Annotated in this window: 101 protein-coding genes (2 of these 101 running past the window's edge); 56 read left to right on the top strand and 45 right to left on the bottom strand. The window is 72.4% G+C overall.

All coding sequences use genetic code 11. The annotated features are described in order from the left end of the window. Positions 1-44 carry the final stretch of a DUF429 domain-containing protein gene (locus ACFO6V_RS10610; RefSeq protein ID WP_377135016.1) on the top strand. 652 nt of this gene lie to the left of the window's left edge, so only the last 44 of its 696 coding nucleotides appear in the window; the start codon falls outside the window, past its left edge; its stop codon occupies positions 42-44. Between the two features lie 7 nt (positions 45-51). Here ACFO6V_RS10610 and def read toward each other — a convergent pair whose 3' ends face one another. Continuing rightward, positions 52-612 carry a peptide deformylase gene (def, locus tag ACFO6V_RS10605; RefSeq protein WP_377135014.1) on the bottom strand — a complete coding sequence of 187 codons (561 nt, stop codon included), beginning with the start codon at positions 610-612 and terminating at the stop codon, positions 52-54. After that, a complete protein-coding gene (locus tag ACFO6V_RS10600) occupies positions 609-1,481 on the bottom strand; it encodes a LysR family transcriptional regulator (RefSeq protein WP_377135012.1) in 873 nt (290 codons plus the stop codon). The genes def and ACFO6V_RS10600 overlap by 4 nt, the downstream gene beginning before the upstream one ends. A 92-nt stretch (positions 1,482-1,573) precedes the next feature. Between ACFO6V_RS10600 and ACFO6V_RS10595 the strand changes: the two genes are divergently transcribed. After that, on the top strand, positions 1,574-2,290 hold the full coding sequence (locus tag ACFO6V_RS10595; RefSeq protein WP_377135010.1) for an SDR family oxidoreductase: 717 nt from the start codon (positions 1,574-1,576) through the stop codon (positions 2,288-2,290). A 7-nt stretch (positions 2,291-2,297) separates the two neighbouring features. On the opposite strand, the gene ACFO6V_RS10590 is transcribed toward ACFO6V_RS10595, so the two are convergent. From ACFO6V_RS10590 to ACFO6V_RS10575, 4 genes are all read right to left on the bottom strand, one after another. After that, the gene (locus ACFO6V_RS10590; protein ID WP_377135007.1) at positions 2,298-3,026 is read right to left on the bottom strand and encodes an AAA family ATPase; all 729 of its coding nucleotides are present in this window, start codon (positions 3,024-3,026) and stop codon (positions 2,298-2,300) included. A 4-nt stretch (positions 3,027-3,030) separates the two neighbouring features. Continuing rightward, positions 3,031-4,206, bottom strand: coding sequence for a UDP-N-acetylglucosamine--N-acetylmuramyl-(pentapeptide) pyrophosphoryl-undecaprenol N-acetylglucosamine transferase (locus ACFO6V_RS10585; RefSeq protein ID WP_377135004.1), 1,176 nt, complete (start codon positions 4,204-4,206; stop codon positions 3,031-3,033). 86 nt (positions 4,207-4,292) lie between these two features. After that, positions 4,293-5,018: a hypothetical protein gene (locus ACFO6V_RS10580; protein WP_377135002.1), complete on the bottom strand. Its 726-nt coding sequence runs from the start codon at positions 5,016-5,018 to the stop codon at positions 4,293-4,295. Positions 5,019-5,105: 87 nt separating this feature from the next. Beyond that, a complete protein-coding gene (locus ACFO6V_RS10575) occupies positions 5,106-5,696 on the bottom strand; it encodes a TetR/AcrR family transcriptional regulator (protein WP_377135000.1) in 591 nt (196 codons plus the stop codon). A gap of 123 nt (positions 5,697-5,819) precedes the next feature. Between ACFO6V_RS10575 and ACFO6V_RS10570 the strand changes: the two genes are divergently transcribed. Further along, the gene (locus ACFO6V_RS10570) at positions 5,820-6,188 is read left to right on the top strand and encodes a helix-turn-helix domain-containing protein (RefSeq protein ID WP_377134998.1); all 369 of its coding nucleotides are present in this window, start codon (positions 5,820-5,822) and stop codon (positions 6,186-6,188) included. Between the two features lie 65 nt (positions 6,189-6,253). On the opposite strand, the gene ACFO6V_RS10565 is transcribed toward ACFO6V_RS10570, so the two are convergent. From ACFO6V_RS10565 to ACFO6V_RS10550, 4 genes are all read right to left on the bottom strand, one after another. Then, on the bottom strand, positions 6,254-6,841 hold the full coding sequence (locus ACFO6V_RS10565; RefSeq protein ID WP_357505104.1) for a ClpP family protease: 588 nt from the start codon (positions 6,839-6,841) through the stop codon (positions 6,254-6,256). After that, positions 6,838-7,467, bottom strand: a complete 630-nt coding sequence (locus ACFO6V_RS10560; RefSeq protein WP_377134995.1) for a ClpP family protease — start codon at positions 7,465-7,467, stop codon at positions 6,838-6,840. The genes ACFO6V_RS10565 and ACFO6V_RS10560 overlap by 4 nt, the downstream gene beginning before the upstream one ends. A 114-nt stretch (positions 7,468-7,581) precedes the next feature. Continuing rightward, positions 7,582-8,184: a response regulator gene (locus ACFO6V_RS10555; RefSeq protein ID WP_377134993.1), complete on the bottom strand. Its 603-nt coding sequence runs from the start codon at positions 8,182-8,184 to the stop codon at positions 7,582-7,584. Next, a complete protein-coding gene (locus ACFO6V_RS10550; protein ID WP_377134991.1) occupies positions 8,181-9,440 on the bottom strand; it encodes a sensor histidine kinase in 1,260 nt (419 codons plus the stop codon). The genes ACFO6V_RS10555 and ACFO6V_RS10550 overlap by 4 nt, the downstream gene beginning before the upstream one ends. Before the next feature lie 154 nt (positions 9,441-9,594). Here ACFO6V_RS10550 and ACFO6V_RS10545 point away from each other — a divergent pair, with 154 nt between their 5' ends. Continuing rightward, positions 9,595-10,146 (top strand): small multidrug efflux protein, encoded by a 552-nt coding sequence (locus ACFO6V_RS10545; protein ID WP_377134989.1) that lies wholly within the window; start codon positions 9,595-9,597, stop codon positions 10,144-10,146. A gap of 75 nt (positions 10,147-10,221) precedes the next feature. Here ACFO6V_RS10545 and ACFO6V_RS10540 read toward each other — a convergent pair whose 3' ends face one another. Beyond that, positions 10,222-10,647, bottom strand: coding sequence for a MarR family winged helix-turn-helix transcriptional regulator (locus ACFO6V_RS10540; RefSeq protein ID WP_377134987.1), 426 nt, complete (start codon positions 10,645-10,647; stop codon positions 10,222-10,224). A gap of 44 nt (positions 10,648-10,691) precedes the next feature. On the opposite strand from ACFO6V_RS10540, the gene ACFO6V_RS10535 reads away from it, so the two are divergent. Next, entirely contained in the window at positions 10,692-11,222 is a 531-nt protein-coding gene (locus ACFO6V_RS10535) for a MarR family winged helix-turn-helix transcriptional regulator (RefSeq protein ID WP_377134985.1), read from the top strand. 4 nt (positions 11,223-11,226) lie between these two features. On the opposite strand, the gene ACFO6V_RS10530 is transcribed toward ACFO6V_RS10535, so the two are convergent. Further along, positions 11,227-11,994, bottom strand: a complete 768-nt coding sequence (locus ACFO6V_RS10530) for an IclR family transcriptional regulator (RefSeq protein WP_377134983.1) — start codon at positions 11,992-11,994, stop codon at positions 11,227-11,229. Positions 11,995-12,083: 89 nt separating this feature from the next. Here ACFO6V_RS10530 and hutH point away from each other — a divergent pair, with 89 nt between their 5' ends. The 5 genes from hutH to hutI are packed head-to-tail and all read left to right on the top strand — an operon-like array spanning position 12,084 to position 19,644. Next, positions 12,084-13,745: a histidine ammonia-lyase gene (gene hutH / locus ACFO6V_RS10525; protein ID WP_377134981.1), complete on the top strand. Its 1,662-nt coding sequence runs from the start codon at positions 12,084-12,086 to the stop codon at positions 13,743-13,745. Positions 13,746-13,800: 55 nt separating this feature from the next. Beyond that, positions 13,801-15,477 carry a urocanate hydratase gene (gene hutU / locus ACFO6V_RS10520; RefSeq protein ID WP_377134979.1) on the top strand — a complete coding sequence of 559 codons (1,677 nt, stop codon included), beginning with the start codon at positions 13,801-13,803 and terminating at the stop codon, positions 15,475-15,477. Then, positions 15,474-16,973 (top strand): allantoate amidohydrolase, encoded by a 1,500-nt coding sequence (locus ACFO6V_RS10515; protein WP_377134977.1) that lies wholly within the window; start codon positions 15,474-15,476, stop codon positions 16,971-16,973. Before hutU ends, ACFO6V_RS10515 begins: the two co-directional genes overlap by 4 nt. Beyond that, entirely contained in the window at positions 16,970-18,376 is a 1,407-nt protein-coding gene (locus tag ACFO6V_RS10510; RefSeq protein ID WP_377134975.1) for a formimidoylglutamate deiminase, read from the top strand. Before ACFO6V_RS10515 ends, ACFO6V_RS10510 begins: the two co-directional genes overlap by 4 nt. Then, positions 18,373-19,644 (top strand): imidazolonepropionase, encoded by a 1,272-nt coding sequence (hutI, locus tag ACFO6V_RS10505; protein ID WP_377134973.1) that lies wholly within the window; start codon positions 18,373-18,375, stop codon positions 19,642-19,644. The genes ACFO6V_RS10510 and hutI overlap by 4 nt, the downstream gene beginning before the upstream one ends. On the opposite strand, the gene ACFO6V_RS10500 is transcribed toward hutI, so the two are convergent. Further along, positions 19,641-20,639, bottom strand: a complete 999-nt coding sequence (locus ACFO6V_RS10500) for a LacI family DNA-binding transcriptional regulator (RefSeq protein ID WP_377134971.1) — start codon at positions 20,637-20,639, stop codon at positions 19,641-19,643. The genes hutI and ACFO6V_RS10500 overlap by 4 nt on opposite strands. A 174-nt stretch (positions 20,640-20,813) precedes the next feature. Here ACFO6V_RS10500 and ACFO6V_RS10495 point away from each other — a divergent pair, with 174 nt between their 5' ends. The 3 genes from ACFO6V_RS10495 to ACFO6V_RS10485 are packed head-to-tail and all read left to right on the top strand — an operon-like array spanning position 20,814 to position 24,396. Continuing rightward, entirely contained in the window at positions 20,814-22,481 is a 1,668-nt protein-coding gene (locus tag ACFO6V_RS10495; RefSeq protein WP_377134969.1) for an ABC transporter substrate-binding protein, read from the top strand. Beyond that, positions 22,481-23,464, top strand: a complete 984-nt coding sequence (locus tag ACFO6V_RS10490; RefSeq protein ID WP_377134967.1) for an ABC transporter permease — start codon at positions 22,481-22,483, stop codon at positions 23,462-23,464. The genes ACFO6V_RS10495 and ACFO6V_RS10490 overlap by 1 nt, the downstream gene beginning before the upstream one ends. An 11-nt stretch (positions 23,465-23,475) precedes the next feature. Then, the gene (locus ACFO6V_RS10485) at positions 23,476-24,396 is read left to right on the top strand and encodes a carbohydrate ABC transporter permease (RefSeq protein ID WP_377135211.1); all 921 of its coding nucleotides are present in this window, start codon (positions 23,476-23,478) and stop codon (positions 24,394-24,396) included. A 98-nt stretch (positions 24,397-24,494) separates the two neighbouring features. On the opposite strand, the gene ACFO6V_RS10480 is transcribed toward ACFO6V_RS10485, so the two are convergent. The 4 genes from ACFO6V_RS10480 to ACFO6V_RS10465 form a co-directional block, all read right to left on the bottom strand. Beyond that, complete coding sequence (locus ACFO6V_RS10480) at positions 24,495-26,291, bottom strand: glycoside hydrolase family 35 protein (RefSeq protein WP_377134965.1); 1,797 nt, start codon at positions 26,289-26,291, stop codon at positions 24,495-24,497. Positions 26,292-26,421: 130 nt separating this feature from the next. Further along, positions 26,422-27,765, bottom strand: a complete 1,344-nt coding sequence (locus tag ACFO6V_RS10475; protein WP_377134963.1) for an ABC transporter substrate-binding protein — start codon at positions 27,763-27,765, stop codon at positions 26,422-26,424. Positions 27,766-27,852: 87 nt separating this feature from the next. Next, positions 27,853-28,782 carry a carbohydrate ABC transporter permease gene (locus tag ACFO6V_RS10470; RefSeq protein ID WP_357510078.1) on the bottom strand — a complete coding sequence of 310 codons (930 nt, stop codon included), beginning with the start codon at positions 28,780-28,782 and terminating at the stop codon, positions 27,853-27,855. A gap of 3 nt (positions 28,783-28,785) precedes the next feature. Beyond that, positions 28,786-29,715 carry a carbohydrate ABC transporter permease gene (locus tag ACFO6V_RS10465; protein WP_377134960.1) on the bottom strand — a complete coding sequence of 310 codons (930 nt, stop codon included), beginning with the start codon at positions 29,713-29,715 and terminating at the stop codon, positions 28,786-28,788. A 97-nt stretch (positions 29,716-29,812) separates the two neighbouring features. On the opposite strand from ACFO6V_RS10465, the gene ACFO6V_RS10460 reads away from it, so the two are divergent. The 3 genes from ACFO6V_RS10460 to ACFO6V_RS10450 all read left to right on the top strand — a co-directional run bounded on the left by ACFO6V_RS10460 (position 29,813) and on the right by ACFO6V_RS10450 (position 34,265). Continuing rightward, positions 29,813-30,877, top strand: a complete 1,065-nt coding sequence (locus ACFO6V_RS10460) for a LacI family DNA-binding transcriptional regulator (protein ID WP_377134958.1) — start codon at positions 29,813-29,815, stop codon at positions 30,875-30,877. A gap of 106 nt (positions 30,878-30,983) precedes the next feature. After that, positions 30,984-33,407, top strand: coding sequence for a glycosyl hydrolase family 95 catalytic domain-containing protein (locus ACFO6V_RS10455; protein WP_377134956.1), 2,424 nt, complete (start codon positions 30,984-30,986; stop codon positions 33,405-33,407). Between the two features lie 117 nt (positions 33,408-33,524). Beyond that, the gene (locus tag ACFO6V_RS10450) at positions 33,525-34,265 is read left to right on the top strand and encodes a phosphatase PAP2 family protein (protein WP_377134954.1); all 741 of its coding nucleotides are present in this window, start codon (positions 33,525-33,527) and stop codon (positions 34,263-34,265) included. Here the strand turns inward: ACFO6V_RS10450 and ACFO6V_RS10445 are convergent. Then, complete coding sequence (locus tag ACFO6V_RS10445) at positions 34,262-35,881, bottom strand: glycerol-3-phosphate dehydrogenase/oxidase (RefSeq protein ID WP_377134952.1); 1,620 nt, start codon at positions 35,879-35,881, stop codon at positions 34,262-34,264. The genes ACFO6V_RS10450 and ACFO6V_RS10445 overlap by 4 nt on opposite strands. Before the next feature lie 44 nt (positions 35,882-35,925). Continuing rightward, positions 35,926-36,516 (bottom strand): TetR/AcrR family transcriptional regulator, encoded by a 591-nt coding sequence (locus ACFO6V_RS10440; protein WP_377134950.1) that lies wholly within the window; start codon positions 36,514-36,516, stop codon positions 35,926-35,928. Between the two features lie 80 nt (positions 36,517-36,596). On the opposite strand from ACFO6V_RS10440, the gene ACFO6V_RS10435 reads away from it, so the two are divergent. Next, on the top strand, positions 36,597-38,231 hold the full coding sequence (locus ACFO6V_RS10435; protein ID WP_377134948.1) for an FAD-binding oxidoreductase: 1,635 nt from the start codon (positions 36,597-36,599) through the stop codon (positions 38,229-38,231). Positions 38,232-38,240: 9 nt separating this feature from the next. Next, positions 38,241-39,170, top strand: coding sequence for a diacylglycerol kinase family protein (locus ACFO6V_RS10430; protein ID WP_377134946.1), 930 nt, complete (start codon positions 38,241-38,243; stop codon positions 39,168-39,170). Between the two features lie 67 nt (positions 39,171-39,237). Here ACFO6V_RS10430 and ACFO6V_RS10425 read toward each other — a convergent pair whose 3' ends face one another. Then, on the bottom strand, positions 39,238-39,999 hold the full coding sequence (locus ACFO6V_RS10425; RefSeq protein ID WP_377134944.1) for an IclR family transcriptional regulator: 762 nt from the start codon (positions 39,997-39,999) through the stop codon (positions 39,238-39,240). A 335-nt stretch (positions 40,000-40,334) separates the two neighbouring features. On the opposite strand from ACFO6V_RS10425, the gene ACFO6V_RS10420 reads away from it, so the two are divergent. The 3 genes from ACFO6V_RS10420 to pntB are packed head-to-tail and all read left to right on the top strand — an operon-like array spanning position 40,335 to position 44,783. Further along, on the top strand, positions 40,335-41,600 hold the full coding sequence (locus tag ACFO6V_RS10420; RefSeq protein WP_377134942.1) for a cytochrome P450: 1,266 nt from the start codon (positions 40,335-40,337) through the stop codon (positions 41,598-41,600). Between the two features lie 52 nt (positions 41,601-41,652). Continuing rightward, positions 41,653-43,353, top strand: coding sequence for a Re/Si-specific NAD(P)(+) transhydrogenase subunit alpha (locus ACFO6V_RS10415; RefSeq protein ID WP_377134940.1), 1,701 nt, complete (start codon positions 41,653-41,655; stop codon positions 43,351-43,353). Then, positions 43,350-44,783 (top strand): Re/Si-specific NAD(P)(+) transhydrogenase subunit beta, encoded by a 1,434-nt coding sequence (pntB, locus tag ACFO6V_RS10410; protein ID WP_377134938.1) that lies wholly within the window; start codon positions 43,350-43,352, stop codon positions 44,781-44,783. Before ACFO6V_RS10415 ends, pntB begins: the two co-directional genes overlap by 4 nt. Positions 44,784-44,815: 32 nt before the next feature. On the opposite strand, the gene ACFO6V_RS10405 is transcribed toward pntB, so the two are convergent. Next, positions 44,816-46,627: a cholesterol oxidase substrate-binding domain-containing protein gene (locus tag ACFO6V_RS10405; RefSeq protein ID WP_377134936.1), complete on the bottom strand. Its 1,812-nt coding sequence runs from the start codon at positions 46,625-46,627 to the stop codon at positions 44,816-44,818. 177 nt (positions 46,628-46,804) lie between these two features. On the opposite strand from ACFO6V_RS10405, the gene ACFO6V_RS10400 reads away from it, so the two are divergent. Continuing rightward, positions 46,805-47,233 (top strand): hypothetical protein, encoded by a 429-nt coding sequence (locus ACFO6V_RS10400; protein ID WP_377134934.1) that lies wholly within the window; start codon positions 46,805-46,807, stop codon positions 47,231-47,233. 25 nt (positions 47,234-47,258) lie between these two features. Here ACFO6V_RS10400 and ACFO6V_RS10395 read toward each other — a convergent pair whose 3' ends face one another. After that, positions 47,259-48,722: a hypothetical protein gene (locus tag ACFO6V_RS10395; RefSeq protein ID WP_377134932.1), complete on the bottom strand. Its 1,464-nt coding sequence runs from the start codon at positions 48,720-48,722 to the stop codon at positions 47,259-47,261. A gap of 38 nt (positions 48,723-48,760) precedes the next feature. Between ACFO6V_RS10395 and ACFO6V_RS10390 the strand changes: the two genes are divergently transcribed. Continuing rightward, positions 48,761-50,077, top strand: coding sequence for a glycosyltransferase (locus ACFO6V_RS10390; protein WP_377134930.1), 1,317 nt, complete (start codon positions 48,761-48,763; stop codon positions 50,075-50,077). 20 nt (positions 50,078-50,097) lie between these two features. On the opposite strand, the gene ACFO6V_RS10385 is transcribed toward ACFO6V_RS10390, so the two are convergent. Further along, on the bottom strand, positions 50,098-51,612 hold the full coding sequence (locus tag ACFO6V_RS10385) for a hypothetical protein (RefSeq protein WP_377134928.1): 1,515 nt from the start codon (positions 51,610-51,612) through the stop codon (positions 50,098-50,100). 181 nt (positions 51,613-51,793) lie between these two features. Here ACFO6V_RS10385 and ACFO6V_RS10380 point away from each other — a divergent pair, with 181 nt between their 5' ends. The 5 genes from ACFO6V_RS10380 to ACFO6V_RS10360 all read left to right on the top strand — a co-directional run bounded on the left by ACFO6V_RS10380 (position 51,794) and on the right by ACFO6V_RS10360 (position 58,506). Beyond that, the gene (locus ACFO6V_RS10380; protein WP_377134926.1) at positions 51,794-53,272 is read left to right on the top strand and encodes a condensation domain-containing protein; all 1,479 of its coding nucleotides are present in this window, start codon (positions 51,794-51,796) and stop codon (positions 53,270-53,272) included. An 11-nt stretch (positions 53,273-53,283) separates the two neighbouring features. Next, entirely contained in the window at positions 53,284-54,813 is a 1,530-nt protein-coding gene (locus ACFO6V_RS10375) for a hypothetical protein (protein WP_377134924.1), read from the top strand. Then, positions 54,794-56,350: a hypothetical protein gene (locus tag ACFO6V_RS10370; RefSeq protein ID WP_377134922.1), complete on the top strand. Its 1,557-nt coding sequence runs from the start codon at positions 54,794-54,796 to the stop codon at positions 56,348-56,350. The genes ACFO6V_RS10375 and ACFO6V_RS10370 overlap by 20 nt, the downstream gene beginning before the upstream one ends. A 194-nt stretch (positions 56,351-56,544) precedes the next feature. Further along, a complete protein-coding gene (locus ACFO6V_RS10365; protein WP_377134920.1) occupies positions 56,545-57,129 on the top strand; it encodes an ArsR/SmtB family transcription factor in 585 nt (194 codons plus the stop codon). A 60-nt stretch (positions 57,130-57,189) separates the two neighbouring features. Beyond that, positions 57,190-58,506: an MFS transporter gene (locus tag ACFO6V_RS10360; RefSeq protein ID WP_377134918.1), complete on the top strand. Its 1,317-nt coding sequence runs from the start codon at positions 57,190-57,192 to the stop codon at positions 58,504-58,506. Here the strand turns inward: ACFO6V_RS10360 and mqo are convergent. The 8 genes from mqo to ACFO6V_RS10320 all read right to left on the bottom strand — a co-directional run bounded on the left by mqo (position 58,490) and on the right by ACFO6V_RS10320 (position 65,041). Next, positions 58,490-59,989 (bottom strand): malate dehydrogenase (quinone), encoded by a 1,500-nt coding sequence (gene mqo / locus ACFO6V_RS10355; RefSeq protein WP_377134916.1) that lies wholly within the window; start codon positions 59,987-59,989, stop codon positions 58,490-58,492. The two genes, ACFO6V_RS10360 and mqo, sit on opposite strands and share 17 nt — an antisense overlap. A gap of 125 nt (positions 59,990-60,114) precedes the next feature. Next, positions 60,115-60,795, bottom strand: a complete 681-nt coding sequence (locus tag ACFO6V_RS10350) for a maleylpyruvate isomerase family mycothiol-dependent enzyme (RefSeq protein ID WP_377134914.1) — start codon at positions 60,793-60,795, stop codon at positions 60,115-60,117. A gap of 52 nt (positions 60,796-60,847) precedes the next feature. Next, positions 60,848-61,501, bottom strand: a complete 654-nt coding sequence (locus ACFO6V_RS10345) for a pyridoxine/pyridoxamine 5'-phosphate oxidase (protein ID WP_377134912.1) — start codon at positions 61,499-61,501, stop codon at positions 60,848-60,850. Positions 61,502-61,529: 28 nt separating this feature from the next. Next, complete coding sequence (locus tag ACFO6V_RS10340) at positions 61,530-62,081, bottom strand: TetR/AcrR family transcriptional regulator (RefSeq protein ID WP_377134910.1); 552 nt, start codon at positions 62,079-62,081, stop codon at positions 61,530-61,532. Positions 62,082-62,173: 92 nt separating this feature from the next. Further along, a complete protein-coding gene (locus ACFO6V_RS10335) occupies positions 62,174-62,392 on the bottom strand; it encodes an SCO4848 family membrane protein (protein WP_377134908.1) in 219 nt (72 codons plus the stop codon). 88 nt (positions 62,393-62,480) lie between these two features. Next, positions 62,481-63,698, bottom strand: a complete 1,218-nt coding sequence (locus tag ACFO6V_RS10330) for a GNAT family N-acetyltransferase (RefSeq protein WP_377134906.1) — start codon at positions 63,696-63,698, stop codon at positions 62,481-62,483. 76 nt (positions 63,699-63,774) lie between these two features. Continuing rightward, on the bottom strand, positions 63,775-64,410 hold the full coding sequence (locus ACFO6V_RS10325; RefSeq protein ID WP_377134904.1) for a GNAT family N-acetyltransferase: 636 nt from the start codon (positions 64,408-64,410) through the stop codon (positions 63,775-63,777). Between the two features lie 76 nt (positions 64,411-64,486). After that, positions 64,487-65,041, bottom strand: a complete 555-nt coding sequence (locus ACFO6V_RS10320; RefSeq protein ID WP_377134902.1) for a GNAT family N-acetyltransferase — start codon at positions 65,039-65,041, stop codon at positions 64,487-64,489. Between the two features lie 88 nt (positions 65,042-65,129). Between ACFO6V_RS10320 and ACFO6V_RS10315 the strand changes: the two genes are divergently transcribed. The 5 genes from ACFO6V_RS10315 to ACFO6V_RS10295 all read left to right on the top strand — a co-directional run bounded on the left by ACFO6V_RS10315 (position 65,130) and on the right by ACFO6V_RS10295 (position 69,584). Beyond that, positions 65,130-66,518 (top strand): MFS transporter, encoded by a 1,389-nt coding sequence (locus ACFO6V_RS10315; RefSeq protein ID WP_377134900.1) that lies wholly within the window; start codon positions 65,130-65,132, stop codon positions 66,516-66,518. A 19-nt stretch (positions 66,519-66,537) separates the two neighbouring features. Further along, complete coding sequence (locus ACFO6V_RS10310; RefSeq protein WP_377134898.1) at positions 66,538-67,380, top strand: siderophore-interacting protein; 843 nt, start codon at positions 66,538-66,540, stop codon at positions 67,378-67,380. 172 nt (positions 67,381-67,552) lie between these two features. Continuing rightward, positions 67,553-68,518: a hypothetical protein gene (locus ACFO6V_RS10305; protein WP_377134896.1), complete on the top strand. Its 966-nt coding sequence runs from the start codon at positions 67,553-67,555 to the stop codon at positions 68,516-68,518. 110 nt (positions 68,519-68,628) lie between these two features. Continuing rightward, on the top strand, positions 68,629-69,060 hold the full coding sequence (locus ACFO6V_RS10300) for a VOC family protein (protein WP_377134894.1): 432 nt from the start codon (positions 68,629-68,631) through the stop codon (positions 69,058-69,060). Further along, positions 69,057-69,584, top strand: a complete 528-nt coding sequence (locus tag ACFO6V_RS10295) for a GNAT family N-acetyltransferase (RefSeq protein WP_377134892.1) — start codon at positions 69,057-69,059, stop codon at positions 69,582-69,584. Before ACFO6V_RS10300 ends, ACFO6V_RS10295 begins: the two co-directional genes overlap by 4 nt. 86 nt (positions 69,585-69,670) lie before the next feature. On the opposite strand, the gene ACFO6V_RS10290 is transcribed toward ACFO6V_RS10295, so the two are convergent. The 3 genes from ACFO6V_RS10290 to ACFO6V_RS10280 all read right to left on the bottom strand — a co-directional run bounded on the left by ACFO6V_RS10290 (position 69,671) and on the right by ACFO6V_RS10280 (position 74,296). Next, positions 69,671-70,594: an NADP-dependent oxidoreductase gene (locus tag ACFO6V_RS10290; RefSeq protein WP_377134890.1), complete on the bottom strand. Its 924-nt coding sequence runs from the start codon at positions 70,592-70,594 to the stop codon at positions 69,671-69,673. Positions 70,595-70,668: 74 nt separating this feature from the next. Continuing rightward, entirely contained in the window at positions 70,669-71,670 is a 1,002-nt protein-coding gene (locus tag ACFO6V_RS10285; RefSeq protein ID WP_377134888.1) for an SMP-30/gluconolactonase/LRE family protein, read from the bottom strand. Positions 71,671-71,761: 91 nt separating this feature from the next. Beyond that, the gene (locus tag ACFO6V_RS10280) at positions 71,762-74,296 is read right to left on the bottom strand and encodes an ATP-dependent DNA ligase (RefSeq protein WP_377134886.1); all 2,535 of its coding nucleotides are present in this window, start codon (positions 74,294-74,296) and stop codon (positions 71,762-71,764) included. A gap of 126 nt (positions 74,297-74,422) precedes the next feature. Between ACFO6V_RS10280 and ACFO6V_RS10275 the strand changes: the two genes are divergently transcribed. Further along, positions 74,423-74,746, top strand: coding sequence for a glutaredoxin family protein (locus ACFO6V_RS10275; protein ID WP_377134884.1), 324 nt, complete (start codon positions 74,423-74,425; stop codon positions 74,744-74,746). A 69-nt stretch (positions 74,747-74,815) separates the two neighbouring features. After that, positions 74,816-75,691, top strand: coding sequence for a non-homologous end joining protein Ku (ku, locus tag ACFO6V_RS10270; protein ID WP_377134882.1), 876 nt, complete (start codon positions 74,816-74,818; stop codon positions 75,689-75,691). 5 nt (positions 75,692-75,696) lie between these two features. Here ku and ACFO6V_RS10265 read toward each other — a convergent pair whose 3' ends face one another. Further along, a complete protein-coding gene (locus ACFO6V_RS10265; RefSeq protein WP_377134880.1) occupies positions 75,697-76,206 on the bottom strand; it encodes an SRPBCC family protein in 510 nt (169 codons plus the stop codon). Positions 76,207-76,320: 114 nt separating this feature from the next. On the opposite strand from ACFO6V_RS10265, the gene ACFO6V_RS10260 reads away from it, so the two are divergent. From ACFO6V_RS10260 to ACFO6V_RS10245, 4 genes are all read left to right on the top strand, one after another. Beyond that, complete coding sequence (locus tag ACFO6V_RS10260) at positions 76,321-77,997, top strand: metallophosphoesterase family protein (protein ID WP_377134878.1); 1,677 nt, start codon at positions 76,321-76,323, stop codon at positions 77,995-77,997. 9 nt (positions 77,998-78,006) lie between these two features. Next, on the top strand, positions 78,007-78,714 hold the full coding sequence (locus ACFO6V_RS10255; protein WP_377134876.1) for a metal-dependent transcriptional regulator: 708 nt from the start codon (positions 78,007-78,009) through the stop codon (positions 78,712-78,714). 79 nt (positions 78,715-78,793) lie between these two features. After that, complete coding sequence (locus tag ACFO6V_RS10250; RefSeq protein WP_377134874.1) at positions 78,794-80,023, top strand: MFS transporter; 1,230 nt, start codon at positions 78,794-78,796, stop codon at positions 80,021-80,023. 46 nt (positions 80,024-80,069) lie between these two features. Beyond that, positions 80,070-80,729 carry a vitamin K epoxide reductase family protein gene (locus ACFO6V_RS10245; RefSeq protein ID WP_377134872.1) on the top strand — a complete coding sequence of 220 codons (660 nt, stop codon included), beginning with the start codon at positions 80,070-80,072 and terminating at the stop codon, positions 80,727-80,729. Positions 80,730-80,917: 188 nt separating this feature from the next. Here ACFO6V_RS10245 and ACFO6V_RS10240 read toward each other — a convergent pair whose 3' ends face one another. Continuing rightward, on the bottom strand, positions 80,918-82,246 hold the full coding sequence (locus ACFO6V_RS10240) for an alkaline phosphatase family protein (protein WP_377134870.1): 1,329 nt from the start codon (positions 82,244-82,246) through the stop codon (positions 80,918-80,920). 126 nt (positions 82,247-82,372) lie between these two features. On the opposite strand from ACFO6V_RS10240, the gene leuS reads away from it, so the two are divergent. Further along, positions 82,373-85,330 carry a leucine--tRNA ligase gene (gene leuS, locus ACFO6V_RS10235; protein ID WP_377135209.1) on the top strand — a complete coding sequence of 986 codons (2,958 nt, stop codon included), beginning with the start codon at positions 82,373-82,375 and terminating at the stop codon, positions 85,328-85,330. Between the two features lie 62 nt (positions 85,331-85,392). Here leuS and ACFO6V_RS10230 read toward each other — a convergent pair whose 3' ends face one another. Next, positions 85,393-86,280: an endonuclease domain-containing protein gene (locus tag ACFO6V_RS10230; RefSeq protein ID WP_377134868.1), complete on the bottom strand. Its 888-nt coding sequence runs from the start codon at positions 86,278-86,280 to the stop codon at positions 85,393-85,395. A 131-nt stretch (positions 86,281-86,411) separates the two neighbouring features. Next, entirely contained in the window at positions 86,412-88,226 is a 1,815-nt protein-coding gene (locus ACFO6V_RS10225; RefSeq protein ID WP_377134866.1) for a helicase HerA-like domain-containing protein, read from the bottom strand. 92 nt (positions 88,227-88,318) lie between these two features. Between ACFO6V_RS10225 and ACFO6V_RS10220 the strand changes: the two genes are divergently transcribed. Next, a complete protein-coding gene (locus tag ACFO6V_RS10220; RefSeq protein ID WP_377134864.1) occupies positions 88,319-89,200 on the top strand; it encodes a DegV family protein in 882 nt (293 codons plus the stop codon). A gap of 26 nt (positions 89,201-89,226) precedes the next feature. On the opposite strand, the gene ACFO6V_RS10215 is transcribed toward ACFO6V_RS10220, so the two are convergent. Next, positions 89,227-90,105 (bottom strand): alpha/beta fold hydrolase, encoded by an 879-nt coding sequence (locus ACFO6V_RS10215; RefSeq protein ID WP_377134862.1) that lies wholly within the window; start codon positions 90,103-90,105, stop codon positions 89,227-89,229. Between the two features lie 233 nt (positions 90,106-90,338). Here ACFO6V_RS10215 and ACFO6V_RS10210 point away from each other — a divergent pair, with 233 nt between their 5' ends. The 6 genes from ACFO6V_RS10210 to holA all read left to right on the top strand — a co-directional run bounded on the left by ACFO6V_RS10210 (position 90,339) and on the right by holA (position 97,247). Further along, positions 90,339-91,322 carry a helix-hairpin-helix domain-containing protein gene (locus ACFO6V_RS10210; RefSeq protein WP_377134859.1) on the top strand — a complete coding sequence of 328 codons (984 nt, stop codon included), beginning with the start codon at positions 90,339-90,341 and terminating at the stop codon, positions 91,320-91,322. Continuing rightward, positions 91,319-93,721 carry a ComEC/Rec2 family competence protein gene (locus ACFO6V_RS10205; RefSeq protein WP_377134857.1) on the top strand — a complete coding sequence of 801 codons (2,403 nt, stop codon included), beginning with the start codon at positions 91,319-91,321 and terminating at the stop codon, positions 93,719-93,721. Before ACFO6V_RS10210 ends, ACFO6V_RS10205 begins: the two co-directional genes overlap by 4 nt. 170 nt (positions 93,722-93,891) lie before the next feature. Continuing rightward, complete coding sequence (locus ACFO6V_RS10200; RefSeq protein WP_377134855.1) at positions 93,892-94,683, top strand: hypothetical protein; 792 nt, start codon at positions 93,892-93,894, stop codon at positions 94,681-94,683. A 10-nt stretch (positions 94,684-94,693) separates the two neighbouring features. After that, complete coding sequence (locus tag ACFO6V_RS10195) at positions 94,694-95,383, top strand: hypothetical protein (protein ID WP_377134853.1); 690 nt, start codon at positions 94,694-94,696, stop codon at positions 95,381-95,383. After that, a complete protein-coding gene (locus ACFO6V_RS10190) occupies positions 95,383-96,207 on the top strand; it encodes a neocarzinostatin apoprotein domain-containing protein (RefSeq protein WP_377134851.1) in 825 nt (274 codons plus the stop codon). Before ACFO6V_RS10195 ends, ACFO6V_RS10190 begins: the two co-directional genes overlap by 1 nt. Before the next feature lie 29 nt (positions 96,208-96,236). After that, positions 96,237-97,247, top strand: coding sequence for a DNA polymerase III subunit delta (gene holA / locus ACFO6V_RS10185; protein WP_377134849.1), 1,011 nt, complete (start codon positions 96,237-96,239; stop codon positions 97,245-97,247). Positions 97,248-97,385: 138 nt separating this feature from the next. On the opposite strand, the gene rpsT is transcribed toward holA, so the two are convergent. Further along, positions 97,386-97,646 (bottom strand): 30S ribosomal protein S20, encoded by a 261-nt coding sequence (rpsT, locus tag ACFO6V_RS10180; protein ID WP_116676346.1) that lies wholly within the window; start codon positions 97,644-97,646, stop codon positions 97,386-97,388. Positions 97,647-97,890: 244 nt separating this feature from the next. On the opposite strand from rpsT, the gene ACFO6V_RS10175 reads away from it, so the two are divergent. Beyond that, the gene (locus ACFO6V_RS10175; protein WP_377134847.1) at positions 97,891-99,015 is read left to right on the top strand and encodes a calcium:cation antiporter; all 1,125 of its coding nucleotides are present in this window, start codon (positions 97,891-97,893) and stop codon (positions 99,013-99,015) included. A gap of 68 nt (positions 99,016-99,083) precedes the next feature. On the opposite strand, the gene ACFO6V_RS10170 is transcribed toward ACFO6V_RS10175, so the two are convergent. From ACFO6V_RS10170 to ACFO6V_RS10160, 3 genes are all read right to left on the bottom strand, one after another. Further along, positions 99,084-99,650, bottom strand: a complete 567-nt coding sequence (locus ACFO6V_RS10170; protein ID WP_377134845.1) for a type II toxin-antitoxin system PemK/MazF family toxin — start codon at positions 99,648-99,650, stop codon at positions 99,084-99,086. A gap of 81 nt (positions 99,651-99,731) precedes the next feature. Beyond that, entirely contained in the window at positions 99,732-100,163 is a 432-nt protein-coding gene (locus tag ACFO6V_RS10165) for a type II toxin-antitoxin system PemK/MazF family toxin (RefSeq protein ID WP_377134842.1), read from the bottom strand. A 55-nt stretch (positions 100,164-100,218) separates the two neighbouring features. After that, complete coding sequence (locus ACFO6V_RS10160; protein ID WP_377134840.1) at positions 100,219-101,043, bottom strand: alpha/beta fold hydrolase; 825 nt, start codon at positions 101,041-101,043, stop codon at positions 100,219-100,221. 91 nt (positions 101,044-101,134) lie between these two features. Here ACFO6V_RS10160 and ACFO6V_RS10155 point away from each other — a divergent pair, with 91 nt between their 5' ends. The 3 genes from ACFO6V_RS10155 to ACFO6V_RS10145 are packed head-to-tail and all read left to right on the top strand — an operon-like array spanning position 101,135 to position 104,513. Continuing rightward, positions 101,135-102,742, top strand: a complete 1,608-nt coding sequence (locus ACFO6V_RS10155; protein ID WP_377134838.1) for a circularly permuted type 2 ATP-grasp protein — start codon at positions 101,135-101,137, stop codon at positions 102,740-102,742. Next, complete coding sequence (locus tag ACFO6V_RS10150) at positions 102,736-103,665, top strand: alpha-E domain-containing protein (protein WP_377134836.1); 930 nt, start codon at positions 102,736-102,738, stop codon at positions 103,663-103,665. The genes ACFO6V_RS10155 and ACFO6V_RS10150 overlap by 7 nt, the downstream gene beginning before the upstream one ends. Continuing rightward, complete coding sequence (locus ACFO6V_RS10145) at positions 103,662-104,513, top strand: transglutaminase family protein (RefSeq protein WP_377134834.1); 852 nt, start codon at positions 103,662-103,664, stop codon at positions 104,511-104,513. The genes ACFO6V_RS10150 and ACFO6V_RS10145 overlap by 4 nt, the downstream gene beginning before the upstream one ends. Positions 104,514-104,517: 4 nt before the next feature. Here ACFO6V_RS10145 and ACFO6V_RS10140 read toward each other — a convergent pair whose 3' ends face one another. Further along, the gene (locus ACFO6V_RS10140) at positions 104,518-105,258 is read right to left on the bottom strand and encodes a maleylpyruvate isomerase N-terminal domain-containing protein (protein ID WP_377134832.1); all 741 of its coding nucleotides are present in this window, start codon (positions 105,256-105,258) and stop codon (positions 104,518-104,520) included. A gap of 249 nt (positions 105,259-105,507) precedes the next feature. Between ACFO6V_RS10140 and ACFO6V_RS10135 the strand changes: the two genes are divergently transcribed. Together ACFO6V_RS10135 and ACFO6V_RS10130 are read left to right on the top strand one after the other, a co-directional pair. Next, complete coding sequence (locus ACFO6V_RS10135) at positions 105,508-106,905, top strand: hemolysin family protein (protein WP_377134830.1); 1,398 nt, start codon at positions 105,508-105,510, stop codon at positions 106,903-106,905. Next, complete coding sequence (locus ACFO6V_RS10130; RefSeq protein ID WP_377134827.1) at positions 106,902-107,948, top strand: CNNM domain-containing protein; 1,047 nt, start codon at positions 106,902-106,904, stop codon at positions 107,946-107,948. The genes ACFO6V_RS10135 and ACFO6V_RS10130 overlap by 4 nt, the downstream gene beginning before the upstream one ends. Positions 107,949-108,015: 67 nt before the next feature. On the opposite strand, the gene ACFO6V_RS10125 is transcribed toward ACFO6V_RS10130, so the two are convergent. Further along, complete coding sequence (locus ACFO6V_RS10125; protein WP_377134825.1) at positions 108,016-108,387, bottom strand: DJ-1/PfpI family protein; 372 nt, start codon at positions 108,385-108,387, stop codon at positions 108,016-108,018. A gap of 121 nt (positions 108,388-108,508) precedes the next feature. Between ACFO6V_RS10125 and lepA the strand changes: the two genes are divergently transcribed. The 3 genes from lepA to ACFO6V_RS10110 all read left to right on the top strand — a co-directional run. Then, positions 108,509-110,389, top strand: coding sequence for a translation elongation factor 4 (gene lepA / locus ACFO6V_RS10120; RefSeq protein ID WP_377134822.1), 1,881 nt, complete (start codon positions 108,509-108,511; stop codon positions 110,387-110,389). Continuing rightward, positions 110,390-111,709: a radical SAM family heme chaperone HemW gene (gene hemW, locus ACFO6V_RS10115; protein WP_377134820.1), complete on the top strand. Its 1,320-nt coding sequence runs from the start codon at positions 110,390-110,392 to the stop codon at positions 111,707-111,709. A gap of 132 nt (positions 111,710-111,841) precedes the next feature. Next, positions 111,842-112,814, top strand: the 5' portion of a protein-coding gene (locus tag ACFO6V_RS10110; protein ID WP_377134818.1) for a hypothetical protein. 101 nt of this gene lie beyond the right edge of the window; only the first 973 of its 1,074 coding nucleotides appear in the window; it begins with the start codon at positions 111,842-111,844; the stop codon falls past the right edge of the window.

Genomic DNA, 112,814 nt, shown 5'->3' with positions numbered 1-112,814 from the left:
CACCGGAGCAGCTCGACGGGATCGCCGCCTCCATCCAGGCCTGACCAGACCTCAGCTCGGCGCCGGCCGGTGGTGGTCGAGGTAGTTCTGCGCGGTGGTGAGGCTGGTCAGGTCGGGCATGCGGTCGAGGTAGACGAGACCGTCGAGATGGTCTATCTCGTGCTGGACGACGCGGGCGGTGTAGCCCGTGAACTCACTGGTGACGGTCTCGCCCGCCGTGGTCGTGCAGCGCACGGTGATGCGCTCCGCCCGGGGAGTGAGGCCCAGGTAGCCGGGCACGCTGAAACAGCCTTCCCAGTCGAGCGTCGTCGCTGCGGAGCGTTCGACGACGACGGGGTTGAGCAGCTCGATCAGGCCGGTCTCCGGCCGGTCGGGAAAGACGTCGGTCCTGCGGACCTCGACGATCGCGGCCCTGACCGAGACGCCGATCTGGGGTGCCGCGAGGCCCGCGCCGTTGAGCTCGCGGAGGCGGGTGACGAGCGTCGCCAGCAGGTCTCCGGCGTCGGCCGCGTCGATGGTCGCGGTGGGCGCCTTGAGTCGCGGGTCGCCGAGCGTCACGACGTCGTCGGTGACTCCCTCTATCCAGCTGTTGTCGCTGCGGGGCAGGGTCACGGGGCATCGACTCCTTCGGTCGGGAGGCCGGCCGCCGAACGGACGAGGGCGGCGACCGCCGGGGATCGGCTGCCGGCCGGCCAGGCGAGCACGGTGGTGATCTCCGGTGCGTCCACGACGGGCACGGCCACGTGCTCCGGCCACTGCCACGCGCGGCTGGAGGCGGGGATGACGAGCAAGGTCTTGCCGAGGGCCACGAGCTGAGCGAGCTGTGACTGGGTGTGCACCTCGGGTCCGGGCCCGTCCGGGTAGGTCCCGTCGAGCCGGGGCCAGCGAGCGATGGGCAGGTTCGGTACTACGGATACGTCGGCCAGCGTGAGGTGGGCGCGGGCGGCGAGCGGATGCCGCGCGGGGACGATCGCCACCTGGCCCTCGGTGCTCAGATCCTCCGTGTCGAACCCGGCGAGGTCGTCGACCGGGCGATGCATGAGCGCCACGTCAGCGCTTCCGTCCCTGAGCAGCCCTGCCTGCTCGCCGACCTCGCACAGGAGCACCTCGACCGGCGGCGCACCGGGTTGGCTCGCGGCCGTGTCGAGGAGCCGCTGCAGCAGCTCGTGGGAGGCGCCCGCCTTGGTCGCGAGCACCAGCCGGTGCTCCGGTTGCCCGGCACGCTGCGTCCGGCGCGCGGCGGCTGCCACTGCGTCGAGCGCCGTTCGGCTCTCCCGGAGCAACACGCGGCCGGCGTCGGTCAGTGCCACGCCCCGGCGGTCCCGGTCGAGGAGCCGGATGCCGAGCCGCCCCTCCAGCTGACGGATCGCGCGGGACAGCGGCGGCTGCGCGATCCCGAGCCGCTCCGCGGCCCGGCCGAAGTGCAGCTCCTCGGCGACGGCGACGAAGTACCGAAGCTCACGGGTCTCGAGATCGCGCACGTACGCAGGTTACCGCCTGATACTTGGCGGGTATCACAGGGGATCGAGACGGTCTTGGACGCCCGACGTGCGGCTCGCGCAGCATGGCTGGCGTGAACAACACGAAGACCGCGCTGGTCACCGGCGCGAACAAGGGAATCGGCTTCGCTATCGCACAGGGCCTCGGGGCGATGGGTTTCACCGTAGCGGTGGGGGCGCGCGACGACGTCAGGCGCAAGGAGGCGGTGGAACGCCTCCGTGCAGCGGACATCGACGCGTTCGGCGTCGCCCTCGACGTCACCTCCGACGACAGCGTCGCCGCGGCAGCGGAGGCGATAGAGCGGACGGCGGGGCGGCTGGACGTGCTCGTCAACAACGCGGGCATCGGCGGCCGAACCGACGGCGGTGCGCAGGACCCGACGACGCTCGACCTCGACGTGGTCCGTACCGTCCTCGAGACGAACGTGCTCGGCGTGGTCCGGGTGACGAACGCGATGCTCCCGCTGCTGCGTCGCGCGAGCTCGCCGCGCATCGTCAACATGTCGAGCAACATGGGCTCGCTGACCCTGCAGACCGGTCCCGTGCTGACCGCCTACGCGCCGTCGAAGTCGATGCTCAACAGCGTGACCGTCCAGTACGCGCGCCGGCTCGCCGACACCGCCGTCATCGTGAACGCGGCCTGCCCTGGTTATGTGGCGACGGACTTCACGGGCTTCGGCGGGTCGCGGACGCCGGAGCAGGGGGCCGCGATCGCCGTCCGGCTCGCGACCCTGCCGGACGACGGGCCGCGCGGCGGGTTCTTCGACGACGCGGGGGTCGTGCCCTGGTGAGCCCTGGCTAGGGACCGACGTCGAAAAAGGTCTCCGGTCGCCCGAGGAATCTTTTCCACAGGGCGACCGACTCCAGCTCCTCCCACGTGCGCTCGGCGATGCCGTGTTCCGTCATCTCGAGGATCTGCGCCCCGGGCAGCGCGGCGACCATCGGCGAGTGCGTCGCGTAGATGATCTGGGTCGCGTGCTCGTCCGCGACGTCCTGCAGCCGGTACAACAGCTGGAGGGTGGAGGCGAACGACAGCGGCCCCTCGGCCTCGTCCAGGAGGTAGAGACCCGGTCCGTCGAACCGCCCGAAGATCGCCTGGAGGTAGGACTCACCGTGGCTGACCTCCCAGGACGGCTTGTCGCCATACCCGGGCATCCCGGCACCGGTCATGTACTCGAGCATCCCGAACGCGGTCTCCGCCCGCAGGTAGAAGCCCTTCGCGTTGCGGTGGGTCATCCCCGAACCGGCGCGGGTGCGATCCAGCATGATCGCCTCGCCCAGCGGGCTCTTCTCCATGGCGCTGGCGTACTTCCGGCCCCCGTGCCCACCGCGGACGTCGAGCCCGTAGCCCTCGGCGATCGCCTCCAGCAGGGTGGACTTGCCGCTGCCGTTGGCACCCACGAGGACCACGATGCTGCTGGTCAGGCGGACTCCCTGAGCAGCAAGGTCACCGATCGCGGGGACGTTCCACGGCCAGGCGCCGTCCTCGACGGCGGCGGGGTCGACGCGGACTCGCTCGATCAGCACGCAGTCAGCGTAGCGAGAACTGGCTCGCCTCCAGCAGCACGTCGACCAACCGTTCGGCAGCGTCCGGGAGCCCGTGGTCGCGGGCGGCCTGGGCCATCCGCTCGCGCCGTCCGGCGTCGGAGAGCAGCGACCTGAGTGCCGCCCGGAGGTCCCGCTCGTGGACCTCGCCCTCCAGGGTGATGGCTGCTCCCAGGTCCTGGAGCCGGTGGGCGTTGTACGACTGCTCGTTCCCGGCCGCCGAAGCGAGCGGGATCAGGACCGAAGGCTTGCCGAGCGCGGTCAGCTCCGCGATGGTGCCGGCTCCGCTCCGGGAGACGACGACGTCGGCGAGGGCGAGCACGTCCGGCAGCTCGGCGCCGACGAACCCCATGACGCGGTAGCGGGCGGCCTGCTCGGCAGGCAGGGTAGCGGTGCGTTCGAACATGTCCTGGAGGTTGTTCGGTCCGCACTGGTGGATCACGTTCGCGTGCTGGAGGAGCCAGGGCAGCGCCTCGGTGACGACAGTGTTGATCTGGACCGCTCCCTGCGCCCCGCCCGTCACGTACAGGACCGGCAGGTCCGGGTCGAACGAGTCCAGGCCCAGCGCGTCGACTGCCTTCAGCGGCTCCCCGGACAGCACCTCGGCGCGGACCGGGTTGCCGGTCACGACGGTCCGCTCGCGCACGTTCTCCGGCAGCAGCTCGAGGGTGGACGGCGAGGACACCGCCACGCGGGTCGCCCGCTTGGCCAGAAGACGGTTGGCCAGCCCGAGCCGCACGGTCTGCTCGTGCACCACGAGCGGACGGCGGAGCAGGCCCGCGGCGAGCCCGATCGGGACGGCGACATAACCGCCGGTGGACAGGATCACGTCCGGCTTGAACTCGGCCACGATCGACCGGGCCTGCGCGACGCCGAGCGGCACGCGCGCCATGTCCTTCATGTTCTCGGCCGTCAGCATGCCCAGCGGGTTGCTCGCCCGGCGGAGCTTGCCCGTGGCGACCGGCACGAACCGGATGCCCTCGGACTCGGTCACCTTGGCCTCCAGGCCGTCGGCTGAACCCGCCCAGAGGACGCTGACCGCCGTGTCCGACTCTGCCAGCCTCGCCTGGAGGGCGCGGAGCGTGGTGAGCGCCGGATAGGTGTGGCCGCCGGTCCCTCCACCGGTAACGAGTAGTCGGAACTCGCGCGGGTGTGAACTCACGTAACTCTCCCAGGACGGCGTGGGTGGGGGCGCGGGTCAACTGTAGGCGATTTGTGACGGTCCGAGGGTTCGCTGCTGTGGTCCGGTCAGGCCAGCTTGATCTGGTCGAGCTCGATCGAGACGACGACGGGATCGGCCAGCTTGTGACCGTTCTCGTCGGTGAGGTGGACCGAGCGCTTGGTCGGGAAGACGAAGCCGTCGAACTCCCGGTGGTCCCAGCTGTAGTGCGCCGAGTCCCGTTCGCTCGGGCCGAACACATCGGGCGAGTAGTCGTGCCGCCGGATCAGGCCGGCGTCGTCGATGTAGTACGTCTGCACGCGGGAGTGGGTCACCAGGTTCTCCGGGAACGTGACCTGCAGGCGGCGCCAGGTCTCGCCGTCCTCCCGCCATGGCTCCAGCTCGGTGAACTCGAAGCCCGGCTCGGCGAACGTGAACGGCTCGGTGAGGTAGTTCCACATCGCGTAACCGGTGAAGTAGGCGGCGTGCAGGCGGTCCCACGGGGTGTCGAGCACATGGCCTGCGAACGCCGCGACCGGGTTCCGGCGCTCCTCGACGACGTCGCCGCCGGTCGTCTCCACGGCAACCCGGTCCGGGGTGAACGAGCTGCGCAGCCCCGCACCGCCGAACGGCGTGTGGCTGGCGAACTGGCGGTGCAGCTCGATCGTGGCGGTGTAGTCGTCGAGCACGCCGTCCTGGCCCTTGATGTTCCACAGCGCGCCTCCGTTGAGGACGTGGGCGGTGAGCGTGGTGAACGAACGCCACCGTTCGACGTCGCCGTGTGCGGCGATCACGATGTTCTGCAGCTCGGTCATGAGAGTTCCTTTCGGGGATGGGTGCGAGAGGTATGACTGGTCGTCTCGTAATAGGCGAACGGAAGCCGTGCTCGCCCGGATGCGGCCTCAGCGCAGGAGCAGGGCGACCATGCGCTCGAAGGCGTGAACCGACTCGTTGGAGGACGTCGCCTTCGACTTCACGGCGCCGCCTTCCCAGGCGTTGACGATGAACTCGGCGAGATCGCCGGACGGGATGTCCGACGTGAGCTCGCCCGCCGCCTTGGCCTCGTCGAGCGCGGTGGCGAGCGTCGCGGTCCAGAGCTGCAGGAAGTCGCCGATCGCGGAAGCGACCGTCGCGCTGTGTGCCGGGACCTCGCCGGCGAGGTTGGCCATGAGGCAGCCCTTCTCGGCGGCGACCGTCAGTCCGGAAGCCATGAGGCCGGCCAGGTGCCGATCGATCCGCTCGCGCGGTGTCCCCGATCCGGCGTCCGCCAGCGCTGCCAGCCCGAAGCCGTCTCCGTAGCGGCGCAGGGCCTCGACCGCCAGCGCCTCCTTGCTGGCGAAGTGGTTGTAGAACGTGCCCTTCGGCGCGCCTACGGCGCTCATCAGGTCCTGGACGCTCGTTCCGTTGTACCCCTTGAGGTGGAACTGTTCGAGCGCGGCATCTGCGATGCGCCTCTTCGTGTCGAGCGAGCCTGCTGTCTTGGTGCGTGCCATGGTGACCTCCTGAAACCAATATGACCAGTCGTCTCGTTATTGTCAACCGGGTGGCTGACGGCGGGTGCGCTGCTGTGAGCAGAAGGGCCGCCGTCCGCCGAGGGCTCAGCCCTACGCTCAGGTATGACCCAAACCGCTCCGCCCCAGCGCCCCGGGCGCGATGGGGTGCCCGAAGGGCCAGGCACACCGTCGACGCCGACGAGACGAGAGCCGCTGCTGCGGCACATGCTCGGTGAACGCCTGCGACATCTGCGTCATCTGCGCGGCGAGACACTGGACCAGACCGCTCGCCGCGCCGGGATCTCGCCGCAGTACCTCTCGGAGATCGAGCGGGGCGTCAAGGAGCCGTCGAGCGAGATGATCGCGGCCATCACCGGTGCGCTGGACGTCACGCTGGTCGACCTGGTCGCCGCCGTCGCCGACCGCCTGGTCGTCGTCCGCGACACCACGCGGCAGCCGACCTGCCAGGCGGCGTTCGCGCTCGCGGCATGATGCCCGGGCCTACGGCCCTGACTCGGCGTACCAGGTACGCCGAGTCAGGGCCGTAGGCCCGGGCATCACCGCTGGTCGATCACCTGGTCCAGGAGGCCGTACTCGCGCGCGGCACCGGCCGTGAAGATGCGGTCGCGGTCGGTGTCGGCACGGAGCGTCTCGACGCTCTGACCCGTGTGCTTCGAGAGCGCGACCTCCATGTCCGCGCGGATTCGGACCACCTCGTCGGCCTGCAGGATCAGGTCCGGTATCGCGCCGCGACCCTGCGCCGCGGGCTGGTGCAGGATGACCCGCGCGTGGGGGAGCGCAGCCCGTCGTCCCTCGGCGCCGGCGGCGAGGAGGACGGCGCCGACCGCTACCGCCTGGCCCACGCACGTGGTCGCCACCTTGGGCCGGATGTAGCGCATGGTGTCGTAGATGGCCATCCCGGCGCTCGGGTCGCCGCCCTCGCAGTTGACGTAGAGCTGGATCTCGCCGTCCGGGTTGCTCGACTCCAGGTGGATCAGCTGCGCGATCAGGGCGTTGGCGACGCCGGCGTCGATGGCGGTGCCGAGGTAGATGATCCGCTCGGAGAGCAGCTGGGAGTAGACGTCCATGATCCGCTCGCCCCGTGGGTGCGACGCGATGACGTTCGGGATGGTGTAGCTGCTCATCGTGCGTCCCCCTCGGTTGCCGCGCTGAATCCGGTTCGCTGACGATCACGTGGTCTGATGCCCTCGAAGCTCTGCACGATCGTGTCGATGAAGCCGAAGTCGAGAGCCTCCTCGGCCGTGTACCAGTGGTCGTGCAGCGAGTCGTCGAAGATCCGCTCGACCGGCTGGCCCGTGTCCTCGGAGATCAGCCGCAGCACCGTGTCGCGGGTGTGCCGCAGGTCGTCCGCCTGCAGCTCGATGTCGACGGCGGTGCCCGCGATCCCCGCGGAACCCTGGTGCATCAGCACCCGTGAGTTCGGCAGCGCACGGCGCTTTCCCTTGGTGCCCGCCGAGAGCAGGAACTGCCCCGCGCTGTAGGCGATACCCAGCACGAGCGTGGAGACGTCGTTGGGGATGGTTCGCATGATGTCGCGGATCGCCAGCATCGCCGGCACCGATCCGCCCGGGGAGTGGATCCACAGCTCGATGTCGGTGGCCGGGTCCTCGGTGGCCAGCGCTATCAGCTGTGTCATGAGGAGGGTGCCGTTGTCGTCGTCCAACGGTCCGTCCAGGACGAGGACGCGTCGCTCGTACAGCTCGCGTCGGGAGCTCTCGCCGAACATCGGCGGCTTCGGTGTGTCGGTCATGACCTCACCGTGCACTCCGCGGCGGGGTCCACGGGGGCGGATCTGCCCAGAGCAGCCCTGCTCTCAGCAGCCCTGCTCAGAGCAGCGGGACCAACGCTGCTCAGAGCAGCGTGATCAGATCCAGCCGCGTTCCTCCGCGAGGAACACTGCCTGCTGCCGGGAGTCCACCGCGAGCTTGCCCAGCACTGCGGAGATGTGGTTCCGCACGGTGCCGGGCGCGAGGGAGAGGGCACGGGCGATCTGGCCGGTCGTCTCGCCGCGCCGGCCGGCGCGCAGGACGTCGAGCTCGCGGTCGGTCAGCGGTGAGCGTTCGTCGCTGAGCGCGTCGGCGGCGATCTCCGGGTCGACGTAGCGCCCGCCGGCCGCGACGCGGCGGATCACAGCCGCTACCTCGTCCGCGGAGCGGGACTTGGGCAGGAATCCGGCGGCTCCCGAGGCCAGCGCTCGCCGCAGGACGCCGGGCCGGGCGTGGCGGGTGACGATGACGCACCGGGTGGCCAGGGTGCGGTTGAGGCGCTCGGTGACCTGCACGCCGTCCAGGTGGGGCATCTCCAGGTCGAGCAGGCAGACGTCGGGCCGCACACGTTCCGCGGTGGCGACCGCCTCGGCGCCGTCGGCGCACTCCGCGACGACCTCGATGTCCGGTTCCAGGCGGAGCAGGGCGGCCAGCGCGGAGCGGATCATGCCCTCGTCGTCGGCGAGCAGCACGCGGATCATCCGGCAACCTTCTTCTCGGCAGTGTCTTCGGCAGTGGCGTGGGCGAGGGCATCGGCAGGGGCGTCGTCGGGGACCGTGACGACCACGGTGAACATGCGGTCCTCGCGGTGCACCTCGAGGTTCCCGTCGGCCTCGGCCGCACGGCGTGCGATCCCGTCCAGCCCCGCGCCGTCGGCGTTCTCGGGTGCGTCGGTGACGACGTCGTTGGCGATCTCGTAGCGCCACGACCGGTCAGTGCGGGTCAGGGACAGGCGGGCCCACTTGCCGCCGCCGTGGCGCAGCACGTTCGTCGTCGTCTCGCGGATGACCGGCCCGAGGGCGGACGCCGGAGCGAGCGACGCATCCGGGGCGACCGTGGCCTCGACCTTGGTGCCTGCGGCGCGCAGCAGGTCGACGGCGTTGGCGAGCTCGTCGCTCAGGGGCACGGACCGGAAGCGGGTGGCCAGGTCGCGGGTGCCCTGCCGGGCGTCGTCGACGCTGGCGCGGGCGGCGCGCAGCTGTTCCATGCCCGCGTCCGGGTCGCGGGGCATGAGCCGTTCGGCGAGCTCCAGCTGCAGCGCGATGACCTGGAGGTGGTGGCCCTGCAGATCGTGCACGTCGGTCGCGAGCCGCAGCCGCTCCTGGGTCGCGGCGAGCTTCGCCTCCGAGGCGCGGGCCCGGTCGAGCGCGACCAGGACGTCCCACCACCACAGCGACGAGACCGTGACGGCCGGGAGCATGACGGCGAAGACGCCCAGCTGGAACCCGCTCGCGCTCATGCTCTCCCCGGGGGCAAGCCGGACGTCGATCACCGCCAGCGCGACGAGCAGAGCGGTCGCGGCCAGCACCATGCGCAGGCGCACCCCAGGCGGCCAGTTCAGCAGCATGAGCACCTGGATCAGCGGCAGGACGCCTGCCACCCACTGCCCGGTGATGAGCCCGGCCAAGAGCCCGAAGACCGCGGCGGCCAGGAACGGCGCGAGGTGGTGCCGCCAGATCACGAGCGCCGGAGCGGCTGTGCGGTGGCGGTACTCGAACAGCGGCAGCAACGTCGCGAGCCACCACAGCAACGCGGTGACGCCGACGGCGGCGCGCGCGACGTTGCCCGCGTCCGCCTCGACGACGGCGGCCACCGAGAAGACCGCGACCATCAGCTCGAAGAACACGACGCTGGAGGCGACGTACCACCAGGTGACGTTGATGCTCCGAGTGAGAACGAGTGCCCTGCGGGCTTCCGCTGCCTCGGACGCGGAGGCGGGGTCGGGCTGGCTGCTCATCCGGCCAGGTTACGGCCATGACACATGTCATGGATGCGGTGTGCGAAGGACCCGGGAGTCGGTGACAGCCGGGCACTTCTGGGTCGCGCTCCCAGCCGGTGGACTGGGTTCAGGACGGGGAAGACCCCAGAGCCCGCATCGACAGGAGCGCACCATGAGCCTCATCGAAATCCTCCAGGACCTCGTCGCGAAGGTGCCCGAGCTGCTGCAGCCGGTCATCGTCGCGGCCGCCGGAGCGATCCCCTTCATCGAGGGTGAGGGCGGGGTCGCGATCGGCATCATCGGCGGCATCCACCCCGTCGTCGCCGCAGTCGCCGCAGCCGTCGGCAACTTCCTCTGCGTTGCCGCGCTGGTGCTGCTCAGCTCAGGTGCCCGCAACGCCGTCGTGACGCGGCACCGGGCGAAGGCCGCCGCGCGTGCCGGAGCGGCGGACGGCGGCGAGACCGTGCTGATGACCGCGCCCGCCGAGGACGGCTCGCGGAGCGCCACGCGCAAGGCCAAGTTCCAGCGCGCGTACGAGCGCTACGGCGTCCCGGGCGTGAGCCTGCTCGGCCCGCTCCTGCTGCCCACCCACTTCACGGCCACCATGCTCGCCGCCTCCGGCGTCGGCAAGACCCGCATCCTGATCTGGCAGGCGCTCGCGATCATCGCCTGGACCACGCTCACCGCGCTGATCATCAGCGGGGTCCTCGGGGCCGTCGGCTGAGCGCGGACCTGGTCACGCGCGGTTCGTCGGCGTGGATGGCTTGCGCTTACCCCGGCGGTCGACGCGATCCGCGAGCTACCGGGTCCGGGCCAGGTCCTCCTCGACGTTGGCGGCCATGACGGAGAGGATGCGCACGGTCTCGCCGTACTGCTCGCGGGTCAGGCCGTTGAGCAGCCTGCCGCGGGTCTCGTCGATGCGCTGGGCCAGGCCGGCGTGGGCGGCGCGGCCGGCATCGGTGAGGGCCAAGTGCTCGCCGGCGGTTGTCCAGCCCCGCTGGTGGAGCTCGGCGATCACCCTGGAAAGGTTGGGCTCGCCCGCGGCCCAGAAGGGGGCCAGGGCCGCCTCGAGGTCCTGGCGGACGGCCGGGCCGCGGCTGAGGGTGTTGAGCACCTGCCAGTCCCGGCGGTTGACGCCGAGCCCGGCGAGCGTGGCCGCGAACTGTTCGTCGAGCAAGTTGTCCAGGTGCTTGAGCCAGTAGCCGATCGGCTTCGGTGCGTCCATGACGACTCCATCTATGTAAGATGACATGTAATTGTCTTTCTACCATGGATCGGGGAACCGCAGTGGGAGAGCCGGACGAGCCGCAGGCGGACGTGGCCGCCATCGAGGCGGCCATGGTCGCCGTCCGTCGTGCGCAGAGCCGCCGACGCCTGGCCCACCTGGCACGACGCCGCGGTGAGCGCACCGGCCCGCACGCCGGGCTGCCGGACTCCGTCTTCGAGCTGCTCGACGTCGTCGAGGCCGGCGCAGCGGTGGACGAGCCGCCGACCGTCACCGAAGCGGCGGCGATCCTCGACGTGGACCAGCCGCGTGCGAGCCGCCTCGCAGGTCAGGCCGTGCAAGCCGGGCTGTTGCGGCGGGAGGCGGACCAGCGGGACGGGCGGCGATCGCTGCTGGTCCTGACGGAGGAGGGCCGTTCGGTCCTGGGGGCGATCCACGGCTTCCGCCGCCGCACGATCGCGGAAGCCACGTCGGAGTGGGACCCCGCCGAACGTGACGTCTTCGCGCGGCTCCTGTCGCGATTCGTGCGGGAGCTCGGGGCGGTCGAGCAGCCCGAGCGATCCAGCGAGGCCTGAAGGCTCACCGTGCCCCCAGCCGCCGGCTGACCTCCCGTGCGGCGCGGGTCGCCTGCTCGGCGAGGCCGGCGCGCGCGTCGTCGTCGTAGGAGTCCGAGCGGAAGGTCACCGCGAGGCCCGCGACCGGCCGGCCCGTGTGGTCGACGACGGCGGCGGCCACGGACGCGAAGCCGGCGCTCACCTCGCCGTCCTCCACCGCGAAACCCCTGGCCCGGGCCGCACGCAGCACCGTCCGCAGCTCGCGGAGCGTGCGCGGGCCGGCGCCCGTCAGGTCGGTGAACGACCCCGGCGTCGGGTACAGGGCACGCACCTGCGCCGGGGGCAGCAGCGCGAGCACCGCCCGGCCACTGGCGGTGAGGTGGCTCGGGAGGTGGACGTCGACGTCGGTCACCAGGGGCGGGCGGCCCGCCGCCCGCTGCTCCACCAGGTAGAGGACCTCCCGGCCGTTGAGGACGGCGAGATGCCCGTTCTCCCCGGCGGCCTCCACCAGGCGGGCGACGACCGGCGCGGCGAGGCGCGAGAGCGGCGCCTGCCGGGTGTACGCGCTGCCCAGCCCCAGGGCGGCAACGCCCAGGCCGTAGCGGCGCTCGTCGGGGAAGTGCCGCACGAAACCCTCGTCCCGCAGCACGGACAGCAGGTGGTAGACGCTGGAGCGGGGCACCCCGATGCCGTGCGCGATGGCGCCCGCCGGCACCGGGCCTGTCTGTGCCGCGAGAAAGCTGAGCAGGCGGGCGGTCGTGCGGGCGGCGGGAACCGTGCTGCTGCCGGCCACTGTTTCCTCCCCGTGAACTGTCTGGTATCCCAGACCCTATCGCCGCTCCAGCCCGCGCCACGGGGCTCGCGGCGAGGTTCTATGAGCGCATGAGCACCCTGCACCACGAGGGGCCGACGCCGACCACCCACGCGGCCGCTGCCCCCGACCTGCCCCAGCACGTCGTCCTCGACGGCACGCCGCTGACCGTCGACCAGGTGGTCGCCGTCGCCCGCTACGGCGCGTCGGTCGAGATCGACGAGACAGGTCTGGCCCGGATGGCGCAGAGCCGCGCCGTCATCGAGGACCTGGCCCACGACACCGTGCCGCACTACGGCGTCTCCACCGGCTTCGGGGCGCTCGCGCGCCGGCACATCCCCGCGGAGAAGCGCGCGCAGCTCCAGGTCAGCCTGGTGCGGTCGCACGCCGCCGGGTCCGGCCCCGAGGTCGAGACCGAGGTGGTGCGGGCGCTGCAGCTCCTGCGGCTCGCCACGCTGGTCACCGGTCATACGGGCGCGCGGCCCGTGACGGCGCAGACCTATGCCGCGATGCTCAACGCCGGGATCACTCCGGTGGTGCACGAGTACGGGTCGCTCGGGTGCTCGGGGGACCTTGCGCCGCTCGCCCATGTCGCTCTTGCCGCGATGGGGGAGGGGCGGGTGCGGGTGGTCCCGACAGGCTCGATCAGCGATGACTCAGGGGTCTTGACAGGCTCGACCAGCGAGACCGTCGACGCCGCCCGTGCGCTCGCCGACGCCGGGATCGCGCCGCTCGTGCTGGCCGAGAAGGAGGGGCTGGCCCTCATCAACGGCACCGACGGGATGCTCGGCATGCTCTGCCTCGCCCTCCACGACCTGCGGCGTCTCCTCACCACGGCCGACGTCGCCGCGTCGCTCAGCGTCGAGGCCCTTCTCGGGTCGGACGCGCCGTTCGCCGAGGACCTCGTCGGCATGCGCCCGCACCCCGGCCAGGCGGCGTCGGCGTCGAACCTGCGCCGGATCCTGGCGGGCTCGCCGCTGATGGCGAGCCACCGCGAGCTGGACGACGACGGCAACCCCGCCTGCACCCGCGTCCAGGACGCCTACTCCCTGCGCTGCGCGCCCCAGGTGCACGGCGCCGCCCGCGACACCCTGGAGCACGCGGCCACGGTCGCGGGCCGGGAGCTGGCCTCGGCGATCGACAACCCGGTGGTCACCTCCGACGGACGAGTGGAGTCGAACGGCAACTTCCACGGGGCGCCCGTCGCCTACGTGCTGGACTTCCTCGCCATCGCGGCCGCCGACCTGGCCAGCATGAGCGAGCGGCGCACCGACCGGTTCCTCGACGTGTCCCGCTCCGAGGGGCTGCCCGCGTTCCTGGCACACGACCCCGGCGTCGACTCCGGGCACATGATCGCCCAGTACACGGCCGCCGGGATCGTCTCGGAGCTGAAGCGCCTGGCCGCGCCGGCCAGCGTGGACTCGATCCCGAGCTCCGCCATGCAGGAGGACCACGTGTCCATGGGCTGGGCCGGCGCGCGCAAGCTGCGCCGGTCCGTCGACGGGCTCACCCGGGTGCTGGCCATCGAGGTGCTGACAGCCACGCGCGCCCTCGACTTCCGCACCGAGACCCCCGCTGCGGGCACGGGCGCGGTGCACGACGCCGTCCGCGCCGTCGTGCCCGGTCCCGGACCGGACCGCTACCTCGCGCCGGAGATCGAGCACGTGGTCCAGCTCGTGGCGACCGGCCGGATCACGGCGGCGGCCGCGTCCGCCGTCGGACAGCTCGACTGACGCCTCGACCGACAGCCCGACCGACAGCCCGACCGACACCGCACTGGAGCAGACCATGAACCAGCCGTACGACCGGGGTACCCCCGTCGCCGTCCGCGCCGCGCGCGGCACCACCCTGACCGCCCGCAGCTGGCAGACCGAGGCCCCGCTGCGCATGCTCATGAACAACCTCGACCCCGAGGTGGCCGAGCGGCCCGACGACCTGGTCGTCTACGGCGGCACCGGCCGCGCCGCGCGCGACTGGCCGAGCTACCACGCGATCGTCCGCTCACTGACCGACCTGCGCGAGGACGAGACCCTGATGGTGCAGTCCGGCCGCCCCGTGGGCGTGCTGCGGACGCACGAGTGGGCTCCGCGCGTGCTCATCGCCAACTCGAACCTGGTGGGGGACTGGGCGAACTGGCCCGAGTTCCGCCGCCTGGAGCAGCTCGGGCTGACCATGTACGGGCAGATGACGGCCGGGTCGTGGATCTACATCGGCTCGCAGGGGATCCTGCAGGGCACGTACGAGACGCTGGCGGCGGTGGCGGCGAAGAAGTTCGACGGCACGCTGGCTGGCACCATCACCCTGACCGGCGGCTGCGGCGGCATGGGCGGCGCCCAGCCGCTGGCCGTCACGCTGAACGGCGGCGTCTGCCTCGTGGTCGACGTCGACCCGGCCCGCCTGCACCGGCGCGTCGAGACGCGCTATCTCGACGTGGTCGCGGAGTCCCTGGACGAGGGCGTCGAGCTGGCGCTCGCGGCCAAGAAGGAGCGGCGCGCGCTGTCGGTGGGCGTGGTCGGCAACTCGGCCGACGTCGTCCCGGAGCTGCTGCGCCGGGGCGTCGAGATCGACATCGTCACGGACCAGACGTCGGCGCACGACCCGCTGTCGTACCTGCCGTCCGGCGTCGCGCTGGAGGACTGGGCCAGCCTCGCGGAGCAGGATCCCGCCGGGTTCACCGACCGGGCGCGCGAGTCGATGGCCCGGCACGTCGAGGCCATGGTCGGCTTCCAGGACGCGGGCGCCGAGGTGTTCGACTACGGCAACTCGATCCGCGACGAGGCCCGCCAGGGCGGGTACGGGCGGGCGTTCGACTTCCCGGGGTTCGTGCCGGCGTACATCCGGCCGCTGTTCGCCGAGGGCAAGGGCCCGTTCCGCTGGGCGGCGCTGTCCGGGGACCCGAAGGACATCGCCGTCACCGACAAGGCAGTGCTCGACCTGTTCCCCGACAACGACCACCTGGGGCGCTGGATCCGCGCGGCCCAGGACCGGGTCGCGTACCAGGGCCTGCCCGCGCGCATCTGCTGGCTCGGGCACGGCGAGCGCGACGTCGCGGGGGTGCGGTTCAACGAGCTCGTCGCGTCGGGCGAGATCTCCGCGCCGCTCGCCATCGGGCGCGACCACCTGGACTCCGGCTCGGTCGCGTCGCCGTACCGAGAGACGGAGTCGATGGCGGACGGCTCCGACGCGATCGCCGACTGGCCCCTGCTGAACGCCCTGATGAACACCGCCTCGGGCGCGACGTGGGTCTCGATCCACCACGGCGGCGGGGTCGGCATGGGCCGGTCGCTGCACTCCGGCCAGGTCTCGGTGGCCGACGGGACGCCGCTGGCCGCCGAGAAGCTCGCGCGGGTGCTCGCCAACGACCCCGCGACCGGCGTGCTGCGGCACGTCGACGCCGGGTACGACGACGCCGTGGCGGCCGCCGATCGCGGCGGGCTGCGCGTGCCGATGCGGGAGACGCCGTGAGCGGTTTCGGGGCCGCGTCCGGGGCCGGGGGCGCGGCGGGCACGACGTCGGTGGGGCGGCTGCTTGACGCGATCGCCGACGTCGGGCGGGCGCCGTCCGGCGGGTACGAGCGGTTCGCGTGGACCGCGCACGACCTGACCCTGCGCGAGTGGTTCGCCGCCGAGGCCGAAGCGCGAGGGCTCTCCGTGGTGGTCGACCGCGCCGGGAACCAGTGGGCGTGGTGGGGCGACCCGGACGCCGACGGACCCGGAGTCGTGACGGGCAGCCACCTCGACTCTGTCCCCGGCGGCGGCGCGTTCGACGGCCCGCTCGGGGTGGCGAGCGCGTTCGCGGCGCTCGATGCCCTGCGTGCCGCGGGTGTGCGGCCGGAGCGGCCGCTCGGGATCGTCAACTTCTCCGACGAGGAGGGGGCCCGGTTCGGGCTCGCCTGCCTCGGCTCGCGCGCCGTGACCGGGACGGTCGGTGCTGACCGGCTGCTCGCGCTGCGCGACGGCGCGGGGGAGAGCCTCGCGGATGTCCTGGGACGGGCCTCCGGCGTCGGCGGGTTGGCGCTCGAGCACTACGGGCGCGACGACGAGGCCCTCGCGCGGGTCGGCGTCTTCGTCGAGCTGCACGTGGAACAGGGTCGCTACCTCGCTGACCTGCCCGCGGACGAGGCAGCGCCGGTCGCCGTCGGCGCCGCCATCTGGCCGCACGGCCGCTGGCGCGTCGACCTCGCTGGCGAGGCGAACCACGCGGGCACGACGCCGCTGGCCCACCGCCACGACCCGATGCTCGATCTCGCGCGGCTCATCACCGACGTCCGCGCTGCCGCCGAGCACGCCGGGGCCCTCGCGACGCTGGCCAAGGTCCAGGTCGAGCCGAACGGCGTCAACGCGATCCCGTCCCGGGTCCGTGCCTGGATCGACGCCCGCGCGGAAACAGAGGATGCGGTCCGCACGGTCCTGGCCACTCTCTCGGGACCGCCAGGGGCGTCGAACGTAGGGCTGGTCGCCGGAACGGGCCGCAGTGAGCGACCGGGTCTACGTTCGACGAGCGCTGAGCGACCGGGCCTACGTTCGGCCGGGTCAGTCGGGGGCTGGGCCCCTGTCGAGGAGTCGTGGACGCCCGCCACCGTGTTCGATCCGGCGCTCGCGGCGCGGCTGGCCGACGTCGCCGGGCGGCCGGGCTCCGACCTGCCCGCACCCGTGATCGGGACCGGTGCCGGGCACGACGCCGGGATCTTCGCCGCCGCCGGCGTGCCGACGGCGATGCTGTTCGTGCGCAACCCCACGGGGGTCTCGCACTCGCCCGCCGAGCTCGCGGAGGAGGCCGACTGCGACGCGGGCGTCCGCGCCCTCACTGCGGTCCTGACAGACCTGCTCACCGCCCCGGGTGGTCGGCAGGATGTCAGGTGGTCGGCACCTCGGAATGCCGACCACCTGACGTCCTACCGACCACGCGGGGACGGCGGCGAGCTGCCGCAGACCGGCATTGCCGAGGCGGAGGTCCGATGAGTTTCTGGTGCGAGCGGGCTTGGCTGCCCGGGGGTGGCGACGGCGGAGCGCCGGGCGGCGTCGTCGAGGCCGTGCGGGTGGAGGTCGGCCGGGGTCGGATCGTCGGCGTCGAGCCGGGTGTCCCGGCGTCGAGCGGTGACGTGCGGCTGGGCGGCGTCGTGCTGCCCGGGCTGGCCAATGCGCACTCGCACGCGTTCCACCGCGCCCTGCGCGGGCGGACGCACGCCGACGGCGGATCCTTCTGGACCTGGCGCGAGGGCATGTACGCGCTGGCCACGGCCCTGACCCCGGAGCTGTACCGGCGGCTGGCGCGCGCCGTGTACGCGGAGATGGCGCTGGGCGGGACCACCGCCGTCGGCGAGTTCCACTACGTGCACCACCGCGCCGACGGGACGCCGTACCCGGCGTCCGAGGGCGGCCCGAACGCCATGGGCGAGGCCCTGCGCTCCGCCGCGCGCGACGCAGGGGTGCACCTCACCCTGCTCGACACCTGCTACCTGCACGGCGGCCTCGGCCCCGGCGGTCACGCGCCGCTCGCGCCCGAGCAGCTGCGCTTCGGCGACGGCACGGTCGCGGCGTGGGCGCGCCGCGTGGACGTGCTGCGCGCCGCCTGGGCCGACGACGACCGCGTGCTCGTCGGCGCCGCCGCCCACTCGGTGCGCGCCGTCGCGCCGCCCGAGCTCGCGGAACTGGCCCGCTGGGCCCGGCAGACCGGGGCACCGCTGCACGTGCACCTGTCCGAGCAGCCCGGGGAGAACGAGGCCGCGGTCGGGGCCTTCGGCGTCACGCCCACACGGCTGCTGCACGACGCCGGGGCGCTCGGCCCCGGCACCACCGTCGTGCACGCGGTACACCTGACCGACGACGACGTGACCCTGCTCGGCGCCTCGGGCACGGGCGTCTGCCTCTGCCCGACGACGGAGCGCGATCTCGCCGACGGCATCGCCCCCGGGCTGCGACTGCTGCGGTCGGGCAGCCCGCTCTCGGTCGGCACGGACCAGCACGTCGGCGCCGACGTGCTGGCCGAGGCACGCGGCGTCGAGGAGCACGAACGCCTCGCGACCGGACGGCGGGGCTCGTTCCCGCCCGCGACGCTGATCGAGCTGGCGACGTCCGCCGGGCACGCCGCGCTCGGCCGGCCGGACGCCGGGCGGATCGCCGTCGGGGCGCCCGCCGACCTGGTGGCGGTCCGGCTGGACACCGTGCGCACGGCGGGGATCGAACCGGCGCAGGTCGCGCTGGTCGCGGGCGCGGGCGACGTGTCCGACGTCGTGGCAGGCGGCGAGATCGTGGTGCGCGACGGCGAGCACCGGGCCGGGGACGTCGGGCGGATGCTCGCGGACGCGATCGAGGAGGCCTGGGCGGTAGCCGGCCGGGACCTGACACAGGGGAGCGAAGCATGAGCGTGCTGCTGACGAACATCGGCGAGCTGGTCACGAACGATCCCGAGCATGGCGGGTCCCGACAAGCGACGGGGGCGGCCGCGAGGGCTGTGGGATCCGGGGGAGCGGGCCTCGGGATCGTGCCGGGTGCCGCCGTCGTCGTGGAGGCCGGCCGGGTCGCCTGGACGGGGCCCGCCGCGTCGGCGCCCGCGGCGGACGTCGCGGTAGACCTCGGCGGGCGGTGCGTCATCCCCGGCTTCGTCGACTCCCACTCGCACACGGTGTTCGCGGGCGACCGGTCCGCGGAGTTCGCCGCGCGGATGACCGGCGAGCCGTACACGGGCGGCGGCATCGCCACCACCGTCGCCGCGACGCGGGCGGCCGGCGAGGACACCCTGCGGGCGCGCGGCCAGGCCCTGGTCCGGGAGATGCTCGCGCAGGGCACCACCACCGTCGAGATCAAGAGCGGCTACGGCCAGGACGTCGCCACCGAGGCCCGGACGCTGCGGATCGCCCGAGAGCTCACGCCCGAGACCACCTACCTCGGTGCCCACACCGTCCCCGCCGAGTACGCCGACGACCGCCCTGGCTACCTCCGCCTCGTGACCGGGCCGATGCTCGCCGCCTGCGCGCCCCACGCCCGCTGGATCGACGTGTTCTGCGAGCCCGCCGCGCCCACCGCGTTCGACGAGGACGAGTCCCGCGCCGTGCTGCTGGCCGGCATCCGGGCAGGGCTCGGCGCCCGGGTGCACGGCAACCAGCTGTCGGCGGGTCCCGGCGTGCGGCTCGCGGTCGAGGTCGGTGCGGCGAGCGTCGACCACTGCACCCACCTGACCGACGCCGACATCGACGCGCTGGCCGGGTCCTGGTCCGCGGGCCCCGGGTCGCACGGGTCAGGCGGGCCGCAGGGGTCCGGCACCGTCGCGACCCTGCTGCCCGCCGTCGAGTTCTCCACCCGGTCGCCCTACCCGGACGCACGCCGGCTGCTCGCCGCGGGCGTGCCCGTAGCACTGGCCACGGACTGCAACCCGGGCTCGGGCTACAGCTCGTCGATGCCGTTCGTCGTGGCGCTCGCGGTGCGCGAGATGCGGATGAGCCCCGCCGAGGCCCTCTGGTCGGCGACGGCGGGCGGGGCGGCGGCGCTCCGGCGGGACGACGTCGGCCACCTGGGTGTCGGGGCCCGCGCCGACCTCACGGTGCTCGACGCCCCCAGCCACACCTACCTGGCCTACCGCCCGGGCGTGCCGCTGGTGTCCGAGGTCTGGAAGGACGGCGCCAGGGCAGGTTAGGGGCGCGTCGAGCCCCGCGCCACGAGACGGACGGGGACCACCACGCGCTCGGGCGGGTCGTCGTCGCCCGCCATCCGCCGTTCGAGCAGGCGGATCGCGCTCCGCGCCACCTCGTCATGGTTCGGGTCGATCGTCGTGAGGCTCGGGGACAGGTACTTCCCGACGTCCAGGTCGTCGAACCCCACCACCTGGACGTCGTCGGGGACGCCGATCCCGCGGTCGGCCAGCGCGGCCATGGCCCCGAGCGCGACGGTGTCGGTCACCGCGAAGACGCCGTCGACGCGCAGGCCCGCCTCGAGGAGGCCGCCGAGCACCTCGCGCGACTCGCGTGCCGAGTACGTCGTCACGGGGACGACGAGCGCGCCGTCGGCGGGCACCCCCGCCGCGCGGTGCGCCGCCTCCCACCCGGCCCGTCGTAACGAGGCCATGCCCGAGGCGTCGCCCGGCGCGCCGCCGAGCACGAGAACTCTGCGGGCGCCCCGGGCGAGCATGTGGGCGGTGGCGAGCCGGGCGCCCTCCTCGTTCGCGAGCCGGACGTGATCGAACCGCGCGGGAACCTCCCGCTCACCGAGGAGCACGATCGGGGCCCTGGTCCGGACGGTCTCCAGCTGGTCGCGGTCCAGCCCGGCCACGGAGAGCACCACGCCGTCGTACATCTGCAGGCGGGCGACGCTCAACGATTCGATCTCGCTCTCGGGCCGCGCACCGGTGCGCTCGAGGACGAGATGGCGACCGCTCGCCTCCACGATGGGCGCGATCCGGTCCGCGACCTCGCTGAAGTAGTCGTGGAAGCTCGGCACGATCAGGGCGATCGTGTCGGTGCGGCCCGACCGCAGGTGTCGCGCCGTGAGGTTGACCTCGTACCCGAGCTTCTCGATCGCGGTCATGACCCGGTCGCGCGTGGGCGCGACGACGCGGCGGTGGCCGTTGAGCACGTTCGACACGGTCATCGTCGAGACGCCGGCCTCGCGGGCGACGTCGCTCATCGTGACCATCTGCTGCTACCTCCCGGGCCGGGCGAGGGGGTTGACGAGCGCCCCACCCTGCCCTAGTTTAACGCTAAAATTCGGCAGTGGAAAACGGTTTCGGTCGAGGGCGACCGTCATAGATGGCGCCCGGGTAACGACGCTCGGGCTCAGTTCTCAATGAGGAGAGACATGACTCGTGACATGAGATCCCGACGAGTGCGCCGCGCAGGCCGGCGCATGACGGCGGTCGTGGGCGCCACCGTGCTGGTCGCCCTGGCGGCGTGCACAGCGGACGGCGGCGGGGACGGCGAGGTCGACGGCCTCGAGCAGACCGCCGGCTCCATGGAGACGTTCGAGGCCGACCAGCAGTTCAAGGCCACCGAGCCGGTGAACTTCTCCATGCTCTGGACGGACTGGCCCGAGTCCCCGATCAAGGACTCCTGGCAGCTCTTCGACGAGATCGAGGAGCGGACGAACGTCTCCCTCGACCTGACCAACATCCCGTTCAGCGACGCGGTGGAGAAGCGCAGCCTCCTGCTCAGCGCCGGTGACGCCCCGTACATCATCCCGCTCATCTACACGGGCGACGAGCGGAGCTTCGCGGCGTCGGGCGCCGTGCTGCCGCTCAGCGACTACGAGGAGTACATGCCCAACTTCCAGAAGTACGTGGAGGAGTGGGACCTGCGCCCGATGATCGACAACCTGCGCCAGGCGGACGGCAAGTATTACATGATGCCCGGACTGCAGGAGGTCTCGGTCCCGGTCTTCACGCTCCTGGTGCGCAAGGACGTGTTCGACGAGGTCGGCGCGCCCATCCCGCAGACGTGGGACGAGCTCCGCACGGGCCTGGAGAAGATCAAGGCCAAGTACCCCGACAGCTACCCGCTGGCCGACGGCTTCGAGGGTGCGTCGATGCTCAACTACGCCTCGCACGCCTTCGGGACCAGGGCCGGCTGGGGCTTCGGTGACGGCACGTTCTTCGACGAAGAGTCCGGCGAGTTCGTCTACGCCGGCACGTCGGACGGCTACCGGGACATGGTCGAGTACTTCCGCGGCCTGGTGGACGACGGGCTGCTGGACCCCGAGTCGTTCACCGCAACCAACGACGGCGCCGGGACCGTCACCGAGAAGTTCGCCGGCGAAAAGGTCTTCGCGGCCTCCGGCTCGAACGGCACGGTGCAGGAGTTCTCGACGGCGCTGGACGAGACCGTCGGCAAGGGCAACCACGAGGTCGTCCAGATCGCGCCGCTGGGCGGCGAGGCCGGCCAGGTCGTCGAGCCGCGCAACTTCTGGCACGGCTTCATGGTGAACGCCGAGGCCAAGGACGACCCGCACTTCATCGCCATGCTGCAGTTCCTGGACTGGCTGTACTACAACCCCGACGCCCGCGAGATGCTGCAATGGGGCGTCGAGGGCGAGACCTACACCAAGTCCGACGACGGGAAGTTCACGCTCGAGCCCGGTTACTCGCTCGACTCGTTCAACATCAACTTCGAAGCGGGCACGGACATCGAGAAGGACCTGGGCTTCGCGTCGCAGGTCCTCGCGGGTGGCACCGAGTCCAGGGCCCTCAAGGAGTCGTACAACTCGCCGCAGTTCGTCGAGTACATCGACTCGGTGCTCTCGACGAGGACGCCGCGCGACCCGTTCCCGCCCGCGCCGCTGAACGAGGCGGAGCTCGAGCAGGCCTCGCTCCTGACGACGACGCTCACGGACACGGTCAACACGAACACGCTGAAGTTCATCCTCGGCGAGCGCGACCTCAGTGAGTGGGACGCGTACGTAGCGGAGCTCGAGGGCCAGAACCTGCAGGGGTACCTGGACCTCGTCAACGGTGCCCACAAGCGCTTCGCCGAGAGCAACGGATAGTGGTCGCCGAACCGGTGGTCGGCCGTCGGCCCGCGGTCGCCCGACCGCAGACCGACGGCCGACGGGGCGGCCGCGGGTCGAAGGTGCCGTGGCGCGTCGTGTGGCGGCGGGACGGCGTCCTCTACCTCATGGCGGTCCTGCCGATCGTGTTCCTCCTGATCTTCCGCTACGGGCCGATGGTGGGGAACGTCATCGCGTTCCGCCGGTTCCGGCCGGGCGGCAACATCTTCGGCGAGGAATGGGTAGGGCTGCTCTACGTCGAGATGTTCTTCAACGACCCGACGTTCTGGCACGTGTTCGGCAACACCGTCACCATCGGGGCGCTCACGCTGATCGTCGGCTTCCCGCTGCCCATCGTCCTGGCCCTCCTGCTCAACGAGGTACGCAAGAAGGCGTTCAAGACGGTGGTCCAGTCGATCTCCTACCTGCCGCACTTCCTCTCGGTGGTGATCGTCGCAGGCATGGTCATGCAGCTGCTGTCGCTACAGGGCACCGTCAACCAGATCACCGAGGCCGTGGGCGGGGAGGCTGTCCCGTTCCTGCAGCGACCGGAGTGGTTCCGCGCGATCTATGTCGGGTCCGAGGTGTGGCAGACGCTCGGGTGGGGGACCATCCTCTACCTCGCCGCGCTGACGACCGTCGACGCCTCGCTCTACGAGGCGGCCCGGATCGACGGCGCGAACCGGTGGCGGCAGACCTGGCACGTCACCATTCCGGGGATCCGGCCCACCATGATGACGCTGCTGATCCTCAACATCGGGACCTTCCTCAACGTCGGGTTCGAGAAGGTCCTGTTGCTCTACAGCCCGCTGACCTACTCCACCGGCGACGTCATCTCGACGTACCTGTACCGCGTCGGGCTGGTGTCCAACAACCTCAGCTACGCGGCGGCGATCGGGCTCTTCCAGGCCTGCATCGGGCTGGTCATGGTGCTGTCGGCGAACCTCATCTCGCGACGACTGACGGGAGCAAGCCTGTGGTGACCCAGAACGCCATGACCGTGCGGTCCGTCTCGGCGGGCTCGGGCGTGTCGATCGGACCGCGCGACACCAGGGGCTACCGGGCCTTCACGGCGATCAACACGGTGGTGCTGCTGCTGGTGTGCGCGGTGATGCTCTATCCGTTCGTCACCGTGCTCGCCCAGTCGTTCTCCAGCCCCGGCGCGATCAAGGCCGGCCTGGTCAGCGTGTGGCCGGTCGGGTTCAACCTCGACACCTACGGGGCCGTCGCGCAGAACGGGACGTTCTGGAACGCGTACGGCAACACCGTCCTGTACACGTTCCTCGGGACCACCATCGCGATGGTCCTGACGACGACGTTCGCGTACGCGATCTCCAAGCCGCACCTGCGGGGCCGGAACGTGCTGATCGGGATCGCCGTCTTCACGATGTTCTTCAACGGCGGCATCGTGCCGAACTACGTGCTGATCTCGGCCCTCGGCATGAAGAACACCATGTGGGCGGTGATCCTGCCGGGGGCGATCTCGGTGTTCAACCTGCTGGTGATGAAGGCGTTCTTCGAGAGCCTGCCCCGGGAGCTCGAGGAGGCCGCGCAGATCGACGGGCTGGGCTGGTTCGGCATCTTCCGCCGGATCGTCCTGCCGCTGTCCAAGCCCGTCATCGCGACGATGGTCCTGTTCTACTCGGTCGCGTACTGGAACGACTGGTTCGCGGCGTTCCTCTACCTCGACAAGCAGGAGCTCTTCCCGGTCACGCTCTTCCTGCGCAACCTCATCGCGGGTGCGTCCACGACGGCGTCGGAGGGGGCGGCGGCCGCGGGGACGACGACCGCGGCCATCAACGCGAACATCCAGTCCGTGACGATGATCCTGACGATCGTCCCGATCCTGTGCGTCTACCCGTTCGTGCAGCGGTACTTCGTCTCGGGGGTGATGCTCGGCTCGGTCAAGGGCTGAGCCGTGAGGTCCGCGAAGTAGAGCGCTTGTCCGAGTCTCCCTGGTGTCGCCAGGGAGACTCGGACAAGCGCTCTACTTCGCGGACCTCGACGCCGGCTCTACTGCTCCGTGACGCCCAGGTCCGGAGCGCCCACGAAGGACGCGCGCCTGGTGGCCGCGCCGTGCAGCTCCAGGAGGACCAGCTCGTTGCCCTGCTTGCGGACCAGCGGGCCCGGGACGTACAGCGTGTGCGTGGGGCCGAGGCTCCAGTAGCGGCCCAGCAGCTCCCCGTTGACCCACGCCAGGCCCTTGGTCCAGCCGTCGAGGCGCAGGAAGTGGTCGGCGCCGGCCACCGAGTCGAACGTGCCGCGGTGCAGGCCCGCTACCGCCGCGCCGTCGGCCCCGCCGTCCGTCGCGGCGTCCAGCGCCGCCCGCAGCAGCTCCGGGGCGTCCTCGACGCGCAGCGCGGCCGCCTGCCACTCGTCCAGGGTCCGCACGGCCGTGCGTACCGGCCCGATGATTCCCTTGGGCTCGCCGATCCGCGGCCCGTAGTTGACCCGCCCCTGGTCCTCGACCAGCAGCGTCAGCTCGCCCGCGCGCGCCGGGAGCGCGACGGCGAACGTGTGCGACCCGCGGTCGAGCACGCCCACCTGCTCGCCGTCGACCAGCACGACCGCGCGGTCGCGGATCTCGCCGACGCTCAGCACCGCGTCGTCGGCCCGGAGGCCGGTGCGGTAGACCGCGAAGCCCGACCACAGCTCCAGGTCGTCGGTGCTCGGCACGTGCGGGAACGCGCGCGGCTCCTCGCGGAGCAGGCCGGGCAGGATGTCGGGGAGCGTCACGTGCGCGGTGAGCGCCACGTCGAGCACCGGCGCCGTCCCGGTCTCCGCGTCCCGGCCCAGCTCCTCGGCCGACGCCACGGGCAGGTGCCGCGCGATCACGTCGCGCATCGCCCAGTACTTCGCCGTGGGGCTGCCGTCCTCCGCGAGGGGTGCGTCGTAGTCGTACGACGTCGCGATGGGCCGGTAGATGCCCTTGTCGTTGGCGCCGCTCGTGAGCCCGAAGTTGGTGCCGCCGTGGAACATGTACAGGTTGACGGATCCGCCGGCCCTGAGCAGGTCGTCCAGGTCGGCGGCGTTCGCCTCGGCGGGCGCCAGGTGGTGCTCCAGCCCCCAGGAGTCGAACCAGCCGTTCCAGAACTCCATGCACATCAGCGGCCCGGTGGGCTGGTGCCTGCGCAGCACCTCGAACCGCTCGGTGGTGCGTGACCCGAACGTCGCGGTCTTGTGCAGCTCCGGCAGGCCGCCGCGCGCCAGCATCTCGTCGTTCGCCTGGTCGCAGGTGAACAGCGGGACGTCGATGCCCTGGTCGCGCGTCAGGTCCACGAGCGCGCGCAGGTACTTCTGCCGCTCCGGCAGGGGGTCGTCGCCGTAGGCGCCGTACTCGTTCTCGATCTGCACCATGAGCACCGGTCCGCCGCGCGTCACCTGACGCTCGGCGACGAGCGGCAGCAGGCTCGCGTAGTACTTGCCGATCGCGTCGAGGAAGCCCGGCTCGTGCCGGCGCACGCCGACGGCGGGGTCCGCCAGCAGCCAGGCCGGCAGGCCCCCGCCGTCCCACTCCGCGCAGATGTAGGGGCCCGGTCGCACTATCGCGTGCAGGCCCTCCGCTGCCACCAGATCGAGGAACCGGCCCAGGTCGCGCCGTCCGTCCAGGTCGAAGACCCCGGGTACCGGCGCGTGGAAGTTCCAGGGGACGTACGTCTCGATGGTGTTCAGGCCCATCAGCCGGGCCTTGTGGATCCGGTCGGCCCACTGGTCGGGGTGGACGCGGAAGTAGTGCAGTGCGCCACTGACGACCTGCATCCGCTCGCCGTCGAGCAGGAAGTCCTCGGGTCCGATCTCGAACATGGCCATATGCGATTTCCTCTGGGGGTGATGTGGCGGCTCGCCGAAGTAGAGCGCCTGTCCCGCTCTCGCACGTGGCGAGCCTCATCGAAAAGGGGGGACAGGCGCTCTACTTCGGCGTTCTGGTTCAGCCGGAGAGCTACTCGCTGACGGTGAAGCCCTGCTCGTTGCCGTAGCTGACGATCGACTTCTGCCAGGCGTTCAGGCCGTCGGCCAGCGACGTCGAGCCGGTGTAGGCCTGGCCGGCCGTGTCCGGGAACACGCTGTTCGCGTAGACCTGGTACGGCAGGTACTGCCAGCCGGGCACGACACCCTGGGCGGAGGCGGAGAGCACCTCGTTGATCTTCTGCCCGCCGAAGTACTCGGACTCGACGGCGAGGAACTCGGGGTCGTTCAGGTCCGCGACCGTGGCCGGGAAGTTGCCGCCCTCGAGACGCGTGGCGACGCCGTCGCCCGCGTTCGCGTACTCCAGGAAGCCGTAGGCCAGGGCCTTCTTCTCGCTCGCCTCCGTGACGGACAGCGCGGAGCCGCCGTTCTCGGCGGTCGCGTTCTCGCCCTCGGTCCACTGCGGCATGGGGGCCACGCGCCAGTCACCCGACGCCGGGGCGGCGGCGGACTCGAGGTTCGCGGGCATCCAGGCACCCGTCACGAGCGCGGCGATCTCGCCGTTGCCCAGGCCCTGGAACCACTCGTCGGACCAGCCGGGGACGTCGGAGAGGAGGCCGTCGTCGATGAGCCCCTGCCACGTGTCGGCCCACTTGGCCGAACCCTCGTCGGCGAGGTCCACCGTGACGTTCGTGCCGTCCACCTTGAACGGGTGACCGCCGGCCTGCCAGATCATCGACGTCGCGAACCCGGCGTCGCCGCTGTCCGACGTGATGTACGTGTTCGAGTCGTAGTCGTGGATCTTCTTCGCGGCGTCGGCGAACTCGTCCCACGTGGCCGGCACCTCGACGCCGGCGGCCTCGAACGTCTTGGCGTTGTAGAACAGCGCCATGGGGCCCGAGTCCATCGGCAGGCCGTACACGGCGTCATCGCTGGTCACCGCACCCCACGGACCGGGGGAGTAGGTGCTCTCCAGCTCGCTCGCGCCGAAGGGCGCGAGGTCGGCCAGCGACTCGCCGATGGAGAACTGCGGCAGTGCGTAGTACTCCATCTGCGTGACGTCGGGGACGCCGGAGCCCGCGCTGATCGCGTTCTGCAGGGCGACGTAGTGGTCGTTGCCGGTGCCGACGTTCGCCATCTCGACGTTCACGTTGGGGTACTTGGCCTCGAAGTCCTCGACGACCTTGTCCAGCGTGGGCTCCCATGCCCAGACCAGCAGGTCGCCGCCCTCCTCGAGCGCCGCGGAGATGTCCTCGGCGGACACCTCCTCAGCAGGGGCGTCGCCGCCGGCGGACCCAGACCCGCACGCGGTAAGGGTGAGCGCCAGGGCGCTCGCGGCGGCGAGCGCACCTACTGCGCGGTGGTGGCGGATGGTCATGGTGGTTCCTCTCACATCATCGTCAGTCGAACGGAGTCTCTGTGGTCTTGCGGGGTGCCCGTGCGGGGATGGCCGTGCGGGGGATGCTCACTCCTTGACGCTGCCGGCGGCGAGACCCGACTGCCAGTAGCGCTGCAGGAGCAGGAAGACCGCGATGAGCGGCAGGATCGTGAGGAGCGAGCCGGCGATGACGAGGTTGAAGATGGCCTCGCCGCCCGCGGTGGTGGCCTGCTGGTTCCACGCGTTCAGGCCCAGGGTCAGGGGGTACCAGTCCGGGTTGCGCAGCATGATCAGCGGGAGGAAGTAGTTGTTCCAGGTCGCGACGACGGTGAACAGCAGCACCGTCACGATGCCGGGGGCCAGCATGGGCAGGGCCACCTGGAAGAAGGTGCGGGCCTCGCTGGCGCCGTCGATCCGGGCGGCCTCCATGATCTCGTCCGGCACCGCGTCGGCGGCGAACGTCCACATGAGGTAGAGCCCGAACGGCGAGATGAGCGACGGGATGATCACGGACCAGGGCGTGTTGGTCAGGCCCATGTTCGCAAACATGAGGAACGTGGGCACGGCCAGGGCGGTGCCCGGCACGGCCACTGCGCCGATCACGGTCGCGAACACCGCGCGCTTGCCCGGGAAGTTGAACTTGGCGAGGCCGTAGCCGCCGAGCAGGGCCAGCAGGGTCGCGCCGCCGGCGCCCAGCACCACGTACATCAGGGTGTTGAGGAACCAGCGGCCGAACACGCCGTCGTCGTACGTGACGACGCCGACCAGGTTGTCCCAGAGCGCGAAGTCGCCGCTGAACCACAGGCCGAACGAGCTGAACAGGTCCGGCTGCGTCTTCGTCGCGTTGATCAGCAGCCAGACCAGCGGGATCAGGGCGTAGATGCCCACGAGCGCGGTCAGGACGGTGAGGAGGATGCTGCGCGTCGGCCGGGCGTGCGAGCTGCGACGGCTCCTGATGCGCGGACGCGGCCGGGGCTTCCGCACGGTGGGCGCGGTCAGCAGGGTGTTGGTGCTCATGGCTCAGGCCTCCTTGCGCATGCCGCGCAGCTGCACCACGTAGGCCACGAGCATCGTGAGCACGCCCATGATGATCGCCACCGTGGCCGAGTAGTTGTACTGCTGGCCGGAGAAGGACAGCGAGTAGGCGTACAGGTTGGGGGTGTAGTGCGTCGAGATGTAGTTCGGCGACAGCGCCTGCAGGATGCTCGGCTCGTTGAAGAGCTGGAAGGAGCCGATGATCGAGAAGATGGTCGCCACGACGAGGGCGCCGCGGATCGCGGGGAGCTTGATCGCGGAGATCACCCGCCACGGGCCCGCGCCGTCGATCTCCGCCGCCTCGTAGAGGGAGGCCGGCACGACGCGCAGCGCCGAGTAGAAGATCAGCATGTTGTAGCCGACGAACTCCCAGGTCACGATGTTGCCGATCGCGGGGAGCACCAGGACCGAGGCGAGCGGGTCCGGGATGGCGGTGCCGAGCAGGTCGTTGACGTTGCCGACCAGGCCGAACCGGTCGCCGTACATGAAGCCCCACATGAGTGCGGCGACGACGCCGGGCACCGCGTACGGCAGGAAGATCGTGAGCCGGAAGAAGTCGCGCCCGTACAGGCGGCCGCTGTCGATCGCGAGGGCGACGAGCAGCGAGATACCGAGCATCACGGGTACCTGGACCGCGAGGAACAGCGTGACGCGGCCGACGCCGTCCCAGAACTGCGGGTCACTGAGCGCCCGGGCGTAGTTGTCGAGCCCGACGAACGACGTGCCGCCCACCAGCTTGGTCTGGAACAGGCTCAGGTAGAGGGAGTAGACGATCGGCGCCAGGAACACCAGGGCGAACACGATCATGAACGGACCGACGAAACCCCAGCCGGTCCAGCGGTTGCGGTGTCGCATCCGTCCCATGGTCCTGGGCACGTTCTTGGGCACGGCCGGAGGCGATGCGAGCGTGGTCAAGAGAAGTCGCTCCTTCACGAGTGGGGTCAGCATGGCGTCGTGTTGACGTAAACATGGTGACCCGGACTAGGGTGCTCGTGAGTTACCGAGGTGTCAAATGCGCGCCGGTGCGCCGGTGCGTCACGAGGAGGTGGATGCCGTGGAGGGCAGAGGTCCGTCCCTGGCCGATGTAGCCGCGCTGGCGGGTGTGTCGACGCAGACCGTTTCACGCGTGTCGATGGGTCTGGACAACGTGCGCCCCGTCACGCGCGACAAGGTGCTGGCGGCGATGGCGCAGCTCGGCTACGCGCCCAACACCGCGGCGCGGGCGCTGCGGTACGGCAGCTTCCGGACGATCGGTGTGATCGCCCACCGGCTCGCTCGGACCGGTGAGTCCCGGACGGTCGAGGCGGTCGTCGAGGCGGCCCGCAGGGAGGGCTACACGGTGACGCTGATCGACGTCGAGAGCCCGTCGTCCGACGTCGTCTCCGCCGCGGCGACCCGGCTCTCGCACCAGGCCATCGACGGCCTGGTGATCATCCGGGCCGAGACCGCCACGCCGGACTCGCTGGCGCTGCCGCCACGGCTGCCCGTTGTCGTGTCGGACTCGCGGTTCGTCGGCCACCACCCCGCCGTCGGCGCGGACCAGGGTGACGGCGCCCGCAGTGCGACGCAACACCTGCTGGACCTGGGGCACCGCACCGTGCACCACGTCGCGGGACCTGCGGACTCGATACCCGCCCAGCTGCGTGCCGAGGCCTGGCGGGACACGCTGGTGGCCGCGGGCAGCCCGGTTCCCGAGCTCGTGGAGGGGGACTGGACGGCGGCCTCCGGGTACGACGCCGGACGGCGGCTCGCCGCCGACCCGGAGGTCACCGCGGTGTTCTGCGCGAACGACGAGATGGCCGCCGGCCTGCTCCGGGCGCTGCACGAGGCCGGGCGTGCCGTGCCGGGCGACGTCTCGGTGGTCGGGTTCGACGACGTCCTGCTGGCCGGCTACCTCTGGCCGCCGCTGACGACGGTGGCGCAGGACTTCGACGAGATCGGCACGCGGCTCGTGGCCCGGCTGCTGCAGCAGGTGCGGTCCGGGGAGATCGAGGACGACGGCGACGCCGAGGACCTGCACGAGGTGGTCCCCGTGTCGCTCCTGGTCCGGCAGAGCACGGCGCCCCCGCCGGCGTAGGCCGTGCGGCGTCGTCCGTAGGGAAGGGCGACCTCGCACGGGCGACCTGGCAAGTCCGACCTGGCATAGGCGACCTGGCAAGTCCGACCTGGCATGATCTGCCGACATGAGCAGCGACGACGCCGTCGGGCAGCACCTGATCGAGCTGGACGAGCCCTCGGGCACGTTCATCGACAGCTTTCTCGTGGGCAACGGCACGCTCGGGGCCGCGCTGCGGGGCGGCGTCGGCTCCGAGGTGTTCGACCTGAACCTCGACACCCTGTGGTCAGGTGGGCCGGACACCGCCGTCGTCGACCCGCCCGATCCCGAGACCGTGGTGCTGCTGCGCGAGGCGATCGCGGCGGGCGACCACGCGGAGGCCGACCGGTTGGCGCGCGCGAACCTCTCGGACCGCTGGGTCCAGTCGTACCAGCCGCTCGCCCGCCTGACCTGGGCGTACGGCCCGGTTCCGGAGCGCGTCACGGACTACCGGCGCACCCTGGACCTGCGCCGCGCCGTGGCATCGGTGCGCTACGCGGCGCCTGACGCCGCTCCCGCCCCACGGCCGGGCCTGGACGTCTTCGTCTCGGCCCCGTCCGCGGTCCTGGTCGCCACCGCCGTTGAGTGCGGGGTATCTGCGCCTGAAGAGGGCCTTGAGGGCGCAAATAGCCAGCACTCAACGGTCGGGGTCGAGGGGGCGCATCCGTTTGACGTCCGGCAGGACGTGCGGGACGGCGCGGCGTGGACCGTCGTGACCGGCCGGGTGCCCGTGCTCGTCACCCCCGGGCCCGACGAGGTCGTGCGGTACGCCGACGACGCCCCGGACGCCGACGGGACGGTGCCCGCAGGGATGGGGTTCGCCCTCGTGGCCTGCGTCGAGCAGACCGACGACGGCGCCCGCCTGATCGTCGCCGCGGAGTCCGGCTTCCGGGGGCCTGCGGAGCGACCGAGCGCCGACGTCGGCTCGCTGGCCGCCGTGGCCGGTGCCCGCGTCGAGGCGGCGCGCCGGCGCACCACCACCGACCTGCGTGCCGAGCACGAGCTCGACCACCAGTCCTACTACGACCGGGCGGACCTCGACCTCTCGGCCTCGGGCGACCCGGCCGCCGCAGCCGCCGAGCGGTACTTCCACCTGGGGCGGTACCTGCTGATCGCGGGCTCCCGGCCAGGCACGCAGCCCCTGAACCTGCAGGGCATCTGGAACGCCGACCCGACGCCGCCCTGGAGCTGCGACTGGACCACCAACGTCAACCTGCCCATGGCCTACTGGCCGGCCGAGCCGACCGGCCTGGCCGACCTCGCGGAACCCCTGTTCGGCCTGGTCACCGACCTCGCCGACGCCGGACGGCGCACCGCGCGCGACTTCTACGGCACCCGCGGCTCGGCGGTGCACCACAACACCGACCTGTGGCAGTTCACCGCGCCCGTCGCCGGCGAGCCCAAGTGGTCGAGCTGGCCGTCCGCGCTGCCCTGGCTCGCCGCGCACCTGGGCGACCACCTGGACTTCGGCGCGGGGCCGCACCCGGAGGCCGACGTCGCGGCGGCTCTCCCGGTGCACCGGGCGGCCGCCGAGCACACGCTCGACATGCTGGTCCCCGACGGCGAGGGCACGCTCGTCGTGAGCCCGTCGTCGTCCCCTGAGCACACGTTCGTCGTCGGCGGGCAGGAGTACGCGGTCGACGCGGGCTGCGCCATGGACCAGGAGCTCGCCGCGGAGGTGCTCGGCCGATACCTCGCCCTCACCGAGCGCGGCGCCCACGCGGAGCCCGGCCGGGCGTCGGACGACGACCTCGCCGCCCGGGCGCGCGACGCCCTGGACCGGCTGCGCCCCGTCCAGGTGGGCCCGGGCGGGGACCTGCTCGAGTACATGACGGAGCGGATACCGGGCGAGCCGGGCCACCGCCACCTGTCGCACCTGTACGGCCTGTACCCCGGCACCCGCATCACCGAGACCCGCACGCCCGAGCACTTCGAGGCCGCGCGCATGGCCCTCACGCTCCGGCTCGACCAGGGGTCGGGCTACACGGGCTGGAGCCAGGCCTGGATCCTGTGCCTCGCCGCACGCCTGCGGGACCCGGCGCTCGCGGAGCGGTCGCTCGCGATCCTGATCGAGGACCTCAGCTCGGCGTCGCTGCTGGACCTGCACCCGGCCGAATGGCTGCCCGAGGGCTGGGTGTTCCAGATCGACGGCAACCTCGGCGGCACGGCGGGCATGGCCGAGCTCCTGGTCCAGGGCCACGACGACGCGGTGAGCCTGCTGCCGACCCTGCCGCCGTCCTGGTCCGCGGGCCGGGCGCGCGGGCTGCGCTGCCGCGGCGGGCACGTGGTCGACGTCGCCTGGCGGGACGGCCGGCTGACCGGCGCGACGGTCACGGCGGGCGGCCACCGGGTGATCCTTGACGTGACGCTGGGCACGTCCGTCGGGGTCCGGGACGCCTCGGGGGCACCTGTCGCGACGCTTCCCGTCGGGCCCGCGCCGTCCGGCCGCATGCGCCTGGCCTGGGACACCACCGTTGGCGAGCGGTATACGGTCATCCAGGGGCAGGCGTGAACGTGCCGGGATCGTTACTCGCAGCGCCTGCTGGACACCTTCCTGGCACCGAACATTCACCCTGAAACCCGTAGGATCGGCACGATGGCGCAATCAGAAGGCAGGGGTGGGACGCGCGTGGAGTCACCGTCAACCGAGGCTCCGCTGGACCCGTCGACCCTTCCCACCTGGCGCAGCTCGATGGTCGCGGCAGGCATCGGGGCGGTGGTCTTCGCCTTCCTCATCTGGCAGGTTGTCGTGCGCGGCCCGTTCATCGCCTGGGACTGGCAGTTCCACTACTACGTGGACGCGCACCACCCCACGGGCTGGGAGAAGATCTTTCTCGACGTCGTCGCCAACATCACCGGCGACCGCCTGTTCACGATCCCCATGGTGGGTGGCACCGCGTTCTACGTCGCCTGGAAGCAGGGTGGCCCCGGCTCGTTCTGGCAGCTCGCCAGACGGCCCCCCGTGCTCGCCGTGCTGGCAGGCCTCGTGACCATCGCGCTGATCGGCTACGGCACCAAGTTCGGCCTGGGCCGCACCGGCCCGCACCACAACATGGACGTGCTGCACGCCGGCGGTCAGGCGTTCCCGTCCGGGCATGCGTCGAACACGTTCTTCACCGGCTTCTTCATCCTCTGCCTGCTGTACGCCCACGGCGGGCTCCGGCCGAGCGTCAGCAGGCTGCGCAGGATGATCCCCGTGGTCGGCGTCATCGTCGCGGTCGCAGGCGGCCTCATGTCGTGGCTGGACTACCACTGGCTGAGCGACATCCCCGGCGGCTGGCTGCTCGGGTTCATCGCCTGCATGGTGTCGCTGTCGGTGCTCCGCACCCCGCGCCACCGAAGAGAGCACATACCCGCGCCGCCGGGCTAGAGCCGCGCCAGGGCGTCCGCGACCAGCTCCTCGACGACGTCGCGCACGGCCGCGCGGTCCGCGGGGACCAGCCCGATGCGCGTGCGCCGGTCCAGCACGTCGTCGGCGTCCAGCGCACCCTCGTGCGTCACCGCCCACTCGACCTCGGCACGGGTGATGTCCAGGTGCGCGGCACCGGTCATGCCCTGTCCGACGGCGGACGCCGAACCCGGCAGCACGGCGGCGGCCAGCACCTCCGCGGCCTCGGTCCCGTACCGGGCGACGAGCGAGTCCGGCAGCCCGCCACCCGCTCCGCCACCCGCTCCGGAGGTCGAGCCCGTCCCGCTGGTCGAGCCCGTCGAGACCCCTGGCCCCACCAGCGACGGCGCGCCGACCAGCGGCAGCGCCGTCGTCCAGCACGGCCCCGCGGTGAGCCCGGCGTGCTTGACCGCCAGGTCCACCGCGTCCTCGGCCATCGTGCGGTACGTGGTGAGCTTGCCGCCCAGCACGTTCACCGCGCCGGTCGACGGCGACACCTCCACGAGATGCTTGCGGGATACGTCGGCGGAGGGGCCGTCGCTCGACCCGGCGGTGTCGACAAGGGGACGCAGCCCCGCGAAGGTGCCCACCACGTCGTCGGGCAGCAGGGGGCGGACCAGGACACCGGACACCGTCTCCAGCAGGAAGTCGATCTCGGCCTGCGTGGCCACCGGGACGTCCGGGACGGGGCCGGGCGCCTCCTCGTCGGTGAGGCCGACGACCACCCGCCCGAGCTGGGCGGGCAGCGCGAACACGTACCGCGAGCCGGAGCCGGGCACCGGCACCATGAGGGCGCCCGTCGGGTTGCCGAGCCGGGCGGCGGGGACGACCACGTGCGTGCCGCGGCTCGGCCGGAGCCGCACCGACGGGTCGACGGTGCCGGCCCAGACGCCCGTCGCGTTCACCACCACGCGGGCCCGCACGGTGAGGGACGCGCCGGTGAGGGTGTCCTCGAGCGTCGCGCCGTCCGCGCGCAGGTTGATGGCCTTCACCCGCGTCAGGATCTTCGCCCCGCGCCCCGCCGCGGTGCGGGCGAGCGCGACGACGAGCCGGGCGTCGTCGACCAGCTGGCCGTCGTGGGCTATCCACGCGCCGTGCAGACGCTCGCGCGCGACCGCCGGCACCAGCCGGGCGACCTCGCCGGGCCGGGCGAGGCGCGGTCCGGGCAGCACCAGGGACGACGTCCCGGCGTCGCGGCGCAGCAGGTCGCCGAGGCCGAACCCGATGCCGACGGTGAGGCCGCGCCGGCGCCCCGTGCCGGGGGTCAGCGGGAGCACCTGCGGCAGCGCCCGGACCAGGTGCGGCGCCGTGCGGGTCATCAGCACGTGTCGTTCGCGCGCGCTCTCGCGGGCCACGCCGACGTCGCCGGTGGCCAGGTACCGCAGCCCGCCGTGCGCCAACTTGGAGCTCCACCGGGAGGTGCCCCAGGCGAGGTCGCGCGCCTCGACGAGGGCCACCGACAGGCCGCGCGCCGCGGCGTCCAGCGCCACCCCGGTGCCCGTCACGCCGCCGCCGACGACGAGCAGGTCGACGGTCTCGGCGGTGAGCTCGTCCAGCTCCCGCCGACGGCGCCGGGCGGTGAGGGCGGTGCTCTGCATCGGTCCTGCTTCCGGTCGGGGACGCCGCGTGCCCGGCGTCCGGGTCAGGGGCGGAGGTACCCGTCCAGGGCGTGCGCGAGCTCGGTGCGCAGGGCGTCGTCGTCGATGACCGTGCTGACCGTCTTGTGCGAGAGCAGCGCGGACTGGGAGATGAGGAGGACCATCACCGCCATGTCCGTGGCCGACCCGGCCCGGACGGTGCCGCCCTGCTGACCGGCCACGATGGCAGCGGCGAGCCATTCGAGGACCACCCGCTGCGACCGGCCGATCCGCTGGAACGCGTAGCGGGTGAAGACCTCCGGCTCGTTGCTCAGGAGGCGCCCGAACAGGGTGTCCGCATGGAAGAGGTCCCCGAACCGGACCACCTTGCCGACGATCGCCGCGCGGTCGGCTGCCTGCGGGCCGACGGCGTTGATCACGAGCTGCATGCGGTGGGCGATGACGGCGCGCAGGACCTCGTCGGCGGACTCCCAGCGGCGGTAGACCGTCGGACGCGAGACGCCGGCGGCGCGGGCGAGCTCGGTGATCGACAGGCCGCGCATGCCGCGGGTCGCGACCAGCTCGGCGGCGTGGTGCAGCAGGCGTTCCTCGGTGCGGTCGGTTCCGTCGCCTTGGCCATCGTTACGAATTGTCATCTTGTGTCAAACTGTAACGCGCGTCAGGATGGTAGGCCAGACCGCCGCACCACATGACTGCACCACCACACGGAGGACGCGTGAGCACGCAGCCGGACAACGAGAGCCCGGACCACGGGCGCGCTTACATGCGCTGGGACGGCTGGGGTGACCCGGCTCGTGCGCACGGGCTCCCGAACGGCGTGAAGCTGCTGCTCGCCGCGGTGCTCGGGCGCCTGCCGAAGGCGCCGTCCGCGCCGCGCCTCGCCGAGGTCACGATCAGCACGCCGCCCCTGGCCGACGACGACCTGGCGGCGCTGGCCAAGGCGGTCGGCGACGACCACGTCGACGCCGGCCACGACGTACGGCTGCTGCACGCGGGCGGCAAGTCCACGCCCGACCTGCTCCGGCGGCGGCAGGCCGTGCAGGTGGCACCGGGCGCCGTCGTGCTGCCCGCGACCGAGGACGAGGTCGCGGCGGTGCTGGCCGTCGCGGGCGAGCGGGGCCTCGCGGTGGTGCCGTTCGGCGGCGGCACGGCGGTGACAGGCGGTCTGACGCCCCACGCCGGGCCGCACCGGGGAGTGGTCAGCCTGGACCTGCACCGGCTCTCGGGGCTGGTGGCGCTCGACGAGCTCGCCCACGAGGCGACCTTCCTGGCCGGGACCACGGCGCCCGTCGCCGAGACGTTCCTGGCGGAGCGCGGCTTCGAGCTCGGCCACTTTCCGCAGAGCTTCGAGTTCGCGACGCTCGGCGGGTTCGCCGCCATGCGGTCCTCCGGGCAGAACTCCGCGGGCTACGGACGGTTCGACGCGATGGTCACCGGGCTACGGGTGGTCACGCCGACGGGCACGCTCGACCTGGGCAGGGCGCCCGGCTCGGCCGCAGGGCCGGACCTGATGCGCTGGTTCCTCGGCTCGGAGGGGACCTTCGGCGTGATCACCCAGGTGCGGCTCCGCGTCCACCCGACGCCCGAGGCCCGGCTGTTCGACGCGTGGACCTTCGGCAGCTTCGCCGCCGGCGCGGACGCGCTGCGCGGCGTCGCGCAGCTCGGCACCGGGCCCACGGTGATCCGGCTGTCCGACGAGGACGAGACGGCGGTGTCCCTGGCCCAGGTCGGCAATATCGGGAAGGCGCTGGCCAAGGGTTGTACCGCCGTCGTCCTGCACGAGGGGCCTGCCGACCTGGCGGCGGAACGTCGCGAGGCGACCGCGCGGGTACTGCGGGCCGCCGGGGGCGAGCTCGCTGATCCCAGGCTCGCCGCGTCCTGGGACCACGGCCGGTTCAAGGCGCCCTACCTCCGCGACGCGCTGCTGGCCCACGGCGTGTTCTGCGAGACGCTGGAGACGGCCACCACCTGGTCGAACCTGCACACCCTCAAGACGGCGGTCACCGCTGCGCTCGCCGACGGGTTCGCGGGGGAGCGGGCGCGGAACCGCGTCCTCTGCCACATCTCCCACGTGTACCCGACGGGCGCCTCGCTCTACTTCACGGTCATCGCCGGGCTCGGCATCGATCCGCTCGAGCCGTGGGAGCGGGTGAAGTCGCGGGTGAACGACGCGATCATGGCGGCGGGGGGCACCATCAGCCACCACCACGGCGTCGGCGCGGACCACGCGCCGTGGCTGGAGCACGAGATCGGCTCGACGGGTCTCCGCATGCTCCGCGCGGTGCAGGCGGAGCTCGACCCCGCCGGGATCATGAATCCGGGAGCCCTCGTCGATCGCCGGCTCCGGTAGGTTTCGGCCATGACTGACCAGGCCGGCAGGGCCGGGCACATCGCGGTGCTCGTGAACCCCGCCTCGGGGCACGGCGTCGGCGCCGGCAGCGGGCAGGTCGCGATCGAGCGGCTGCGGGCCCGGGGCGCCGACGTCCGGGTCTACCAGGGAGCCAGCGAGGAGGAGACGGCCGCGCTCGGCAGGCGGGCGGTCGACGAGGGCCCCGACGTGCTCGTGGTGGCCGGCGGGGACGGCACCGTCTCGTCGGTGCTGGCGCCCGTGCTGGAGTCCGGCGTCCCGCTGGCGGTGATCCCCGGCGGCACGGGCAACGACCTCGCCCGCGAGCACGGCATCCCGCTGGACGACGCCGCGGCCGCCGCTGACCTCGCGCTCGACGGCGCCCGCCGTCGTGTCGACACGGGCACCGTCACCGCCGACGACGGCACGGTGCGCCGCTTCGTCACGGTGCTGTGCGCGGGGCTGGACTCGCTGACGAACGAGCGCACGAACCGCATGACCTGGCCGACGGGCCCGGCGCGCTACAAGGTCGCCGTCTACCTGGAGTGGCTGCGGCTGCGGAGGTTCGCCTACCGGCTGCACCCGGCGGGCGCACCGGCGTTCGAGCAGGACGGGTACATGCTCGCGATCGGCCTGACCCGGTACTACGGCGGCGGCGTGCCGATCTGCCCCGGCGCCGACCCGGCGGACGGGCTGCTGGACGTGACCCTGGTGCACGCCGTCGGCCGGTTCAAGGTGCTCGCGTTCGACGCCCTCATCAAGGCGGGCAAGCACGTCGGGCGGCCGGACGTCACCACGCTGCGCGCGTCGACGATCCGGCTGGAGTCCCCGGCGGGCCTCGTCGCCTACGCGGACGGCGAGCCGGCCGGCAGTCTCCCGCTCACGCTGTCAACAAATCCCGACTCTCTCACCTTGTGCGTCCCCACCCACCCGCTTCGTTGAGTGCGTGATATTTGCGCTCTCGCGGCCGTGAAACGCGCAAATATCACGCACTCAACGGAGCCGTAGGTCAGACTGCCGCGAGGTCTCCGGCGACCAGGCTCAGCTCGCGGCGGGCCTGCGGCGGCACCACCTCGCCGGGGATGCTGAGCCCGACGGCCCAGGTGACGTCGTCGCCTGCACGGCGGGGGACGAGGTGGGCGGCGCAGGTGATGTCGTCGCGGAACTCGCCGTGCTCCTCGACGACGTTGTCCGGCCGCATGCGCGCCAGCTGTGCGTCGAGCGCCGTGATGTCGGCGGCGGTACGCGCGGTGAACTTGCGCATCCCGGCTTCGAGCACCAGGTCGTAGCGCTCCCGGCGGGTGATGCCGAGCAGCAGGGCCTTGCCGAGCGCGGTGGCGTGCGCGGAGACGTCGAGCCCGCGCTCCAGGTCCTCGAGGTACGGAGAGCCGGGGGCCTCCGAGTAGTCGACGACGACCACCCGGCCGGCGCTGATGCGCCCGAGATAGGCGCTGTAGCCCGTGGTCTGGGCGAGGTGGCGCAGCACCTCACGGGTGCCGGGCCCGCGGCCGAGCGAGCCGAGCTGCTCGTAGAACCGCTGGCTCACCTGGTCGCCGACGTCGTACGTGCCGTCCTTGAGACGGGTGACGTAGCCCTTGTACGCGAGCGTGCGCACCAGGTGGTACGTGGTCGAGAGGTTGAGCCCGCTGCGGCGTGCGATCGCCTTGACCGGCAGGCCCGGGGTCCGGGTGACGACCTCCAGGACCCGGAAGGCGCGCGCCACGCTCTGTACCAGGTCGTCCGGGCGTTCTCGGTCGGCGTCGAGTGCCACGTGCCCCCCTTGCTCGTCGGTGGGGATGCCGACGGTCGGTTCGACTGCTGGTCCCGTCCGGATGGGTCTCGACAGGGTGGATCGAGGGTGCAACAGTGTGTGTGCCCTCGCAGACATCGTAGCCACGGGCGTGGCCGAGGTCACGATGCATGGTGGGAACACGGGCGGGATCACCCTGGGCGATCAACGACGACTGCACAGATATGGGCGAATCCATGAATTTACCTGAACTGGATCATATCCGGCAAGTACCCTCGGGTCTTCGGCCCGACGGTTCGGGTCAGCTTCCCACCTTGAGTCCCACCGCGAGAGGGCCGGCCCCATTGCTCGATGACATGCGCAGCACGCAGGACCGTCCTTGGCGGGGCACCAAGCCCGTCCGGCTCAGCGAGATCTCGAACCTGAAGCCCCTGGTCCACGCGTCGGGCATGCCGGAGCCGCGGGTGTTCTACGACGAGCTCGAGCGCGAGTGGGGCGAGGTGGCCCCCGTCGAGCTGGAGCCCGGCGTCCCCGCCTGGCTCGTCATGGGACAGCGGCTCGTCTACGACATCATGCGCAACGAGCACGTCTTCGCGACCAACCCGCAGACCTGGAACGGGCACGCCCGCGGTGGCCTCCCCGTGACGTCGGGCCTGCGCCCGGTTCTCACGTCGCACCAGCGCTTCGCCGCGAACCACACCGACGGTGCGCTGCGGCAGCGCCTGCGCGAACCCCTCGACGACGCGTTCGAGCAGCTCTCGGAGGGCATCACCGCCTCGAAGACGCGCTCCCTGTGCAACCTGCTCATCGACCGCTTCGAGGACCGCGGCCGCGCGGACCTGATGCTCGAGTACGCGTCGGTGATCCCGTTCCTCGTCGTCGCCGACATGATCGGGTTCGACCCGGAGGACGGGCAGCGCCTGTTCGACCTGACGCGGCGGGTCGCCGGCGGCGGGACCGATGCCGCACCCGCGGTGGCCGACGTCGACCGGATGCTCGGCGACCTCGTCGCCGCCCGCCGCAGGCTTCCCCAGCGGGACCTCGCCAGCTCCCTGGTGGCGCACCCGAACATGCGGGAGGACGTCGAGGTGGCCCACACCCTGCTGAACGTCGCCTTCGCGGGCAACCTGACCCTGACGGCGTGGGTGGCGCAGACCCTGCTGCTGGCCCTCGCCGACTCCCGGTTCTCCGGCCGGTTGCACGGGGGCCGCATCGACCTGGACAACGCCATGGACGAGGTGCTGTGGCGCTCCACGCCCACCATCAACACCCTGCCGCGGTTCGCCAGGCAGGACGTGGTGCTGGACGGCAAGCTCGTCGCCGCCGGCGACCCGATCGTCCTCGCGATCTACGCCGCGAACACGGACCCGCGGATGGATACCGGGGACCCCTGGGACCACGTCGGCAGCCGCGCCCACGTGTCGTTCGGCACGGGCCCGCACGCCTGCCCGGCGCCCCGCACGGCGCGCGTCGTCGCACGGATCGCCGTCGAGACGATCCTGCGCAGGCTCGACGTCGTCCTGCGGATCCCCGCCGCCGACATCGCCTGGGACCAGACCCTGTGGATCCGCCAGCCGGTGAGCCTCCCGGTCACCTTCCAGCCGCCGGTGGACTCGGCATAACAGGTGTGTCGGCGGTAGGCGGTAGGTTGCGCACGTGAGCGAGGAGGGTCACATGCGCATCGGTATCCCGGACGACGGCGGGCCGCTCGTGCCCGCCACCCCGACGACGACCGCCCGGCTGGTCGGTCTCGGTTACGACGTGCTGGTCTCAGCGGGCGCCGGAGCCGGCGCGGGCTTCCCCGACGCGGCGTACGAGGCGGCGGGTGCGGCAGTCGTGTCCGACGCCGAGGCGTGGGCGTCCGACGTCGTGGCGATCACGCGGGCGCCGGACGCGCTGGCCACACCCGGCCCCGCCGGGCTGCGGCCGGGTGCCCGGGGCCCCGACGGGCTCAGGATCGGCGCGGTGCTGATCGCCCAGATCGCTCCCGCCGCCCGCCCTGATCTGGTGCGCGCGCTCGCCAACCGCGGCGTCACGGCCCTCGCCCTGGACGCCGTGCCGCGCATCTCCCGGGCGCAGTCGCTCGACGTGCTCAGCGCGCTGTCGAACGTCGCGGGGTACCGGGCGGTGGTCGAGGCGGCCGCCGAGTTCGGCGGCATGTTCTCCGGCCAGGTCACCGCGGCGGGCACCACCCCGCCCGCCAACGTCTTCGTGATCGGCGCGGGCGTGGCCGGGCTCGCGGCCATCGGCGCGGCAGGCAGCCTCGGCGCGCAGGTGCGCGCCTTCGACGTCCGGCCGGAGGTCGCGGAGCAGATCGAGTCCATGGGCGCGACCGTCGTCCGGGCCGACGACGCCGCGCAGCAGGTCAGCACCGACGGCTACGCCTCGTCGCTCACCGCGGACCAGGAGGCGGCGGCGCAGCGCGCGTACGCCGTCGAGACGGCCGCCGCGGACATCGTCATCACGACGGCGCTCGTGCGCGGCACCGCCCCCACGACCATCACCGCCGAGATGGTCGCGAACATGCGGCCGGGCAGCGTGATCGTCGACCTCGCGGCACCGGGCGGCGGCAACTGCGAGCTGACGGTCCCGGGCAAGCGGGTGGTCAGCGACAACGGCGTGGTGGTCCTCGGCTGGACCGACCTGCCCGACCGCATGCCCCGGCACACCTCCGAGCTGCTCGGCACGGCGGTCGCCAACCTGGTCCAGCTCGGCACGCCCGGGCGGGACGGCCGCCTCGCGCTCGACCCGGAGGACGTCGTCGTGCGCGGCATGACCGTCGCCGCCGGCGGCGAGGTGCTGTGGCCGCCACCGCCGGTTGCCGTGTCGGCGCCGGCTTCGGGGGTCGAGCCTGCCGAGACCTCAGGGTCTCGACGAGCTCGACCGACGAATCGGGCTCGACCGACCGGGGGCGGCGCGTCTCGACACGCCCGGCCAACGGGGAAGCCGGCCCACCCCGCCGTGCGGGCGGTGCTGATCGGCCTCGCCGCGACGCTCGCCGCGCTCGCCGTGGCGGCGTCACCCGCCGACCAGGCAGCGCACTTCACGGTGCTGGCGCTCGCCGTCGTCGTCGGGTTCTACGTGATCTCGCACGTCAGCCACGCCCTGCACACCCCGCTCATGTCCCAGACCAACGCCATCTCCGGGATCATCCTCGTCGGCGGGATGCTGCAGATCGGCTCGGCCAACCCTGTCGTGACGACGCTGGCCGTGCTCGCGTCGGCCGTCGCGAGCATCAACATCTTCGGCGGGTTCCTCGTGACCCACCGCATGCTCGGGATGTTCCGCCGAGGCCCGGCCGACGTGTCAGAAGCACAGGTCACTCCGGTGATCCGTGCTTCTGACACCGGGGCCGACGAGGGGAGCAGGCGATGACCGTCGAGTCAGTGGTCCAGGCCGGGTACCTCGTGGCGGCGGTGCTGTTCGTGCTGTCGCTGGCCGGCCTGTCGAAGCAGGAGACCGCGCGGCGCGGCGTCCTGCTCGGGATGACCGGCATGGGGCTCGCCCTGGCGGCGACGGTGGTGCTCGCGCTGGACCGGTCGGAACGGCCCGTCGGCGTGACCGCCGGACTGATCCTGCTCGTGCTCCTCGTGGGCGCGGCCGTCGGCACCTGGCGGGCGCGGACCGTCGAGATGACGCAGATGCCCGAGCTCATCGCGCTGCTGCACTCCTTCGTCGGCGCCGCGGCGGTGCTCGTCGGCTACGGGTCCTACCTGACCGAGCCCCGCACGACCGGCGCGGGCACCACCGTGCACCACGTCGAGGTGTTCCTCGGCGTGCTGATCGGGGCGGTGACGTTCACCGGCTCCGTGGTGGCGTTCGGGAAGCTGTCGGCGCGGCTGAGGTCCTCGCCGCTGAGGCTGCCCGGCCGCAACTGGCTCAACCTGGCCGCGGTCGTCGCGTGCGGGGCGCTGCTCTGGTGGTTCCTCGCCGCGGGCGGCACAGAGGGCAGCGCTGGGGGCGGCGCGGGCCTGGTCCCGCTGCTGCTCATGACCGTGGTGGCGTTGGCGCTGGGCTGGCACCTGGTGGCGGCGATCGGTGGGGGCGACATGCCCGTCGTCGTCTCGATGCTGAACTCCTACTCCGGGTGGGCCGCCGCCGCTGCCGGGTTCATGCTGGGCAACGACCTGCTCATCATCACGGGTGCGCTCGTCGGCTCGTCGGGTGCGATCCTCAGCTACCTGATGTGCCGGGCGATGAACCGGTCGTTCGTCAGTGTGATCCTCGGCGGGTTCGGCGCGGAGCCGGGAGCGGTCGCCGAGGGCGGCGCCGTCGAACCGGGTTCCTACCGGGAGACGACGGCGCTCGAGGTCGCCGACCGCCTGACCGCCGCCCGCTCGGTGATCGTGGTGCCGGGCTATGGCATGGCGGTCGCGAAGGCCCAGTACCCGGTCGCCGACCTGGTGGCCCGCCTCGCCGCCCGGGGTACCACTGTGCGGTTCGGCATCCACCCGGTGGCCGGCCGGCTGCCCGGCCACATGAACGTGCTGCTGGCCGAGGCGAAGGTGCCCTACGACCAGGTGCTCGGCATGGACGAGATCAACGACGACTTCCCGGAGACCGACGTGGTGCTGGTGATCGGCGCCAACGACACGGTGAACCCCGCCGCGCAGGACGACCCGGCGTCGCCCATCGCGGGCATGCCGGTGCTCGAGGTGTGGCGGGCGCGCGAGGTGGTCGTGTTCAAGCGGTCCATGGCGACGGGGTACGCCGGCGTGCAGAACCCCCTGTTCTTCCGGGAGAACAGCGCGATGCTCTTCGGGGATGCGAAGGACCAGGTGGAGCTGATCGTCCAGGCGCTGTGACCGAGCGCTGTAACGCCGCCCGGCCGGTGCGTTCAGCGCACCAGCCGGTCCGTGAACTCGTTGCCGAACACCCCGTGCGGATCGAGCCGGTCCAGGACGGCGACGGCTTCCGACCACTGCCCGGCACCGTACGAGGCGGGGATCGCCGACTCGATGACGTCGTCATCGGCCCAGGCCGCGTCATCCGTGTAGGCCCAGCCCTTCGACCACTCGACGCGCGCGAGCGCGTAGCCGCCGTCGAAGGTGCTCATCAGGAACTGTTCGAGCTCCCGGTAGAACTCGTGGGCTCCGGGCGACGTCGGCTGGGTCAGCACGTCCACCCACACCGCGCAGTCGAACTCCGGGTGGTCGGGGTGCGGGCGGACGACGGAAAGCAGCGGCGGACGTGCGCCCGGCGCCGCGGAGTCGACGGGCTGGTCGAGGCCGCTGACCCGGATCTCCACCTGCCCGTTGACCGGGAACCTGCCCGCGGCGGCCCAGGCCGCCAGCCGCTGCTTGTAGTAGGCGGCGAACTCGGAGACGACACGCTGGACGTCGGCGCGACTGGTGAGGATCCCGTACCCGTTGGCGGTCTCGCGCAGCGTGGTGGGGCGTAGGTAGAACTGGAGCATGTAGGCGGGACCCCAGAGGTCCGTCGCGAGGGTCGCGGTCAGCCCGGTCGCCGCCACCGTGTACTGCGTGGCGCCGAGCACGGGTGCGAGGTGCCAGGAGCCGCCGACGATGAGCCCCACCAGTCGGGACACCGGGGTCGGGATCACGTCGCTGAACGGATAGTTGTACGGCGCGTACACCCGCCTGGACGTGAGGGGGCGCTGAGGGCTGAGGCTCCACACCTTGAGCCAGGGCTTGTCGGTGAACGCGAACCAGATCGTCTCCACCCGCCCGGACTCGGCCATGAAGTCGGCGAAGGTGTTCCCGCGCGCGGCGAGCGCACTGCCCGGGGCGGCGAACAGCTCGTCGGCGGTGAGGTCGACGCGGCTCTGGCAGCGCAGCGGGACCTCCTCGCCGGCCTGGAGCACTACCTCGGCGATGAGCGCGCGCCCGAGGTGGGTGGCCAGCGCCTCGCACTCCTCGTCGGTCCCGCGGTGGAACGTCCTGACCACGTAGGCGTCTACGTCGGCATCCCAGACGACGGCGGTGAGGGACAGGACGAGGTTGCTGAGGCTGCCGTAGGTGTGGCCGGGGCGAGCGGTCTCGCCGTCGGCAGGGACGCTGGTGCCGTGGGCGTCGATGGCGAGGGTGCCACCAAGGGTCAGCTCACCCGGTGCGGGAGTGTTGGTGACCCCCAGCCCGTGGTCGGCGAGGAAGGCCATCAGCGTCTCGATGGTCACACCGGGCTGTGCCCGCACGGCGCCCGGTGCACCGGCGGGCGGGGCCGTGAGCTCCATGTGGGTCAGGTGCACGGTGGTGTCCAGCAGGAGGATCGGCGCGTCCGGCTCGGTGCCCTGGGTGATCGTCAGGGGCGACCAGGTGTGCGACTTGCCCCGGGCGCGGAGCCGCCAGCCGCTGGCGCGTGCCCAGTTGGCGAGGCGGGCGAGGTCCTGTCCGGTGCGAGGCGCGCAGGCCCAGAGCCCGCCGTGGGTGATCTCGCCGGCCCAGTTGATGTAGGGGGAACGGTAGGGCATGAGCCCGGCCGGGAGCTCGGGCGCGGCACTCGGGACACCGGCGGCGGTGGCGGCCGGGATGGTGACGGCGGTGGCCGGGGACGCGAGGGCGGCCGCGAACGGGATGCTCAGCGCTCCGGCGGCCGCTGCGCGCAGGACACCACGGCGGGAGAGCCCGCCGGTTCCGGAGGGTTCGGCGGAAAGTGCAGGACCGGGGAGACGTTCCGACTGATCCGACATGGCGCAAATGTACGATTATCTGACGTAAGGCACCAGGGTTGGCCGCGCCGCGCCTTTTGCTTTCCTGTGGTCTTCTGTGGGTGAATTGACGGTGACGCGCTGACATCGCGCGGTAATGACTTGGTATAAAGGGGCGCGCCAGGAGAGTCCGGTGCAGATCCTCAGTGTGGAGGCCGCGTGTTGAAACGCTCTCTCGTGACCGGAACGGTCGCGATCGTGGGGTTCCTGGTGCTCATCGCGACCACTGAGCTCTTCTACTTCGGGCCCCCTGCCGGCGCCCACAACGCCGGCGAGGTGTTCGCGTCGGTCGTCGGCACCACGCTCACGCTGCTCACCTGGGCAGTGGTGAGCTGGTTCGTCGCGCGGACGGCGCGCGTCCTCCTCCATGCCAGGTACGCGGTGCTCATCGGCCTGGTCGCCCCCGTGGCGGCGATCGTCGCGTTCACGCTGACCGTCGACCTCGACGCCTGGGCCACGGGGTTCGGCGTGCTCGTGTTCGCGGCGGCATCGGCCGGCGTGCTGGTGACGCTCCGGCGCGGCTGGAAGACCGAGTCCACCCCGTTACCCCGGACGAACGGCCACCCCCCGGTCCACATGGCGGCGTGACCCCGCGGTCGCGCCCGGCCCACCGTCACCAGAAGCGGGTGGGCAGGCCGTGGCGGGCGTAGACGCTCTCTATCGCCGCCCGGATCTGGGACGGTTCGCCCAGGTGGGCGTCGTCCAGGCCTAGGACCACCAGCGTTGCCACGCCGTCGTGCTCGGACCACCAGGAGTCCAGGCCGCCGCGCATCTGGCGCAGGCGACCGCGGGTCAGGCCCTGCGTGACGCCGCGCATGAGCACGCTGGAGGCCGAGGTGCCCAGCGGGGCGGCGAACGTCGCGGGCAGCCGCCCGAGGTTCGAGGCCAGGCACAGCGGCGCGGTGGCGTCTCGTGCGGCGCGCCTCGCGACGGCGTCGGGCACCATCTGCATGAGCGGCTTCAGCGGGCCCAGGGTGTCCACCCGGGTGCCGGACGTCAGCGCCCGGAACTCGGCGGCGGCGCTCGCGCGGATCTGCGCCATGTCGGTCACCACCCCGGCTCGCTCCGGCGCGGGAGTCACCGTCGTGTCGACGGCGATCGAGACGCCGGACGTCGCGTTGGAGCGCAGGTCGTCCTTGCCGCGCAGGCTGACGGGCACCGAGACGCGCACCGGCATGCCGGCGGTCGCGGCACCGGCGGCGAGCAGGATCTCCGTGCAGACGGCGATGAGCAGGCTGTTCGCCGTCCCGCCGGCCGCGTGGGCTGTGCGGTGCCAGGTCGCGGCATCGGTGTCGACGACGACCACCGGCGGGTTGGCCGGCTGGGCGTCGTCGGTGCGCGGTTCGGGGCGGGGCCGGTCCGCCGACTGCTGCGCGAGCACCGGCGGCACCGGACCCTGCCTGGCGGCCTGCCGCAGACCGCCCACCGCCGCGCGCGCCTGCCCGGTGGCGTCGCGCAGGTCGGCCACGAGACCGGTCCGGATGCGTTCGCCCTCCTTGGGCAGCCTGCGGGCGGACGGCGACCCGGTCGCGCCTGCGGCCTCGGCCGGCCGCACGTCAGGGGCCGTCTGGCCGATCGCGGCCTTGCCCGCCGCGACCGTGGCGGCCGCGACCGCTGCCTGGAACGCGCCGACGTGCATCCCGCCGTCGGCGACCACGTGCGACGTGACGTAGCTGAGCACGCTCCCGCCGCTCGTCGTCGGCGCCGCCGCGAGGGCCCAGGTCGGGCCGTGCTCGGGGTCCAGGTTCGCCTGCGCCTGCCGGTCCGCCCAGGTGAGCACGGCGTCGTCGGGCACGGGCGTGGACTCGATCGCCGGATCCAGCGACACCGTGGAGGCCGACCAGCGCGCCCGGGCGCCGGGGAGGCGGCCGGGCCGGACCACCCGCTGCAGCGGTCCGTCCGCGAGGCCGCTGTGCAGGGCGCGCACGGCGGCGGCGTCCAGCGGCACGGGCAGGCGCCAGACGGTCTGGTTCACCACCGCCACCCCGAGCACGCGACGGGTGCGGAGGAAGAGGTCGTCGTCGTAGGTGAGGCGGTTGCTGGCCGCCGGGTCGGTGGTGGTCGCTTGGCTGGTCACTGGGCCTCCGGTGGGTGGCGGGTGAGTAGAGTGCGCGCGTGCGTCACGTCCTGGCCCTGGTGGGCAGTCGAGGAGATGTCCAGCAGGCCCTCGCGGTAGGCCTGGAGCTGCGCCGTCGCGGGCACGAGGTGGTCACGGGCGTCGCGCCCAACCTTGTGCCGCTCGCCGAACGCCTGGGTCTCGACCCGGTGCCGCTCGGCATCGACTCGGCGGCCCTGCTGGGCTCCGACCTGGTGCGGCGCGACATGCGCTCGCCCCACCCCGTGCGGCGGGTGCGGGCGCTGCGCGCCGTCGCGGCGGCGGGCTGGGACGAGCTGCGCACCGGCCTGCTGGCCCTGCTGGACGACGTCGGCAGCGCCGACACGGTGGTGACCGGCCTGCTCGGCCAGGAGGTCGCGGCCGCCGTCGCCGAGTGGCGCGGGCTCGGGATGGCCGCCCTGCACTACTGCCCGGTCCGGGCCAACCGGGTCGTGTCGCCCGTGAGCGGGCTGCGCGGGCCGGGTGCCACGCGGGCCGCCTGGGCGCTGGGGGAGCGGGTGCGCTGGGACCTGACCCGGCGCGCCGAGAACGAGCAGCGCGGCGAGCTCGGCCTCGGCAGGGCCCGCGTGCACCTGCCGACCAGGCTGCGCGACGCCGGGGTCGTCGAGGTCCAGGCATACGACCCGGCGCTCGTGCCCGGTCTCGCGGACGAGTGGGGTCCGCGCCGTCCGCTGACCGGCTTCCTCGCCCTGGACGACGACGCCCGCGCCCGCCTCGGGGAGGCCGGCTCCGGCGCCGGCCTCGAGGAGGGTCTCGCTAACTGGCTGGACGACGGCGACCCGCCCGTCTACGTCGGATTCGGCTCGATGCCCGTCGCCGACCCGCCCGCGCTGCTCGCCGCCGTCGACGCCGCGTGCGGGGAGCTCGGGGTGCGGGCGCTGGTCAGCGCCGGCTGGAACGACTTCTCGGCGGCCGACGGCGGCCCCGGGCTCGGCGTGGACGAGAAGCGGGTGCGCGTGGTCGGCGCCGTCGACCACGCGGCGGTGCTGCCCCGCTGCCGAGCGGCGGTGCACCACGGGGGAGCGGGCACCACCGGTGCGGTGCTGCGGGCGGGGCTGCCCGCCGTCGTCGGCTGGTACTCGGCCGACCAGCCCATGTGGGGCGACCTGCTGCGGGGCGCCGGGGTCGGGGTCGCGCGCCGCGCGAGCACGCTTACCCAGCCCGGCGTGCTCGCCGGGGCCCTCGCCGAGGTGCTCGACGACGCCACCGCGGCCCGGGCCGTCGCCCTCGGCTCGCGGCTCGTGCCCGCCGACCGGGCGGTCGCAGCGGCCGCCGACGCCGTCTCCGGCGTAACCTCCGGCGTGCTCGCCGACTGAGGCTGGGTCGCGGCGCACCGTCACCACGGTTCCGCCGGGATCTGCCAGACGTCCGCCTCGGCCAGCACCAGGTCGCGCAGCGCGCCGGCGTCGGCCACGCGGTCGGGGTCCAGGCCGGCGACGCTGAGCACCGTCGCGTGGCCCACCGTCGTGCAGAAGGCGACCAGCCCACCACCGGCCGCCCGCAGCTCGGCCGCGGTGGCCCCCTGGTAGTGCGACAGCGTGGCCACCGCACGGACCGCGCCGCCGGGCGCCTGCGTGTAACCCTCGGGCGGCGTGCCGAGGTTGGACGCCAGTGCGGCGGCGACGGGCGGCTGCGGCAGCTTGCTCACGACGCTGTCGGGCAGCATCTGCACCAGCTCGAGCGGCACCGGCGACACCCCCGGCTCCGCCCGGCCGACGGCGGTGTACGCCTCCTTGGTCGCCGCCCGCACCCAGCCGAGGTCGCGCGTGGCGAGCACGTCGGCCGGGATCGTGACCCGGGCGATCTTGGTGGAGTTCGCGCGCGGGTCGTCCTCGCCCCGGGTGGACACCGGTAGCGCGACCGGGACCGGCTCGCCCGGGAACCGGCCCGTGGCGTGCACCAGTCGGGCGAGGAACGCGACGAACCACGTGTTGGGCGTCCCGCCGTGCTCGGCGGCGACCTGTGCGACCCGGTCGGCCGGGAGCTCGACATGCAGCACGGGGGCGCGCCAGGGGTCTCCGCCTTCGTCGGCCGGGACCCCCGACACCCCGCTGGTCGAGCCTGCCGAGACCTCCGCCGCGCCGTTGGTCGAGCTTGTCGGAACCGGGGTCTCGACAGGCTCGACCAGCGGCGCGACAGGCTCGACCAGCGGCGCGTCGGGCTCGGCCAGCGGGGCGTCAGGGGTCTGGGCTGCTTCGATCTGCAGGGTCGCGGGCGGCGTCCGTCGTCCGCGTGCGGACTGTCGCGCCCTCGCCTGCGCCCAGCGCGCGACGGCCGCGGCCTGTGCGGCGGCGTCGGCGGCATCCGCGAGCAACGCCCGGGTCCCGCGCTCGGGCGCCGGGACGACTATCGGGTCCGCACGGGTCGAGGCGCGCACCAGGGCGTCGATCAGCGCGGCGCCGTCCGCGACCGCATGTGCGCAGGTCAGGGACACGATGCCGCCGACGACGGAGCCGCCGCCGTCAGCCCCCGCACCGGCGCCCGCCACCACGTCCGCCGCCGCGAGCCGCCAGGAGCGGCCGCCGGCGGGGTCGAGGGGAAGGTCGGCCTGCGCCTGTGCCCAGGTCCCGACGGCGCTCTCGGCGACGGCCGCCGTCTGCAGGTCGAGCACGGGCAGCGTGCCGGCGGGCGCCCACCGGTGCCGCGCGCCGGGCACCCGCGCGCGCACGACCCGCCGGTGCAGGGACCCGGCGGCGAGCCCCGCGGCCAGCTCGCGCAGGCGGTCCGCGTCGTACGGGCCGTCGAGGCGCCACAGCACCTGGTTGACGGCGGGACTGGCCTCGCCGTCGTGCCTGCGCAGGAACATGTCGTCGGCAAACTGCAGCCGTAGCGCGGACGCCTGGTTCGGCACGCTCGTCCTCCGTCTCGGTCCTGTCCCACTCTGGGGGTAACCGTCGTAGTTCGGGTGAACCATACCCATGAGGCTGACTTTCACCCGCAATATCCGGTATAACTGTCGCCGCAAGGGGACCGCGGAACTCGTCCGACGTCGTGCTGGCCGTGCCCACATAACGATCTAGGGATCCGCACGCATGGAATACACCGAGCTTTCGGCCTACGACCTGCCGGCCGGGACCGTGACGTCATGGACGCCGCGCGCCGACGCCGGCCGCTGGCTGCAGGACCCCAGGGAGCTGTCCCCGGGGCACGAGGCACACCTGCGCGACTCCGAGCCCGGTTCGTGGATCGGGTCGGTGCTGCGGGTGCCCGGCCCGTACGAGCCGGAGCCGCTGCGCCGCGCGATCCACGCGTGGATGAGCCGCCACGAGGTGCTCCGGACCACCGTCACGCGCGACGCCGGCCAGGGCTGGCGCCGGGTGACCGCCCCCGCGGAGGCCGTCGCGATCCGGGACCTGGTGGTCGGCGACCTGACCACCGACCAGGTGACGGCGCTGCTGCCGAGCCTGCTCGCCGACGTCTCGCCGACCGCCTGGCCGCACTGCGTCCTGGCGAGCGTCGTCCCGGCGGCCCCGGACCCGGACTCAGATTCAGACCCAGAGCCCGAGCGCGCCGACCACTTCGTGCTCGCGTTCGGCGCCGACCACTCGGTGATGGACGCGTACTCCCAGCTCCTGTGGTTCGAGGAGATCGTCTCCCTGTACGACGCCGCCCGCCAGGGCGTGCCCGACGCGGAGCTGCGCACGCTCGAGGTCGGCTCCCACGTCGACTTCTCCGCCGAGGACCGCAAGCTCGCCATGACGCTGGCCGCGGACGGCGAGCCCGTGCGCCGCTGGCTCGACTTCCTCGGCCCCGAGGCGACCTTCCCCCGGTACGGCACGGGGGTCACCCGTCCGGCCCGCGACGACGCCGAGGCCGCCCGCCCGCAGGCGTCCCGGTCCTACTGGCTCGCCACCGCGGACCAGACCGACGACCTGAGCGCCCGCAGCCGCGCCCGCGGCGCCTCCGCCCAGTCCGGCGTGCTCGCCGCGTTCGCGCACGCCGCGCGGCGGGTGCACGGACCCGACCGGCTGCGGTTCGTCCTGCCGATGCACACCCGGTACGCGCCGCAGCACGCGGCCGCCGTCGGCTGGTACGTGGGCCTGTGCCCCGTGGACCTCGACCTCGCGGGGGTGGACCCGGTGCTGCGCACGGTCTCCGCCGGCCAGGGCGAGCAGACCTCCGTCGTCGACGGCGACGCGCTGACCGCGACCATCGAGCGCGTGTACGCGGCCGTCTCCGCGGGCAAACCCCTGGTGCGGTACTCGTTCGCGCGGATCGCCGAGCTGGGCGGCATCACCGACGGCCCGCACTTCGCCGTGTCGTACGTCGACACCCGGTTCGTCCCGGGCGCCGAACGCTGGAGCACCTGGGAGGCGAGGACCCTGCGCAGCCCCGCGTACGGCACCGACGAGCTCTACCTGTGGTTCCTGCGCACCCACGACGGGCTCAACGTCTCGACCCGGTACCCGGACACCCCCGAGGCGCACGCCGCGATGGACGCGCTGGTCGCGGAGCTCCGCGACTGCTTCCGGGCCTTCGGCACCGAGAACATGCGGGAGGCGGTCGCATGATCCTCGGCGCGATGGGAACGTGGACCACGGAGCCCGGGCAGGTGCTGCACGTGCGGCCGACGGCCCAGGCGCGTGCCGCTGCGGCGTCAGCCCCGGTGGACCCTGGACCGCCGTCGTTCCTGCAGGGCGACCACCTGCGTGCCTACGCGGCACGCCGGGCGTCCGGCGGCCGGCACCGCGCCTGGACCGGCACGGCCTCCCGCCTGGACGGCGCGTTCGACGGCGCGGCGCTGGCCCGCGCGCTGACCCGGCTGGTCCGCCGGCACGAGGGCCTGCGCACCTGGTTCGACGTCGATGCGTGCACCGCTGGCGGGACGCCCGTGCGGCACCTGGTGCCAGCGGACGCCGTCGCCTTCGAGCCTGTCGCGGTGCCCGCGTTCTCGCCACGGCCGGGCGGCTCGTGGGACGACTGGGTGACCGCGCACCTCACCGAGACGTTCGACGCCGCCTGCCGCCCCGACTCCTGGGCGCCGTTCGCCCTCGGGGCCGTGGTCGCCGACGACGGGTTCGGCCTGTTCTGGGGGTGCGACCACGCGTTCACCGACGGGGCGTCGCAGCTCATGGTGCTCAGCGAGATCGAGGAGCTGTACGCGGAGGAGCTGGACCCGTCCGGCTGGTCGAGCGATCCCCGTGGGTCGAGCCTGTCGAGACCGGATCCCGGCACCGCGGGCTCCTTCCTCGCCCACGCCGTCGCCGAGCACGCCCTCGCCGCCGCGACCCCCGCGGACGCCCCGGAGATCCGGGCCTGGGCCGACGCCGTGACCGCGCACGACGGCCGCCTGCCCGGCTTCGCGCTGGACCTCGGCCTGCCGCCCGGCGAGACCGCCCCGGTGCGGATCCGCTCAGCGACCCTGCTCGACGCCGACGGCCTCGCCCGCCTGGACGAGCTCGTGGCCGCCCACGGCGCCCGCTTCACCGGTGCGGTGTTCGCGGGCATCGCGCTCACCGACGCCCGGCTCACCGGCGCCGCCGACTGGTTCGGCGTCACGGTGGTCGGCACCCGCGGACCTGGTTTCGAGACCACGCAGGGCTGGCTGTGCAACTTCGCCCCGGTCACGTTCCCCGTGGCCGACGACGGCGTCCCGGCACCCTTCACCGCCGTCCTGCCCGCCGCGGACGCGGCGTTCCGGCAGGCCAGGAAGGTGGCGAAGGTCCCGGTGCACGCCGCGCTCGGCGTCATGCTGGCCGACGGCGTGCTCGACCCCGCCTCGCTGGGCAGCCCGCAGCTGATCAGCTACCTGGACCTGCGCCGGTTCCCGGGCGCCGGGCGACCGGCCTACGACAACGGCCTGCACTTCACGGGGGAGGGCCGGACCGCCAACGCGTCGCTGTGGGTGAACCGGGACCACGAGCGGCTGTATCTCGTCACGCAGAGTCCGGACGCGCCGGCGGCGCAGGCCGCCGTCGACCGGTACATTGCCGAGCTGACGGCCACGTTCGAGGCGGCGGTCGGCGTCGTACCGATCGCCGCGCCGGTGGAGGCCGACGACGTCGCCCGGGACGAGCGCCTGGAGGCGACCGGTGCGGGTTCTCTCGGCTGACCTCTGGGAGCCGGTACCCGGCCGGGTGCTCACATGGGACGTCACGCCGGGCATCGGCCCGGTGCCCGAACCCGCGCCGATCACCTTCAACCAGCGCAGCCATCTGCTCGGGACGGCGCACGGCGAGCCGAGCGTATGGATCACCGCCGCGTTCGACGTCGAAGGCCCCGTCGACGTCCTGGCGCTGGAGGAAGCCTTCCGGGACCTCGTCGCCCGGCATCCCGGGCTCCAGGTGGAGGCGGTCCGACGGACTCCTGAGCAGGGCGGCGGCGTCGGCCTGGTGCGGCACGATCCCGGCGCCCTCGTCTGGCGGCGCACCGACGGACCGGTCACCCGCACCGTCGCGGCGACCCGGGAGCACCTGGTCGCGGAGCTCGGCCGACGATGCGCGCCGTTCGGCTACCCGGCCTTCCTGCCCGCGGTGATCAGCCGCCCCGACCGGTCCACCGTCGTGCTCGGCATGGATCACCTGCACACCGACGCGTGGTCCACCACCGTCGTCATCGACGAGCTGGCGGCTGCTTACGCGGAACAGGCCCGGTATGCGGCGCCGGTCCTCGCTCTGGCTGAAGCGGGCGCGGCGGGCGCGGCGGGTGCAGCGGGCGCGGCAGGCGTCGGAACCGTCGCCGCGGCCCGCCCGACCGTCGTGGTTCGCCCGACGGCGGCAGCGGCGCCGGCCCGGCCGGCAGGGGCGCCTGCCCTGCCTGCGCTCCCGGCCCTGCCTGCCCTGCCGGCCCTGCCGGTGGCCGGCCCGGCGTACGTCGGCGCCGACGACCCGCGGCTCGCGACCTGGCACGGCTTCCTCCGCGAACGCGGCTGGGCCCTGCCCACCTTCCCGCTCCCGCTCGGCGTGCCCGACGGCGAGCGGGCACTGCAGCGCACGGTGGTCCGCTCCCTGGCCGACTCCGCGACGGCAGACGCCGTCGCACTGCGCGCCGCAGGGGCTGGTGCGTCGACGTCGGCCGCCGTGCTGGCCACCTTCGCCCGGGCCGTCCAGGACCTCGGCGGCCCCACCGTGCTGGAGATGCTCCTGCCGGTGCACACCCGCGCCGACGAGACTGCCCAGCGGGCCGTCGGCTGGCACACGACCACGGTGCCGCTGCGCATCGAGGTGGACGCCCCCGTGCTTGCCGGGGCCTCGGCGGGAGCAGTGGCCGGCACCTTCACCGGCATCGCCACCGACACGGCGATCGCCGCCACCGGCAAGGCGCTGCGGGCCGCGCGGGAGCTGTCCGCTGTGCCGCTCGAACAGCTGGTCGAGACGCTGCCGCACCCCCTGCGGTTCCCGCGGCGAGACATCTTCCAGGTGTCCTATCTGGACTACCGCCGGCTCCCCGGCCACGCGGCGGCCGCCGAACGGCGGGCGCACCACATCTCGGCGGCGACCCGGGCCGACGACCTTCAGGTCTGGGTCTCTCGCACCGACGACGGCCTCGCGGTCCGCGCGCGCATGCCGCGCACCGCCGTCGCGGTGCAGACGATCGACGCCCTGCTCGCCCGCTGGGCGGACCGGCTGGCAGAGCTGGTCACCTGCTGAACGTCGGACCGGACGTGCGGTCTCTGGCCGAACGTAGGAGTAGTCGGTTCTGCAGCCGAACGTAGGGATAGTCGTTCCAACAGGGCTGACGGAGCGACCACCCCTACGTTCGACTGATCGGAGCGACTGCTCCTACGTTCGGCGCGCGTCGCCGAAGGGAGACTTGGCCGTTGGCGCCGTCCTACCCTGCCTACATGGCTTCCGACGACGTCCGTACGCTCACCGAGGCCAGGGCCGTCACCGCCCTGGCCAATCCCGCGCGCTCCCGCCTGCTCGACTCGCTGACGGCGCAGGGGCCTGCGACGGCGTCGGTGCTGGCCGAGCGCACCGGGCTGGCGGTCGGGAGCATCAGCCATCACATGCGGGTGCTGGCGACCGCCCGGCTCGTCGAGGAGGCGCCGGAGCTGGCCCGCGACGGCCGGGAGCGCTGGTGGCGCCGTGCGGCGCGGTCCATCACCTGGGGTCGGTCGACGCTGCCGCAGGATGCCGAGAGCCAGCGTCAGGCGGTCGCCGCCGAGGAGTTCATGCTGGCGCGCCAGGTCGAGCGGGCCCGCGCCTGGCTGGAACGCTCCGAGCCGAACGAGGAGTGGGGCCGGGCCGAGCTCGCCACGGACTCCTGGCTGCGGCTCACCCCGGACGAGCTGACCGAGCTCGGCGACGAGATCAACGCGCTGGTGGGGCGCTGGAAGGAACGGAGCAGGGCGGGCGAGGCCCGGGACGGCGCGGACGAGCGTGAGCACGTCTTCCTGTTCGCGCGGGCGTTCCCCTCGCAGCCCTAGCCTGCCCCGAACTGAACAAGAGCACTTGTACAAGAAGTCTTGTACGTCTAGCCTGAGGGTATGACGACGAAAGCGCCTCCCCGCGGCACCACCTCCGACGCGCGGCCCCTCGGGCGCAACCGGGCCTTCGGCCTGCTCTGGCTGGGGGAGGGCGTCAGCGTCGTCGGCAACGCGACGACCTCGACACTGCTGCCGCTGCTCGCGGTGACCCAGCTCGACGCCGGGCCCACCTGGATGGGGCTCATCGCGGCCGCGACGTGGTTCCCGTGGCTGGTGATCGGCCTGCCGGCGGGTGCGTGGGTGGACCGGCTCCCGGCCCGGCGGGTGATGATCGTCGCGAACCTCGTGTCCGCCGCCGCCTTCGGGAGCCTGCCGCTGGCCTTCGCGCTCGACGTCCTCACGCTGACCCACATCGTGGTGGTAGGCCTGATTGGCGGGGTCTGCACGGTGTTCTTCCGGACCGCGTACCAGGTGTTCCTGCCCGAGGTGGTGCCCGCCGAGCAGCTCGAGTCCGCGAGCTCGCGGCTGTTCGGCACGGAGTCCGCGGCGCAGGTGGCCGGTCCCGGTCTGGGCGGCCTCCTCGCCCAGTGGCTCACGGCCGCGGCCGGGATCGCGCTCGACGCCGCGACCTTCCTCTGGTCAGCCGTGTGCCTGTGGCGCATCCGGCTGCCGCGGCCGGCGAAGACGCCCGACGGCCCGGTCGAATCCCTGCTCACGCGCATCCGCGAGGGCGTGGACCTGGTCCGCCGCGACCGCTACATCCCGTGGCTCGTGGGTATCGGCGGTCTGTCCAACTTCGGGCTCGCGGGGTACGGGGCGCTGTTGGTCCTGTTCCTCGTGCGCGACCTGCACCTGACCGAGGCGGGGGTCGGCGCCGTCCTCGCGGTGGCGGGTGGCGGCGGGGTGGTGGGCGCCGTCGTCGCCCCGTACCTGAGCCGGAGCCTCGGGAGCGGGCGGGCCTCCACGGCGCTGCTGGTGCTCTGCGGCCCTGCCGCGCTGCTCGTCGGCGCGGGCCTGCCGGGGTCGGGGGCGGCGATCAGCGCGGCCGGCGGCTTCCTGACCGGACTGTTCGTGGTTGCCGGCAACGTGATCCGGAACGCGTGGCGACTCCAGTACGTGCCGGCCGGCCTGCGCGGCAGGGTGATGACGGTGATGCAGGTGGTGAACTTCGGCACCATGCCGGCGGCCGGCGTCGTCGCGGGCTGGCTCGGCGGGGCGATCGGCGTCCGCGAGACGATCCTGGTGATGGCGGCCGTGCACTGCCTCGCCTGCTGGGGCGTGCTGCTCTCGCCGCTGGCGCGGATGCGGGAGCTACCGACGGGACGGCTGGGCGGCCAGCCGTCCCGTCCGGCAGAGGCGGTCAGGCTCCCGCGGTGACCCGCCGGTCGATGCCGCCGGTGAGCTCCGCGGCGTCGTAGTCCGCGCCGCCGTCGAGGCTCGGCATCATCGAGGTGAGCTGCGGCTTCCACTCGGCGTACCGCTCGGGGAAGCAGCGCTCGAGCAGGCCCGTCATGGCGGCGACGGCGGTCGAGGCGCCCGGGGACGCTCCGAGCAGGCCGGCGATGGTGCCGTCCTTGGCCGCGACGACCTCGGTGCCGAACTCCAGCACGCCACCCTTGCCCTTGACCCACTTCATCACCTGGACGCGCTGGCCCGCGGTGATCTGCTCCCAGTCGCCCGGCTGTGCGGTCGGCATGAAGCGCTGCAGCTCGTGGAACTTGGTCTCCGGGGCGGCGACGACCTGGCCGACCAGATAGGCGGTGAGGTCCATGTTCTTCGCGGCGACGCCGAGCATCGTGCCGATGTTGTGCAGGCGCAGCGACGTGATCAGGCCGAGGTACTTGCCCTTCTTCAGGTAGTTCGGGCTGAACCCCGCGTACGGGCCGAACATCAGGTAGCTCTTGCCGTCCACGATGCGCGTGTCCAGGTGCGGCACGGACATCGGCGGGGCGCCGACGTCGGCCTTGCCGTACACCTTGGCCTGGTGCTGGGACACGATGGCCGGGTTGTCCGTGCGCAGGAACTCGCCGGAGATCGGGAAGCCGCCGTAACCGCGCGCCTCCTTGATGCCGGAGGCCTGCAGCAGCGGCAGCGCGCCACCGCCCGCGCCGACGAAGACGAACTTCGCCCGGACGGTACGACGGCGGGTGCCCGCGTTCCAGGAACGGTCGTGCAGGTTCAGGCGCCAGCGCCCGTCCCGCAGCTTCTTCAGGCCCCGGACCTCGTGGTTCAGGTGCAGCTCGGTGTTGTGCGACGTGGCGAACTCGACGAGCTTCTTCGTCAGCGACCCGAAGTCGACGTCGGTCCCCGCGACGGAGCGCGTGGCCGCGATCGGCTCGTCGGCGTCGCGGTCCTGGGTCATCAGCGGCGTCCACTGCCCGATGACCTCGGGGTCCGAGCTGAACTCCATGTCGCTGAACAGCGGGTGCACGCTGAGCGCCTCGTAGCGGCGGCGCAGGAAGTCGACGTTCTCGGCGCCGCGCACGAACGTCATGTGGGGCGTGACGTTGATGAAGTCGGTGCCCTCCATGAGGCCGGCGGTCAGGAGGTGGTTCCAGAACTCGCGGGAGGTGTGGAACTGCTCGTTGATCTTCACCGCCTTGGAGATGTCGACGGAGCCGTCCTTGCGCTCCGGCGTGTAGTTCAGCTCGCAGAGTGCGGCGTGGCCGGTACCCGCGTTGTTCCACGGGTTCGACGACTCGAGCGCCACCTCGTCCAGGCGCTCGTAGATTCCGATACGCCAGGTCGGCTCGAGGATCGTGAGCAGCGCGCCGAGGGTGGCGCTCATGATCCCCCCGCCGATCAGCGCGACGTCGACCTCTTCGGAGGGACGCGGGGCTGTCTGGAGGTAAGAAGTCACCCGCAGAACGATAGCGGGCTTGTGAAAAGTTGAACGAGCGCTGTGGCGTGAATCACGTGATGCGATCCGTGACGTCCCTCACGCTCACAGCGCCCGCCACCCTTCACGCCCCGCTCACGCCCTGCTCACCTGGCAGGGACGGCTGACGGCCACGGCCCCAGCTCGGGCAGCTCGCCCGGCAGCGGGGATGACGGCACGCGCCCGGCGAGCCACGCCGTGACGTCCCGCCGGTCGCCCGCGATGTCGTCGACGGCAACGCCGTCGGGCAGCCGGACCGCCAGGAACTCCCGCAGGTGGGCGCACAGGGCGTCGTCCCACGTCTCGTACCCGACCTCCTGGGACGTGCCGGCCAGGGCGTCCACCGAGTGGATCCGCACCTCACGCCACCAGGCGAGCAGACAGCCCGAGAGGGGTCCGCCGCGGTACCCGCTGGGGGCGGCCCAGAGGGGTGACCCGGGCTCGGGCCAGGCGCTCGCCAGGTCGTCGCGCAGGGCGCCGAGGACCGCCAGGTGCTCGGTCACCGTGCGTCCCGAGCCGGCCTCGATCCCGGCGTTGCGGGCCTCCTGGCTCGCGTAGACGGGAACCACCTCGCCGCGTCCGGCGGCCTGCGCCTGGCCGCGCAGCGCCGCGCCCAGCGCCGCGATGTGGGAGAGCACGTGCCCGCGCGTCCAGCCCTCCAGGGTCGACGGTGCGGCAAGGTCCGCTTCGGTCAGGTGCCCGACGGCGGAGATCAGCGCGCCGAGGCCGGCGTCAGAGTCGGCAAGGGCGTGCGAGACGGTGCTGGTGCTGGTCACAGTGCTGCTCACGTGGGGCTCCTTCGTCGGGGCGGCGTCGTGCGGGGCGTGCGGAGGGAGGAGGTCAGGGCCAGAGCAGGCCACGAGCCCAGCCGTCGGCCTCGGCCCGGTACAGCAGGCGGGTGTGCGGGCCGTCGTCGGGCGCCTGCCAGAACTCGACCTCCGTCGGGGCGAGGACGTACGCGGTCCAGTCCGGGGCGGCCAGCTCGGTGTCGGCGGTGACCGCGGCGAGGGCCTCCTCGAAGGCGCGCACGTACTCCTCCTGGGACGCCAGCGGCTCGCTCTGGCGGTTGACGATCCCGGCGGCCCGCGAGGCATCGGGTCGCGCGAGAAAGTCCGCACGGCTCGCCTCCTCGCCCGCCGACGCCGCACTGCCCGTCACCTTGACCTGGCGACCCAGCTCGGGCCAGAAGAACGTCAGCGCCGCATGCGGGTTGGCCGCCAGGTCGCGGCCCTTGGGACCCGACGACTGCGAGGCGAACCACCAGCCGTCCGCCGTCACGTCCTTGAGCGCCACGGTCCTGGCGTGCACCCGCCCCGACGGCTCGGCCGTCGAGAGCGTCATGGCGTGCGCAGCGAGCAGATTCGCCTCTATCGCCTCGTCCATCCAGGCCACGAACAGCTCGTGCGGCGTGGACGGCGCGGCGTCCGGGTCGAAGGCCGGGAGGCCCGGCCGGGCGAAGGTGGGCAGGGCGCGCAGGCGCTCGCGGAAGGTCACATGGTCTCCTTGTTGGTCAGCTTGTTGGTCAGCTGGTGGACAGCAGGCCGACGAAGCCGCGCACCGCTGCGGTCAGCGCTTCGGGGTCCTGCGTGGCGCGGGCCAGGACGTAGCCGCCCTGGATGATCGCGAGGGCGGCGTGCGCTCGGTCGCGGGCGACGTCGTCGGGCAGCCCGGTCTCGCGGAAGATCGTGGTGAGGGCGCCGAGCAGGCGCACGAAGTAGGCGGCGAGCACGTCGCGCAGGCCGTCGTCGTCCAGCACTGCCTGCTCGGCGGTGAGGCGGCCGACCCTGCAGCCCGCCAGGGCGTCGCGCGGCCGCTCGAGGTAGTCGACGAGCCGCTGGATCGCGGGGGAGTCGCTGCCCAGCGTCGTCATGGCCCGGGCGAGGAGCTGGTCGACGGTCGCGCCGACGGCCGCGACAGCGAGGTCGTGCTTGGTGGGGAAGTGGTGGTAGAGGCTGCCCTGCCCGACGCCGGAGGCGGCCAGCACCGCGCGCGGGCTCGTCGGCCCGACGCCCTGGACGGCGAAGAGATCCTGCGCGGCGTCGATGAGGCGGTCACGTGCGGTCGGCGTGCTCATGACCGCACCATACCTACCTCCAGGTATGGTGTGCAACCAATGACAGATCGAACGCCCAGGTCACGTGGGTGAACCAGGCACCCTGCGAGGGCTCAGAACAGGCTGATGACGCCCAGCACGCCGACCGCCAGGGCGAGCGCGAGGGAGACCGCGATCAGGACGCTGTGCACGGTGAGGAACTTCGTCGCCCGCCCGTCGGCGTCGCGCGACCGGGGGTCGGCGGCGATGCGCTGCCAGAACCGCGGCCAGATGAGCAGGTTCCAGGCAGCGGTGGCAATGAGTACGACGGACCAGCCAACGGAGATCTCCACGGCTCCAGTATGGCGGCGGTTGACCATGCACCTGCTGCCAAGAATGCCCCGGTCCTGGCAGCAAGTGCATGGTCAACCGCCGTCCGGATCAGAAGTAGTCGCGGACGTGGAGCTGGCGGTGGGGGAGCAGAGCGGTCAGCGTCGTGTCGTGGTCCGGGGCGCCGGTCAGGTGGCCCGCGAGCCGCAGGTTCGCCGCGGACTGCGCGCCCGCGTACAGCAGCGCCAGCCCGTTCGGGCTGAGGACGGGCCGCTCGTGGTGCACGTCCTCGATCGCGAGGGCGTCGCGCTCGAGGTGCGTGACGCCGTCGGACACCGTGAGCGTCCACGCACCGTCGAGATCCCGCGCACCGCCGACCGCGAACGGGACACGGGCGCCCTCCAGCGGCGAGTGGAGCCCGCCCAGCGCCCCGGCCACGTCCAGGATCCGCAGCATGTATGGGTGGGCCGAGTGCACCGTGGAGGTCAGGTCGGGCAGCACCAGCCAGGCGGGATCGAGGCCCGACGTCGAGACCCGCGCCGTGCCGACCACCGTCGAGAAGCTGCCGATGGTGCGCCACAGGGCGCGGGCGGCGTCGGGCGTCAGGGCGATGAGGTCGTCGACCTCCATGAGGGCGGTGGCGGGCGTGTACCCCTCGCCGCGGATCCAGCTCGCGAAGCCGATCACCTCGCCCGCAGCGCCCTGGGTCGTGTCGATCGCGAGGGTGACGCCCGTGTAGTCGGCGAAGAACTTCTCCGGCGGGGTCCAGAACGGCTTCTCCGCCCGCGACACCGGTCCGTTCTGGGCGGCGGCCCACCGGTGGTGGACGGCGACCACCGCATCGAAGTCGGCGACAGTCGCCCGGCGCGTGACGACGCCTTCGGGCGCTGCCACGCGGTTCAGGTTCAGCAGGGGGACGTCGACGTCGTCGAACGAGCCGACCACCTCGTAGCCGAGCCTGCGGTAGATGCCCGGCGCCGTGGGGTAGAGCGTGGAGATCACCTCGCCGTGCTCCCGCGCCTGCTCCAGGGCGGCGTCGAAGAGGCGGCCGAGGTGGCCGGATCCGCGCCGTTCCGGCTCGACGGCGACCCCGGCGATGCCCGCCGTCGGCACCCGTGCGCCGTGGAACCACGACGTGAATCCGTACACGCGCAGGCGTGCGGCCAGGCCGTCGTCGTCGAACGCACCCCACTCGCGGAAGCCGGCGGCCTCCCACTCCTCGCGCGTCGGGACCGGACGGCCGTCGGCCGGCGTGCCGAACGCCTCTCCGCCGAGGCGGGTGTAGTCCGGCTGGTCGGCATACTCGACGGGTCGCACGGTGAGACTCATGGAGGCGACCTTAGGCAACGGGCGCCCGGGCATCCATCGGAATACCGGGCTGAGCTCCGGGCCTGTCTCCGGGCGGTCAGTCGCCGAAGTAGGTGACCAGCTCCTCCGCGGGGTGGGGGCGGAACAGCGGGGTGCGCGTCACCTCGAGCGGTTCCGGCGTGAGCAGCCCCGGCAGCTCCGCGTCGGCCCGGCGGTCCCCGGGGACGGAGCCGTCGTCGGGTACCAGGTCGCGCTGGAAGAGCACCGCGTCGTGCCACTGGCCGAGCTTCCAGCCGATCTTCTCGAACGAGCCCGCACGGTGGAAGCCCGCCGCCTCGTGCAGCGCGATGGCCGGGTCGTTCGGCAGCACGATGCTCGCGATGACGCGGTGGTACCCGCGGCGCGCGAGCCGCGCGAGGAGCGCGTCGTAGAGGGTGCGGCCGACGCCCTGCCGCTGATGGTCGGCGGCGACGTACACGTTGGTCTCCAGCGTCCACCGGAACGTCGGGCGGTCCGCGAACGGTCTGGCGTACGCGAAACCGGCCACGACGCCGTCCGCCTCGAGGACCAGCCAGGTCTCGCGGCCGAAGAACCGCTCGATCCGGCGCGTCATCTCGCGCGAGTCCGGCGGGCTGGTCTCGAAGGTCGCCGCCGAGTCGGCGACGAACGGGGCGTAGATGGCGGCGCAGGCTGCGGCGTCGTCTGGAGTCGCGACGCGGACGATGCTGTCCATGGACGGATCCTGCCGTGAACAGGCCGGATGCGATGATCGCAGCGTGGGCTTGACGACCGTGGGCCGAGCAGGTAGATCAGGCGGGCTCGCCCGACGGTGGAGCGCCCTCGAGGCCGGGCGCGAGGTCCTTCTGCAGGCGCATCACGTCGTGCCACCGGCCGTGCTTCCAGCCGATCTCGCGGAGCGTGCCCACCACCTCGAAGCCCAGCGCGACGTGCAGGCCGAGGCTGGCGTCGTTCGGGAGGGCCAGGCCGGCGACCAGGCGGCGGTACCCGCGTTCGGCGAGCCGCTCGAAGAGGGCCTCGTAGAGCGCCCGGCCAGCGCCCGTCCGACGGCGGCCGACCTCCAGGTAGACGCTGGTCTCGACCGACCAGCGGTAGGCCTCGCGCGGCGAGTACGGCGCGCCGTAGGCGAAGCCGACGACGTCGTGCCCTCCCGGTGTTGTCGCGTCCGGGACCTGCGCGACGAGCCACGCGTGGCGAGCCGCGTAGCCGGTGATGCGCCGTGCCATCTCCTCGGTGCTCGGCGGCTCGGACTCGAAGCTGACGTGGGTGTTGCGCACGTAGTGGCCGTAGATGTCCGCGCATGCCGCCGCGTCGTCGGGTGTCGCGGGTCGGATCGTCAGGTCCATGTCCCGATGGTGCCCGACGTCCGGCCGCATGCGAAGCCGTGTCCGGACGGCGGGGTGGATGTGGGTGGCTGGGCATAGCGTGTGGCACGTGACCACGCTGCAGAGACGGGTGCTCCTCGTCGCGATCCTCGGTTCGTTCGTGTCGTTCCTCGACGGCACGGTCGTGAGCGTCGCGCTGCCCGCCATCGCGGAGGAGCTCAGCGGCGAGGGTATGGAGGCCCTGGCCCTGCAGCAGTGGGTGGTCGACGCGTACCTGGTGACCCTCGGCGCGCTGATGCTCGTCGCCGGTTCGGTGTCCGACGTCTACGGACGACGCCGGGTGCTGGCGGCCGGGCTCGTGGGGTTCGGGATCGCCTCGGTGCTGTGCGCGATCTCCCCGACCGGTCTCGTCCTCGTCATCGCCCGCGCCCTGCAGGGGGTGGCGGGCGCTCTGCTGGTCCCGAGCTCGCTGGCCCTGATCGTCGTGACGTTCGGTGGCGAGGCGCAGGCCCGTGCGATCGGCCGGTGGACGTCGTGGACGACCGCCGCGATGATCGTCGGCCCGTTCGTCGGTGGCATGCTCGTCGACTTCGCGTCCTGGCGCTGGGTGTTCTGGATCAACGTGCCGGTCATCGCCGTGACGCTCTGGCTGCTGCGCGGGGTGCCCGCGGCGGAGGGCGAGCCCGGCCGGCGCGTGGACGTTCCGGGGGCCGCGCTGGCCGCGTTCGGTCTCGCGGGCGTGGTGTTCGGGCTCATCGAGGGGGAGCGGCTCGGGTGGACCTCGCCGGTGATCCTGGTGTCCGTCCTCGCGGGTGCGGTGATGCTGGTGTCGTTCGTGCTCTACCAGCGGCGGGCCGCCGACCCGATGCTGCCGCTGCGCCTGTTCGAGGCGCGCAACTTCGCGTGGGGCAACCTCGCGACCTTCGCGATCTACGGTGCGCTCTCGCTGGGCGGCTTCGTGCTCACGCTGTTCCTCCAGCAGGTCGCCGGGTACTCCGCGACGTGGTCCGGCGTGGCTCAGCTGCCGACCACGCTCGCGATGATCCTGCTGTCCGCCTGGTTCGGCACGCTCGCCGGCCGGTACGGGCCGCGGCTGTTCATGACGCTGGGCCCGATCGTCGCGGCGGCCGGGTTCCTCCTGATGCTCACTATGGACGAGACGGCGTTCTACCCGACCCAGGTGCTGCCCGGCCAGCTCGTGTTCGGCCTCGGCCTCTCGATCACGGTGGCGCCCCTGACCGCGGCCATCCTCGGCGCCGTCCCGGCCCACGACGCCGGCATCGGCTCCGCGGTGAACAACGCGGTCTCGCGGGTCGCCGGGCTGCTCACCGTGGCGTTCGCGGGCATCATCACCGGCGGCGTGCTCGACGTCGCCTCGTTCCACCGCGCGCTCCTGGTGACAGCGGCCCTGCTCGTGGTCGGCGGGCTGCTGTCCCTGGCGGGGATCCGGAACGCACGTGGGGTAGATCCGAACCAGACACTGGTCAAACCGACTTAGGTGTGCCTAACCTCAGCGCATGGCATTCAAGGGGCGCAAAGCGGTCGATCCGCACGTCGTGATGGCTGAGGTCGTCAACACCAAGCGGGTCACGCCGAACATGATGCGCGTGACCCTGGGCGGTGACGACCTCGCCCACTTCACGCCGGTGGGCTACGACCAGTGGTTCCGCCTCTTCCTGCCCCGCGCGGGACAGGACATGCTGCGCCTCCCCAAGCGCACCTCGGGGCTCTGGTACGCGGAGTACCTCACCACGCCGAAGGCCCAGCGCCCCTGGGTGCGCAACTACACCGTCCGCGCCGCACGGCCCGACCTGAACGAGATAGACGTCGACTTCGTGCTGCACGCCGCAGAGGACGAGACGCCGGGGGACCCCGAGCACGCCTCGGGCCCAGGCGCCGGGTTCGCCCAGGCCGCCGACCTGGGGATGCGGGTCGGCATCCTCGATCAGGGCATCACCTTCGACGCGAGCCACCCGCACGGCTGGACGCTCCTGGTGGCCGACGAGTCCGGGCTGCCCGCCGTCGCGGGCATCTGCGAGTCGCTTCCCGACGACACCCGCGGCACCGCCGTCATCGAGGTGCCGACAGCCGGGGACAAGCAGGAGTTCCGGGCGCCGTCCGGCATCGAGGTCCGGTGGGTGGTGCGGTCCGACGCGCACGCCGTCCCGGGCCAGGCCGCGCTCGCGGAGCTGCACGAGCTCGAGCCGGCCGGGCCGGCCACCGACGTGTACGCGTTCACCGTCGGCGAGTCGTCGCTGGCGACCGGCGCGCGGCGGCACCTGGTCAACGAGCGCGGCGTACCGAAGGCGCAGGTGGACTTCGTGGGCTACTGGCGGCACGGCCGCTCGTCGCCGGGCTGAGCACGTGGTCGGCAGAACGTCAGGTAATCGGCATTCCGAGGTACCGACCACCTGACGTTCTGCCGACCATCTCCATCTCTGGCTCAGTGCGCGAGGGTGACCACAGGTCGGGGTGATGGGGAGTTGTGCACAGGCGGTTTTTGCAGGGCCGGGGCTGGGCGACAGTCGGTGCGTGAACGAGACAGAGATACTCCTCGCGCGGGAGCACGACCGCGAGTCGCTGCGCCGAGCACTCCGGGACAAGAAGATCGAGAAGATACGCCGAGGCGCCTATCGCGACAGGCGGACCTCGACGGGCGACCGGTACCGGGATGCGACCGAGCGTGCGGTCGCCCGAATCGTCGCCGTCGGCACCCAGCTTCGTCACGTCTGCGTGAGCCACGAGTCGGCCGCCTTGCTGCACGGGCTTCGCCTGTGGCAGCTGCCGCAACGCGTACACGTCATACAGGACTATCGAGCGTCCTCGGCGTCCGCCCGCGACATCGCGCGACATCGCCTGACCCTCGGTGCGCACGAGCGGACCGAGGTCGGTGGCCTTGCGGTGACGAGTCTGGAACGTACCGTTGCGGACTGCTGTGTCTCGCTGCACCCGTTGCTCGCGCTCGTCATCGTGGACCATGCGCTCACGCTGGGGCTGGACCTCGGAGTTGTCCGCGAGCTGGTCGGAGGTATGCGTGACGTGCGTGGGCGCCGTCGTGCACTCCTGGTGCTCGAACTGGCGGACAGAGGCGCCGAGTCGGCATGGGAGACCTGGCTGCGATATCTGGTGCTGCGAGCGGGCCTTCCCCGCCCGGTCACCCAGCTTCGGGTGAGTACGCCTCACGGTGAGTTTCGCGCTGACCTGGGTTGGACGCCATTTCGGCTGCTGGCCGAGTTCGACGGCCGAGTGAAGTACGTCGCGGGGGCGCTCGGCCCCGGGCACGACGCCGACCGCGCGCTCTTCGACGAGAAGCGTCGCGAGGACTACCTCCGGGAGGAACGCTGGGGGGTGGTGCGCGTGACGTCCTCGGACGGCGCCGGTCCTGCCCTTGCCCGGGTGCTCCGCCACGTCCCGGACGAGGTACGCGCGTCGTTGCGCCCGATCCGCCTGCTCCCGCCGCCGCCGAGCCCTTCGAGCAGTCGGCAGAACGTCAGGTAGTCGGCATTCCGAGGTACCGACCACCTGACGTTCTGCCGACCACACTTAGCCGTGAGGGGCGGGGGCGGAAAAGGGTTGGTGGGGCGGGGCGGGTGTGTCACGGTCGCCGCGTGACTTCCTTTATCTCGCATCTGACCGTGGACTGCTCCGACGCCTACTCGCTGTCCCAGTGGTGGAAACCGGTGCTCGGGTACGAGGACGTACCCGGCGACCCGAACCTACCGGGCCACGAGGAGTGCATGATCGTGGATCCGGCCGGCAAGGGTGTGTCGGTCCTGTTCGTCGAGGTGCCGGAGGGCAAGTCGGTCAAGAACCGGCTCCACCTCGACCTGCGTCCCCGGACGGACCTGCGGGACACCGAGGTCGAGCGGGTCATCGCGCACGGCGCGACGGTGCAGGGCGACCACCGGGGGAAGTACGGCCCCGGCACCGGCTGGGTGACGTTCGCCGACCCGGAGGGCAACGAGTTCTGCGTCCTCCGCTCGGAGGCCGAGGCCGAGGTCGCGGCCCAGTCGGCGCCGACCGAGGCAGCCGACGCGTGAGCGCCTGGGAGATCCGGCCCGAGCGGCCCGAGGATTTTTCGGCGATCCGGAAGGTGCTGGTCGCGGCATTCGGCGAGGACCGGGTCGCCGACGGCGTGGACCGGGTCCGCGAGTCCTGGATCTACCGGCCGGCGCTCGCGCTCGTCGCGGTGTCCGACGGCGAGGTCGTCGGCCACGTCATGATCGACGGCTGCACGGTCACCAACAGCGCCGGCGAGCGCACGGTAGCGATGCTCACGCCCCTCGCCGTCAGCCCCGAGCACCAGCGCCGTGGCATCGGTGCCGCACTGGTGCGGGCCGCCCTCGCCGGCGCGGAGGCCGCGGGGGAACCGTACGTCGTCCTCGAGGGCAGCCCGAAGTACTACGGCGCGCTCGGCTTCCTTCCGGCCCGCGACCACGGGATCACCATGCACCTGCCGGACTGGGCCCCGCCCGAGGCGGCCCAGGTCTACCTGCTGCCTGGCTACGACGGGAAGGACCCCGGGCTGAGGGGCGTCATCGGCTATCCGCCGGTGTTCGACTGATCTCCCACCGCCCCTGATCTCCCACCGCCCCTGATCTCCCACAGCCCCGCGGGCCGGCGGATCCTCCCGCCGGCCCGCGCCTGGCGTCAGACCCGGACGACCACCTTGCCGCGGGTGTGGCCCGTCTCGCTGGCCCGGTGCGCGTCCGCGGCGTCGGCCAGGTCGAAGACCTGCGCGATCTCCACGGTCAGCTTGCCGGCGTCGAAGAGCGCGGTGAGCGCGTCGAGGTCCGCCGCCGACGGCCGGACCCAGACGTAGTGTCCGCCGTGCTCGGTGCGCGCGGTGGGGTCGGCGATCGACGCGATCGTGCCGCCGTCGGCCAGGAGCTCGGCGCTCGCGGCCACTGCCCCACCGCCGACGAAGTCGAGGACGACGTCGACGCCGTCGGGCGCGACGGCGCGGACCCGGTCGGCGAGGCCGTCGCCGTAGGTGACGGGCTCGGCGCCGAGCTTGCGCAGGAACTCGTGGTTCGCCTCGCTCGCGGTACCGATGACGTGCGCGCCCAGCGCCTTGAGGATCTGCACGGCGAACGTGCCGACTCCGCCGGCCGCGGCGTGCACCAGCACCGTCTGCCCCTCGACGACCCCCGCACGCTTGATCGCCTCGTAGGCCGTGAGGCCCGCGAGCGGCACCGCTGCCGCTTCCTCGAAGCTCAGTGACGCCGGCTTGCGGGCCAGCGTGCGCACGGGCGCCGCGACGAGCTCGGCGAACGTGCCACCCTGCACGGTGTCCTTGCGGACGTAGCCGTACACCTCGTCGCCCACCTGGAACTCGGGGGTGTCCAGGCCCACCTGCTCGACGACGCCCGCGACGTCCCAGCCAGGGACCGCCGGGAACACCGTGTCGATCAGGCCCTCCAGGTAGCCCTGGCGGATCTTCCAGTCGACCGGGTTCACCGACGCGGCCTTCACCCGGACGAGCAGGGTGTCGGGACCGATGTGCGGGTCGGGCTGGTCGGTGAGCTCGAGGACGTCGGCACTGCCGAACTTCGAATACGTGATGGCTCGCATGCCAGCGACAACCCGCCCGGCGGACGCGGCTATTCCGCGACCGCCGGGTGGGCCGGGGCGCAGGGGCCCGTCGCTCAGTGCAGCGGCAGGCGCGTCACCCAGTACTCGGTGTCGTCCTCGGGTGTCGTGGTGAACCGGGCGTTCGGCAGGTACAGGGCACCCGCGAAGCGGGCGATGGTGGTGGGCGTGTCGAAGTCGTCGCTGGTGCGGGTCTGCACTACCCGGCCCTCCGACGCCGTCCGGCCGAGCCGCAGCGTCGCCACCTGGTTGCTCGTGTTCTGCGCGACGTAGAGCGTGCGACCGGTCCGGAGCATCCCGTCGCCGTTGGTGAGCCTCGCGTCGCCGAGGTCCACCCGGTCCGCATGCCCGTTGTCCCGGTCGACGCGGAAGAGGTCGCCGGTCGTCGAGTTCACGACGAGCAGGTTCTTGCCGTCGGGCGCGGTGGTGATGCCGTTGGCGTTGAACCCGTCGACCTGCTCCCAGTCGCCGTGCAGGGCCAGCTCGTCGTGCGTGTCCGTGAGCTTGCCGCGCGGCCCGAGGTGCAGCCGGTGGACGACGGCACGCTGCGAGTCGGTGAAGTACGCGTAGTCGCGGGTCACGACCACGTCGTTCACGAAGCCGCCGCCGAGGTCGTACGTCGCGAGGACCTCGCCCGAGCGCCCGTCGACGACGCGCGCGCCGCCACCCGGGCCGCCGGCGACGAACAGGCGCCCGCGGGCATCCACGGTGAGCCCCACCGACGGCGTGCCGGGTCCCTGGCTGATCACCTCGCCCTCACCGGTCAGGAGATCGGCGCGGTAGATGTCGCCGTCGGCGAGCGAGCCGAACCAGGCGACCGGGCCGGCCGTCGTGATCCCCTCGGGCTGGAAGCCGTCGGGCAGCTCTATGCGGTCCGGGAGTTCGATCTGGGGGAAGGGGTCGCGCAGGCCGTGGGCGAGCTGCGGCGCGAGCTGTTGTGCGGTGGAGCCGCTGGGGGCGGCGCCGGGTGCGGCGACTGCTGTCGCCGGGACGGCCGCGAGCGTGATCGCGGCAAGGATGGCCGTAGGGGCGGCCAGACGCTTGGGGTAGCTGAACATCCATGTCCTCCGTCCGTCGCGCAACACGGTACGTCGGTGGCCCACAGAAGAATAGGAATGTTCAGTAAAAGTGTGCCAAGCGGGCGCCGCCTCACGCCGGCCCGGGCAGCTCCGCCACCACCTCGTCCGGCGACTTGTCCGGCCGCCAGCCGCGCCACACGGAGTGCCGCATCCGCCGCTCACCCGATGCGCCGTCGCTGCCCTCCACCCAGTCGGCGTACGTCACCTCGCCCACCAGCCGGGGCGTCACCCAGCGCGCGTCCGACGCGTCCTCCTTCGGCACACCGGACGCGCCGGGTGTCTTGCGCTCCATCGCCCGCAGCTGGGCGGTGATCTCCCGGCGCTCGCGCTCGGTGAAGCCCGTCCCGACGCGGCCGACGTAGCGCAGGCCGTCGCCGTCCGCACTCTGCTCGGGCACCGCCATGAGCAGCGAGCCCATCACGGAGGCGTTGGCCCGGCCCGGGCGCCAGCCCACGATGACCACCTCCTGCATGGCGCTGTGCTTGAGCTTGAGCCATTCGCGTGAGCGCCGTTCCGCGTAGGTGGAGGTGCGGCGCTTGGCGACCACGCCTTCCAGCCGCAGGGTGCGGGAGGTGCGCATGGCGGCGTCGAGGTCGCCCTCGAACACGGGTGGGAGGTGGATGGGGGCGCGGGGCGTGACGAGGGACTCGAGCAGCTCGCGCCGTTCGGTCCAGGGCTCGTGGGTGACGTCGTCGCCGTCGGCCTCGAGGACGTCGAAGAGCATGAGGTCGACCTGGACGCGGGCCCGGGCGCGTGCGACGTCGCCCTCCTTGCGGAGGTTGGCGCGCTGCTGGAGGCGGCGGAAGTCGGGGCGGCCGTCCCGGTCGAGGGCGACGATCTCGCCGTCGAGCACGACGGGGAGCCTGGACGGGTCGACCTGGCCCGCGAGCGCCACGAGCTCGGGGAAGGTGACGGTGAGGTCCTGGCCGGAGCGGCTGATGAGCCGCACCGTCTCGGGGTCCTGGACGTGGGCGAGGGTGCGGAACCCGTCCCACTTCATCTCGAACATCCAGTCGTCGGGTTCGGTGAGCTCGCCGGGTGCGGCGTTGGTGGCGAGCATGGGCCGCCGCACCCGCTCGCGCTTGCTCGGTTGAGTGCTGGGTTTTTGCCCCTTTCGGCCCCGTGCGGAGGGCGAAGACCCAGCACTCAACGGTTCGGGGGAGCCTGGCTGGGACTTGGTCAGGTGGATGAGCCAGTTGTTCTCGGCGTCGCCGTCGCGGCCGCCGGTGCGGATCAGGGCCAGACGCCGGGCGCCGCGCTCGGCGGAGCGGAGGGTGACGATCACCTCGTCGTCGCGCCACTTCTCGAGCTCGTAGGTGCCCGAGTCCCAGATGGTGACCTCCCCGGCGCCGTACTCGCCGCTCGGGATGGTGCCCTCGAAGGAGCCGTACTCCAGGGGGTGGTCCTCGGTCTGCACGGCGAGGTGGTTCTTGGCGGGGTCGGTGGGTTCGCCGCGGGGGAGCGCCCAGCTGACGAGCACGCCGTCGTGCTCGAGGCGGAAGTCCCAGTGCAGACGGCGGGCGTGGTGCTCCTGGATGACGAAGGTGGGCGCGTCCGGCCCGCCGGTGGTCGAGCCTGCGCCTCCGGTGGTCGAGCCTGTCGAGGCCTCCTCCGGCCCGAACGGCTCCGGCGTCTTCGCCGGGTCCCGCTTGGCCCGGTAGGTCCCCAGCTTCTCGAAGGTGGCCAGCCGCTCCGTCGTCGGCTCCAGTGCTGACAGGTGACCTTCGAGCAGAGGCGCGAGGAGGTCGCCGTCGGCCTCGATGCGCGCCACGACCTCCTCGGGCGTGAGCTGCGCCAGGCCGGGGTCCTCGAGCTCGTCCCAGGTGCGGGGAGCGGCCACCCACGGCCGCTCGCGTCCGCGCAGGGAGTAGGGCGCGATGGTGGTCTTGCTGCCGTTGTTCTGCGACCAGTCGACCAGCACCTTGCCCGACCGCAGCTTCTTGCTCATGTCGCTGACGACGAGGTCCGGGTGCTCTGCCTCGAGGTAGCGCGCGAGCTCGTGCGCGACGGCGGAGACGGCGTCGGAGTCGAGGCGGGTGTCCTGCGCCTTGCCGAGCGCCGCGTACAGGTGGATCCCCTTGGACCCGGACGTCACGGGGTAGGGCTCAAGGCCCATGCCCTGCAGGATCTCGCGGGCCCAGCGGGCCACCTCCGCGCACTCGGTGAGGCCCGCTCCGGGGCCGGGGTCGAGGTCGAGCACGAGGCGGTCGGGGTCCAGGCGCGCGCCCGTGCGGCCGAACTGCCACTGCGGGGTGTGCAGCTCGAGGGTCGCGGTCTGGCCCAGCCATGTGAGGGTCGCGAGGTCGTTGACCAGCACGTAGTCGTTGGACGAGGTCTTGTGCTGGATGGAGCGGCGCTTGACCCAGTCGGGGGTCGAGGCGTCGAGGTTCTTCTGGAAGAACATCTGCCCGCCGGTGCCGTCGGGCCACCGCTTGCGCGTCGCGGGCCGGTTGGCGGCGTGCGGCAGCAGCACCGGCGCGACCTGCGTCAGGTAGTGCAGCACCTCGCCCTTGGTGGTGCCCGACGCCGGGTACATCACCTTGTCGAGGTTGCTCAGGCGCAGGCGGTGCCCCTCGACCATGACCGTCTGCTGTGTGGACGCCATCACACCATCGTGCAGCGTGTCGCGTTCCCTTGCCCAGGAGTCGCGGAGGTGACGAGGAGATGACGTCGCCGAGATCACGTCGCGGAGGGTCGTGACGGCGGCGCGGACTCCGTTAGGCTCCGGCGAGTGATTTCGGACAGCCTTGCGATCGACGTGCTGGCAGCGCCCCGGGCGGCTGCGGTCGACACCCCTTCGATCGCCCGACCTCAGCAGCTCACCGTCTACGGCGCCGAATGGTGCCGCGACTGCCGCCGCAGCAAGGCGGTGCTCGACATCCGCCGCGTGAAGTACGTCTACGTGGACCTCGCTGCCGACCCCACCCGCGCGGACGAGGCCGAGGCCCTGACCGGGCGAAAGACCATCCCGGTCCTGGTGTTCCCCGACGGTTCGCAGCTCGTGGAGCCCACCAACGCGGAGCTGTGCGCGAAGCTGGACCGCGCGGGTCTTTGACCTAGGCCCAGACCGTCGGCCCAGACCGAAACCTGGGCATGTGGTGCGCTTGGGGCGCACTATAGAAGGATGAGGGCGATCTGGAAGGGTGCCGTGACCTTCGGCCTCGTCAACGTTCCGGTCAAGCTGTACAGCGCGACCGAGGACCACGACGTCCCGCTGCATCAGGTACACGACGCCGACGGTGGACGTATCCGGTACAAGCGTGTGTGCGAGATCGACGGTGAGGTGGTGCCGTACGAGCACATCGACCGCGCTTACGACGACGGTGAGCGCACGGTGGTGCTCACCAAGAAGGATCTCGCCGATCTCCCGGCCGAACGGGACCGCGAGATCTCGGTGGTGGAGTTCGTGCCCAGCGAGCAGATCGATCCGATCATGCTCGACAGGACGTACTACCTCGAGCCCGACTCCAAGTCCACGAAGGCGTACGTGCTGCTGCGCCGCACGCTGGAGGAGACCGACCGCACCGCCGTCGTGAAGTTCGCGCTGCGCCAGCGCACCAGGCTGGCCGCGCTGCGCGTGCGCGACGAGGTGCTCGTGCTGCAGACCCTCCTGTGGGCCGACGAGATCCGCGAGGCCGCGTTCCCGTCGCTCGACGAGCCGGCGAAGGTCTCCGAGAAGGAGCTCACGATGTCGGCGCAGCTCGTCAGCAGCTTCGAGGCGGACTTCACGCCCGAGGACTACGAGGACGAGTACCAGGTGCAGCTGCGCAAGCTCGTCGAGGCCAAGCTCGAGTCGGGCGAGTCCGTCGACACGGCGGCGACGTTCGGCGAGGCCGCCGAGGGCGACGGCGAGGGCGCCGAGGTGGTCGACCTCATGGAGGCGCTCAAGCGCAGCGTCGCGGAGTCGAAGTCCAAGTCGAAGTCCGGTTCGCGATCTACCTCGACCTCGAAGACGACCTCGAAGCCGAAGTCCAGGTCGAAGTCGCAGAAGGCCGGCTGATCGGGTCAGCCACGCAGCCGTTCCGCCAGCCCGCGCTCGCCGGCCCGCATCACGTGGGCATGGGCCCAGCCGAGCGGTGCGGGGCCGATCCGCGCGGCAATCCGGAACCATGCGGGGACCGGGGACACCAGCCACAGAAGCTGGACCTCGGTGGACTCTCCGTCGGGCGAGCCTGTCGAGCCCGTCGGGACCCCCACCCCGCGCACCGCCACCTCAGCGGTCCCCGCCAGATCACCGGACACGTCGAGCAGTGCGCGACCCGGCTCGCCGTCCGACGGCGCCGTCGTCTGCCGCAGATCGAGCCGGAACCGTAGCGAATACCCCAGCGGGCTCCGGACCCGCAGGTCGGCCCAGGTCCCGGCCCCGGCAAGCCCATCGGGCCCGACGACGGGCCGGGTCGCCGCGGCGGTGAGCCCTGGCCACCAGTCGGGCCAGGTGAACCGCGGGTCGGCCAGCACCGACCAGACGCGTGCCACGGGTGCGGCCGGCCGCCAGACGGATCGAAGCGTGAACACCGCGCCATCGTGCCGTCCGCCCCCGGCAGACCGGTCACCGACCCGCCGGACGCACTGGGCAGCGGTTCGCCAGGCAAGCCGCGGGTGGGCGCACCCCATGACAAGGTAGAGCCGATGAGTCGTACCAAACCGCCCCTCTGGCTGCGCTGGACCCTGACCGGCGTAGCCGCAGCCCTGGTGGCCCTCACGTTCGGGATCGCTACCGCGCAGGCAGACCTGAGCCTCGGCCCGCACGAGGCCACGTACTCGGTCACCGCGGACGACAGCCTGGTCGCGGACCTCGGCCCGCTCGGCACCGTCGTCACCGACTCCCCGCTGCCGCTCACGCTCGGGGTGCGGATCACCGTGCACGAGATCCCCGCTGACCTCTCGGCGGTGGACACCGCCAGCTTCGACGCGCTCGTGGGCGACCTCGACGGGTACCTCCAGTTCTTCGACAGCCCGCAGCAGACGGTGCGGACCGTCGCCTGGGCGCTGATCTGGGACGCGGTCCGTGGCGCGGGCGCGGCGGCGGTCGTGCTGGTCGCTGCCGGGTTCGGCGTGCGGGCCCTGCTCGGGCCCGCCCGACGCCGGGAGCTCGGCCGGACGCTCACCCCGCGCACCGGGAAGATCACCGGCGGGGTGCTCGTCGCCGCGCTCGTGGCCGCGACCGTCACGGCGAGCGCCGGGCCGGAGGACAGGGCCACGCTGCCCGCCTCGCCGGTGTTCGAGGGGACGGCGCTGGAGGGCGCGCGCATCACGGGCCGCCTGGCGAGCGTCATCGACACGTACAGCGGCCAGCTGGTCGAGACGTATCAGGCGAACGAGGTGTTCTACGCGGGGGCGCGCGAGCGGCTGAACGAGGCGTGGGACGAGCGGGTCGCGCACGAAGAGGCGGCGGAGGCGGGTCCGCAGCCGTCGGGCTCGGCGTCGGGCACCCCGGAGGGAACCGACTACGTGACGTTCCTGCTGGTCTCGGACCTGCACTGCAATACGGGGATGACGCCGTTGATCCGTGATCTGGCCGACCGGCTGAGGCCGGACGTCATGCTGAATGCCGGGGACACGACGATCAACGGTACGAGCGTGGAGTCGGTGTGCGTGGACTCGTTCGCGTCCGCCGTACCCGACGGCGTCCCGTTCGTGGTCTCGGACGGCAACCACGACTCGCGCCTGACGACCGCGACGGAGCTCGCGAACCGGCAGATCGTGCTGGACGGCGACGTCGTCGAGGTGGAGGGTGTGCGCATCCTCGGCGACCGGGACCCGCTGGAGACGCGGATCGGTGGCGGGACGGTGATGGCTCGTGAGGAGACGCCGGAGGAGGCCGGCGACCGGCTGCGGGACGTGGCGTGCGACGCGGCGGGGGAGCCGGGGCTCGGCGGGTTCACCGGGGAGGAGCGGGTCGACCTGCTGCTGGTCCACCAGCCGGCCGTGGGCGACGCGGCGCTGGAGTCGGGCTGCGTGCCGTTCCAGATCTCCGGGCACATGCACAAGCGGATCGGGCCGGACGTCGTGGGGTACGGCGTTCGGTACGTGAACGCCAGCACCGGCGGGGCGACGAAGGGCAACGCGTCGGTGGGGCCGTTGCGGGACTCGTCGGAGATGACGGTGCTGCGGTTCGACCCCGAGCGCCGTCAGTTCGTGGACTGGCAGCTGGTCGAGGTCACCACGGAGGGGGAGGCGGTCGTGGGCGAGCGACAGCCGATCCCGCCCACGGTCCCGCTGCCCGACGAGGTTCCCGGCGACGACGCCGGCAGTGTGCTGTCCGGCATCGGGTCGTCCCCGTCGCCGTCTGCCCAGGACAACTAGGCTTGGCGCGTGGAGATCACAACCGACCCGGCCGAGCTGACGCCCGTCGCCCAGGACTACCTGAAGGCGGTGTGGTCTGCCCAGGAGTGGTCGGACGAGAAGGTGACCACCAAGCATCTCGCCGACCGGCTGGGTGTGGGCGCCTCCACGGTCTCGGAGACGGTGCGCCGCCTGTCCGGGCAGGGCCTGCTGGAGCACGAGCGGTACGGGGCGATCCGCCTGACCGACGACGGGCGCCGTCTCGCGCTGGTGATGGTGCGCAGGCACCGGCTCCTGGAGACGTTCCTCGTGGACCAGCTCGGTTACGGCTGGGACGAGGTGCACGACGAGGCGGAGGTGCTGGAGCACGCGGTCTCGGACGTCTTCGTCGAACGCATGGCCGCACGGCTGGGCAACCCGTCGCGCGATCCGCACGGTGACCCGATCCCGGCGGCGGACGGCACAGTGGTGCGGCCCGACGCGGTGCCCCTGTCGTCGATGCACGCCGGGGACGTCGGCACGGTGGCCCGCATCTCCGACGCAGACCCCGAGGCATTGCGTTACCTCGCCGAGCTCGGCCTGGACCTGGACATGCGGGTGGAGGTCACGACGCGGCGCGAGTTCGCCGGCACGGTAGCGGTGTCCTGGCAGCCGACCGACGGGTCGGCCGACTCTTCCGAGCGGGTGGCCGATCTCGGCCTGCTGGCGGCTTCCCGCGTGTGGGTCACTCAGGAGTAGTCTCCTCTCCGTTCCCCTCTTGCTCGTCGCCGGTGTCGCCGACGGTCCCCCGAATCGATACGACACTCCTGGAGACCCCATGGCGACCAGCCCCTCTCAGCCTGCCCCCGACGAGACGTCCGGCAAGAGCTCGATGCGCCGCGCGGCGCCCGCGCTCGTCGCGCTGGCCGTCGGCGGCTTCACCATCGGCACCACCGAGTTCGCCGCGATGGGCCTGCTGCCCGACGTCGGCGCCGACCTCGGCGCGACCGACCCGCAGGTGGGGCACACCATCACGGCGTACGCGCTCGGCGTCGTCGTCGGGGCGCCGCTGCTGACCGTGGCCGCGGCGCGGATGTCGCGCAAGCGCCTGCTGCTCGTGCTGATGGGCGCCTACACGCTCGCGAACGTGCTGTCCGCGGCGGCGCCGGACATCGGCTGGCTCGTCGTCGGCCGGTTCCTCGCGGGGCTCCCGCACGGCGCGTTCTTCGGCGTCGGTGCGGCTGTGGGCGCCGCCGTCGCGGGGCCCGCCCAGCGCGGACGCGCCGTCGCGACCATGATGACGGGCCTGACCATCGCGAACATCGTCGGCGTCCCGCTGTCCACCTGGGTCGGTCAGACCTTCGGATGGCGCACGTCCTACGTGCTGATCGGCGCGCTCGGCATCGCGACCCTGCTCGGGCTGTGGCGGCTCGTGCCGGCCGCCGCCGGCGGACCCGGGCGCTCGGTGCGCACCGAGCTGGCGACGCTGCGGAACGTGCCCCTGTGGTTCGCGTTCGTGACGGGCGCCATCGGCTTCGGCGGCATGTTCGCGGTCTACACCTACGTGGCCCCCACCATGACCGGGGTGACCGGCCTGCCCGGCGGGGCGGTGCCCTGGGTGCTCGCGCTGTTCGGCGTCGGGATGACCGTGGGCATGCAGATCGGCGGACGGCTGGCCGACCGCGGTGTGCTGCGCGCCGTGGTGATCGGCTTCGCGACGACCGCCGCCTCGCTGGTGCTGTTCGCCCTGACCGGTGGCTGGGTGGTGCCCGCACTGGCCTCGCTGTTCCTGCTCGGTGTGACGTCGCAGATCCTGGGCCTCGCGTTCCAGACCCGGCTCATGGACCTGTCGCCCGGCGCGCCGTCGCTCGGCGCGGCACTGTGCCACGCCGGGCTCAACGTGGCCAACGGTGCCGGAGCGTTCCTGGGCGGCGTCGTGATCGACGCGGGCTGGGGCTATCTCGCTCCGGCCTGGGCCGGGGCAGTGGTCACCGTTCTCGGGCTCGCCCTGATCCTGGCGTTCGGGCGGCAGCGGGTAGCCCACCAGCCGGCGGACGCAACTCTGTGACCTTGATTTCAGCAATGTCCCAGACTTGGCCGGTAGCGTTAGGCGCGTGACCGATACCGGGGCGACCACGACGTCGTCGGACAGCTCGATCAGCGACCAGAACGACGTTGCGGCACCGGACCGCTCGCCGCTCGGCGCGCGGACCATGGGCCTGCTCCTGGTGGTGCTCGGCGGCATCGGGTTCATCGCCTCGTTCGCCCTCGCCTGGGAGAAGTACCTGGGGTTCGTCGAGCCGGAGCGGACGGCGTCCTGCAGCATCAACCTCTTCGTGACCTGCACCGCCGCCATGGACTCGTGGGAGGGCGCGCTGCTCGGCTTCCCGAACCCGTACATCGGCGTCGCGGCGTTCCCTGTCGTCATCACGACGGGCGTGATGCTGCTGCTCGGCACACGTCTGCCGCGCTGGTACTGGCTGTCGCTGCTGGTCGGGACCGTGCTGGGGCAGGCGCTCGTCTTCTTCCTGATGTACACGAGCTTCCACGTGATCGTCGCGCTGTGCCCCTACTGCATGGTCGTGTGGACCATCATGTGGCCGCTGCTCTGGTACCAGATCGTGCGGGGCGTGCAGTCGGGCGACCTGCGCGTGGGCGACGGCCTGCGGGACGCGATCGTCGGCAACCGCGGCATCATCCTGGTCATCGGCTACGTCGTGGCCGTGGCGTGGCTGATGCTCGCTGTCGGCGGGGACCTGGTCGCTTCGTTCTGACGCCGGCCCTCTTTCCGCATGGCGCGCCGCGGACAGGTTCCGCTGGTTCATGCTCGTCATGCTCGTCGGGCGCCCCCGCAAGCACGGCGGCCCCGCCGTGGGGATCGAGATCTCCTGGGACGAGGCCGCCTGACATCTCCGTGCTCGTGCGGTCGTGGCGCCGCGCGGCCGCGGCGTCGCGACCGCCGTCAGCGCCTCAGCGCCTCGCGCAGCGTCCTGCCCTCGCTGCCCGACGGCGGCGCGTAGCCCAGCAGTGCCGAGATCGTCGGCGCGATGTCGATGTGGCGCGGACGCCAGGGGTGCACGCCCGGCCGGACGCCGGCGCCGGCCAGCACCAGCGGCACGCGCAGCTCCGTGGTGGCGCCGTGCCGGCCGGCAGGGTCGGTGGGCGTGGCCCCGAACGACCAGCCCGGCTTCGGCTCGACGACGAGGTCGCCGTAGTTCGGGCTCATGTGCATCCGGCTCTGGTCGTCCTCGTCGAAGACGTTCCGCACCTGCGGCAGTGCCTCCAGCGCCGCGCGTAGCTGCCGGACGGCGGCCGGGTCACCCGCGCGCTCGCCGATGATCCGCACGTCCGCGACGCCGCCGACGACTATCGCGACGTCGGTGCCCGGAGCCGGCGACTGGCCGCTGGTCAGGATCTGCGGAGCGAAGCCCGCCGCCTCCATCGCGGCCAGCGCCTCGGCGCCGAAGCCCTTGTCGAACGTGGTCATGCCGTGGTCGCCGGTGATGACGAACGCGGTACGGCCGTAGGTCCCGGCGTCCTTCGTGGCCTGGACGATGCGTCCGAGCTGCCGGTCGATATCGGCGAGGGCGGCGGGGATGCGCGGGTCGGCGTCGCCGCCCTCGTGCCCGATCGCGTCGAGGACGTCGCAGTAGACGGTCATGAGCTCCGGGATGCCGTTCGCGGCCACCAGCTGCCCGCCCGAGCTGACGGGCTCGCCACGCAGCACGGCGACGGCGTCGTCGGTGCGGCGGGCGCAGTCGCCGCCCGGCTGGGTGTAGAGGCCGTCCGGGTCGCCGTAGGTGACGCCGTAGTTCTGCAGGATGAACCACTGCGCGGAGAACACGGTGCCGCCCTGCTCGCGGATCGACTGGGCGATGGTCGGCACCGCGAGGTCACGCTGCTGACCCCTGGCCGTGCCGGTGGCCGGGTCGAACCAGTAGGCGGTGTTGCGGTGGGTCTCGGGCCAGGCCCCGGTCGCCACCGACGACCACGACGGGTTGGTGATCGAGGTCATCACGCCGGTCGAGGTGGTGACGCTGCCCCGGCGCAGGAGTTCTTGAAGGTTCGGCATGGGCGCCGTTCCGTCCCTGACGAGGTCGAGGTATTCGACGTCGAACCCGTCGATCGCCAGGAAGACGACATGGTCGGCCGGGCGGTTCCCGGCGGGGTCGGTGGCGGAGGCGGAGTCGGCGTCGTCCGCGGGCAACGGCGCGGCGGCGGCGGTCGAGGCCGTCCACACGAAGGTGGCGGCGATGCTGGTGGCGAGGACCTTTCGCAACGAGGGCATCATGCGGGCAATTCGAGCACCCGAGGAGGGAACTTCGGGGGAGGTGCGAGCGAATGTCGGATGAACCTTCACCCTGTGGACGAGCGAAGGGCGGGGACCCCGTCGGTCGGTAGACTCGGGCGGGTGACCATGCCCGACGCACCCGAGCGCACCACGTCTTCGGACGAGCCCCGTTTCCGCTACACCCCGACCCTCGCGCAGCAGATCGAGCTGCGCTGGCAGGACGTCTGGGAGGAGCGCGGAACCTTCCACGCGGCGAACCCGCAGGGGCGACTTACGGGGCCGGGCGGGAGCCCGGCCGAGGGCGACCCGTACTTCATCATGGACATGTTCCCGTACCCCTCGGGTGCGGGGCTGCACGTCGGCCACCCGCTGGGGTACATCGCCACGGACGTGACCGGGCGGTTCCGCCGCATGTGCGGCGACAACGTGCTGCACGCGCTGGGCTACGACGCGTTCGGCCTGCCCGCCGAGCAGTACGCCGTCCAGACGGGTCAGCACCCGCGCACCACCACCGAGGCCAACATCCTCAACATGCGGCGCCAGCTGCGCCGCCTCGGCCTGGGCCACGACTCGCGCCGGACCTTCGCGACGATCGACCCGGAGTACATCCGCTGGACGCAGTGGATCTTCCTGCAGATCTTCGACTCCTGGTACGACGCCGAGGCCGAGCGCCCCGGCCCGTCGACGGGTTCTGGCACCGGCCGCGGGCGGGCCCGCCGCATCTCCGAGCTGCGCGACGAGCTGGCCGCGGGCACGCGTCCCGTCCCCGGGCACGACGGCGACAACGCGGGCGGTGCCGTCTGGTCGGCGCTCAGCGCGGAGGAGCAGCGCGACGTCGTCGACGCGCAGCGCCTCGCCTACGTCGACTCCTCCCCGGTGAACTGGTGCCCGGGCCTTGGCACGGTGCTCGCCAACGAGGAGGTCACCGCCGACGGCAGGTCCGAGCGCGGCAACTTCCCCGTCTTCCAGCGCAACCTGCGGCAGTGGAAGATGCGCATCACCGCGTACGCGGACCGCCTGGCCGACGACCTGGAGCTGATCGACTGGCCGGACAAGGTCAAGTCGATGCAGCGCAACTGGATCGGCCGGTCCGTCGGCGCCAACGTGCGGTTCGACGTCGTCGGGACCGCCGAGGGCGACCCGGCCGGCGCGGCCGGGACGCTCGAGGTCTTCACCACCCGCCCCGACACGCTGTTCGGCGCCACCTTCATGGTGGTCGCTCCGGAGCACCCGCTGCTCGACGAGGTGCCCTCGGCCTGGCCCGACGGCACGCGCAGCAGCTGGACCGGCGGGTACGACACCCCGGTCGCGGCCGTCGCCGCCTACCGCCGCGAGGCGTCTGCGAAGACCGCCGTCGAGCGGCAGGCCGACGCAGGCAAGAAGACGGGCGTGTTCACCGGACACCTGGCCGTGAACCCGACCAGCGGCCTGCAGGTCCCGGTGTTCACCGCGGACTACGTGCTCATGGGTTACGGCACCGGCGCCATCATGGCCGTTCCGGGCGGCGACGAGCGCGACTACGCGTTCGCCGAGGCCTACGACCTGCCGGTCATCCACACGGTCGAACCGCAGGGCGGCCTGCCCGCGGACCACGTCGGCGCGTACGCGGGTGACGGCGTCGCCGTCCGCTCCTCGAACGACGAGATCTCGCTCGACGGGCTGGGTGTCGTCGAGGCCAAGGCGAAGATCATCGCCTGGCTGGAGAGCAAGAACATCGGCGAGGGCACCACTACCTACCGCCTCAACGACTGGCTGTTCAGCCGCCAGCGCTACTGGGGCGAGCCGTTCCCGGTGGTCTGGGACGAGAACGACCGTCCGGTGGCGATCCCCGACGAGCTGCTCCCGGTGAACCTGCCCGACGTGCCGGACTACGCGCCGCGCACCTTCGACCCGGAGGACGCCAACTCCGAGCCGGAGGCGCCCCTGGGCCGCAACGACGACTGGGTGTACGTCACGCTCGACCTGGGCGACGGGCCCAAGAAGTACCGCCGCGACACCAACACCATGCCCAACTGGGCCGGGTCGTGCTGGTACTACCTGCGCTACCTCGACCCGACCGAGACCTCTGCCGCCGCGCTCCCCGAGCTCGAGCAGTACTGGCTCGGGCCGCAGCACAACCCGACGTCCGGCCCGGCCGGCGGCGTCGACCTGTACGTGGGCGGCGTCGAGCACGCCGTGCTGCACCTGCTGTACGCGCGGTTCTGGCACAAGGTCCTGTTCGACCTGGGCCACGTGACGAGCATCGAGCCGTTCGGCAAGCTGTTCAACCAGGGCTACATCCAGGCGTACGCCTACACCGACTCGCGCGGCCAGTACGTGCCCGCCGAGGAGGTCGAGGGCGACGAGCAGACCGGCTTCACCTGGCAGGGCCAGCCCGTCAACCGTGAGTACGGCAAGATGGGCAAGTCGCTCAAGAACGTCGTGACGCCCGACGACATGTACGAGCAGTACGGCGCCGACACGTTCCGCGTCTACGAGATGTCGATGGGCCCGCTGGACCTGTCGCGCCCGTGGGACACCCGCGCCGTCGTCGGCTCGCAGCGGTTCCTGCAGCGGCTCTGGCGCAACGTCGTCTCCGAGGAGACCGGCGAGCTCACGGTGACCGACGACGAGCCCGACACCGCCACCCTGCGCGCCGTGCACCGCGCCATCGCCGACGTCCGCGTCGAGATGGAGCACATGCGGCCCAACACGGCGATCGCCAAGCTCATCACGCTGAACAACCACCTGACGGGGCTCTCTGCCGTGCCGCGCTCCGCCGTGGAGCCGCTCGTCCTGATGACGGCGCCCATCGCGCCGCACATCGCGGAGGAGCTGTGGTCGCGGCTCGGGCACGAGGAGTCGCTGGCGCACGCGCCGTTCCCGACGGCCGAGGCCCAGTACCTGGTCCAGGACACCGTGACCTGCGTGGTCCAGGTGCAGGGCAAGGTGCGCGCGCGATTCGAGGTCGCACCGGACATCTCGGCGGAGGACCTGGAGGCGGCGGCGCTCGGCGAGCCGAACGTGGTCAAGTTCCTGGACGGCCGCGGCGTCCGCAAGGTGATCGTCCGCGCCCCCAACCTGGTCAACATAGTCCCCGCCTGACCCCTCGTTGAGTGCTGGGTATTTGTGGGTTCCAGCCGCTGGAACCCACAAATACCCAGCACTCAACGCTCCGCGAGGGTCTGGCGCCTCTTGATGGCGGCTCGGACCCTGGCGATGAAACGCTCGGGGTAGCGGATCACGTCGTCCGCTGTGGCCGTGATGATCAGCCAGTCGGCATCCTCCAGGAGCTGTCGGCGCTCGACATCGCGGCGCCAGGTCGCCGGGTCAGTCCGATGGTGGTCGCCGTCGTACTCGATGGCGATCTTGAGGTGCGGGTATGACAAGTCTGGGAGCGCGAGGAACCCGCCCTCGGCATCGAGCGCAGGGACATTGACCAGGGGCTCGGGGAGCCCGGCGTCGACCATGAGCAGTCGCAGGTCGGTCTCCATCGGTGAGTCGGTGCCGGGACGGATCAGCTCTATCGCCTCCCGACAGAGCGTGAGCCCCTTCATCTTGAAGGTCTCGCGCATCAGAGAGCTCAGAGCATCGGCCGTAGTCACGGGGTTCTTCCGGCGTGTCATCGCATCCCCGAGGCTGACCAGGCTGTTCCTGTCCAAGCGGTGCGCCACTTGGAGCCAGGTCTGCGGACCCGACGTGACTCGCAGGCCGAATCGGTCGATGACGTCGATCTGCTTCTGTCCGCAGAAGTGTGGGACAACCGCGTACCTTTGCGGCCGCTCACCGCGACGCGGGGTCACGATGTGGATCGCGCGATCGTCCTCGAGCTGCCAGGGAACGTCAACGCCGAGCAGGCGCAGCGCCGTCGTACGAGCGAATGCAGCATTTGGGTGGATGACACGCGCGATCGCTCGGCAGCGGTCGATGAGCGACGGGTCGGCGTCATCGACCCGCACGCCAGAGGTCGGGGCAAGGAACCGGCCGTTTCGTAATGCGTGTCTGCTGACGCCGCGAGCGGGCGCTTCGGAGACCGTGAAGATATCGGATGCCACGTGTTTATGGTCAAGCGCCCCGCCAGACCTTGCTTGCTATCCACAGCCCCGATCTCGCGGGTTCGTTGAGTGCTGGCTATTTGTGGGTTTTAGCCGCTAGAACCCACAAATACCCAGCACTCAACGGAGGGTTAGCGGCGGCGGGTGCCGAAGAGGGAGCGGGTTAGTTCCCGGACTATTACCGTGCCCGCCGTTCGTGCCAGCGATCCGACCACGCGGTTGCGCTCCCGGGCGCTCTGCTCCTTGTGCCGTGCCTCCGCCCTCTCGCGGGTAGCGGCCTCTCGTTCGAGCTTGACGCGCTCCTTGGCGATCTCGCGCTCGTCCTCGGCGGCCGAGGCCTCGCCGTCCGCAGCCGCACGCCCGGCAGCCTGTTCCTGGGCCTTCGCCTGGAGCAGCTCGAACGCCGACTCGGCGTCGACCGCCGTCCCGTACTTCGCCTGGCCGGGTGACGCGGCCACCACCTGGTCGATCACCGCGTCGCCCGCGGGATCCATCGAGGCCTGCGGGGCGCGCACCCGGGTCCACGCGACCGGCGAGGGTGCGCCCTTCTCGGTCAGCACGGTGACCACCGCCTCGCCGGTGCCGAGCTCCTGCAGCAGACGCTCCAGGTCGTACGGCGACGTGGGGAAGGTGCGCGCGGCGGCCCGGAGCGCGGTCGCGTCGTCGGGCGTGAAGGCGCGCAGCGCGTGCTGCACCCGGTTGCCGAGCTGGGCCAGGACATCGGACGGCACGTCCTTCGGCGACTGCGTCACGAAGAAGACGCCGACACCCTTGGAGCGGATCAGCCGGACCGTCTGGACGACCTGCTGCAGGAAGTCCTTCGAGGCGTCGGTGAACAGCAGGTGCGCCTCGTCGAAGAAGAACACGAGCTTCGGCTTGTCGACGTCGCCGACCTCGGGCAGCTCCTGGAAGAGGTCCGCGAGCAGCCACATCAGGAAGGTCGAGAAGAGTTGCGGCCGGTCCTGCACGGCAGGCAGCTCCAGCACGCTCAGCACACCGAGGTCGCCCTTGGTGGCGATCAGGTCCGACGTCGAGAAGGCGGGCTCGCCGAAGAAGACGTCGGCGCCCTGGCCCTCCAGGCCCACGATCTCGCGCAGGATGACACCTGCCGTGGCCGCCGAGACACCACCGATGCCCTTGAGCTCGCCCTTGCCCTCGTCCGAGGTCAGGTGAGCGATCACCGACTGCAGGTCCTTGAGGTCCAGCAGCGCGAGACCCTTCTTGTCGGCCCAGTGGAAGATCAGCGTGAGGCTCGACTCCTGCGTCTCGTTGAGACCGAGCACCTTCGACATCAGCAGCGGCCCGAAGTCCGTGACCGTCGTGCGGATCGGGACGCCCTTGCCGATGCCGCCCAGCGAGTAGAACTCGACCGGGTACTGGGTGGGCGTCCAGTCCTGTCCGATGCTCGCGGCGCGCTCAGCGACCTTCGGGTTGTCCGGACCGGGGAGTGCGAGCCCGGACAGGTCGCCCTTGACGTCCGCGAGGAAGACGGGCACGCCGGCCAGGGAGAGTCCCTCGGCCATACCCTGCAGGGTCTTGGTCTTGCCGGTACCCGTCGCGCCCGCGACGAGGCCGTGCCGGTTCAGCATCGAGAGCGCGAAACCGACCTGGACCTGCGGGTTCGGGATGGCGTCCCCGCCCGGCTCGCCTTCGAGCAGGGCGCCCAGCGGCAGCGTGGCCTCCGCCGCGTAGCCCGCGGCTACCTCGGCCGCGTAGCCCTGGAGGGCGGGTCCGGTGGGCTGAGCGACGATGGGCTGTGCGACGGCGGGATCGGCGGCGGCCGGTTCAGTGACGGCGGGTTCAGTGACAGCGGGATCCGCGACGGCCGGATCCGCACCGGCCGCCGGGGCCGGCTCGGCAGCGCGTTCCGCATCTTCGAGGGCCTTCTGGGCTGCCGCGGCAGCTTCCCGCAGTGCGGCGAGGTCGGGCTTCGATGCATCGGACATTCTCGGATGCTAGGTCGGGCCGCCGCGCCGCGCGCGGGGAGAACAAGCGGGTTTCGTCGTCCGGATCCTCGCGCGGATAGAGTGGCGCGGTCATGCGCACCCGACGTCGTACATCCCGCCCGGCACCTCAGGAGGTGCGGGTCGTCACCGACTCGACCGCCTGCCTGCCTGCCGGTCTGTCGGGCGGCCCGGTCGTGGTGCCCTTGCGTGTCCTGGTGGGCGACGACGTCTACGCGGAGGGTGAGGACGTCACGCCGGAGCGGCTGGCGGAGCTGGTCGCCGGGGGCGCTCAGATGACGACGTCCCAGCCGCCGCCGGAGGCCTTCGCGGCCGTCTACCGCAGCCTCGGTGACGAGGGCGCCCGGTCGATCGTGTCGGTGCACCTGTCCGGTGCGCTGTCCGGCACCGTCGGCTCCGCGGGTACGGCCGCGGCGCGGTCGCCCCTGCAGGTGCGCGCCGTCGACTCGCGGACCGGCGCGGCAGGCCTCGGCTTCGCCGCCCGAGCCGCCGCGGAGTGCGCCGCCGCCGGGGCCGACGCCGCCCACGTGGCCGCCCGGGCCATCGAGGTCGCCGGGACCGCGCACGCCCTGTTCGTCGTCGACACCTTGGAGCACCTGCGTCGCGGCGGCCGGCTGTCCGGCCCGGCGGCGGCGCTCGGCACGGTCCTCGGGGTCAAGCCGATCCTGAAGCTGTCGGACGGCGCCGTGGAGCTCTCCCAGCGGGTGCGGACCCGGGCGGTCGGTGCCGAGCGCCTCCTGGAGCAGGCCGCGGGCTTCGTCGCCGAGGCGACGCGGCCGGTCGTCGCCGTGCACCACTTCGGCGCGCACGACCGGGCGCTCGCCCTCGCGGGCCGCCTGCACACGCGCACCCGGGTCGACGTCGAGGTCACACCGCTGAGCGCGGTGCTAGGGGTCCACGTCGGCCCGGGCACGCTCGCGGTCGTCGTCGCCGACCTGGGCGACCACGCGCACTGAGGCGGAGAGCTCGGCCCGGCCGGCGCTCAGCTGGTCAGGACCTCGCGCAGCTTCGCCGCGAACTCCACGGGCTTGTCGGCAGGCTGGCCGTACTCGCCGCCGCTGAACCCGCCGTGCCCGCCCGGGAAGACGACCGGTTCGGAGCCGAGCAGCGCAGCCGCTCCGCGAGCGGCGCGGCCGGTCATCTGCTCGCCCGTGTCCGCGCCGACGGCGATCAGGACACGAGGCCCGCCGGACCCGAGCGCCTCGTACTGCGGCTCGTACGGCGGCAGGACCAACATGTTCACGCCGAACATCAGGTCGTCGCGCGAGCCGTCGTCCTCGGTCGGCAGGCCGAACGCGGCGGGGTCGGGGTCGGGCTGCTTCGCGTAGTCCGCGGTGAGCTCGCCCTCTGCCATGAGCACGGTGATGAACTTCGCCATGGCGGCGCCGAAGCCCTTCGCCTGGTAGGTGTCGTGCATATCCGTCATGGCGGCGGTCATCGCCTCCCGGTCGGGGAGCGCGGTGGCCAGGGGCGGCTCGTGCGCGACGACCGTGCGCACGTCCTCCGGATGAGCCGCCGCGAGCTCGAGCGCTACCACCGCGCCGCCGCTGGACGCGAACAGGTCGACCGGTCCACCACCGACCGCCTGGATGACGCGGTGCACGTCCTCGGCATGGGTGGCGACGCCGGGCAGCTCGGTCTCGGTGTCGAGGTCCCGCGTGCTGCGCTCGACGCCACGCGGGTCGTACGTGACGACGGTCCGGTCCGCGAAGTGGCCCGCGAGCGTGGTGAATCCTTCCGCTCCCATCGGGAGGCCGATCAGTACCAGCGGCGGCTCCTCGGACGGCGTCGCGGCCTCGCGCACGTCGTAGGTGAGGACGCCGCTCGGCACCTCGAGAGTGAAGGTCTTCTTGTCCGTCATCGTGTTCGCTCCTGGCTCGGTGGCGCATCTCGCGCTCTCTAGCAGGTCAGACGACGGTGCCTCGAAGAACTCATCGGGCACCGTCCGTAAATCTTGTCGGTCGTGCGTGCAGACCCTCGGGACGGCCCGGTGCGGCTTCGAGTCCGACCACAGGCCGCGCTTTTCAGTGTCTGTGCACAGGCGGGTCGCGGAGCTCACCGGAGGACGGCGACGCCCGCCTAGCGTCTTGATCCATGCAGCCAGAGACCGCGCAACAGCGACTTCCCGACCCGTGGCCGTTCAGCCCGGTGCACGGGCTCGACGGCCACGGGCCTGGCGGCCATCCGGCGCCTGGGCAAGGCAGTCCGGACGAGGCTCGGACGGACGAGGCTCGGACGGACGAGGCTCGGACCGACGCCGACGAGCTGGTGGCCCGGCTGCGTTCCAGGCGGTCAGCCTCCGGGGTGGCCGCGGCCTACGCGGCAGCGCACGGCCACCCGACCGACCCTCGGCCCGAGCAGGGCACGCGCAGGTGGGCACTGAAGGGCACGACGGCGGTGGTCGCGCTGGTGGCGGTGCTCCTGCTCGGCGTGGGTGTGGCGGTGCTGTCCCTCCGCGGCGGCGGCGTCGAGCCGTTGACCCAGCTGACGGCCGACGTCGAGCCGCTGGGCGGGCAGACCGACGGGCCAGCGGGACCGTCAGCGCCGCCCGCACCGAGCAGCCCGTTGCCGGCTACCCCGGCACCGGCCTCCGCCGACGCGGCGGGCGGCGGCCTGCTCGTGCATGTCGTCGGCGAGGTGGCCGAACCGGGCCTCGTCACGGTGCCCGACGGCGCTCGCGTGGCCGATGCGCTGGAGGCGGCCGGCGGCACCACCCGCAAGGCGGACCTGACCGCCGTGAACCTGGCACGCGCGGTCGTCGACGGCGAGCAGCTGCACGTGCCCCAGCCGGGGGAGCAGGTGCCTGGGGGCCCGGCGCCCGGAGCTGGTGGGCCGGCATCGGGCACGGGCGGACCGAGCACAAGCGGCGGATCCGGGGAGGCCACCGTCGACATCAACACCGCGGACGCGACGGCTCTGGAGGCGCTCCCCGGTATCGGTCCCTCGATCGCCCAGGCGATAGTCGAGTGGCGTGACGCCAACGGACAGTTCGCGAGCGTGGAGGAGCTGGAGGACGTGCCGGGTATCGGCCCGGCGACGCTTGCCGAGATCCGCGACAACGCACGGGTAGGGCCATGACCGACCTGCGGATGGCGCCGGCGGCCCTGGCGGTATGGATAGCGGCCTGGCTGCTGACCGGGCCAGGGGCCGGCTGGACCGGCCCGGCGGCGTGGGTCACCGCTGTGCTCGTCGCGGCCGCCTGCCTCCACCTGCTGCTCACGGCGGGTCGGACGCGAGGGGCGGGCCGGACGCTAGGGGCGGGCCGGCCCACAGTCGCGCACACGGCCCTCGCCGCTGCCTGCGCCCTGGCGGTCACGGTCTCCGCGCACGTCCAGCTCGCGGGTCGCGCTCCGCTCGGCGATCTCGCGGAACAACGGGTGACCGCGACGCTGACCGGCCTCGTCGTCTCCCAGCCGGAGCCGTTCTCGTTCGCCCCGGGGTCGTTCGCGCCCGGGGCCGGGCAGCACCGCTGGGTCCTCGCGGCCCGGGGCGTGGAAGCGCGCGGCGTCGGCTCGGCGGCCCGGGCGCACGTCCAGGTCCTGTCGAGCACCGCGCCACGGTACGGGGCGACCGTGACCGTCTCGGGCGCGCTGCGGCCCGCCGAGCCCGGCGCGGCGGAGACAGCCCGCCTGACCGCCTACAGCACGAGCGAGATCCGCGCCCCACCCGCAGGGCTGCGAGTGCTCGACACCCACCGCACGGCACTCCTCGACGTGACGGACCCGCTGTCCGCACAGGGGCGCGGGCTGGTCCCGGGCGCCGCCATCGGCGACACCACGCGTCTCCCGGACGACCTCGCCGAGGAGATGCGAACGGCAGGGTTGTCGCACGTCACCGCGGTATCAGGCGGCCACTTCGCGGTGGTCGTCGCCGTCCTGACCCTGCTCTGCTCGCTGGCCCGGCTGCCGAGACCGGTCAGGGTGGCCCTCGTCGCGCTCGCTTCCCTCGCCTTCGTGGCGCTCGTCCGACCGGAGCCCGCAGTGCTCCGTGCCGCGGTCATGGCGGCCTTCGCCCTGACCGGAGTCGCCATCGGGCGGCCGTCGCAGTCGGTACCGGCGCTCGCTGCGTCGGTGGTGGGGCTGCTGGTGGTGGACCCGTGGCTGGCCCGCTCGTTCGGGTTCGCGCTGTCCGCGGCAGCGACCGGCGGTCTGGTGCTGCTCGCGCCGCCGCTGGCCGCCCGGCTCGCACCCTGGACGGGGGACGCTGCCGCCTTCGCCCTGGCGGTCCCGCTCGCCGCACAGGTGGCGTGCGGCCCGGTGCTGGTGCTGCTCGACCCATCGGTATCCACCGTGTCGGTCCTCGCCAACCTGCTGGCCGCCCCGGCACTGGTGCCCGCGACGGTGCTAGGGCTCGTCGCGACGGTCCTGGCGCCGGGGCTGCCGACGCTCGCCGGTTTCGTGGCCTGGGCCGCGAGCGGCGCCACGTGGTGGATCGCGGCGGTTGCGCACTGGTGCGCCACGCTCCCCGGCGCCGTCGTCCCGTGGTCGGGCGGGCCCGCGGGGGCCCTCCTGCTGGCCGCGCTCACCGCCGTCGTGCTGTGGGTGGTGCTGCGGCGTGCCCCGCGTCCGGGCTGGCCCGAGTCCTGGCGCACGGCGGCCCGGTCGGGCCTGCGCGAGGTGCTCGCCGCGCGGCGCCGGAGGCTCACGCGGGCGCGCGTCCTGACCCTCCTCGCGGCGGGCTCGGTGGCGGCGCTCGTGGTCGTGGTGGCGGTGCCGCGCCTCGCCGTCCGCTCGGACATACCGCGGGACTGGCTGGTGGTGGCGTGCGACGTCGGGCAGGGGGACGCGCTGGCCCTCCGCACGGGGCCGACGTCGGCGGTGGTGGTCGACGTGGGGCCCGACGGACCCGCGGCGGGCCGCTGCCTCGACGAGCTCGGCGTGGCCAGGGTGGACCTGCTCGTGCTGAGCCACTTCCACGCGGACCACGTGGGCGGCCTCGGGCCGGTGCTGGCAGGGCGGGACGTGGCCGCAGCGCTCGTGTCCCCGGTGCCGGAGCCCGCCGCCAACGCAGCGGCGACGGGGGCGGCACTGGCAGCCGCTGATGTGCCTGTTGGCGTCGCGCAGACAGGGCACCGGGGGACGGCGGGGTACCTGACCTGGCAGGTGCTGCAGGCGGGTGCGGGCGAGGGCGCGAACGACTCGAGCATCGTGCTCGCGGCCCGGACCGGCGGGCTCGACGTGCTCGCGCTCGGCGACCTGGAGGATGCGGGTCAGGCGGAGCTGGCGCCGCTGGCCGGGCGGACCGACGTCGTCAAGGTGGCCCATCACGGCTCGGCGGTGCAGTCCCGCGCCCTGGCGGAACGTCTGCGCCCGGCGGTGGCGCTGGTCTCGTCCGGTCGGGACAACGACTACGGCCATCCGACCGACGAGGCGCTCGACCTGTACGCGGGCGTCGGCGCCGCCGTCGTCCGGACCGACGAGTGCGGCACCGTGGCGCTCGTGGTGCGCGGGCAGGAGGTGTCGCTGGCGGGCTGCTGACCGAGTGCCTCCCGGGCGTTTCACCGCCCGACGTGCCGCACCTCTTGTACCAGGTCACGCCGACGTATTGCGGCAGGCTCGCCACACTTCGCGAAACGTTGCGGATCCTGTGGGCCGATCTAACGTGGGTGAGGACGGAGAGTTCGTCAGCACCTACGAAGGGGGGCTTCGTGGCTGATCTCAAGCTGACCGTCCGGCGGTATCGCCGGACCATCGCGGTGACCGTGACGGCGGCTCTGCTCGTACCGGCGATGGCGTTCAGCGCCGCGGGGCGGGACCAGGCCGCCGCACAGCTCGAGCTGCGGCAGGAGCTCCTGGCGGAGTCCGTGGTCACCGACGTCTCGGAGGCCGACCAGACGGTCCGGGTGGACGTCGCCGAGGATCCCGCGGCCGCGGACGCCTGGCTCGAGGATTCGGCGGAGGTGCTGGACGGCTGGACCGTCGTCGTGGCCGGGATGGACAGCAAGTCCGGCGAGGACCGTGAGAAGCTCGACGCCGAGGCGTTCGCGGGCGACCCGCCGTCAACGGACGAGCCGTGCCCGGAGATTCCCGAAGGTCCCCGCTCCGCCGACGGCGCCACCACCCCCTACCTGGGCTGCGAGCCGGACGGCGACGTCCAGGCCACCGCCCGGTCGGTCGGGAAGGGCTCGGCAAAGGCCACTCTCGCCAAAGCGGTCGACGAGGTCCTCGCGTCCTACCTGCCGGGCGCCGGCCTGGCGCCCACCAAGGTCCGGATCAACAAGGGCGAGGCGACGGTCGACGTGGCGGCCGGGTTCGAGGAGGCGCTGTCCGACGCCGGGGTGTACCCGGGCGACGTCTGGCAGGCGCTCCTGTTCACCGCGCACAGCAACGGCAACATCGACTCGGTGAAGTTCACGCTCGCCGGGGACTGCCTCGCCTTCGCGTACGCGACGGGCGGCGACGTGTGCGCCTCGACCGACCTGCCGATCGACTTGGGCTGAGGAGGCCACGATGCGCGCGATACCCCGCCGGCTCCTGACCGGCCTCGCTGCCCTGGCGCTCGTCCTCACCGGGCTGCTCACGGTGGCCCCGGCGGCGTCGGCCGACGTCACCTACGTCCCGGAGAGCTGGAACGGCAAGGTCGTCTACCTCTCCCAGGCGTGTCACGACCGGGGCGACACCGTGTGTCACACGAACACGGGCTGCGACGGGTTCAGCGAGAACGCGAACTCCCGGCTGGTCGCGATGACCGCTACGACGCACACGGACGCCAAGCAGCTGAACCTCCTGGAGCGTGGTTACAAGGTCGTCCGCGGCACCGGCCTGACCACGTCGAACATCGCGAACTCGAACCGGGTGGGAGCGGACGTGCACGTGCCGATCCACTCCAACGCGATCAACCGGTCGTGCGAGATCAAGCTCTCGGCCGACCGGTTCGGCACCCACGTGATGTACGTGTCGGCGGCCGGCCGCAAGTGCGCGCGGATCATGACGTCGATAGTGGGTTCGGCCAGCCCCGGGACGAACGACGCCCGCCAGTACCGCACCGACCTGGGCGAGCTCAACCAGACCAACGCCGTCGCCTGCTACCTCGAGCAGGAGTACCACGTGTGGGACGAGGGAGTGAGCTGGATGCGGGACCGGAGCACCTGGAGCTGGCGGATCGCCGGCAGCATCGACGTCTTCCTGGGCTACCCGTGATGCGCGCGCGTCTGCTGGTCCCGGTCACCGCCGTCGTGCTCGCGCTGGCGGCCTGCACGGCAGCTCCGCCGAACCCGGGCCCAGCGCGGGAGGCCAGCGCCACGAGCAGCCCCGACCCGGCGGCGTCGGGCGACCCGGAGGGCATCAGCGACGAACCGGCCATCACCGTCCGCGCCGCCGGTGGCGCCTGGGTGGTGCGCGGCACGGGTTTCAGGGGCGGCAACCAGTACCTGGTCCAGTGCACCGGCGACACGACGGCGGGTGCGAAGGCGCTCGACGAATGCGACATGTCGACCAGCGAGCAGGTGGTTGCGGACGCCGAGGGCCGGATCTCGGCGACGCGGCCTGCCCGGGCGTTCGTCAACGTCGGCTCGGTGTCCGAGGTGGACTGCACCGGAGACCCGTGCGCCCTGGCCGTCGCCGACCTGTCCGACGTGGTGCTCGCGGCGGCCGCCGCCCCGCTGCCCGACGGCGCGGAGTCGCCCGACGCTCCGACGCTCGTCCTCTCAGAGCAGGAGCTCGGCGCCGACAAGGGTCGGGTCACGGTGACGGGTGAGGGCTACGCGCGGGGTGCGACGGTGCGGCTGGTGCAGTGCGCCACCACGCCGGACGGCGGCGTCGACGGTGACAACTGCCTGTACGACGACGGCAAGCGAGTGGTCGCCGACCGTACGGGCTCGGTGCTCGCCCGGCTGGCCGTCGAGCGCGAGATCGAGCTGGTCGGCGGCGGCGTCGCCGACTGCGCGGTGGCCGGCGCGTGCGTGGTGGCCAACGCCTGGACCGACGGCGGACGCATGGCGGTGGCCGGCCTCCTCTGGGAGTGATTGTCGGTAGTGCGTGGCAGGCTGTGTCAGTGCCTCCAGCGACCAAGCGCCGTACCGCCACACCTGCCACCGGCCGTAGCTGGGACGAGCCGACGCTCGCCCCGGTAGTGCTCGTGCGTGGGGCCGAGCCGCTCCTGGCCGAACGTGCTGTGGACGGCGTCGTGGGGCTGGCGCGTGCGCGTGACCCCGAGATCGAGAAGGTCGAGCTGGAGGGCACCACGTACGGTCCGGGCCAGCTGGTGGTCGCCGCGAGCCCCTCGCTGTTCGGCGAGGCGAAGATCGTCGTGGTCCGGTCGGCGGAGTCCGGCACCGAGGACCTGATGGCCGACCTCATCTCGTACGTCGGGTCGCCGGACGAGGAGACCGTCCTCGTGGTCGTGCACGGCGGAGGGCAGCGCGGCAAGAAGATGCTCGACACCATCACGAAGTCGGGTGCGCCGGTCATGGTGTGCGAGCCGGTGACCAAGGACGGTGAGAAGGCGTCGTTCGTCGCGGGGGAGTTCAAGGCCGCTCGCCGCCGGGCCGACGCCGAGGCCGTGCGTGCCCTGGTGGATGCCCTCGGCAGCGACCTGCGCGAGCTCGCGGCGGCCTGCTCGCAGCTGATCGCCGACACGACCGGCACCATCACGGCGGCCACCGTGGACAAGTACTACGGCGGGCGCGTCGAGGCGACGGGCTTCCGCGTCGCCGACGCCGCGGTGGCCGGTGACGCCGGGGGCGCGGTCGCGCTCCTGCGGCACGCACTCGACACGGGGCTGGACCCGGTGCCCATCGTCGCTGCCCTGGCGCTGCGGCTGCGCAACCTCGCGAAGGTCGCGTCGATGCGCGGTGGCGGCGGGTTCGCGGCGCGCGACATCGGCATGGCGCCCTGGCAGGTGGACCGCGCCCGAAAGGATCTGCGGAGCTGGACGCCGGAGGGTCTGGCGGCGGCGATCTCCGCCGTCGCGCAGGCGGACGCGGACGTCAAGGGCGAGTCCAGGGACCCGGTGTTCGCCGTGGAGCGTGCGGTCCTGACTATCGCCCGCTCCCGCCGGTCCTGACCCGCTCGACTCGTTGAGTGCGTGATATTCGCCCTGCTGGAGCCGTTTCAAGGACGAAAATCACGCACTCAACGAGTGCGCGGGCATGCGAAAGACGCCGTCCTCCCCGTGGGGTGGACGGCGTCTTTCGAAGCTTGCTCAGAGAGCGGCGACCGACTTCGCGAGGGCCGACTTGCGGTTCGCGGCCTGGTTCGCGTGGATGACGCCCTTGGCAGCTGCCTTGTCGAGCTTGCGCGACGCGGTGGCAAGGGTGACCGTCGCGGTCTCCTTGTCGCCGGCTGCGACGGCCTCGCGCACCTTGCGCACGTGGGTCTTCAGCTCCGACTTGACGGACTTGTTGCGCAGACGAGCCTTCTCGTTCGTCTTGATGCGCTTTATCTGGGACTTGATGTTTGCCACGATGGGACTTCCTGGTGTGTTCGCCTGACGGCGAGCGGATAGGTCGTAGAGGGCGGTCGCAACTCCGGGACTGGGGTGGGGACCCGTGGAGAGGAGCTGGGACTGTGCCCGCCGACCTGGGCGGACACGCGACCTCCAAGTTTACCAGAGGCTCGGGCGTATCGGGCGAGGAGTCCGGTGTGACCCCGGCTACGGCCGCCGTCGGTCAAAAATGGCCCTGACGAGCCACCTTAGAATCCGAACCATGACTACCGCGACTCTGAGAGGCCGTTTCCAGTGGACCGTGGTGGTTCCAGTCCTTGCCGCGGTGCTCCTCGTGGTGACGTGGAGCAGTCATGACCACCCGGTGATCCTGGCCGTGATCGGCGCCGCTCTGGTCGGGTCCGTGCTCGCGGCGGTGCACCACGCCGAGGTGGTGGCGCACAGGGTCGGCGAGCCGTTCGGCTCCCTCATCCTCGCGGTGGCGGTGACCGTGATCGAGGTCGGCCTGATCATCATGCTGATGAGCAGCGGCGGCGAAGCGGCCAGCACCTACGCCCGGGACACCGTGTTCGCCGCCGTCATGATCACCTTCAACGGGATCGTCGGGCTGTCCCTGCTCGTCGGCGCGAGCAAGCACCACCTGGTCAGCTTCAACGCGTCGGGTACCGGGTCGGCGCTCGCCACGGTGATCGCGCTGGCGGGGGTCACGCTGGTCCTGCCCCGGTTCACGACGTCGGCGGACGGCGGCGCGTACACGCCCTTCCAGCTCGCCTTCGCGGCGGTGGCGTCGCTGATCCTGTACGGGGCGTTCGTCTTCACGCAGACCGTGCGGCACCGCGACTTCTTCCTGCCCGTGACGAGCGACAAGTACGGCCGCGTCACGGGTGTCATCCGGGACGAGGACGGCGACGACCACGCCGACCCGCCGGCCGCGAAGGAGGCGTGGATCAGCGTCGCGCTGCTGGTCCTCGCGCTCGTCGCGGTCGTGTTCCTGGCCAAGATGCTCTCGCCCACCATCGAGTACGGGGTGGCCGCGGCGGGCCTGCCGTACGGGGTGGTCGGCGTGGTGATCGCGCTCCTCGTCCTCGCACCCGAGTCGATAGCCGCGGTCCGCAACGCGCTCCGCAACCGTGTCCAGACCAGCCTCAACCTCGCCTACGGCTCGGCCATGGCATCGATCGGCCTGACCATCCCGACCATCGCCGTCGCCATGATCTGGATGGAGGGGCCGCTCACCCTCGGCCTCGAGCCGGTCCAGATGGTGCTGCTCGCGGTCTCGGTGGTCGTGGCGATGCTGAGCATCGCGCCGGGCCGGGCCAAGACGCTGCAGGGCGTGGTGCACCTCGTGCTCCTGGCCGCGTTCCTCGTGGTGTCGATCCAGCCGTAGTCCGGTCCGGACGTGTTAGACCGTCAGGTCACCCGGGTGACCTGACGGTCTGACACGTCGGGGGAGCTTCAGAGTGCCGCCGCCACCTGGTCGAAGACGGCCCGGTCGAGGATCGCGCCCTCCCGGCGGACTGCGTCCGGGTGGATCCGGATCACGCGGTTGAGGCGCACCTCGGAGGCGCGGCCGGTGCTGTCCCAGGCCCCGGTGCCGATATCCATCCACTGGCGGCCGGCGCGGGCCTCCTGCGCGGCGTCGCGGTCGTGGTCCTGGCTGGTCAGCTGCAGCGCGAGGAGCCAGGGGCCGTCGTTGCCCACGATCAGCACCGGGCGGTCCTTGCCCTGGCTGTGATCTTCTTCATAAGGCACCCACGACCAGACGACCTCGCCCGGGTCGGGCTCGCCGTCGAGCTCGGGCCGGTAGACGGGCTTGACCGTGCCCACGAAGTCGCCGGGGTAACCATCGGTCTCGGGCAGGTTCCGGCCCGATGCCGGACGGCGGTCCCGGGGCGTCGGCCCAGACGTCGGCCCCGGCGTCGGCCGGTCGCTGCCGGTGCGACGGTCGCCCTGGTCGAGGAAAGCGCCTGCTACTGCCTCGACGACGTCGCCGAGCAGCTTGATCCACGGGTTCTGGTTCACGGAGGGCAGAGTAGCCCGGCGTCGGCCCGCGAGCAGGGCGTGCCGACGCCGGAGGCCGCGCCCAGCGGCCGAGGGTCCCGCTCAGGTGAGGTCGAGCGCCCGGTCCATGTACTTCACGACGTCGTTGAAGACGTCCTCCGCGAGGATGTCTCCCTCGCGGCGCACGTCGTCCGGGTCGACGCGGATGACGCGGTTGATCCGGACCTCCGAGTCGCGGCCCGTGCCGTCCCAGGCGCCCGTGCCGACGTCCATCCAGATCCGGCCGGCGCGCACCTCCTGGAGCATGTCGCGGTCGTGGTCCTGGCTCGTGAGCTGCAGCCCGAGCAGCCACGGACCGTCCTTGCCCACGAGCAGCACCGGACGGTCCTTGCCCTGGCTGTGGTCCTCCTCGTACGGCACCCAGGTCCAGACGACCTCACCGGGGTCCGGGTCACCGTCCAGCTCGGGGTTGTAGATCGGGTGGACCTCACCCTCGAAGTCGCCGGGATAGCTGTTGTCTGATGCGAAGGTCACGCCCGAAACCGTACCGGAACGGGTTAACCGCGCATCAGGGACCTATCGTCTGGAATCAGCCGGCGCACGCCCGGGCGAACTCGGCCAGCTCAGCCGCCATCGGCACCGGCTCCCAGCTGTGCATCGCACCCGGCAGCTCCTTCTCCGTGCCCTTCGGTACCGCCGCCACGATGCTCGCGGCCGCGACCGGCATCTCCGGGAAGGTCTCGACCCCGTACATGGCGAGCACGGGAACCGCGACGTCGAGCGTGCCGTCCTCCAGCGCATGCTGCGCCCAGGCGAGCGACTGCGCGTCGGCGCGGTAGGCGGCGACGGTGCGGGCCATCGCGGACCAGGCCGGGGAGGCCTCCATCTCGGCGAGCCACTCGGGCGGCATGTCCTTCATGTAGTGCCGCATCGCGTTCTCGTGGTCGTCGGCGTCGAGCAGGCGCTCGATCTCGTCGGCCCACGCCTGCGTCGTCTCCGCGGGGTCGCCCAGGGGTGCCTCCCAGAGGGCGAGGCCGGTGACCGGCAGCCCTGCCGCGGCGGCCCGGAGGCTGAGCGCGCAGCCCGACGAGTGCCCGACCAGGACCGCGGAACCACCCGCGACGTCGATCATCGCGGCGACCGCGGCCAGCTCACGGTCGAGGTCCAGACGGCCCTCGGCAGGGCTCTCCCCGCGGCCGAGCCGGTCGAACGTGATGGCGGTGAGCCCGGCGTCGGCGACGCGCTGGGCGGTCTCGGCGGTGATCGGGTCGTCGGCCCGGTCCGGGCCGGCGCCCGTCACGAACACGACGGCCGGTCCGGTGCCGCCGCGCAGGTCGTAGGCGACGTGGTCGCCCTGGCTGGTGGTCGCGTAGTTGGTCATACCGGTCTGACGCCGCACCGCCGGGCAACTCATCGCCGATCCGGATAACCCGGTGCCGAACGCGACACCAAGCCGAAACACGCACGGAACCGGTACGTCTTACCCGTCGTCCTACAGTTCGGACATGACAGACCTGTTCGATGGATATCCCCTCCAGCAGGCCTTCGACGAGATGCTGGACCGCGACGGCGTGCTGCGGTCCTGCTACGAGCAGGTGCACGGCCGGCTCACCCGCCTGACCGCCGACGAGGTGGCGTCGCGCGCCGACGCGCTCGCCCGGTCCTACCTGGCACAGGGCGTCACCTTCGACTTCGCGGGGGAGGAGCGGCCCTTCCCGCTGGACGTCGTGCCGCGCGTCATCGAGCAGGACGACTGGACCGACATCGCGCTCGGCGTGCAGCAACGGGTCCGGGCCCTGGAGGCGTTCCTCGACGACGTCTACGGCGCGCAGCGGGCCGTCAAGGACGGCGTGGTGCCGCAGCGCCTCATCCAGTCCAGCTCCGACTTCCAGCGGGTCGCCGCGAGCATCCGCCCGGCGGGCGGCGTCCGCTGCCATGTGAGCGGCATCGACCTGATCCGCGACGAGGACGGCCGGTACCGCGTCCTGGAGGACAACGTCCGCGTCCCCTCGGGCGTGAGCTACGTGGTGAGCAACCGCCGGGCCATGGTCCGCACGTTCCCCGAGCTGTTCAGCCGGCTGCGGGTGCAGCCCGTCGTCGACTACCCGCAGCGGCTGCTCGCCGCCCTCGTGGCGAGCGCCCCGGACGGCGTCCCGGACCCGACGGTCGTGGTGCTCACCCCGGGTGTCTACAACTCCGCGTACTTCGAGCACAGCCTCCTGGCCCGGCTGCTCGGGGTCGAGCTGGTCGAGGGGCGCGACCTGTACACCAAGGGCGGCCGGGTCTACATGCGGACCACCGAGGGGTCGCGCCGCGTCGACGTCATCTACCGCCGGGTGGACGACGAGTGGATCGACCCCGTCGAGTTCCGCGGCGACTCCATGCTCGGCGTGCCCGGCCTGGTGAACGCCGCGCGGCTCGGGAACGTCACGCTCGCGAACGCGCTCGGCAACGGGGTGGCCGACGACAAGCTCGTCTACACCTACGTGCCCGACCTCATCCGCTACTACCTGGCGGAGGAGCCCGTGCTGGCGAACGTCGACACCTGGCGGCTCGAGGAGCCCGACGCCCGCGCCGAGGTGCTCGACCGCATCGACGAGCTGGTGGTCAAGCCGGTCGACGGCTCGGGCGGCAAGGGCATCGTGGTGGGGCCGCAGGCCACGCGCGCCGAGATCGACGCCGTGCGGTCCCGGATCGTCGAGGACCCGCGCGGCTGGATCGCGCAGCCCGTGGTGCAGCTCTCGACCGGGCCCACGTTCGTCGACGGCGCCTTCCGGCCCCGCCACCTGGACCTGCGCCCCTTCGCCGTGAACGACGGCTCCGACGTCTGGGTGCTGCCCGGCGGGCTCACCCGGGTCGCGCTCCCGGAGGGGCAGCTCGTCGTGAACTCGTCCCAGGGCGGCGGGTCCAAGGACACCTGGGTGCTGGAGGACGGCACGGGACCCCGGCAGGCGGCGCCGGCGCCGGTCGAGGAGCCGCGGGCGAGCGCCCGGGCCTCGGAGCCGACGGCGGGCGTGCCCCGCGCGACCAACCCGGACGACGCGGCCGCGAACCAGCAGCAGCAGCAACAGCAACAGGCCTCGATGGGCACCGAGGGGAGCACCGCATGCTGAGCCGGATCGCGGAATCGCTGTTCTGGATCGGCCGGTACGTCGAGCGCGCCGACGACACGGCCCGGATCCTCGACGTCCACGTCCAGCTGCTGTCGGAGGACCCGTGGGCCGACGAGGCCACCGCCTGCCGGTCCCTGCTGGCGATCATGGACCACCCGGCGCGGCCCGACGACGGCGAGGTGAACCGCGACACCGTGCTCCGGCTGCTGGCGCACGACCGGGAGAACCCGTCGTCGATCGCCGGGTCGATGCTCGCGGCGCGGGAGAACGCCCGCCGCGCCCGCGAGATCGTCTCGACCGACCTGTGGGAGTGCCTCAACACCACGCGCAACACGCTCCCGTCCCACGCGGGCAGGGGGCCGCACGAGTTCTTCTCCTGGGTTCGGGAACGGGCCGCCGTCGTCGCGGGGCTCATGGAGTCGGCGACCCCACGCGACTCGACCTGGCACTTCATGGTGCTGGGCCAGGCGATCGAGCGGGCCGACATGACGGCCCGCCTGATCACCACCCAGGCCCGGCTCGGGACGGGTGGTCCGGGTTGGAACGCCATGCTGCGGTCCTGCGGGGCCTACGAGGCGTATCTGCGGACGTACCGCGGCCGGGCGTCCGACGCCGACGCCGCGGGCTTCCTCATCCTCGACCGGCTGTTCCCGCGGTCGATCGTCTACGCGCTGCACGCCGCGGAGCGAGCCCTGCGCGAGCTGGAACCGGTGGAGGGCCGGCACGCGGTGTCCGACGACGCGCGCCGGGCGCTCGGCATCATGCGTTCCGAGCTGGAGTTCGCCCGGCTGGGCGACCTGCTCGCCGACCTGCCGGAGACGATGGAGCGCGTGCAGGTCGCCTGCACGCGGGCGAGCAGCGCGATCAAGCACCGGTACTTTCCGGCGGTGGCCACGACGGCCTGGGTGGAGGAGGCGCTGTGACGCTGCTGAAGGTGGTCCACACGACCCTGTTCGACTACGCGTCGCCGGTCACCGACTCGTACAACCAGACACGCATGCGCCCCGTCGAGGACGGGCGCCAGACGGTGCGCTCGGCGACCCTGGCGGTGTCGCCCACCACGTGGTCCTCCGACCACACCGACTACTGGGGCACGAGCGTCACGGCGTTCGAGATCCTGCGGCCGCACACCGAGCTCAGGATCGTCGCGGAGGCCCTGGTCGAGGCCTCCGGGTACTCCGCGGACGGGCGCCCCGCCGGCGACGTACCCGGGTGGGGAGACCTGGCGAGCGAGGCCGTGCTGGACGCGCAGTCGGCCTTCCTCGCGGAGTCGCCGGTCACGACGCCGCCGTCGGACCTCGCGGCGGTCGCCCTGGAGGCCGCGGGCGGGCTGGACCCCGACCGCGCGGCGGAGGCGATCTGCCTCGCCGTGCGGGACCGGCTCGAGTACGTGCCGGGCGTGACGACCGTGCACACGCCGGCGGTCGAGGCGTGGGAGGCGCGGAAGGGTGTGTGCCAGGACATGGCGCACCTGGCGCTCGGCGCTCTGCGCTCGGTGGGCATCCCCGCGCGGTACGTGTCGGGATACGTGCACCCTGAGCCCGACGCCGGGATGGGCGAGCAGGTGCGCGGCGAGTCGCACGCCTGGGTCGAGTGGTGGACGGGCGAGTGGGTGGGCTACGACCCCACCAACCGGATCTTCGTCGGCGGCGACCACGTGGTGGTCGGGCGCGGGCGGGAGTACGGCGACGTGCCGCCGTTCAAGGGCGTCTACGCGGGCGCCGCCTCGTCGACGCTCGCGGTGACCGTGGACATCACGCGGCTCGGGTAGTCCGTCACGGCACTATGGGCTCCGCCAGTGCCGCGTCCAGGACGGCACGGTCGCCCTTGACGAGAAGCCCTGCCTCGACGGGGGTGAGCCGGCGCCACAACATGAGCGCGAGCCCCTCGGCCGGCCCGGAGACGACGGCGTGGATCGCCTCCTCCTCCGCGCGCTCGCCGGGAGCGCCGAGCACCCACGTGCGCGTGCCGTCGACGTCGGTCGCCACGAGGGCCACCGGGTGCCGCAGCGGCGCCATACGGCCCAGACCCACCTGGCGTGGCTGGAGCACGGTGACCACCTCGTCGACGGTGTCCGCCCAGACCTCGGGCTCGGCGTCGACCAGACCGGCGGAACCCGACCCGGCACGCGCCGCGAGCAGGTCGTGCAGGTGCACGAGCGTCTCGTGGACCTGCCGCCGGTGCCAGAACCGCACCGCGCCAGGACCCATCGGCTCGGGATGGGTGAGCACGCGGCCGACCGAGTCCGGGTCGATCTCGGCGAAGGCCTCGCGCAGGGTCGCGGCCTGGGCCGCGTAGTGCGGTGCCAGGTCGAACGGCCCGCCGCCGAGGCCCGGCCCCTTGACCCCGCGGGCGTTGCCGGCGGCCCAGTGGTGGACCTCCGCGAGATGCTCCACGAGCCCGCGGACGGTCCAGTCGCCGCAGGCGGGGACCCGCGCACCGGCGTCGGCGTCCGGCACCGCGGCGAGGAAGTCGTCCTGGAACCGGGTCAGCAGGGCGAGGTGGTCGAGGCTCATGTGCCGAAAGGTACCGCTCGCCTCCGACACCCTGACGCCCAGGACGGACACTCAGGATGACTATCACCGCGCGCCGTGGAACCGTAGGGGCACGTCCGTCGTTCTTCCACGCGATGCCCCAGCGGCATCCGGCCGGAGAACCTCGGGCCGCCAACGACCGCACCACATCTCGCGAAGGATCATGGACGCCGACAGTCATAGTCCCTGCCCAGCCGTACGCCGTAACCCCGCAGGGCGGAGGTGGTGGCGTTGAGCTGGGTGATCTCGCTCCTGCTGGGCGTCGTGGTGATCCTCGCGATCACCGCCGTGACGGGCTACTTCGTCGCGCAGGAGTTCGCGTACATGGCGGTCGACCGGGCACGCCTGGCAGCCCGCGCGGAGGCCGGCGACGCCGGGGCACGACGCGCGCTCGGCGTGACCCGGCGCACCAGCTTCATGCTCTCCGGTGCGCAGCTCGGCATCACGGTCACCGGCCTCCTGGTCGGCTACGTCGCCGAGCCGCTGGTCGGTGAGTCGCTGGGCGTGGCGCTCGGCGGCGTCGGGGTGCCGACCGGCGTCGGCGTCGCGGTGGGCACCGTCCTGGCGCTCGTGCTCTCGACGCTCGTGCAGATGCTGTTCGGCGAGCTCGTCCCGAAGAACCTGGCGATCGCGCGGCCGGAGCCCGTCGCGCTGTGGCTCGCGCGCTCCACCACCGTCTATCTCGCGGTCTTCGGCTGGCTGATCAGGGTGTTCGACGCCGCGTCGAACGCGCTGCTGCGCCTGCTCCGGATCGAGCCGGTGCACGACGTCGAGCACTCGGCGACGGTCCGCGACCTCGAGCACATCGTCGCGGACTCGCGTGCCAGCGGCGACCTGCCCGGCGACCTCTCGGTGCTGCTGGACCGCATCCTCGACTTCCCCCGCCAGGACGTCGAGCACGCCATGATCCCGCGGGCGCGGGTCGGGGTCGTGCACGCCGACGACACGCTCGCGCAGGTGCGCGAGCTGATGGCCCGCGGGCACTCCCGCTACCCGGTGCTCGACGACGACGGCGAGGTGGTCGGCGTCGTGCACCTGGCGGACCTGCTGTCCGCGGGGCCCGCTGCGGCGACCGTCGCGGACCTGCAGCGTCCGGCGCTCGTCCTGCCCACCGCCATGGCGCTGCCGGACGCCCTCCGGGAGCTGTCGGCCACGCGGAACCAGATGGCGTGCGTCGTCGACGAGTACGGCGGGTTCGCCGGCGTGCTCACGGTCGAGGACCTCGCGGAGGAGCTGGTCGGCGAGATCACCGACGAGCACGACGACGAGATCGACCCCGTGACCGCCGCGTCGGACGGGGTGTGGGTGATGGCCGGCGACGTCCACCTCGACGAGGTCGAGCGGTCCGTCGGGCGCGACCTGCCCGAGGGCGACCACGAGACGATCGCCGGGCTGGCGATCGCCGTCCACGGCTCGTTGCCTGCGGCGGGTGACGTGGTCGACGTCGCGCTGCCCGCTGACCCGGCGGACCTGGTAGCGACCGAGCCGCACCCGGACGAGGTGCTCCGGATCGAGGTGCTCGAGGTGGAGCGGCACGTGCCGTCCCGCGTCCGGGTCACCGTCGTGGACGCACCAGCGGACGCCGAGAACGCTGAGAAAGCCCAGACCGAGAGCGAGGAGGCCCGATGAGCAACCCCTGGGTGGTCGTAGCAGCCACCGTCGTCATCATCGCGCTGAGCGCGTTCTTCGTGGCGGTGGAGTTCGCGCTCCTCGCGGCCAAGCGGCACCGGCTCGAGGACGCCGCGCCCACCAGCCGCTCCGCGCGCGCCGCACTGCGCAGCGCGAGCGAGCTGACCCTGCTGCTCGCGGGCTCGCAGCTCGGCATCACCGTCTGCACGCTTGCCCTCGGCGCGATCACCAAGCCCGCCGTGCACCACTGGCTGACGCCGGTGTTCGAGACGTGGGGCGCGCCGTTCTGGGCCGCCGACGTCGCGGGCTTCGTGCTGGCCCTGATCATCGTCACGTTCCTACACCTGGTGGTGGGGGAGATGGCGCCCAAGTCGTGGGCCATCGCCCACCCCGAGGCCAGCGCCACGATGCTCGCGCTGCCGATGCGGGCCTTCATGGTCGTGACCCGACCGGTGCTCGTGGCGCTCAACGGCGCCGCGAACTGGTGCCTGCGGCGCCTGGGTGTCGAGCCTGCGGACCAGGTGGCGTCCGGGCAGGGTCCGGAGGACCTGCGGCACCTCGTGGAGCACTCCGTCAGCGTCGGCGCGCTCTCCATTGCCTACTCCGACCAGCTCTCCGGAGCGCTCGACCTGCGCCGCCTGACGGTCGAGGACCTGCTCGCCGACCGCGCGGCGCCGTCCGCCGTCGGGCACGGTGCGACGGCCGCCGAGGTGCAGGAGGTGTCCCGCGTCTCGGGTCACCTGCGAATCCTCGTGCAGGGCGCGAGCGGCCGGCCGGATGGCGTGGTGCACGTGCGCGACACGCTCCTGATGCCCGACGCCGCGCCCGTCGCGGACGTCACCCGGCCCGTCTTCGAGCTGGCCGCGGACGTGCCGCTGCACACCGCCCTGACGACCATGCGGGAGACGGGCAACCACCTCGCGGTGGTGCCGAGGCCGGACGCCGACGGACCGGACGGCCCAGCGGCGGACTACGGCGTGGTCACCCTCGCCGACGTCCTCCGCCGCCTCCTCCCACGCACGACGTCCCCCCGCCCCGCCTGACCTGCCAACCCGTTGAGTGCTGGATATTCGCCCCTTCTTGCGGTTCTGGAGGGCGAAGATCCAGCACTCAACGGGCTTCGAGGACCGCGTCCAGCTCGCGGAGGAAGTCCGGGAGGTCCTTCGGGGTGCGGGACGTGATCAGCGGGTAGCCCGCGCCCGTGTCCCGGACCACCGCCTCGTCCACCCAGGTACCGCCCGCGTTCCGGACGTCGGTGGCCAGCGACGGGTAGCTGGTCAGCCGCGCACCCGAGACCTTGCCCGCCTCCACGAGGGCCCACGGCCCGTGGCAGATCGCGGCCACGGGACGCCCGGAGGACGTGAACGCCTCGACCACCGAGACGGCCGGGGCCTGCAGGCGCACGGGTTCGAGGAGCTCGTCCTGCTCGACGCCGTAGTTGGTCACGATCGCCAGTACCTGCTTGCCGGTCAGGTGCGACATGGTTCTCCTCCTTCGTCGGGATCAGTGCTCCCCGACCGTAGGCACGGCCGCGCCCCGCTCGCACGGGACGTGGGAGAATAAGCGTTGGCCCTCCCACCCATGACGACGGAGCGAGAACGCTTTGCCCATCCCCGGTCCTGCGCTCACGGCGCGCCTCCAGCCGCACGCCACAGCGCCCGAGCTCATCCGTAACTTCTGCATCATCGCGCACATCGACCACGGCAAGTCGACGCTGGCCGACCGCATGCTGCAGCTGACCGGCGTGGTCCAGTCGCGCGACATGCGCGCCCAGTACCTCGACCGCATGGACATCGAGCGCGAGCGCGGCATCACCATCAAGTCGCAGGCCGTGCGGATGCCGTGGGCGGTCGACGACGAGGCAGGCGTGCTCACGCCGTACGCGCTGAACATGATCGACACCCCGGGGCACGTCGACTTCACGTACGAGGTCTCCCGCTCGCTGGCCGCGTGCGAGGGCGCCGTGCTGCTGGTCGACGCAGCCCAGGGCATCGAGGCGCAGACCCTGGCCAACCTGTACCTGGCCATGGAGAACGAGCTCGAGATCATCCCGGTCCTGAACAAGATCGACCTCCCGGCGGCGCAGCCGGAGAAGTACGGCGAGGAGCTCGCGAAGCTGGTGGGCTGCGAGCCCGAGGACGTCCTGAAGGTCAGCGGCAAGACCGGCGTCGGCGTCGAGCCGCTGCTCGACCGCATCGTGCAGCGCGTCCCGGCCCCGACCGGCGACCCGAACGCCCCGGCCCGTGCCATGATCTTCGACTCCGTCTACGACACCTACCGCGGCGTCGTGACCTACGTGCGCGTGATCGACGGCGACCTGAACCCGCGCGAGAAGATCGCGATGATGTCGACGAAGGCCACCCACGAGCTGCTCGAGATCGGGGTCAGCTCGCCCGAGCCGCACGCGACCAAGGGTCTCGGCGTCGGCGAGGTGGGCTACCTGATCACGGGCGTGAAGGACGTGCGGCAGTCCAAGGTCGGCGACACCGTCACCAACGCGGCCAAGCCCGCCACCACTGCGCTCGCCGGCTACAGCGACCCCAAGCCCATGGTCTTCTCGGGCCTGTACCCCATCGAGGGCTCCGACTACCCGGTGCTGCGCGACGCCCTGGACAAGCTCAAGCTCAGCGACGCCGCGCTCAACTACGAGCCCGAGACGTCGGTGGCGCTCGGCTTCGGCTTCCGCGTGGGGTTCCTCGGCCTGCTGCACCTCGAGATCGTGCGCGAGCGCCTCGAGCGCGAGTTCAACCTCGAGCTGATCTCCACCGCCCCGAACGTCGTCTACGAGGTGACGCTGGAGGACAACACGAAGGTCGTGGTGACCAACCCGTCGGAGTTCCCCGGGGGCAAGATCAAGGAGGTCCGCGAGCCCGTCGTCAAGGCCACGATCCTCACCCCGAGCGAGTTCGTGGGCGCGGTCATGGAGCTCTCGCAGTCCAAGCGCGGCGAGCTGCAGGGCATGGACTACCTCTCCGAGGAGCGCGTGGAGCTGCGCTACCACCTGCCGCTCGGCGAGATCGTCTTCGACTTCTTCGACCAGCTCAAGTCCAAGACCCGCGGCTACGCGTCCCTCGACTACGACACGTCCGGTGACCAGGTCGCCGACCTCGTGAAGGTCGACATCCTGCTCCAGGGCGAGCACGTCGACGCGTTCAGCTCGATCGCGCACCGCGACAAGGCGTACTCGTACGGCGTGATGATGACCGCCAAGCTCAAGGAGCTCATCCCGCGCCAGCAGTTCGAGGTGCCGATCCAGGCCGCCATCGGCGCGCGCGTGATCGCCCGCGAGACCATCCGCGCCATGCGCAAGGACGTGCTCGCCAAGTGCTACGGCGGCGACATCAGCCGTAAGCGCAAGCTGCTGGAGAAGCAGAAGGAGGGCAAGAAGCGCATGAAGAACATCGGCTCGGTCGAGGTGCCGAAGGAGGCGTTCATCGCCGCGCTCTCCTCCGACTCCGATGCGCCGAAGGACAAGAAGAAGTAGGTGCCCGCTCTTCCCTCCGGCATCCCGGTGCCCGACGACGGCGCGCTGCCCGCCTGGGTGCGCCCGTCGCCGGCCGCGCCTGCGCGAGACCGGCCGTTCGGCGTCTACGTGCACGTCCCGTTCTGCACGGTGCGCTGCGGCTACTGCGACTTCAACACCTACACGGCGTCCGAGCTGGGCGGCGGCGCCAACCAGGCGCAGTACGCCACGACGGCGCTGCTGGAGGTGGACCTCGCGGCGAAGGTCCTGTCCGACGCCGGTCGCGCGCCGGCCGCGGTCTCCACGGTGTTCTTCGGGGGCGGTACGCCCACGATGCTCCCGGCGGAGGACCTCGCCCGGGTGCTCGACGGCATCAGGGGCGCCTGGGGTCTGGCCAGCCCTTCGACAGGCCAAGCCACGGGCTCGGCACGACGCGCCGAGGTCACCACCGAGGCCAACCCGGACTCCGTGACACCTCAGTCGCTGCAGGTGCTGGCCGACGCCGGGTTCACCCGGGTCTCGTTCGGGATGCAGTCGGCGGTGCCGCACGTCCTGGCGACGCTCGAGCGCACCCATGACCCGCTGCGCATCCCCGACGTGGTCCGGTGGGCACGCGACGCCGGTCTCGACGTGTCCCTCGATCTCATCTACGGCACGCCCGGCGAGTCCCTCGACGACTGGCGCACGAGCGTGGAGACGGCGCTGGCGACCGGCGTCGACCACGTGTCCGCGTACGCGCTGGTGGTGGAGCCCGGCACGAAGATGGCCGCCCAGGTGCGCCGCGGCGAGGTGCAGCTGCCCGATGAGGACGACCAGGCCGCCAAGTACGAGCTGGTCGACGACCTGCTCACGGAGGCGGGCCTGCGCTGGTACGAGGTGTCGAACTGGGCGCGTCCCGGGCACGAGTGCCGGCACAACATCGGGTACTGGCGCGGCGACGACTGGTGGGGGATCGGCCCGGGTGCGCACAGCTACGTGTCGGGGCCGACGCCGGTGGACGACGACGCGGGCACCCCCGCCGGCGTCCGCTGGTGGAACGTGAAGCACCCCCGCGCCTACGCCACGCGGCTCGAGGCCGGGCAGAGTCCCGGCGCGGGGCGCGAGCTGCTCACGCGCGCGGAGGCGCACCTGGAACGGGTGATGCTCGGCGTACGGCTGCGCGACGGTCTCGACCTCGGGGTGCTGTCCGACGCCGGCCGCACCGCGGTGGCGGGTCTGGTGGCGCGCGAGCTGCTCGACGGGCGGGCTGCTCTCGGCGCCGGAGGAGGCCCGGCACGTGCGGCGCTGACCCGTCGCGGACGCCTGCTCGCCGACTCCGTGGTGCGCGACCTCACCGCCTGAACCACTGCCGGCGCGCGGTGCCGGAGCGCCGCAGGGTTTGTTTGCACGGCGGGCGAAATCGCCGATATCTTGTGCCGATTCATACCGTTACGAGGCGGCACCACACCAGCACGCCTGACGAGGGGTACGCGCATGAGCAACACCTACGGCGGCTGGAACCCACAGGATCCGAACCGTGATCCCCGGCGAGCACCGGCCCCGCAGGTCCCGCAGCAGCAGAACCCGCAGCCGCAACAGGCTCAGCCCCCACAGGCGCAGCCCCCGCAGCCTCAGCCGTTCGACCCGTACGGCCCGCGCGATCCCTACGGCCGCCCTGCCAACCCGTACGGCAGGCCGGACTACCAGCCCCTGCAGCGGCCGGAACAGCAGGATCCGCAGCCGGGCGAGTGGGGTAGCTACCAGGGCGGTCAGCGGGCTCCGCAACCGCAGCAGCCCGCACCGCCGCAGCGGTACCAGGAGCCCCCGGCCCAGCCCGGTCTCCCGCAGTACCCGGCGGTCTCCGGGACGGAACGCCGGCCCGACGTGGACGAGCGCCCGACGATCGGCAACGCGTGGCGCTGGGGCTGGAGCGCGTTCGGCGCGAGCTGGGGCGTCTGGGTGCTGATGAGCCTGCTGGTCGGCCTGGCCCAGGTCGCCGTGCTCCTCGCGTTCAGCCCGTCCACGATGGACGCCCTCATGAACTCCACGGACCCGGCAGCGGTCGACGCCGCGCTGGCCGCCGGCCGGACGCTCGAGGCCAGGGGGCTGGCGGCGGCCGGCACCGCAGTGGGCTTCCTGCTGCAGGCGCTCCTGTATGCCGGCGCCCTCGCGGCGACGCGTACCCGCAAGGTCCGCATCCGCGATTTCTTCGTGCTCCGTGGCTTCGGCGGGCTCGTGGGGTTCGCGGTGGTCGCCGGAGCGCTCGGGTTCGCCGGCACCGCGGTGCCCACGGTCGGCGTGCTGGTGCAGGTAGTGGTCACCCTCGTCCTGGTCCCGGTGCCCTTCCTGCTGCTGGACGGTGTGGGCTTCGGCAAGGCCCTCGCCCGCGGTGTCGGCCTGGTGCTCTCGCACCTCGGGACCGTCTTCGGCGTCCTCGGCATCCTCGCCGGGCTGGGGATCGCCTCCA

Origin of the sequence: Promicromonospora alba (genome assembly GCF_042654905.1) — a bacterium.
Lineage (GTDB): Bacteria > Actinomycetota > Actinomycetes > Actinomycetales > Cellulomonadaceae > Promicromonospora > Promicromonospora alba.
The sequence above is the reverse complement of the archived record's forward strand: the minus strand, read 5'-3'. Positions and strand labels throughout refer to the sequence as shown.

What these genes read in the sequence shown, in the direction of transcription:
- ACFO6V_RS10580 (WP_377135002.1), bottom strand. Translation starts at nt 5,018, where the DNA reads ATGACCGAGCTGCAGAACATCGTGATCGCCGCACACGGCGACGTCGAA.
- ACFO6V_RS10575 (WP_377135000.1), bottom strand. Translation starts at nt 5,696, where the DNA reads ATGGCACGCACCAAGACAGCAGGCTCGCTCGACACGAAGAGGCGCATC.
- ACFO6V_RS10570 (WP_377134998.1), top strand. Translation starts at nt 5,820, where the DNA reads ATGACCCAAACCGCTCCGCCCCAGCGCCCCGGGCGCGATGGGGTGCCC.
- ACFO6V_RS10565 (WP_357505104.1), bottom strand. Translation starts at nt 6,841, where the DNA reads ATGAGCAGCTACACCATCCCGAACGTCATCGCGTCGCACCCACGGGGC.
- ACFO6V_RS10560 (WP_377134995.1), bottom strand. Translation starts at nt 7,467, where the DNA reads ATGACCGACACACCGAAGCCGCCGATGTTCGGCGAGAGCTCCCGACGC.
- ACFO6V_RS10555 (WP_377134993.1), bottom strand. Translation starts at nt 8,184, where the DNA reads ATGATCCGCGTGCTGCTCGCCGACGACGAGGGCATGATCCGCTCCGCG.
- ACFO6V_RS10550 (WP_377134991.1), bottom strand. Translation starts at nt 9,440, where the DNA reads ATGAGCAGCCAGCCCGACCCCGCCTCCGCGTCCGAGGCAGCGGAAGCC.
- ACFO6V_RS10545 (WP_377134989.1), top strand. Translation starts at nt 9,595, where the DNA reads ATGAGCCTCATCGAAATCCTCCAGGACCTCGTCGCGAAGGTGCCCGAG.
- ACFO6V_RS10540 (WP_377134987.1), bottom strand. Translation starts at nt 10,647, where the DNA reads ATGGACGCACCGAAGCCGATCGGCTACTGGCTCAAGCACCTGGACAAC.
- ACFO6V_RS10535 (WP_377134985.1), top strand. Translation starts at nt 10,692, where the DNA reads ATGGATCGGGGAACCGCAGTGGGAGAGCCGGACGAGCCGCAGGCGGAC.
- hutH (WP_377134981.1), top strand. Translation starts at nt 12,084, where the DNA reads ATGAGCACCCTGCACCACGAGGGGCCGACGCCGACCACCCACGCGGCC.
- hutU (WP_377134979.1), top strand. Translation starts at nt 13,801, where the DNA reads ATGAACCAGCCGTACGACCGGGGTACCCCCGTCGCCGTCCGCGCCGCG.
- ACFO6V_RS10510 (WP_377134975.1), top strand. Translation starts at nt 16,970, where the DNA reads ATGAGTTTCTGGTGCGAGCGGGCTTGGCTGCCCGGGGGTGGCGACGGC.
- hutI (WP_377134973.1), top strand. Translation starts at nt 18,373, where the DNA reads ATGAGCGTGCTGCTGACGAACATCGGCGAGCTGGTCACGAACGATCCC.
- ACFO6V_RS10500 (WP_377134971.1), bottom strand. Translation starts at nt 20,639, where the DNA reads ATGGTCACGATGAGCGACGTCGCCCGCGAGGCCGGCGTCTCGACGATG.
- ACFO6V_RS10495 (WP_377134969.1), top strand. Translation starts at nt 20,814, where the DNA reads ATGAGATCCCGACGAGTGCGCCGCGCAGGCCGGCGCATGACGGCGGTC.
- ACFO6V_RS10485 (WP_377135211.1), top strand. Translation starts at nt 23,476, where the DNA reads ATGACCGTGCGGTCCGTCTCGGCGGGCTCGGGCGTGTCGATCGGACCG.
- ACFO6V_RS10480 (WP_377134965.1), bottom strand. Translation starts at nt 26,291, where the DNA reads ATGGCCATGTTCGAGATCGGACCCGAGGACTTCCTGCTCGACGGCGAG.
- ACFO6V_RS10475 (WP_377134963.1), bottom strand. Translation starts at nt 27,765, where the DNA reads ATGACCATCCGCCACCACCGCGCAGTAGGTGCGCTCGCCGCCGCGAGC.
- ACFO6V_RS10470 (WP_357510078.1), bottom strand. Translation starts at nt 28,782, where the DNA reads ATGAGCACCAACACCCTGCTGACCGCGCCCACCGTGCGGAAGCCCCGG.
- ACFO6V_RS10460 (WP_377134958.1), top strand. Translation starts at nt 29,813, where the DNA reads ATGCGCGCCGGTGCGCCGGTGCGTCACGAGGAGGTGGATGCCGTGGAG.
- ACFO6V_RS10455 (WP_377134956.1), top strand. Translation starts at nt 30,984, where the DNA reads ATGAGCAGCGACGACGCCGTCGGGCAGCACCTGATCGAGCTGGACGAG.
- ACFO6V_RS10445 (WP_377134952.1), bottom strand. Translation starts at nt 35,881, where the DNA reads ATGCAGAGCACCGCCCTCACCGCCCGGCGCCGTCGGCGGGAGCTGGAC.
- ACFO6V_RS10440 (WP_377134950.1), bottom strand. Translation starts at nt 36,516, where the DNA reads ATGACAATTCGTAACGATGGCCAAGGCGACGGAACCGACCGCACCGAG.
- ACFO6V_RS10430 (WP_377134946.1), top strand. Translation starts at nt 38,241, where the DNA reads ATGACTGACCAGGCCGGCAGGGCCGGGCACATCGCGGTGCTCGTGAAC.
- ACFO6V_RS10420 (WP_377134942.1), top strand. Translation starts at nt 40,335, where the DNA reads ATGCGCAGCACGCAGGACCGTCCTTGGCGGGGCACCAAGCCCGTCCGG.
- ACFO6V_RS10415 (WP_377134940.1), top strand. Translation starts at nt 41,653, where the DNA reads ATGCGCATCGGTATCCCGGACGACGGCGGGCCGCTCGTGCCCGCCACC.
- pntB (WP_377134938.1), top strand. Translation starts at nt 43,350, where the DNA reads ATGACCGTCGAGTCAGTGGTCCAGGCCGGGTACCTCGTGGCGGCGGTG.
- ACFO6V_RS10405 (WP_377134936.1), bottom strand. Translation starts at nt 46,627, where the DNA reads ATGTCGGATCAGTCGGAACGTCTCCCCGGTCCTGCACTTTCCGCCGAA.
- ACFO6V_RS10380 (WP_377134926.1), top strand. Translation starts at nt 51,794, where the DNA reads ATGGAATACACCGAGCTTTCGGCCTACGACCTGCCGGCCGGGACCGTG.
- ACFO6V_RS10375 (WP_377134924.1), top strand. Translation starts at nt 53,284, where the DNA reads ATGGGAACGTGGACCACGGAGCCCGGGCAGGTGCTGCACGTGCGGCCG.
- ACFO6V_RS10365 (WP_377134920.1), top strand. Translation starts at nt 56,545, where the DNA reads ATGGCTTCCGACGACGTCCGTACGCTCACCGAGGCCAGGGCCGTCACC.
- ACFO6V_RS10360 (WP_377134918.1), top strand. Translation starts at nt 57,190, where the DNA reads ATGACGACGAAAGCGCCTCCCCGCGGCACCACCTCCGACGCGCGGCCC.
- ACFO6V_RS10340 (WP_377134910.1), bottom strand. Translation starts at nt 62,081, where the DNA reads ATGAGCACGCCGACCGCACGTGACCGCCTCATCGACGCCGCGCAGGAT.
- ACFO6V_RS10330 (WP_377134906.1), bottom strand. Translation starts at nt 63,698, where the DNA reads ATGAGTCTCACCGTGCGACCCGTCGAGTATGCCGACCAGCCGGACTAC.
- ACFO6V_RS10325 (WP_377134904.1), bottom strand. Translation starts at nt 64,410, where the DNA reads ATGGACAGCATCGTCCGCGTCGCGACTCCAGACGACGCCGCAGCCTGC.
- ACFO6V_RS10320 (WP_377134902.1), bottom strand. Translation starts at nt 65,041, where the DNA reads ATGGACCTGACGATCCGACCCGCGACACCCGACGACGCGGCGGCATGC.
- ACFO6V_RS10310 (WP_377134898.1), top strand. Translation starts at nt 66,538, where the DNA reads ATGGCATTCAAGGGGCGCAAAGCGGTCGATCCGCACGTCGTGATGGCT.
- ACFO6V_RS10290 (WP_377134890.1), bottom strand. Translation starts at nt 70,594, where the DNA reads ATGCGAGCCATCACGTATTCGAAGTTCGGCAGTGCCGACGTCCTCGAG.
- ACFO6V_RS10285 (WP_377134888.1), bottom strand. Translation starts at nt 71,670, where the DNA reads ATGTTCAGCTACCCCAAGCGTCTGGCCGCCCCTACGGCCATCCTTGCC.
- ACFO6V_RS10280 (WP_377134886.1), bottom strand. Translation starts at nt 74,296, where the DNA reads ATGGCGTCCACACAGCAGACGGTCATGGTCGAGGGGCACCGCCTGCGC.
- ku (WP_377134882.1), top strand. Translation starts at nt 74,816, where the DNA reads ATGAGGGCGATCTGGAAGGGTGCCGTGACCTTCGGCCTCGTCAACGTT.
- ACFO6V_RS10260 (WP_377134878.1), top strand. Translation starts at nt 76,321, where the DNA reads ATGAGTCGTACCAAACCGCCCCTCTGGCTGCGCTGGACCCTGACCGGC.
- ACFO6V_RS10250 (WP_377134874.1), top strand. Translation starts at nt 78,794, where the DNA reads ATGGCGACCAGCCCCTCTCAGCCTGCCCCCGACGAGACGTCCGGCAAG.
- ACFO6V_RS10240 (WP_377134870.1), bottom strand. Translation starts at nt 82,246, where the DNA reads ATGATGCCCTCGTTGCGAAAGGTCCTCGCCACCAGCATCGCCGCCACC.
- leuS (WP_377135209.1), top strand. Translation starts at nt 82,373, where the DNA reads ATGCCCGACGCACCCGAGCGCACCACGTCTTCGGACGAGCCCCGTTTC.
- ACFO6V_RS10225 (WP_377134866.1), bottom strand. Translation starts at nt 88,226, where the DNA reads ATGTCCGATGCATCGAAGCCCGACCTCGCCGCACTGCGGGAAGCTGCC.
- ACFO6V_RS10220 (WP_377134864.1), top strand. Translation starts at nt 88,319, where the DNA reads ATGCGCACCCGACGTCGTACATCCCGCCCGGCACCTCAGGAGGTGCGG.
- ACFO6V_RS10215 (WP_377134862.1), bottom strand. Translation starts at nt 90,105, where the DNA reads ATGACGGACAAGAAGACCTTCACTCTCGAGGTGCCGAGCGGCGTCCTC.
- ACFO6V_RS10210 (WP_377134859.1), top strand. Translation starts at nt 90,339, where the DNA reads ATGCAGCCAGAGACCGCGCAACAGCGACTTCCCGACCCGTGGCCGTTC.
- ACFO6V_RS10205 (WP_377134857.1), top strand. Translation starts at nt 91,319, where the DNA reads ATGACCGACCTGCGGATGGCGCCGGCGGCCCTGGCGGTATGGATAGCG.
- ACFO6V_RS10195 (WP_377134853.1), top strand. Translation starts at nt 94,694, where the DNA reads ATGCGCGCGATACCCCGCCGGCTCCTGACCGGCCTCGCTGCCCTGGCG.
- ACFO6V_RS10190 (WP_377134851.1), top strand. Translation starts at nt 95,383, where the DNA reads ATGCGCGCGCGTCTGCTGGTCCCGGTCACCGCCGTCGTGCTCGCGCTG.
- ACFO6V_RS10175 (WP_377134847.1), top strand. Translation starts at nt 97,891, where the DNA reads ATGACTACCGCGACTCTGAGAGGCCGTTTCCAGTGGACCGTGGTGGTT.
- ACFO6V_RS10160 (WP_377134840.1), bottom strand. Translation starts at nt 101,043, where the DNA reads ATGAGTTGCCCGGCGGTGCGGCGTCAGACCGGTATGACCAACTACGCG.
- ACFO6V_RS10155 (WP_377134838.1), top strand. Translation starts at nt 101,135, where the DNA reads ATGACAGACCTGTTCGATGGATATCCCCTCCAGCAGGCCTTCGACGAG.
- ACFO6V_RS10150 (WP_377134836.1), top strand. Translation starts at nt 102,736, where the DNA reads ATGCTGAGCCGGATCGCGGAATCGCTGTTCTGGATCGGCCGGTACGTC.
- ACFO6V_RS10140 (WP_377134832.1), bottom strand. Translation starts at nt 105,258, where the DNA reads ATGAGCCTCGACCACCTCGCCCTGCTGACCCGGTTCCAGGACGACTTC.
- ACFO6V_RS10130 (WP_377134827.1), top strand. Translation starts at nt 106,902, where the DNA reads ATGAGCAACCCCTGGGTGGTCGTAGCAGCCACCGTCGTCATCATCGCG.
- ACFO6V_RS10125 (WP_377134825.1), bottom strand. Translation starts at nt 108,387, where the DNA reads ATGTCGCACCTGACCGGCAAGCAGGTACTGGCGATCGTGACCAACTAC.